Source organism: Massilia sp. NP310 (assembly GCF_019443485.1).
In the GTDB taxonomy this organism is placed as follows: Bacteria; Pseudomonadota; Gammaproteobacteria; order Burkholderiales; family Burkholderiaceae_D; genus Telluria; species Telluria timonae.
The window spans coordinates 3,036,317-3,151,659 of the sequence record NZ_CP080379.1; the positions used below are offsets into that span (position 1 = coordinate 3,036,317).

Here is a 115,343-nt window from a genome sequence, read left to right on the forward strand (position 1 = left end):
GGTCTGCAGCAGGATCGAGACGCCGATCGCCGTGATCAGCGGCGCCAGGCGCGGCGCATGGCGCAGGCGGCGGTAGGCGACGCGCTCGATCAGGATGCTGACCAGCATGGTGAGGGGAATCGCGCCGAGGATGGCGGCCGCCAGCTGGACATAGCCCGGCAAGCCGGGAATATAAGCCTCGAGCAATTGCAGGATCGTCAGGCCGATCATGGCGCCGATCATCAGCACGTCGCCATGGGCGAAGTTGATCAGGTTGAGCACGCCGTACACCATCGTGTAGCCGAGCGCGACCAGCGCGTACATGCTGCCCAGCACCAGGCCGTTCAGCAGCTGTTGAATAAAGGTTTCCATCGTTCTGCCTGTGTATTTTTGCCTTGCAAAAAAACGGCACCGCGGGATCCCTCCCGAAGTGCCGCTCATGGTTGGCTACCATGACAATTTTCCGAGCGCCGCCATCATAACTTGGCTGTTGGAAAACTTATCACGGCAAATCCGTGCAGTAGCAAATTTTGTTTTCTGTCTGTACGAGAAATAAAGTTCAGGCTGCTGGCGAAGATGGCTCAGGACGTACGCCGTCCAGGCCTTTCGGCAGCGGGAAGGTCACGTGTTCTTCAACCCCTTCGAGCGCGCGCACGCTGGCCGCGCCGAGTTCTTTCAGGCGGTCGATCACGGCCTGCACCAGCACCTCGGGCGCCGAGGCGCCGGCGGTCACGCCGATCCGCTTCTTGCCCGCGATCCAGCTGGGGTCGATCTTGCTCGCGTTGTCGACCATATACGCCGGCGTGCCCATTTTTTCGGCCACTTCGCGCAGGCGGTTCGAGTTCGAGCTGTTTGGACTGCCCACGACGACCACGACCTCGACCTGCGGCGCCATGAACTTCACGGCTTCCTGGCGGTTGGTGGTGGCGTAGCAGATGTCGCCCTTCTTCGGCTCGATGATGTTCGGGAAGCGCGCCTTGAGCGCCGCGATGATGTCCAGGGTGTCGTCGACCGACAAGGTGGTCTGCGACACGTAGGCCAGCAGCTCGGGATTACGCACCTGCAGTTTCTGCACGTCCTCGACGGTCTCGACCAGGTGCATGCCTTCTTCGGCCTGGCCCATGGTGCCTTCCACTTCCGGGTGGCCGTCGTGGCCGATCATGATGATCTCGGCGCCTTGCTTGCGCATCTTGGCGACTTCGACGTGGACCTTGGTCACCAGCGGGCAGGTGGCATCAAAAATGGTGAGCCCGCGCGCCTCGGCGTCGGCGCGCACGGCCTTCGAGACGCCGTGGGCCGAAAACACCAGCGTGTTGCCGGGCGGGACGTCTTCGAGTTCCTCGATGAAGATCGCGCCCTTGGCGCGCAGGTCTTCGACCACGTAGGCGTTGTGCACGATCTCGTGGCGCACATAGATCGGCGCGCCGAACTGTTTCAGGGCGCGCTCGACGATCTCGATCGCGCGGTCCACGCCGGCGCAGAAGCCGCGCGGCTGGGCCAGCAGAATTTCGTTTTCCATCATTGTTCCTGTCGTCCTTACAGAACCGAAATCAGTTTCACTTCGAATTGCAGGGCGCGGCCGGCCATCGGGTGGTTGAAGTCGAACAAAGCCGCATCGTCGCGCAATTCCAGCAGCACGCCGGCGAAGCGACCGCCCTTCGGCGCGTTGAACTCGACCACCTCGCCCACGTTGTATTCCGTGCCCGGCACCGAGTTTTCTTCCAGCGTGGCTTTCGATACCGACTGGATCAGCTCCGGGTTACGCTCGCCGAACGCTTGTGCAGCGCTGAGCTCGAAGGTCTGGTGCGTGCCTTCCGGCAGGCCGATCAGGCGCGCCTCGAGGAACGGCGCCAGCTGGCCCTGGCCCAGCAGCAAGGTGGCGGGCGTGCCATTGAAGGTCGTGACCACATCCGAACCACCGGCAACTGCCAGACGGTAATGCAGGGTCAGGTAAGAGGATTCGTTGACGACGGGAGCAGCGTTGGACATGTTCTTTGTGGTGACGGGCATACCTGATCAGGGAGGGTAGGAAGGGTCTGTTACCCGAACCCCTCCCCCCTAAGAACCGTGCATGCGACTTTCACCGCACACGGCTCAAGCATAATAAAAGTTCCTATACAGGAACCGGTTTAACAACTTGCAAATTTTGGCTATGCACTCGGGCGTGGCAATTGGGGTGCAATAATACGCGATTTCGAAGGGCCTCGGAGCCTCCCGCCACACGGTACTCAATGTGGTGGTCGTGCCATCCAGTTTCCATGTTCATCTCGTACCCACACAGCGCGCACGTGCCGCGTTGGTTCATGTACAACGTCGCCAACTCCTTCCGGTAGCCAATGTTTTTCAACATTCGCTCCTGCCGAAGGGCTTCGCCGTACTCTTCCCATTGCGGATCGTAGGGATTGAATTCCCCCTTGATCTTTCTGTGGCGCTCGATGGGAGTACCCGCAAGCGAGTACAGTTCCATCACCTTCTTGCTACCATCCTTCGCGACAACGTCCGCAGCGAACACCCAGTTTCGTCCTCCGACTGACCGCCAATACTTCTGGCGAATCCATCCGGCGTTCTTGCTGGGGTGCCTTCGCTTGGCCCACCGCATAAGCCGCCATAGCAACAGCGACTCCATGCGCGAGAGTGCCTCCTTAGCCACGACGGGACTGTGATACTGCGCCCAACCCCGTAGCATCGGATTCAGCAGTCGGATCAGGTCTTCCTGCTTCACCATCAGACGCTCCCCGATGACCTTCCTAAGCTTTTCATAGAACGCGTCCACGTTCTTCTTACTAGGCTTGATGAGCAGTTTCCCCTCGTACTTCCGGAAATTCCACCCAAGGAAGTCAAAACCTTGGTCGATGTGCACGATCTTGGTCTTGGCCTGAGACAGCCGCAATCCTCGTGCTGCCAGGAACGCTTCTATCCATGGCCGGATTTCGATGTCGAGTAGTTCTTGCGAAGCACCCGACACTACGAAATCGTCCGCGTATCGTATGACACCAACTTTCAGCTTCTCGACCTTTGACTTACCTACCTGCGTACCGAGGTACGCGGTCAGTTCCGTTTCCAGTCCGTTTAGCGTCCAATTTGCCAAGGCAGGGCTGATGATGCCACCCTGCGGCGTCCCTGCTGTGGTTGCCAGCAACTGCGCCCGGTCGACTACTCCGGACTTCAGCCACTTCCGGAGGATCGTCTTATCCATGCGGACGTTGTCGATCAGCCAGTTGTGGTTGATGTTGTCGAAGAAACCCTCGATGTCCGCATCCAGTATCCATTGCGCCGAGGCCTTCCGACACGTCTGGAGAAAGATTTGTGACATCGCGTCTGCCGTTGAGCGGTTTTTCCTGAACCCGTACGAGTTCGGGTCGCTCGTCGTTTCAAGGACGGGATCTAGCGCCAGCAGGTGTAATGCCTGCATTGCTCGATCTTTCATGGTCGGGATGCCCAGAGGGCGTTCCTTCCCATTGGCCTTGGGTATGTAGACCCTCCGAAGTGGTAGGGGCCGATACCGACGCTTCTCCAACTGCGCAATCGCCGCAAACTTCTGCAGCGGCGTGTCCCATAACTGCCGGTCCACACCCGCGGTACGCTTGCCTTGATTCTCCGTCACCCGTTTAACTGCCAGCGCTTTCGCGCTAAACGAGCGGGTCAGCCACCGTTGCAGGGATTTCACCCGGCGCCAGTTGCCTTCCTGTGTTGCCTTCGTTAGACGAATCTGCATGACTCTCACGTTTTTCTGAACGCGCCGCCAATCAATGGCGGCCCACTCAGTAGGGACGTGCGAGGACGCAGAACCGAAACTATTTTCGATTACTTTCATTGCCGAACCTCGTCGTAGTGATGCCCGCCGAGGACGCACTTCTCCCCCGAAGGGAAAAACTGCATCCCTTCGGGGCTGATAAGCTACTTGTCTATGTAGTCGCTGAACGACTATTGCACCAGATGGAAGTCTGCTCGCTTTCACGACAGGACAAATTTCGAATCCCTATCCAACCCATTACAGGTTGGCATTCGCTTTTTCCATCCTCCCATACCCGCTCCGCCATGGGCTTCCCTTGCGGGTTGCTTGCCTACCCCGGTACTCTGGGGCAGGCGGCGGGTCGGGCTTACCACGTTCCCTGCGAGACCAGCACGGCCTGATTGCGCCGCACATGACTGTTTAGGGTCTGACTCTCCCCCGGTGGTCCAGTGACGACGTGTCCCCAGTTTGCACAGAGACATCCGACCACGTACCTTTTGGTTCAGGCCACCAGCAGATTGGGCCTGTTAATAGTCACGAGGGTTCACCCGTCAGTTCACTTTATGTTACCCATGCAGCCTCACCTAGCCCCTCAACCGCCTTTCTGCTGGCAGTCTCCGCGCATCCATTCACATGGGGAGCACGCTGCTTGCGCAGGGGTACATTGTCGTCGAAGCTTCACACCCCTCCGTTGCCAGAGACGCATGTCCGACTAGGTGACAAGTGGTCGTACACTTGGTCACAGCCCCATATCCTCTTAAGGAAGACATAGGGTGTGACAAGGCATCGCAGAACTTGCACGATCTTGCTGAGCTACCTTGTTTCAATTTGACCGTAGATGGTCATTTCTTACCCCTGCTGATCCGAGGCTCGTTGTTTAAGTTCGTTTTAGAAAATTTTCTTGAACTGTGGCAACTGGACAACACTTCTTTCGCTTTTGAGCGAAAGCACGGACCGCAACGATATCTAAATCACAATCAATGACGTGATTTCGACGTGTTGGGACCTGATGTTGTTGCAGTAAGATTTTCTGATTTTCAACCTGAATTGCGGACGCAACTAGGGAGCCCACGGCATTTAGGTGTCAGTCCCGAGTGATTTAAGTAATTAAATCAAGGACTTGCCGAGTGACTTGCAAGGTAGGTACAGCTTCTAATGCTTGCCGTAGAACGGCGATCGCGACTACGTGTCGCACGCAAACCGCTATTGTAAGCCACGCGCGCCGCTTGCGCCTTGGCTGCCTCTTTTTTTGGCGAGGAATCAAACATGGGAATTTGCGATTGGCCCGAACAAGACCGTCCGCGCGAGCGCCTGCTGCGCGATGGACCGCATGCGCTGTCGGATACCGAATTGCTGGCGATCTTCCTGCGTGTGGGCGTGGCGGGAAAAAGCGCGGTGACGCTGGCGGGCGACACGCTGGCGCACTTCGGCTCGCTGCACCGGCTGCTGCATGCCGAATCGAGCGAGTTCGGGCGGCTGCACGGCCTGGGGCCGGCCAAGTACGCGCAGTTGCAGGCGGCGCTCGAGCTGGCGCGGCGCGCGGTGGCCGAGCAGTTCCGGCGCGAGGCGCTGTGCTCGCCCGAGGCGGTGCGCCAGTACCTGCGCAGCCAGTTCGCGCTGCAGACCCATGAATCGTTCATGGTGCTGTTCCTGGACGTGAAAAATCGCCTGATCAATTGCGAGGAAATGTTCAGGGGCACGCTCACGCACACGAGCGTCTATCCAAGAGAGGTGGTCAAGGCGGCGCTGCGCAGGAATGCCGCGGCGGTGATCCTGGCCCACAACCACCCGTCCGGCGTGGCCGAGCCGAGCGAGGCCGACCTGCGGCTCACAGGCGCACTGGTGCAGGCGCTGTCGCTAGTCGATATCCGGGTGCTGGACCACTTCGTGGTGGCGGGCAACCAGGTGCATTCCTTTGCCGAGAATGGGCAATTGTGACCGATAAACCTCGGCAGCGCCTCGCCCGAGTCCTTACATGGGCTGTCAGGTTTGCTTGAAATTACACAGCGTAAACAGCGAGTTACGACACTCATCAGGAATTGTTAAATTTTTCGATTTAGAAAAGACACTATTGTTTTTCGTAAGTGATTGATTCCGCTTTGCTTTTCACGCTATACTCTCGTTTTTCCAATTCTGGAACATATTTAAGGAGTGCACTATGGCACGTGTTTGCCAAGTAACCGGCAAGGGTGTGATGGTTGGTAACAACGTCTCCCACGCTAACAACAAAACGAAGCGTCGTTTCCTGCCTAACCTGCAGAACCGCCGTATCTACGTCGAATCCGAAAACCGCTGGGTTTCGCTGCGTCTGTCGAACGCCGGCCTGCGCGTGATCGACAAGCTCGGCATCGACGCCGTGCTGGCCGACATGCGCGCCCGTGGCGAAAAAGTTTAATTAGGGAGCTATCATGGCAAAAACTGGCCGCGACAAAATCAAGCTGGAATCGACCGCAGGTACCGGTCACTTCTACACCACCACCAAGAACAAGCGCACGATGCCGGCGAAGATGGAAATCACCAAATTCGACCCGAAAGCACGTAAGCACGTGATCTACAAGGAAACCAAGATCAAGTAATCGATCTTGTCTTCTTGACGAAGCCGCCGGCGCGCAAGCCCGGCGGCTTTTTTGTCGTCCCGCCGATCCGCGCTACCATCGGGGAATGACCAGTCCGCCTTCCGCCTTCCCCTTCGTTCCCATCCCCAGCCAGGACCGCCTCGATGCCCTCGATGTCTTGCGCGGCTTCGCGCTGATCGGCATCTGCATCGCCAACGTCGAATTCTTCAACCGCCCCGTGGCCGAATCCGGCAACGGCATCCCGGCCGGGCTGCACGGCCTGGACTGGCTGGTCGCCTTTGTCGTCGCTTATGTTGTCAGCGGCAAGTTCTGGACCATTTTCTCGCTGCTGTTCGGCATGGGATTCGCCCTGATGCTGGAACGGGCGCGCACGGCCGGGCGTCCCTTCCTGCCCGTCTATGGGCGCCGGATCGCCGTCCTCGGCCTGTTCGGCCTGCTGCACTACCTGCTGCTGTGGAGCGGCGACATCCTGATCAGCTATGCGATCGGCGCGCTGGCCCTGATGCTGATGCTGTTCGCCAGGGCGCGCCCGATGATCGGCGTCCTGGCCGCCTGTTTCGTGCTGGCCCAGCTGCCGGGCTTCGGCTTCGCCGGCTGGCTGGTCACGCCGCTCGTGTTCGCCGGCCTGGTGGGCGTCTACCTGCGCGCCGAACGGCGTGCGTTGTTCCCACTGGTGGCGATCGTCCCGGGCAGCCTGATGCTGCTGGCGGCCATCCTGAATATCGTCGGCGGCGAGGGCGATATGGGGGCGCTGCTGGCGATCGGCGGCGCCCTCGTGCTGCTCGGCCTGCTGGCCTGGGGCTTTGTCCAGCCAGAAAGAGCACGGCCGCTGCGCGCCGGCGTCGCGATCTTCGTGCTCACCTATGGCCTCACCGCGCTCGACGGCGCCATGCGTCACTACGCGCCCCAGTCGGCACCAGTCTCCAGCGCCACCAGCGCAGAGACCGATAGCGCGTCCGCCACCCTGTTGCAATACCGCGAGCGCACCGCGCGCAGCATCGAAGAGAAGGAGGTGCTCACCAACGGCAGCTATGCGGACGCGGTCGCGATGCGCCTGGGCCACCTGGAGGCGCGGATGCGCGACGAAACCGGTTTCGTGGTGGTCGGCGTGAGCGTGTTCCTGGTCGGGGTCTGGTTCGTGCGCTCCGGCGTGATCGCCAATGCCGGACGTCATCTGCCGCTGTTGCGGCGCCTGGCCGTGGGCGGCATCGTGTTCGGGGTCGGGCTGGGCCTGCTCAGCAGCCTGATCAGCACCGGACGTCCTGCCGGCGTCGACGACGGCGGCTATGACCTGGCGAACGCCTTGACGACCGTGGGCAGCCTGCCCGCCTCGCTCGGCTACGTCGCGGCGGTGCTGCTGGCGCTGTACAGCCACGGCGTGCTGGCCCGGGTGCGCGTCCTGGCGCCATTTGGACGTATGGCGCTGAGCAATTACCTGATGCAGTCGCTCGTGTTTTCCCTGCTGTTCCATGCCCACGGGCTCGGATGGTGGGGCATCGGCAGGACCGAGCAGGTCGGCATCGCCCTGCTGCTGTGCGCGCTGCAGATCGTGTTCAGCCACTGGTGGCTGGCGCGTTTCCAGTACGGGCCGCTCGAATGGGTGTGGCGGGCGCTGACTTACCTGACGTGGCCGCCGATGCGGCGTGGCGCGTAACGCCCAAACGACAACGGCTTCCGAAGAAGCCGTTGTGTCATTTCTTAGCGACGCCGCCGATCAGGCATAGGTGCGCAGGCGCATCGAAAACTCCTGCAGCGCCTTGATGCCCGAGGCTTCGGCGCGGTTGCACCAATCCTGCAGCTGGTGCAACAGCTGGTCGCGGGTCGAGTGCGAGCGTTCCCAGATCGCGCCCAGTTCGACGCGCATCGTGTGCATGGTCTCCAGCGCCTTGCTGTGCTGAAACAGCTCGACCAGTTGCTGCTTTTGCGACGATTCCAGCTTGGCCGGCTCGCGCTGCATCAGCTTGCGCGAGCTTTTCAGGAAGCGCGATTCCAGCTGCGCCTTGTGCTTGAGGTGCTCGAATTCTTCGTGGAAAGCGTGACGCACCGACTTGGCATATTTCGCCATCACGTCGTAGCGGTTGGCGATCACCGACTGCAGGGTGTCGAAGTCGGCTTGCGCCTTGTTCTTGGCCAGCTTCGGCTTCGGCGCCACCTTCTTCACCTTGGCCAGGCCGACCATCTCGAGCATGCGGATATAGCCCCAGCCCAGGTCGAATTCATACCACTTGCTCGACAGCTTGGCCGAGGTGGCATAGGTGTGGTGGTTGTTGTGCAGCTCTTCGCCGCCGATCAGGATGCCCCACGGGAAGATGTTGGTCGCCGCATCGTTGCAATCGTAGTTGCGGTAACCCCACCAGTGGCCCAGGCCATTGATGATGCCGGCTGCCGTGATCGGAATCCACATCATCTGGATCGCCCACACGGTCAGGCCGAGCACGCCGAACAGGGCGACGTTGATCACCAGCAGCGACGCCACGCCCAGCGTGCTGCGGCCGGTGTACACATGGCGCTCGATCCAGTCGTCCGGCGTGCCATGGCCATACTTGTCCATGGTTTCCTTGACCTTGCTTTCGGCGCGATACAGTTCGGCGCCTTCGAACAGCACCTTGCGGATGCCGCGCGTCTGCGGGCTGTGCGGGTCTTCTTCGGTGTCGCACTTGGCGTGGTGCTTGCGGTGGATCGACGCCCATTCCTTGGTGACCTGGCCGGTGGTCAGCCACAGCCAGAAGCGGAAGAAGTGGCTTGGAATCGGATGCAGGTCGAGCGCACGGTGCGCCTGGTGACGATGCAGGTAGATCGTCACGGCGGCGATCGTGATATGGGTGACCACCAGCGTATAGATCACGACTTGCCATGCCGAGAAATCGAGCAGGCCGGTGGACAGGAACGACAGCACGGCGTGCAGGGCGTCGTCAAAGAAATTCATTCAGTCTCCAAAGGGCTTATCCAATGTGCAACCACTGTGACCGCACACCTACAACCCGGGCATTTTACGTGGTTCTACTGCCGCACGGCAGTTTTACTTGCCCAAATTTGCGCCAGTCCCGGTCTTGTCCCGGCCTTCTTCCTGGGGAGTCCGCCCCATCACCTTCGTGATATGGGCGTCGAGCAAGCGCGTGTCCATCGACGGATGTCCGAGTTTGATCGCGCCGGATTGCACAAGTGCGTAGATCTTGCGGTTCACTTCGGAAATCGGACCGCCCTGCCCGTTCTCGGGGTCGCCCAGCCAGAAGCCGACTTCGAGCTCGTAGCCGTCGGCCACGAAGGCATTGAGCAGCACGTTCGGCGCCGGCGTCTCGAGCACGCGGGCCACGCCCAGCGGCTGCGCTTCCAGCAGCGGCATCACCACGGACAGGTCGCTGTCGTAGGACACGACCAGCTTGGTGACCGCGCGCACGTTGCGGTTGGTGCCCGACTGGTTCAGCACCACGCCCGTGATCAGCATCTCGTTCGGCAGCAGCGTTTGCGTGCCGTCGGATCCGCGCAACACGGTGTAGCGCGTATTGATGCGCGCTACCTTGCCGGAATATTTATCCAGCGTGATCGGATCGCCGATCGACAGGCTGCGCTCGAACAGGATGATGAAGCCGGACACGTAGTTGCTGGCGATGCGCTGCATGCCGAGACCGAGGCCGACGCCCAGCGCGCCGCCGAACACCGACAGCACGGTCAGGTCGAGTCCGGCCAGCGACAGGCTGAACAGCACCGCGACCAGGATCAGGGCCGCGCGGCCCACGCGCGCCATCGCCACCCTGAGCGAGCTGTGCATGCGCTCGAAACCCATCAGGCGTTCTTCGAGCGCGGCGCCGGCCCACAACGCCAGCATCATGAGCACGACGATCGAGATCGCGCCCTGCAGCAGGTCGGCGATCGAAATCTTGTTCTTGCCGACCGGCAGGACGGTATTCTCGAGCGCCCTCATCACGTCCGGCAGGATGCCGGTCAGGTGCATGGCGACGACGATCCAGACCACGAAGGCGAACACCTTCTCGAAGGTCTGCAAGGCCGCCCCCAGCTGGCCGCGCCGTGCGAAGGCGCGCCGCAGCAGGTAGAAGAAGGTGCGGATCACCGCCAGCGACATGAACAGCGGCAGCGCCACGCGCAGCAGCGACACGCCCTGGTATTGCTCCAGCACCGTCTTGGCCAGCGCCAGCAGCCCGACGGTCAGGAGCGGCCACAGCACGCGGCTGAAACTGCCCAGGCCGACACTGATCAGGCCGCCCGTCTGGGCCCGGTCTTTCAGCAGCGAACGGTGGATCAGCCGCGCCAGGCCCCAGCCCACCGCCACGCACAGGACGAGGGCCACGATCTGCCAGGCGATGGCGGGACGACGGGCATCGTCCAGCAGGACGTTCAGCAGGTCCGACAGCGGCATCGGGACTCCTTACTCTCCGTCCGCGGCTGCGGCGGCGGCGGCGCTGTCTTCGCTCGAAGCCGGCTTGGCCGGCTTGGCCAGCGCCTTGCGCTGCAGGACGGCGGCGAAGAAGCCGTCGGTCTGGTGCTTGTGCGGCAGCAGCTTCAGGTAGTCGTCCATCTCGAGCGGGATCTTTTGCTCGGCCAGCACCTGGCTCATCGGCACCAGCTCGAAGTCGGCATGGTTGGCCAGGAAGCCTTCGACGATGACGTCGTTCTCTTCGTTCAGCAGGCTGCAGGTGGCGTACACCAGGCGGCCGCCGTTCTTGACCAGGCGCGACGCCGCGTCCAGGATCGAGGCCTGCTTCTCTTGCATCTCGGCGACGGCGCCCGGCTGCTGGCGCCACTTGACGTCCGGGTTGCGGCGCAGGGTGCCCAGGCCCGAGCATGGCGCGTCGACCAGCACGCGGTCGATCTTGCCGGCCAGGCGTTTGACCTTGGCGTCGCGCTCGTGCGCGATCACCACCGGATGCACGTTCGACAGGCCGCTGCGCGCCATGCGCGGTTTCAGCTTGGTCAGGCGTTTTTCCGAGACGTCGAACGCGTACAGGCGGCCGGTATTGCGCATCAGCGCACCCAGGGCCAGCGTCTTGCCGCCGGCGCCGGCGCAGAAGTCGACCACCATCTCGCCGCGGCGCGCGCCGACGATCTGGGCCAGCACCTGGCTGCCCTCGTCCTGCACTTCGATCGCGCCTTCCTTGAACAGCGGCAGGTTTTGCAACGCCGGCTTCTTTTGCACGCGCAGGCCCAGCGGCGCGAACGGCATCGGCTCGGCCACGATCGGCGCTTGCGCCAACTGGGCGATCACGTCGTCGCGCTCGGCCTTGATGGAATTGACGCGCAGGTCCAGCGGCGCCGGGGTGTTCAGCACTGCGGCCAGCTCCAGGGCTTCCTGCTCGCCGAACTGGGCCACCAGCTTGTCGAACAGCCATTGTGGCAGGTTGGCGCGGATCGGGCCCGGCAGCAGGTTGCGGTCGACTTCCTTGATGCGGGTAAGGAAATCGGTCTCATCTTCGGTCAGGCCGCCGATGCTGTCGATGCCGACGGTCTCGGCCAGGCCCAGCAGGGCCAGCTTGCGCATCGATGGCGTGTTGCCATGGCCGGCGAAGTCGGTGAAGAACGATTTATTGCGCAGCACGGCATACACGGCTTCGGCGATGACGCCGCGCTCGCGGCCACCGAAGCGTGGGTTGTCCTTGAAGAAGCGCGACAGGGTGACGTCGGCGGGCGAAGTAAAACGGAGAATCTCGCGCAAGACTTCTTCGGTCTTGGCGACGATCGCTGGAGGCAATCTCATGTAAATCCTTGATTAAATACTGATGGCGTCGGCCTGGGAGTGATCCGTGGACTCGACGATGCGCACCGCGCCGTCTTCGACGACCAGGCGGTCTTCAATGAACAGGCGTACGGCGCGTGGGTAGATCTTGTGTTCCTCGGCCAGCAGGCGCGCAGCCAGCAGGTCGGGTGTGTCGCCTGGCAGGACTGGAATCCTGGCCTGCAGCACCGACGGGCCATGATCGAGTTCGGCGGTGACGAAGTGCACGGTCGCGCCGTGTTCGCTCATGCCGGCGTCGAGCGCCTGCTGGTGCGTGTGCAGCCCCGGGAACAGGGGCAGCAGCGACGGGTGGATGTTCAACATCCGGCCCGCATAGTGCTCCACGAATGGCGCGGTCAGGATGCGCATGAAACCGGCCAGCACGACCAGGTCGGGCTGGTAGGTGTCGATGACTTCCTGGAGTCTGGCGTCGAATTCGGCGCGGGTGGCGAACTCCTTGTTCGACACCACGGCGGTCGGAATGCCGCGCGACTGGGCAAAAGCCAGGCCGCCGGCGTCCGGCTTGTTGCTGATCACCGCTGCGATACGGGCCGGCCAGCTTTCCGCCTCGGCCGCGCGCACGACCGCTTCCATATTGCTTCCGCGGCCGGAAATGAGGATCACGATGTTTTTCATAGCCGGCATTGTACCGTAACGCCGGCTGGCAACCGCAGCCCTTGGGGTCCCTTACGGGGCGGGTTTCCCCGGACTCAGGCGGTCGGCGGGACCGTCGCGAACGAGTAGAACACGCGGAACGGCACCTTTTTCTCGGCCCAGAATTCGGCCGCGTCGCGGAACACGTCGAGCAGGTTTTCGCGCGCTTCCTTGTCAAACTTCTGAGCGCTCGGCAACTGCTCGAGCACCACGATAAAGCCCGGCTGGGGGCCGGCTTCGTGGATGGTCTCGGTCAGGCAGGTGCGCAGCGCATCGAAATTCTTGCTGCACGGCTTGGGGAAATAAAAATTCTCGCCGATGCGGGCGCAGACCTGCTGCTTGGTGAGCGTATTGGCGCAGTGGGCGTACAGGAAATGATGTCCGAGTCGCCCGGCCTCCTGTTGCAAATCGCCAACGCGAAACGCGCGAATGGCTTGAACAAGATTTGGCGCCACTCTCATCAACAAACTCATTTTTTCCTCAAATCGACCTGTCAATAACGCGCCATGGCGCCACCCCTCGCGGCGCTGGGTAGCGCTGCTGCTTCTTACCTCGCTGTCGTTGCTATACGCCAATAAGTCCATGATTTGTGTAAGGGTAACGTTTTGTGGTATTGGAAGCAACCCAAATGTGAGTTTCAGATGCCTATTTGTAAGAATCGGTAGGTCCATCTGTGACACGAAAACGCCGCATTCGGGGCCGGTTTCATTCTGGCGCGAGTTGTTCCACGCTTTATTCGCTGTTACATTTTGTTGCCACGCGGATTCGATGGTTTTTTGCGATAGGCGTACCATGAAGTCTGTAACGAATCGACGAATCAAGTCGCACCACTCAACGAGGTACTCTCATGAACTTGCAAGCCAAACTGATCATCTCGGCCCTCGGCATCGCCACCCTGCCGCTGGCCCAGGCCGCCGACTTCGAAGACTTCGGCCGCGTGGTGCGCGTCGAGCCGCGTCTCGAGCAAGTCCGTACCCCGCGCCAGGAATGCCGTACCGAATACGTGCAAGTGCCGGTGCAACAGGAACGCGGCGCCGGCGGTACGATCATCGGCGGCATCGCCGGTGCCTTGCTGGGCAGCCAGGTCGGCAGCGGCAACGGCAAGGTGGCCGCCTCGGCAGCGGGCGCAATCGCCGGCGCCATGGTCGGTGACCGTGTCCAGAACAATGGCCGCCCGCAAGGCAGCACCGTGCAAGAACAAGCCGTGCAGCAATGCCGCACCGTGGAAGCGATCGAATCGCGCACCGCCGGCTACAACGTGACTTATGAATACCGCGGCCAGACCTACACCTCGCTGATGAACCGCGACCCGGGCAACCGTGTGCGCCTGCGCGTCTCGGTCGAGCCGCTGGACAGCTACACCGGCCAGCAGGCGTACAGCCAGTACTGATCTTGCATCGTTAGAAATCGAGCAACGCGGCCCATGAGGCCGCGTTGTTCATTCGGACCCGAGCTTGCGCTGGGGGAACCCATCCCCCGATAATAGGGCGATTCCACCAGGCTCCTCTATGCTCATCAAACGCAAATCCATCGAACAAGTCGAATCCTCGCGCCGTCCCGCGCGCAAACCGAAATTCGCACCCGTCACGCTGTCCGAACAGGACGGTGTCCGTTACCTCCACTTCGGCACCGAGTGGGTGCAAGGCGCCATGCGCATCCGCAAGCCCGACTGGCCCGAGCTGGAATACGCGCAGCAGATGATGGCGTGGATGCTGTTCATCGAGACGCCGCAGGCCATTGCCCAGCTGGGCCTGGGGACGGCCGCCCTGACCAAGTTCTGCTATCGCCAATTCCCGCAGGCGCACGTGACCGCCGTCGAACTCAACGAGTCCGTGATCGCGATCTGCAACTCGATGTTCAAGCTGCCACCCGAGGACGAGCGCCTGCGCGTGCTGGAGATGGATGCGCTCGACTTCGTCGAGGATCCGGCCAACCACGAGGCCTATGACGTGCTGCAATGCGACCTGTACGACGCCACCGCGCGCGGCCCGGTGCTCGACACGCCCGAGTTCTACGAGGCCTGCGCCGCCTGCCTGACACAGGACGGCATCATGACCGTCAACCTGTTCGGCGACCACCCGAGCTTCGCCAAGAACCTGAAAGCGATGAAGTTCGCCTTCGGCCACGTGATCTGCCTGCCCGAGGTGCACGACGGGAATGTGGTGGCGCTATGCTTCAAGACCCGCCCCACGCTCGACAAGGAAGCGCTCGCCGCGCGCGCCGCGCAGATCGTGGCGCAGACCAAGCTGCCTGCAAAATCCTGGGTCAAGGGATTGCTCGCCACCGATTGACCATTCAGCCAGGGCCACCGTGAACGCCATCCCGCAAAAACCCGCCAGCTTGCGCAAGCTCGACTTGCAGTCGATTTTCTCGTGGCTGCTGGCCGACGGGATCGTCACCAAGGAGAAAGTCAAAGCCGATTTCGCCCAGGCCCAGGGAATATTGAAAAATGCGCCGGGCATCATGCATCCGCTGACGGCGGTGGCGCAGTGCAAACTGGTCTCCAATTTGCCGCCGCACCGGCTGCTGACGCTGGATGTGCTGACCGAATGGTGCGCGGCCAAGGTCGGCCTGCCCTTCATTCGCATCGACCCGCTCAAGATCGATTTCACTAAGGTGGCGGACGTGATGTCGGCCAGCTACGCGGCGCGCTTCAATATCCTGCCGGTGGAAATGACGGCGACCACGCTGGTGGTGGCGACGGCCGATCCGGCGCTGACCGAATGGGAAGCCGAGATCGCCAAGGTTTCGCGCCGCCGCATCGAGCTGGTGCTGGCCAATCCGCTCGACATTGCCCAATACATTTCGCAGTTCTTCGCGCTGGCCAAGTCGATCCGCGACGCCAACCGCAGCAGCGGGCAAGACGTCGCGATGCGGAACAACTTCGAACAGCTGGTCGAACTGGGAAAATCGAACAAGCAGTTCGACGCCAACGACCAGCACATCGTTAATATCGTCGACTGGCTGTGGGGTTACGCCTTCGAACAGCGCGCCTCGGATATCCACCTCGAACCCAAGCGCGAATTCGCGACCGTGCGTTTTCGTATCGATGGCGTGCTGCACCAGGTCTATCAGGTGCCTGCGGCGGTGATGATCGCGATGACCGCGCGCATCAAGCTGCTGGGGCGGATGGACGTGATCGAAAAGCGCCGGCCACAGGACGGCCGCATCAAGACGCGCACCGCCGGCGGCCAGGAAGTCGAATTGCGGCTGTCGACGATGCCGACCGCGTTCGGCGAAAAACTGGTGATGCGTATCTTCGATCCGGATGTGGTGGTCAAGACCCTGCCGGAACTGGGTTTTCCGCCTGACGATGCGCAGCGCTGGGATGGGCTGACTCGCCGTCCGCACGGCATCATTCTCGTGACCGGGCCGACGGGATCGGGCAAGACCACGACGCTGTACACGACGCTCAAGGCGCTGGCGACCAGCGAAGTGAATGTGTGCACGGTCGAGGATCCGATCGAGATGGTGGAACCGGCATTCAACCAGATGCAGGTGCAGCCAGGGATCGACCTGTCGTTTGCCGATGGCGTGCGTTCGCTGATGCGGCAAGACCCCGACATCATCATGGTGGGCGAGATCCGCGACCTGGAAACGGCCGAGATGGCGATCCAGGCGGCGCTGACGGGGCACCTGGTGTTTTCGACACTGCACACCAATGATGCGCCGTCGGCCGTGGTGCGCCTGCTGGAACTGGGCGTGCCGGATTATCTGCTCGAGGCAACCCTGATTGGCGTGATGGCGCAGCGCCTGGTGCGCACGCTCTGCCCCGTATGCAAGGCGCCGGGCGGCGAATTGAGCGATGAGGTGTGGGAGAGCATTGGCGGGGCGTGGAAAATCGCGAAGCCTGCGACCGTGTATCGGGCGGTGGGGTGTCCGGAGTGCCGGCAGACCGGGTATCGGGGGCGGACCGGGATTTATGAATTGCTGACAGTGAGCGAGGGGTTCGGGCGGTTGATTCGCGAATCGGGCGAGATGCGCACCTTGCGCGAGCAGAGCGTGAAGGATGGGATGAAGCCGCTGCGCATTGCCGGGGCGATGAAGGTGATCGAGGGAGTGACGACGGCGGATGAGGTGCTGAAGGTGACGTCGGCGCTGTCGTGAAAGTCGCTCGTGTCGAAAATGTTGGACAGCCCTGTCAACGCTAAATAGAAATGTCCCCTGTTGCGCAAAGTAGAAATGTCCCTCTTGCCAATTTGATCACGGGTTGGTAACAGGGGCCAGATGCGATTTCGTATGGGCGAACTCAGCACGTACAGGGACGGTGCCCGGTTGCGTTTCCATGCGTTTTTTCCAGGGGTGTCCGATAGGCTGTGGCGGTTGGCGTCGGGCGAGTGCCTGCTCGACCTTGCCATTGATGTCCTTGCCGTCGATCGCCTCATGCTGCTTGATTGGCTTGCTGCTGCATGTGTGCTGCAAAACCCGGCCTTGCCAGACGACCTCGGTCGCACTTTCCGGATGGGTGACGATAGTAACGCTGGCGCCACGCAATGCTCGCCCCTGGTCGGCAATTTGGATCTGATACAGCAAGCCATTGAACTGACAGCTCAGGTTGCTAGACAGGCGGCGAGGTATATGCACCGAGAGGATTCGGCGTAGAGCAGCTTCGGTTCCGCCATACGGCACATGAGCGTCTTCAGGCAGCACGGCCGTGACGGCAAAGCGCCGGTTGAAGGCGCGAATGAACTGCGGTAGCCAGGCATTGGCAGCCTGCTGGCTACTGATGCCCTGTAACCGCATCTCCTTTACCAAGCGGTCCTGCAAGGTCTGATTGGCTCGCTCGACTCGTCCCTTGGCCTGCGGGCTGTTAGCCTGGATGCCCTCGATACCGAGTTGTTCCAATGCGCGTGCAAACTGCGTTTGCCCTTCACCGACGCCACTCTTGTCGCCCGTGCTGATCCGGAAGATGCTATGACGATCGCTGTACAGGGCCGCTGGCAGGCCATGATTTCTGATGTGCTCCTCCAGCAAACTCATGTATCCAAGCGTCGTCTCGGCATCGACGAAACGCAATGCCATCAGCTCGCTCGTGGCATCGTCGATAAACACCAACAGGCTGCAGCGGGGCGCGCGGCCCTCGAACCAGTCGTGCGGCGATCCATCGATCTGGATCAGCTCTCCGCGCCGCGCCCTGCGCTCGCGCATTGCGTGTGTCCGCGCTGTTGCGCCACGACGCGGTTTCCACAGTTGCGCCGCAATCATCGCCTTGCGCACCGTTTCCACTGATAGGCGGATCTCATGCAGTTCGTCGAGCTTCTCGCATGCCAACGTCGGACCGAAATCCGCATAGTGCGCCCTGATCAGGTCCAATGCCTTGGACAGCTTCTCTTGTGGCGTGCGTCGATTCGACGGTTTGCCCCGGCTCTTGCTCAGTAGCCCTGCATTGCCCTCGTCGAGCATACGCCGCTTCAGACGTTTCACCTGGCGCGTGCTGATGCCCAGCCTCCCGGCAGCACTTTCCTGATCCAGCTTACCCTCAACTACCTGTGCCATCACCTGGCTACGCAACACGTCTTTGGCTGTCATCTTGAGCACTGTCCCGTCCCCCTTCAGGGCATCCTAGGGGACATTTCTACTTAGCGGAGAGGGGACATTACTACTTTGCGCTAACAAAATGTTGGACAGCCCTAGCGCAAACCGGAATCGCCGGCTATAATGCTGCCTCTTCGGGTCGTTAGCTCAGTTGGTAGAGCAGCGGACTTTTAATCCGTTGGTCGCGTGTTCGAGCCACGCACGGCCTACCAGAATATGTTGTAGCAAAGAAGGCGTTGCGAGTGATCGTGACGCCTTTTTTGTTTTGGCGCAGCTCGAAACATTGACCGCACGCCATCTGTAGTCGGAAATTAAGCTTCCACAGGCTGTATCGATTCAACGATGCTGTCCCATATTCTGATCACCTCTTCATCTGGCGTCGAAGTCGCTGGGTACATTCCGTCTTCTTGCGCTTGAGCCGTCCTTAGTGTGACTGAAATCAGTGGTTTTTCCTTACTTGGTATGGGTCGGATCGTCTGTAACTCAAACGTGTGAGTTCGAACGTCGCTATCGTCCTGAAGAATAGCCCATGAAAGCCACTCCTGCGCCTTCACTCCAGCCATGCTGAATTCACGAGCGCGTAAGACTGTATGATCGACTTTAAATATCGAAAGTAACGATTTGGGACCCGACACCCTTGATAGCAAGTTAACATGCTCATTAGGCGCATACGTATCGACGTTAACGCTTAGATGTACCCCATTCTTACTAAAAAATGCGTAGCTTCCAATTTCGACGTCAAACTCTCCCACAAGGACCAATCGTCCTAGACAAAATCCGGACATACTTTCAACCGTCGAATAATTATGATGTTTCAAGCGATGTATAATATCGATTAGCCGTTGTTCTGCGTGATCAAATTGATGACGGAACGAATCTAGCCTCACACTGACTAAAGCGCCTTCAACCAATGCAATTGCTTCACTTACGTAAGCATCATCGATCGATTGCACCCTAAAAATTGTTATAGTATCCGATATCTTCCGCACCTGCCGTAGTATATTAATATTCGCACCCTCCATCTCCCGCAACTCAACTTCCCTTCTTCTGATCTGCGCCAAATAACTCGACATCGACACCTCTGAAGTGGACACATTGACGTCAATCGTAGGCGCTTGACTTCCTAAACCCTCCTCTCTAAATATTCCCAAATTAGAAGAACTCGCATTTAAATTCCTAGGAACCTCAATAAATGTTCGGCCAACGCAATATTTAACAACCTCCAATTCGCCTTCAAAATTCATTGCGCCCTCCCTTTTATTGAAACAACCGGAACACAAAATAGCACAAACCAGCGATATGATCAGATTCTTCATGTGACTTTAGCCAATGCCGCTAATTTAGTTACCGAATAATATGCCACTTGTCGCACGGAGGGCGAGTCTCGATAAGCTGGCTCGTGCTCAATGTCCGGCAGTTCAAATTGTTGCAGTATGCTCTTATCTCCTCTCCCTCTAGGAAATCCACCAGATCGCGACGGCACAGTGCCATCTCCCGCGCTGTCATAAAGTGCACACCGGATATTCCAGTGATCCATTGCCTGCATGCCAGGGACTGAGGAATTGCCGCGTAAAGCTACATGCGTAAGTCTCTCCTCACCAGCATACAAATTATTTGAGCCATCGGTCCGCATGGCACCGTGAGACAAATCGGGCAACATAGATGGCGAAGAATAAACACCACTAATAGACACTCCCTTTCTGACGTCCCATCTGATTTTATTGAAGCTCTTTTTCTGCGCTCCGCCCCCATAAAACACAAATGTATTAGGATGAAAATATCCAGATATAGTGCAATGAAAATCCTTCGCGAGTTTGATGTTTTCGGCATACTTATCCCAACTAATTGGTATTCCACCAGCAGGTGCCAGCCATTCCTCTTTAATCAATCCCCACCATTTTGTTCTCTCTAAATAAATTTCTTCGTAGGGATCAGATTGAGGAAACATCCGGCACTTCCCCGTCGAAGGGTCCTCAATTTCAACCCATTCCTTTCCATATTCCGCTGTGGGTAATAACTGAAGCGCACCCGGTGCTTGTGCAAAAACTGCAGACACCTCTTTCCCGGTAGATCCGATGACTAAGCCCGCAACATAACTCTCATCCGCCATTCCAACTTTACACCTCCGGTAAGCCACAGCGGCCCCGACCGTTGGCATGACTCCATGAACGACCCCCACGATACTTTCGGCCATGCCATGCAATTTTGCACATGCACGAGCAACCAACCCGCCCATTGAATGCGTGACAACAATAACTTGCTTACATTTAACGTGATTCGTATTATTTTCCAAGATTACTTCTTCGATTCTTTTTTTTAAAGCTTTCGCCGCATCATCATTTGAGCGCAACCAATTATATCCAAAAGCATAAATAGGATAGGAAAAATTTGCTCTCTTCAAGAGCTCATCAGACGATACAGGGCTCACCGGAAAACCATTTTCTGCCAATTCTGGAATTCCATACATCTCCATTACAAGGCCAGGAGGGAGTTTGGCATCTAGTCGACCATTAAGACCAGAGGATTCAGGGACTTTAGAGTTCGTAAAATCCGACCAGCCTAGTGGATTCCTCTGAGAGTTCATCTTTTCCTCTAGCCACAAAAGAAAATCATGGTAACTAGCCTGCGATACTTCACCCCACCCGCGCGCAATATATTCCTTCTTATCAATTCCCAGTTTTATACTTTTATCAGGCACTGCGCCAAACCTATAAACTCGCGTCCGATCTGGATGCAAAATCTTTTGCCTAACCCCTGCATCTTTTCCTGCCCAAGTTGTTACGAGACTCTTCGGCACACCGGCAATGGAATTGAGTAACCAGACTGGAACACTCTGGTTATTGCAAAGATTGGATCCCATAATCCCTGGAACAAATATTATCGGAAGAGCGTGCGTCGGAGGAATAACCAGCTTCACTATATCTGACTGCTTAGACTCAGTTAGCGTCCACGATGCTTGCAATCTCCCGTTTTTTTCAGGCCTGAGTTCGGAAAATCTGAGCATTTCAGATTTATCGGCACCATTTTTCATATCACCCATTTTTAGATCTTCCGAGTAACTTTATCAATATTTTATCTGGCGAAAAACCTTACTGAACAATGAGTTGCCCCTGCTGATCAGTCACGCCCTCAACATACCCCCCATCACTTCTTTCAATTCGATATCTCATATTTGGAACGGGTTCACCTGCCTCATTCAACAACTCAAACCGCTCATCATATTGACTCAAGCTGCTTGGCATAACGGGAAAATCAAGCTTCGTATTTTCACTGCCGCAAAGACTTTTCTTCCCTGCATGAACTTTAAGTGAGCCCGGGCACACGACCGTTATATTTCCGCCATCGATGGAAATATTTGCCCCACCGGATGTGGATAAGCTGATAGTTTTTGCCGCAGCCCAATCGATGTGCGAATTAGCACTTACAACATTGATTTCGTCACGAGACTGAATCTTTACTTCATCCGACTGCGCCTGAACATCGATTGCGTCCTTGGACGCCATAAGGTGTAGTCCCAGGCCACCATCGACAGCCTTGATCGCGCCTGCCAAAAGTCCGATGGATTGATGAGAATGGATATGAACCATGCCTCCGCCGATAAACTGCGCGTTACCGGCGCTCATCAGTGAGATAGTCTCCCCGCTAGTCAATTGAACACTTTGGCCTGCATTTACGCCAAAGCCGTCCATTGCGGCTATTGCGATCAGTGGCTCGGTCATCTTTGACGAAGTCTCACTTGCCGCGCCACTAGTGTTCATCGCCGCTGTGCCGACATTCTGTTTGTTGGTACTGCCTGTCAATGCACCAAACATTGCCTCGAACGGCGCTCGATTCTCATCCAGCACACTCGAATTGGTCTTGCTCGCCCCCGCGTGCACCGCCAATCCGACCGTCTGATGAGTGGTGGTCGCCTGATGAAATATCTCCACCATCTTCACCGCCTGCCGAACCAGCCCAACCCCAGCCTCATTCTCGCCGACAGGCTCCCGTACCAACGCCCCATGCTCGATCCTGTAACTTGACACCAGCAACCCGGCGCCGGCCCTCACAGCCCCAGACGCATCCGTCCGCAACTCCGCCCCCAGCCCGCGAAAACTCCCCCGATAGTTATCCGCAGAATGAACCAAATGCCCCAGATTCAACTCGGTCGCCGCATGACTACATCTGAGCTGCACCCTCCCCTGCCCATCGGTATCGTCAAACAGCAACTGACTATATCCAGGGCCGCCAAATTCCTTGCTCCGAATCCCCCACTGCGCCGCGCCATTGCGATGTCCTTCGCTCTCCGGCGACGCCCCATGCCACACCGGACTATTACCGCCCGCCAGATTGCCCTGTCCCGACCGCGCATGATCATTCGCCTTCTCGAAGGGCGACACCTTGCCCTGGGCAACCCGCGCGCCACCTGGCGTCGGCACGACGCCTCCCTCGCCCTGCCCGTTATACAAAGCGCCGACGATCACCGGCCGATCGATATCGTTCTCCAAAAACTGGACCAGCACTTCTTGCCCAATGCGCGGCAAGAACTGGAACCCCACCGACCGCTGCACCACCCGCACCCAGCAAGTCGCGCTGCCGCCGTCCTGCCAGTGAAACCGGATCCGCACCCGCCCCAGCCGGTCGCAGCACAGTTCATCGGCGCCCTGCGCGCTGTCGCTGCCGCCCATCCCGACCACGATCGCGCTCTGCGCCCCGCGCGCCGTCGGCTTGGCGTGCGTGCGTCCGTCGCTGCCCGGCAGTTCCGGACGCCAGGGCGCCGCGGCAGGGATCGCCTCGAAGCAATTGGCATAGCCGGTGCGACGCGCCTGCGCGATCGCCAGCCCAAAATCCATCGGCACTACGCGCAGCGCCTGCTCCAGCAGTTCCGGAAGAGGACCGAACAGCTCGGCGAGCGCATCCCGGGCCGGCGGCGGCAGATTGTTGATGCCGACGCTGCTCACCTGCAGGACGGTGAAGGCGCCGGCCGCGCCCAGTTGCCGCAGCGGCGCGCCGGTCACGTCCATTCGCGTGCCGGCACGCAAGGTGCGCACGGTCGAACGTCCCGACCAGAGCTGGCCGCGCGCCTCCTTTCCCTGCATCTGCAGATCCACATAACGCCGTGCCTGCGCGCTATTGGCGTAGGCATACTGTCCAGGCACGTCATACGATTCGAGTTCCGGCAGCTTGTTGTAGCGCACATGGGACGGGGAATTCGCGCTCACGCTGCGCCTGGCCTTGTAGTCGCTGCTGAGCACCGTCATGAGCGAAGCGTGCAGCCGCTGCCGGGCGTGCAGCGATTGCACCGAGTCGCGCTGCTCGACCGAGCTGACGCCGTGGTAGCGAATGCCGCCGTCCGACGCGCTGCTCGCGTCCTCCGGCACGGCGCCCGGCTGGCTGCTGTCGGCGAACAGCACCAGGCCGTATCCCTCGTCGCCCTCCTCGACCCGCCAGCACAGGCCTTCCTCGGCCAGCAGGCGCAGCACGAAGTCCAGATCGGACTCGCGATACTGGCAGCAATAGCTGCGCGGCAGTGCGTCAGCCATGAAGGAAGCCGTCTCGTCGCTCCAGCGCCAGCGCGCCGCCGGCCGGTAGTCGGCGAAGACCGCATCGACGATGTCGATCACGCGCTTGTCTTGCCATACCCGGCAATTGCGCACATGGGCCAGGCGCCAGATCCATGGGGAGATGCGAATCCGGTAACGCGCCAGCCCGCCATCGCTGCCCAGCATGGCGGCATCGCAGATCTCGCCCGAGAACCGTTCCCGCGTGCCATCGGCTAGAGCGAGTTCGAGCGTGGCCGGTTGCCCCAGCAGCGCTGTCACCGGGATAGTGGCGCTGGTCGACAAGGCGATCACATCCCGTAGACCGACCTCCTGCACCGCCTCTTCGGCCGCGAATGCCTCGACCAGCAGCCCGTACTCATCACGCTCGCCGATCCTGAGGTCGATGAGTCTGCTTGCTCCAGAAAACTCTTCCAGCGCGGCGCTCACCTCCTCGATCAATGCATTCGCCATGGCAATACGTGCTCCTCATCAACTGATCAGGCACACGATATAAGCAGCAGGGCAGTGGAGAATTGCGCACCGTCATTAGCGCAAGCCTTAGCGGCAAATCGCGGAACGAAGAGCACGCGCACGCGACAGCGCGAGCCGAACGCAGCCCTGCGAGAATTTGATGTTAAAGTAATTGCAACTATCTATACCATCGCGCCATGCATCTTATTTCCAGAATTTTCCTCGTCGGATACCTGCTGATCGTCGCCCTCTTCTTTACCTGCGGCATCGGCCTGATCGTCCTGTCCGCACTCGAAGCCTGGAATGCCCTCAACCCGGGCATCGACGCTCCCGTGCGCGCCCGTTTTGAAATCCTGTTGGAGTGCATTGGCCTGCTGACCATTGCCGTTGCTTCCCTCGAACTCGGCCAGACGGTGCTGGAAGAAGAGATCCAGCGCTCGGCCAACATCAGCTCGCCCACCCGCGTGCGTCGTTTCCTGTCGCGCTTCCTGATCGTGGTGGTGGTCTCGCTGTCGGTGGAAACCCTGATCGGCGTATTCCAGTTCGTGCACGGCAAACCCGAGTACCTGCCGCATGCGGCCTCGGTCGGCCTGGCCGCCGCGGCGATCCTGGCGACCTGGGGCCTGTTCGTACGCATGAATACCGAAGCCGAGAAGCTCGAGCCGGAAGCCATGGCCGAGGTCAAGGCCGAGGACGACGAAGTCGAAGGCGAGGACAGCGGCGACAAACCCGAGACCGAGCCCGTCCATGCGAACGAAATACCGCCCCACCATGCGCCAGGACAGCCGCACCCCGGCCACCCGCCCGAGCGCAAGGAATGAGACGAGACGGGCTGCGTGCGCCTGAATCCATCAAGTGATTCGCATAAAAGTGATTCGAAGCACTTGGTAAATCGGCTAAGTGCCGCTATAATCTCGTCTTCTTCGGGTCGTTAGCTCAGTTGGTAGAGCAGCGGACTTTTAATCCGTTGGTCGCGTGTTCGAGCCACGCACGGCCTACCAAAGATTCAAACAACAACGCCAGCCTTCAGGTTGGCGTTGTTGTTTTCACTTTCCGAACGCCATGCCCCAGACGATCGCCAGCGCCGTTCAGCACGAACTGGTCATCAAGAAAAGCCGCTTCATCGCCTGCGTGCAGCCGATGCCGGACCGTGCCGGGGCCGTCAAGATCGTGGCCGAGCTGCGCGCCCAGCATCCGGGCGCGGCCCATGTGTGCTGGGCCCTGCTGGCCGGCGGCCAGTCGGCCGCCGTCGATGACGGCGAGCCCAGCGGCACTGCGGGCCGTCCCATGCTCGACGTATTGCGCCACCAGGACCTGGAAGGCGTGCTGGCCACCGTGGTGCGCTACTTCGGCGGCGTCAAGCTCGGCGCGGGCGGACTGGTGCGCGCCTATACCGACAGCGTGGCCCAGGCCCTGCTGACGGCGACCAAGGTTCCGATCATCAAGCTGCGCCGGTTGCGCTGCACCGCCCCGTACGCCATGGAAGGCATGCTGCGGCGCGAACTCGATGCCGCCGGCGCCAGCCTCGACGCGGTCGAGCACGGCGACGACGTGCGCTTCACCTTCAGCCTGCCGGCCAACGCCGCCGACGCGCTGCGCGCCCGCCTCGACGAAGCCGGGCACGGCCGCCTGCAATGGCCGTCCGACGCGGACGACGGGGACCGCGAACCCGCCTGAAGCCATTCCCGCGCCCTATACCCGTCATCACGACACGAAAGCGGACGCACCCGCCCGCTCCCGGTATAGTGCCAGACCCGGCCGCGCATACGCTTCGGCCGGCTTTCCTCTTTCCACCCCGAACAACAACAATCCCCGTGATCAAGAAAAGCCTACTTCCACTCGCCCTTGGCGGCTTCGGCATCGGCATGACCGAATTCGTCATGATGGGCATCCTGCCCGACATCGCCAACGGCTTGCACATCACCATTCCGCAAGCCGGCTACCTGATCACCGCCTATGCACTGGGCGTCGTGGTCGGCGCGCCGACCCTGGTCAGCCTGGTGGCCGGCCGCCCGCCGCGCAGCGTGCTGGTCTGGTTCATGCTGATGTTTGCCATCTTTAATGCGATGTCGGCCTTCGCGCCGAACTTCGAGATCATGATGGTGTCGCGCTTCCTGGCCGGCTTGCCGCATGGCGCCTTCTTCGGCGTCGGCGCGGTCGTGGCCAGCCGCCTGGCCGACGAGGGCCGCACTGCCGCCGCCGTCGCGACCATGTTCACCGGCCTGACCCTGGCCAATGTGCTGGGCGTGCCGCTCGGCACCTGGATCGGCCACGTCATCGACTGGCGCCTGGTGTTCCTGATCGTGGCCGTGATCGGCCTGCTCACCATGTGGAGCCTGCGCCAGTGGGTGCCGCATATCGAACCGGGCAAGCGCACCGGCATCATGCAAGACCTGCGCATCTTCCGCCACCTCGACCTGTGGCTGGCGCTGGGCATCGTCTCGATCGGCACCGGCGGCTTCTTCGCCTGGTTCAGCTATATCGCGCCATTGCTCACCGACGTGACGCGCTTCGATTCGACCACGATTCCCCTGATCATGACCGCGGTCGGCGTCGGCATGACGGTCGGCGTGCAGTTCGGCGGCCGTCTGGCGGACCGCGTGCACCCGCTGCCTGCCCTGCTGATCCTCATGATGTCGATGACCGTACTGCTGCTGTGCAATGGCTTCCTCGCCGAGTCGAAGCTGGCAATGGTCGTGCTGGCCTTCCTGACCGGCGCCAATGCGCTGGCGATCGGGCCGCCGATCCAGCTGCTGCTGATGGAGCACTCGCGCGAAGCCGAGATGCTCGGCTCCTCGCTGGGCCAGTCCGGTTTCAATATCGGCAACGCGCTGGGCGCCTTCCTCGGCGGCGTCCCGCTGACCCTCGGCTATGCCTACACGGCGCCGCAGTGGGTGGCGGCGGCCCTGGCGCTGTGCGGCGTGGGCTTGTCGGCGATCATGCTGGCGCGCCACCGCATGCAGACGCGCGTGCTGGCCGGCTGCGTCTGAACGCGCGATAAAAAACGGCGGCCCATGGCCGCCGCGTTCACTCTTTGATATTGCTTACGATTGCTCAGGCACGCCTGCGCCGCATGGCGATTGCGCCGGCCAATCCGGCCATCACCAGCGCGAGGGTGCCGGGCTCCGGCACTTCAGCCGGCGTGTCCACCGGTGGGTTGTCATTCACCAATTCGAAGCCGGGAATGTCGACCGGCCTGAAATAATTTTCCGCGTCCACCTGCACGCTTGAATCCCAGGCGTCGGCGATGACCTGCCCCTTGATGACGCCATGGTTGGCGGTAACGGTCGCATGCGGCGCCAGCACGCTGCCGAGAATGCCTTTCACGTCGACCGTTTCCGCCTCGAAGAAATTGAACAGGACGTTATAGTCCTTCAACGGATCCATGCCGCCAGTGAAGGCGCCGTGCTTGCCGCTGATATTGAAGATCAGCGTCTGATCCTTCGTCAGGCCGCTGAGCACCCAGTTGTTTCCGCCATTGAGAAAATCGGCCGAGACATTGAATATGTCAAGAACACCATTGCCACTGCCGATGAGCTTGTTGGCGCTGTGCTCGCGCTCGACCCGGCCGGTCGCATCGACCAGGCTCAGGCCGGCAGCGATATCCCTGAACTGCTCCGTCGCGCTGGCGAAATCGACTGGATTGACCGTCGAACGCGGCGGCGTGGCCGCGCTTTCCAGGGAAACCTGGCCGCCAGCATAGGTTTGACCATTGTGAATCGTGCCGCTCGTCAGCGAGATATTGCCGCCCGCCACGATCGAATACCCGGCGTAGGCCGCCTTGTTCTTCAGGTTGACCGCGTAATTCTGGATCATGACGTTACCGCCCGCAACGATCGCCCCTTCGACGTCGCTCGAGATCGCCTTGAAGTCGCGCGCCGTATAGACGTTCGCACCGCCCATGATGGAACCGAGGTCGATGACACCGGCCTGTGCGCCCGTACTGGCCAGCGCCATGCCCAGAAGTACGCCAAGCTTGATCATGAAAAATCCGACAGGAAATTAATAATGATCAAGAGTATCACTCCTGGCGCGCTGCTTGGTTGCAAAAGCGATACGCTTTCGCGGATATCCCATCAGACCAGGGCGATGTCGCCCATGGCCTTCGCTGTCTCGGCCGCCTCATCCAGGATATCTTGCAGGGTGACTTCGTCGAACACGAAGTCGAGTGCGCTCTCGCCATGGTCCGGCAGCCGGGCGCGACGGCTGTCGAGGGGCGACGCCACCGGCGCATACTGGTTCGCGAGCAGCAGCGTATCGAGCAAGGTGCCCGGCGGCATGTTCAGCCAACCGCCGCGCATGTCCGCGATCGCGTCCGACACCGCCGGCGGAATCGACAGCTTCTTCATCACCTCGGCGCTGACCACGTCTTCGCACAGGGCGCCCCAGTTCTCCGGATCGTCGTCCAGCAGGCCGGGAAACTCGTCGGCCCGCGCCAGCAGGTAAAAGGCGCCGACCTCGTGCACGATGCCGGCGAACAGGGCGGTATCGGGATTGACGCCGGTGACCCGGCGCGCCAGCGAATGGGCGATCGAGGCGACCTGGGTCGTGTGCGCCCACAATTGCTCGGCCTTGGCGCGCAGGCCCGGATCGTTGATGCGGTTGCCAAATTGCCGCACGACCAGGCTGGCCACCAGCGCCTGCAGGCGCCGGTAGCCGATGCGCGCCACGGCGGCGCGAACATTGGTCACCGGCATCGCACTGCTGCCGCCGAAGGCGGGCGTATTGGCGATGGCGACCGTGCGTGCGGCCAGTTGTGGTTCGGCCAGCACCAGGCGGATCGCCTCGTCGATGTGACAATCGGGGTCGTCGAGGGCGAGCTGCAGGCGCAGCACGGCATTGACGCTGGTGGGGAAAGTGATCTCACCGCGAACGGCCTGCGCCGCGATGTATCCAAATGCTTCGAGTTTATTCACGTCGGTAATTATAGCCCCCGCCGGATGCCGGACTGGAGGCCATGGCGGCCCCATCTCCGCCGGCTGCCCAAACTGTGGCGCGTCATCCACACGGCATAAGCACTCACCGAAAAAAAAACAGCCCGCGCGCCGGACGGCCGCGGGCTGGCGCACTACGTCAGGCCGACATTACTTGACCTTGATCGCGCTCTTGACGTTGGTCACGCCGTCGACGCCTTTGGCCACTTGCATGGCCTTGTCGGCTTCGGCCTTCGATTCGACGAAGCCGCTCAGCATCACGACGCCGCCTTCGGTGTCGACGCTGATTTCCATGCCCTTCAGGGCCGGATCGGCCACCAGGCCGGCCTTGACCTTGGTGGTGATGGTGCTGTCCGAGGCCACGCGGGCGGTCTTCTCGCCCGCGCGCTCGGTGGCGTTTTCCGTCTTGCGGACGGCGTTCGACGCCATTTCCCTGGTACGGTCGACGGCGGCCGCGGTCTGTTCCTTCACGGTGGCGACCGCTTCGCGGGTGCGTTCGCCGGCGCCGGCCATGCCGGTCTTCTCGGCCACGTTCGACGCCACCTCGCGGGTCTTGTCCGCCGCGTTGCGCGCCGCTTCGCGGGTGTTCTCGGCCGCGTTCGCCGCCGCTTCACGGGTATTGGCGGCAACCGCCGCACCGGTCGTGCTGGCCACGTTGGTGGCGGTGGTGACGTTGCCGCGCTGGTCGACCACGCAAGCGGTGCGCGCATCTCCGGTCATCTGTTCGCACTTCTGGACGGCGGCGGCCGTCGCCGGATCTTTCGAGTCGATGCTGCTCACCAGCTCGCCACTGCTGCTGGGGCCGACGGCGCGGTCGATATTGCGGTCGTCCAGGCGGGCCAGCGCGGCGTCGCGGATCGAGCCGGCCGTGGCCTTGCAACGGTCCTTGTCGCCGGACGCGGTGGCGTCGCACTGGGTATCGGCCAATTCGTGCTCGGCGCGGATCACCTTGGCGCGCGCATCGCGCAGGTTGCCGCCGGTGGTGTCGTATCTGGTGTAGGCGTCGAGTTCGGCGCGCGCCTGGGCCAGCTTGGCTTCGTCCTCGCACACTTCCTCGGCATTGCCGCTCCTGGCGTCGCACTTGGCCTTGGCGCTGCGGTAGTCGGCGGCGGCCTTGTCCATGGCCGCGCGGTGGGCGTCCTTGTCGACGGGGGCGGCACTGGCGGGAGCAACGGCGACGGCGGAGACGGCGGTTGCGATCAGGGTAGCGATGAGGGTTTTCATGATCGGATTCCCTTGCATGCGTTGTTAGGATGGCATCCATTAAACGCCCTGCACCCTTCACCATCTGTGCGACAACGTACCTTGTTCGGACAAACCGGTCTGTGAGACATCGCCTCAAATCACTTACCTTGCGCATGTCCCGTTAACGCACAAACGCCGTTCCCGCCAGCAGCAGGAACGACGTCCTCGGGGCAATGCATCGCGGCCGCAGTGAGGTGCGAACGCGACGTGCTCAGCGATTACTTGGCCTTGTTGGCGTCACGTGCGGCGTCGCGGGTCGACTTGGCCTGCGCTTCGCACTTGTCTTCAGCGTCGCCCTTCAGCGAATCGCATTTTTCGTCGGCCAGTTCATACTCGGCGTCGATCACGTTGTCGCGTGCCTTGCGCACATTGTTGCCGGTATTGTCGAACTTGGTGGTGGCGTCCAGTTCGGCTTTCGCGCGGGCCAGCTTGGCCTCGTCTTCGCAGACGTCTTCGGCGTGACCGCTCATGGCGTCGCACTTGTCCTTGGCGACGCGGTAATCGGCCTTGGCCTTGTCCATCGCCGTCTTGTGGGCGTCCTTATTGGTCTGGGCGGTGGCGGGAGCGATGCCGATGGCGGCGACGGCGGCGGTGGCGATCAAGGTGGCGATGAACGATTTCATGTTGAGTCCCTCTATTGGTTATTGGTGAGACCGATTAAACGACGGCGCCGCAGAGCACTCTGTGCGGCATCGAACGCTTATTAAAAAACCAATTAAGCTTATCGGGACGATAGCGACGACCGTCGATCTATCTGAACCGTCAATCACCGTGCAACAAGCCTTCACGCCACAGCGCATCGGCGGCCTCGAACGGCGACAGGCGGCTGTCGAACTGGCGGCCGTTGCCGGCCAGCCTGACCCAGGCGCGCGTGTCGTGGCCACTGTTCGGCACCGCGACGGCGGCGCGCACGCCGCTCAGCCAGTCATGCACCCGCGCATATTCGCCCGGCTGGGTGCGCTGGATCCAGGCCAGCGCCACCAGGTCGGCGAAACCTTCCTCGCGCCGGGTATCGCGCATCGCCTTCGCCGCCGCCAGCAGTGCCGGATCGTGCGAGGTTTCATGGCCCGTTTCGACGAAGCCGGCCGGCAGCAGATGCCATTCGCCCTGGGCATAGCGCCAGCAATGGGCCAGTTCGTGCGCGGCCATGGCCTCGATCAGCAGCGCCTGCTCGTCGGCGGGGACGTTCGCCAGCACCTGCTCGGCCTCGGGATTGCCGCGCATCGACAGCACCAGCTCGCAGCGCCCCTTGTCGAAGCCCATCGCCAGCGGCACCGCGCCGGCCGGCGCCTTCGGCTGGACGATGACGTCGACCGGCAGGTCGATCGATTTCGAGTACGCCAGCACGGGCGCGGCGGCGCGCAGCCAGCGCGATTCCTGCGCGGTCAGCTGGGCGGCCTGGGATGGAAGGACGGCGGATGCGACGGCGCAGACGGCCGCGAATAGGAGGGGCTTGGACATGGTGCTTCTCCAGGATGAGCGAAATTCCTATCGGAAATTCTATCCCCAGATCGCGCACTACTTTCAGGAAAATATTTCCCTATGTTCAAAAAAGCAAGGGGCCGTCAGCGCGGCCCCGGTCGGCGTCACGCTGTCAACGCAGGCCGCTTGCGGCCAGCCGGCAGGGCCGCTACCGTCGCCCCATCCAGCCGGAAAATGCTGACCAGCTGAGCCAGGCGCTCGGCTTCTTCTTCCAGCGAGGCCGCGGCCTGGCTGGCCTGCTGCACCAGTTCGGCGTTCTGGCGCGTGGCGTCGTCGATCTGGCCGATCGCGCCATTGACCTGCTCGATGCCGGCATTCTGTTCCACCGACGCATGGCTGATCTCGGCCATGATGTCGGTGACGCGCTTGACGCCGGTGACGATCTCGTCCATCGTCGCGCCGGCCTGGTCCACCAGGCGCGCGCCCGCATCGACCCGCTCGACCGAGCTGCCGATCAGGACCTTGATTTCCTTGGCCGCCGCCGCCGAGCGCTGCGCCAGGTTGCGCACCTCGGTCGCCACCACGGCGAAGCCGCGGCCCTGCTCGCCGGCGCGGGCCGCTTCCACGGCCGCGTTGAGCGCCAGGATATTGGTCTGGAACGCGATGCCATCGATCACGCCGATGATGTCCACGATCTTCTTCGACGATTCGTTGATCGCCGCCATCGTGCCCACCACCTCGGCCACCACCTTGCCGCCGCGCTGCGCCACTTCGGAGGCCGATTCGGCCAGCATGTTCGCCTGGCGCGCGTTGTCGGCATTCTGGCGCACGGTGCCGGTCAGTTGCTCGACCGAGGCGGCGGTGGCCTGCAGGGTGCCGTTCTGGCGTTCGGTGCGGCTGGCGAGGTCGCGGTTTCCGTCCGCGATCTCGGTCGACACGGCGCCGATCGCCAGGGTGCCGTTGCGCACCTGGGCCACGATGCGCACCAGGCTGTCGCGCATGCCCTGCATCGCGAACAGCAGGCTGCCGCGGTCGCCCGGGCGGGTGACGATCTCCACGCCCAGGTCGCCGCTGGCGATGGCGCTGGCGATCGAGGCCGCGTAGTCCGGCTGGCCGCCGAGCTGGCGCAGCAGGCCGCGGCTGATGTACCAGGCCGCCAGCGAACCGGCCGCGATCGCGCCAGCGCACAGCAGCGCCATCCAGCCGAAGAAGCCGTTGGCCATGTGGCGCGCCTCGGCGGCCGCCTCGTGGCTCAGCTTTTCCTCGAGATCGATCAGGTGGTTGATGCTGGCCAGCCAGGCAGTGAAGGCCGGCGCCGCCTCTTGCGTCAGCAGCGCATTCGCCTCGATGAGCTGGCCGGCCGCGTGCAGCGCGATCACGCGCGCGATCAGCGGCTTGGCCAGGCTTTCCTGGGTCTTGATCGCGGCCAGCGCCTCCTTCTCTTCCGGCAGGATGTCCTTGCGTTCACTGAACAGCGCATCCAGCGGGCCGGCCGCGCGCGCATAGTTGTCGTCCAGCGTGCGGATCAGGGCGATCGGCGCGGCGGCCGCCGCCCCGTCCTGGGCCAGCACCACGTCGCGCAGGGCGATCGCGCGGTCGTGCACGCTGCCGCGGAAATTGATGGCGTGGCGCTGCTTGACGCTGTTGACCTCGTTGATATGGTTGAGAACACTTTCGATCCGGCCCACGCGGCTCACCGCCAGCGCGACCAGGGCGATCATCAACAAGAAAACGGCGCCGTAGCCGAATGCCAGCCGGGCGCCGATGGTCAGATTCTTGGTTTTCATGGGTAGCACCGTGTCAGTCGTTCAGTGAAAGGAAACACCATAGGTATTTCCTATTGGAAACGACTTGACTATAGCACGGTGCTGCGCGGCGTGCTTACAGCAGGCTTATTTGAGCAAACTGTCCGCCGTCACGAAGGCCGGACGGATATCGTTCGGCACCGCCTTGAGCTTGTCGAGCGCCTTGCGCACCTCGGGACGGATCACGACGTACCTGTCCATCATTGCCTTGGCGCGCGCATGGTCGCCGGTGGCTTCGATGGTCAGGAATTCGCGGTCCAGGTCGATCACGGCCCCCTTGATCTTCTTGAAGTCCACCGAAAAAGTGCCGTCCTCGTGGGCGACAAAGCCGCCCTTGTCGAGCAGGTAATTCACCTGGATCGCCATGCCGCGCGCGTGCGACGAACCCAGTCCGAAGTGCAGGGTGCGGAAGCTCGAGGCCAGGAAGGTGTTGTACAGCTTGCGCTCTGCCGCCGCGCCCTGCCCCAGCGTGTCCTTCAACAGGCCCTTGTCCATCATGTATTGCAGCGCCCACAGGCCGGTGATGTCGGCCTTCGCTTCCTCGATGGTCGAATAGGTTTCCTTCAGGTCCTGGCGCGGGGTCGAGTCCTTGCCATCCTTTTTCGTGTGGTGCGGCCCCAGGCCGTGCATGATCTCGTGCGCCAGGATGTGGGTGAAGAAGGAATCGAAGTCCAGGTCCTTCTGGTCCGCCGGCCCCAGCACCTGCTTGCTGATCGGGGTGAGCGTCGACGCGAACTTGGCCTGCTGCACGTTCTTGAGCATCACGCGCTTGGAGCCGCGTTCGCGGATCACGCGCTCGTCGTTCGGCAGGTTGTAGGCCGCGGTCTGCACGCCCATATTGCCGTCGCCGGCGCCATAGACCTCGTTAACCACCACCATTGGCGCGATGGCGCCGACCTTCGGGTTGCGGTACTGCTTGTCGAGCGGCAGGTTGTCTTCGAGTTCCTGCAGGTGCTTGCCGAAGAAGTCGAGCTTGGCCGTTTCCTGCGGATCGCGGATGCTCACATAGGCTTCGAAGGCGGCCTTGTAGCCGAACAGCTCGTCGTTATAGGTTTCGTACGGCCCGATGGTCACGTCGACCGGCGCGTCGAGGTCCATCCAGGCGAAGTCCGAGGCGAGATAGTCGTTGGAAAGGAACGCGTCGGCGCGCAGGTTCAGGAATTTCTTGAGCGAGGCGTTATCGGTGGCTGCCGCCGCCTCGCGCAGCAGTTTCGCCAGCTGTTCCAGTTCGGGGCGGTATTCATCCGCATACTTCACGGTGCGCAGCTTGCCGTCCGGCCCAGTGCGAATCACCGTAAAGAACCACTGCGCCTCTTTCTTCTGCTCCGGCGCCAGGCCGTTCATCCAGTTTTCCAGGGATGCCTTGGTGGCGCCTTCCGGATAGAAGTTGGCGCCCTCGGGCTTCTGCGCCGGAATCCTGATGCCCGCATACTCGGCCGGCATGAACGAGGCATTGTTGTCGAGGTTCGACCACGGGCCCTTGTTGAGCCAGAAGGCATCCAGGCGCGCACGGCCGAGCGGCGTGGTGTCTTTCCTGAGCGCGTTCCACAGGGCCTCGTTGTGGGCCCAACGCTGGCGCAACTGCAGCGTGTCGACGATCTTCGCCGCTTCGATCAGCTTGGCGATGGCGGCGCGGTCGCCCTTCGAGAGATGCGACACGTCGGCGCGCAGCTCGACCGGCGCGAAGCGTTTCGCCATGGCGTGCAGCTGGTCGGCGCTGGCGACCGCGGGCGCTGTTTGCGCCTGCACGGTCGGGGCAACAGCGGCGCCGATGGCGGCGCACAGGACGAGTGGTGCGAGGATGGTTTTCATGGTCTCTCGGGTCGTGGATGACAACCGGACCATTATCGCACCGTCGCCAGCGCCTCTCCCTGCTCCCAACCGCCGCCGAGCGCGCGCGCCACCGCCACCGTCGCCAGCAGGCGCTGGGTGCGGATCTGGGCCGCGGCGCGGTCCGCCGCCAGCGTGCTGCGCTGGGCGTCGGTCACGTCGAGATAGGTCGACACGCCGCGCTCGTAGCGCGCCTGCGCCACCAGCAGCGCGCGCGCCGCGGCCTCCTGCGACTGCGCTTGCACGTCTCCCTGCTTCTGGCGTTGCTGCAGGTCGGACAGCGCGTCTTCGACCTCGCGCAGCGCCGTCAACAATGTCGTCTGGTGGTTGGCCACCGCCTCGTCGTAGCGCGCCCTGGCGAGCGCCAGGTTGGCGCGATTGCGTCCGCCATCGAAGATCGGCAGCGACAGCGCCAGCGGGCCGGCCGAGAACTGGCGCGCACCGCCGCTCGTCAGGTCGTTCAGGCTTTGCGAGGCATAGCCGAAATTCCCGGTCAGCGACAGCGCCGGATAGAAGGCGCCTTCGGCCACGCCGATCTGGGCGTTGGCCGCCTTCAGCTGCGCCACGCTGGCCGCCAGGTCGGGCCGCTGGCCCACCAGGCTGGCCGGCAGGCCGACGGGAATCGCGGGCGGCTGCGGCAGTCGCACGTCCGCTGCCGCCAGCAACGGCGCGCTGGGCGTGCTGCCCACCAGCGTGGCCAGCGTGTGTTCCACCAGGTTGCGCTGGCGCTGCACTTCGTGCAGGTCGGCTTCGGCGTTGGCGCGCTCGATGCGCGCGCGCGACACGTCCAGCTCGTTCGACAGGCCGGCATTGAAGCGGGCCTCGACCAGTTGCTGCGACTCGCGCCGCGTGGCCAGGGCGTCCTCCAGGATCGCCCGCTCGGCATCCAGGCCGCGCAGCTGCCAGTACGACGACGCGACCTGGCTCGACAGCAGCAGGATCACGCCGTCGCGATCAATCTGCGCCGCCAGCGCCTGCGCATCGCTGGCCTCGACGACGCGGCGCACGCGGCCCCACAGGTCGAGCTCATACGACAGCGACGCGCCGACGCTATAGTTATTGCCCTCGATCGAGCGCCCGCCCAGGGCCAGGCCCTGCGACGTTTCGGCCGAGGTCCGGCTATTGGACACGCCCGCGCCGAGCGAGACGCTCGGCAGCTGGCCGGCGCGCACCACGCCGAGTTGCGCCTGCGCCTGCAGCAGGCGCTGGGCCGCGGCCTGCACGCCCGGATTGTCGCGCAGCGCGCGCGCCTCCAGGCTGTCGAGGGTGGCGTCATGGAACACGGTCCACCAGGCGGCCGGCAGGCGCGCGCTGTCGCTGCCCGCGTCGAGATGGCGGAACGCAGATTGCGCCGGCGCGTCCGGCGCCTTGAAGTCCGGGCCGAGCGTGGTGCAGCCGGCGAGCAGTACGCCGATCGCGATGACGGTGGCGAGAGGTTTGAACATGGTTGATCTCTTCATTCGAATTCAATATCAGTGGCCACCGCCACCACCGCCAGGCGACTTGACCTTGTCGGCCATCCAGATCGCCGCGATGCAGCCGAGCAGGATCATGCCGATGATCCAGAAGCCGTCGTTATAGGCCATCACATAGGCTTCGCGCCGCACCAGGCGGTCGACCACGGCGAGCGCCTGATCGGCGGCGCTGGCGGGATCGATGCCCTTGGCGATGAAGCCCTGGGTCAGCACATCGAGGCGTTCCTGGGTCGCGGGCGCATAGCTGGAGACCGCTTCGCCCAGGCGCGCCGAGTGGAAGTGTTCGCGGTTGGTGAGCGAGGTCGCCAGGAGCGCGATGCCGATCGAGCCGCCCAGGTTGCGGGTCATGTTGAACAGGCTCGAGGCCGAGCCCATGTCGCGCGGCGACAGGCCGGACATCGCGAAGTTCGACAGGGTCAGCATCACGAACGGCTGGCCGATGGCGCGCACGACTTGCGTCCACATCAGCTGGTCGTAGCCGGTGGTGGCGTCCATGAACGAATTCATGATGCACGAGATGCCGAACATGAACAGGCCGAAGCTGCACAGGATGCGGTTGTCCACTTTCGAGGACAGCTTGGCCGCGAACGGCATCACCAGCAATTGCGGCAGGCCGACCCAGGCGATCACTTCGCCGATCTGCATCGGCGTGTAACCGGCGATCTGGCCCAGGTACAGCGGCAACAGGTAAGAGGAACCATACAGGCCCATGCCGATCACCGCCGACAGCGTGGTCGCCACCAGGAAGTTACGCTGGCCGTAGAGGCGCAGGTTGACGAACGGTTCCGGCTTCGAGAAGCTCAGCGCCACCCAGCCCAGCAGGCCCGTGAGCGAGAGCGCGGCGAAGGTCACGATGAAGCTCGAATCGAACCAGTCCTTCGAATTGCCCTCTTCCAGGAAGATCGTCAGGCAGGCCAGGCCCATCGCCATCAGCGCGATGCCGAGCCAGTCGGCCTTCACCAGCGTCCTGAGGTTGGCCTTCTCGGGATTCAGGCCCCAGGCCATGCCGACGATGAGCAGCACGCCCGGCACCCAGTTGATGTAGAAGATCGACGGCCAGCCATACAGCTCCGACAAATAGCCGCCCAGGGTCGGGCCCATGGCCGGCGCCAGGGTCGCGGTCAGGCCGAAGATGGCCATGCCGGTGGCGCGCTTCGACGGCGGCAGCAAGGTCATCACCAGGGTCATCGCCATCGGGATCAGCGCGCCGCCGGTGAAGCCCTGCAGCATGCGGAACACGATCATGCTCTCCAGGCTCCAGGCCGCGCCGCACAGGGTCGAGAACACCAGGAACAGCGCGGTGGTGCCGATCATGTAGTTGCGCACGCCGAAGGCGCGCGTGAACAGCGCCGTCAGCGGGATCACGACGATCTCGGCGCACAGGTAGGCGGTCGAGATCCATGAGCCTTCTTCCTGCGTGGCCGACAGGGTGCCGAGGATGTCGCGCAGCGAAGAGTTGGTGATCTGGATGTCGAGCACCGCCATGAAGGCGCCCAGCATGCCGGCGGCGATCGCGATCCAGGTGCGCAGGTCCACCGGGCCGCGCAAGGCCGCGGCGCCATTCGCAGGCGCGCCGGGGACTGCCCCCGATGTCGGGCCGGCTGCGGCGGGTTTGCTCAGGGTCGTCATGGCAAGCGCTTAGTGCGCGGCGGCGGTCTGGGTCGGCTTGACGTCCTGGCCCAGTTCGACCTCGGCCACCACCGACATGCCGGGCACCAGGCGGCCGGCGTATTTTTTCACGTCCTGCGGGTCGAGCGTGATCTTGACCGGCACGCGCTGCACGATCTTGGTGAAGTTGCCGGTCGCGTTATCGGCCGGCAGCAGCGCGAACTGGTTGCCCGAGGCCGGGGCGAAGCTGTCCACGCGGCCCACCAGGTGATGCTCGGGCAGCGCGTCGACCTCGAGATTGACCATCTGTCCCGGCGCCAGGCCGGCGAGCTGGGTTTCCTTGAAGTTGGCGACCACCCAGACGTTGTCCTCGACCACGGCCAGCATCGCCTGGCCCGGCTGCACGCGGGCGCCGACTTCGACGCTGCGGCGGCCGACGCGGCCGTCCACCGGCGCCACGATGCGGTTGTAGGCCAGCTGCTGCTGCGCTTCCTTCCACTGCGCCTGCAATACCTTGACCTGCGCCTTGAGCACGTCGCGGCCCGCCTCGGCAGCGCCGATCTGGGCTTGCGCCGCGGCGGCGTTGTCGCGGCGCGCGGCCAGGTCGGCCACGGCGGCGTCGCGCGCGGCGTTCGAGGCATCCACCTCGGCCTTCGAGACCGCCTTCATGGTCTCGTTGTACAGCTGGCCGAAGCGTTCGGCGTCCTGGCGCGCCCGCAGCAGCTGGGCCTGGGACTGCTTGACCTGGGCGCTAGCGCCGGCGGCCTGGGCGCGCACCTGCTCGATCTGCGCCTCGGCCTGCTTGAGCTGCTGCTGCATGCTGGCGATCTGGGCTTCGATCTGCTCGACGCGCACGGCGTGGTCGACCGGGTCCAGCTCGGCGATCGTGTCGCCCGCCTTCACCAGCTGGTTGTCGTCCACCAGGACCTTGGTGACCACGCCGGCCACGCGCGACGACACCTGGTGCACGCGCCCGGTGACATAGGCATTTTCGGTCTCGACGAAGTGATGGCTGCGGTACCACATGCGTCCGCCGGCGCCGATCGCGGCCAGCGCGATCAGGCCGACGACGACCAGCACGCGCTTGTTGGGCGCGCTCTTGCCGGGCCCGCTGCCTGGCGCCGCGCCCGCTGGGGTCTGTGCCGCGGGCGCCTGCCCTGCCGTGCTGTGCATCTCTGCCATGGAAAAGCTCCGGAAAATGAAATGAAATGGATTCATCGCATTATTTGCCAGCAACACGGGGAAGTCAAGAAATGAAACGGTTGCGTTTCATTTTGGTTTGCACTAGAGTCCTTGCCATGAGCAAAGCACAGAGTGAAACCCCGGCGACCGTCAAATCCGCCGGCCGCCCGAAGGCGTCGGAAGTCGAGGCCCGTACCCAGGAATTGATCGAGGCCGCGGGCTGCCTCATCCTGCGCCATGGCTATACCAAGGTCAGCCTGGAAGCCATCGCCCGCGAGGCGCGGGTGGCGGTGCGCACGATCTATGTGAAGTTCGGCGGCAAGGCCGGCCTGCTCAAGGCCGTGCTCGCCTCACGGCGCGAACGCCTGTTTGCCGGACACAGCATGGACGCCGACACCCGGCCGCTGCGCGCGATCGTCGACGACTTCGCGCGCGACTTCTACGATCTGCTGGTCGACCCCGATACGATGGCCATGCAGCGCGTGGTGATCGCCGAAGCCGCCAGCAATCCGGAACTGGCGAAGGCTTTCTATGAGGGCGGGCCGCGCCTGACGCGCGAGATGCTGTACCGCTTCTTTTCGCGCCCGGACATCCGTAGCCAGCTGCGCGAGGAGGTGCCGCTGGAATTGCTGCCGATCCATCTGATCGGCTGCATCTGCGGCGATCCGATCGGGCGCTTCTTGTTCCCCGACACCCAACCCACGCGCGAGGAGGCGCGGCGCGAGCTGGCGGCGCGTCTCGAGCTGTTTTATGCCAGCGTTCTGAAGAACTGTTAAATAATCATGAGAGCTGGATGACTAAGTGCGGCATCGCACGGACACAACGGGCATTTTTGTGGCACTCTGTAAGCCTTCACAGAGGGTGTCGTGAATATCAATAACAGCGGTGAGACCGCGAGGAGAAAGCATGAGCAAGTCGTCCAGATACGAATGGCGTGATCAACAGGCATCGCTGCAAGAACGCATGAAAAACTTTATCGAAAACCCTGGCGCCGACCAGATGGAAGCCGTGATCGCTGAAATGCGGTCCTATGCCGCCGCCGCCAAGGCCGGCACGATCGATATCCCGGAGCGCTTCGTCAGCTTTAGCTGAAGCAAAGTCGCCTCCAAAACAATGCCGTCCGGTGCAAGCCGGGCGGCATTTTCATTTTTATGGTGCTCGTCAGACGGCCGACACGGGCACCGGCCTGGCCTGCTCTTCGACGTCATGCACGCGCGTGAGCAGGTGCACCTTGCGCGGCGCCCGGTGGCGCTCGTGCAGTTCGCGGGTCAGCACCTCGACCCGGCGCGGCCGCACCGCCACCTGCTGCGGATCGACGGTGCCGATGGCGCCCGGCACGTACTGGCTGAACTGCGAGGCCAGCAGCTGGGACACCGTGCCGCAGATGGTCGCCGGCGCGCCGTGGACCGTGGTATGGAGTTCGAAACAGCGGGTTTCCGGTAACACGTAGACGGTCCCGACGTACTCGTTGCAGTGCTCGTCCATCTTGCCCTCCTCTGAACGCGGGCGCGGCAAGTCGGCTTGCCGCCGCATTTCCCGCCGTACTCCCTCATCATAGGCTTTTGCCAGGCGCTGGCAAGCGGCGCACGTGGCGCCTTCCCTTGATGACGATTCGCGCCGTATCCGTGCATTTCGCGCCGCCTGGCGCCGCTTCGTCGCACAGCGCGGCGGGGCGCGGTTCGCTCTTCCAGAATGGCCCTATCGACCACTCAACGGAGACTTTCATGCACCGCCTTGCCCTTCTGCTTGCCCTGCTGTCCAGCGCCGCCGCCAGCCACGCCGCCGACCTGTCGATCCAGGTCGACGGCGCGCGCGGCGACGGCGGCAGCGTGAAGATCGCCCTGTTCGACAGCGCCGACCGCTTCCTCAAGCGCCCGCTGCACAGCGCCAGCGCGCCCGTCCGGGATGGCGGCGCCACCTTCGCGCTCAAGGACCTGGCCGCCGGCCAGTACGCCATCGCCGCCTACCATGACGCCAACGACAACGGCAAGCTGGACCAGAACATGATGGGCATCCCGGTCGAGGCGACCGGCTTCAGCAACGATGCGCTGGGCAATATGGGGCCGCCGGCCTTCGAGGCTGCCCGCATCGACCTGCCGCCTGGCGGCAGCGCCACCCGCATCACCCTGCGCTGAGGCCGATATGGACCGCCGCTCCTTTTTGCATACCGGCGCCGCACTCGGCGCCCTCGCCCTCGCCCCGGCGGTCCGCGCCGACGAGGCCACCTACCAACGCTTCCACGCCGCCCTGGCGCGCGACCCGTCGCTGGCGGTCTACGCCAACCAGGCTGGCAGCCAGCAAGGCGACGCCCTCGTCAAGGGCCGCCTGCCGCGCGACCTGCGCGGCACCTTCTACCGCAACGGGCCGGGCCGCTTCGAGATGAAAGGCGAACGCTATCACCACTGGTTCGACGGCGACGGCTTCGCCCAGGCCTGGACCGTGGCCGACGGCAAGGTGCGCCACCGGGGCCGCTTCGTCGAGACCCAGCGCTACGTCGAAGAAAGCGCGGCCGGCCAGTTCCTGTATCCGGCCTTCGGCACGCTCGTGACGCGCCGGGGCGTGCGCGACAACGACACCATGAACGCCGCCAACACCAATCTGCTGCCGTTCGACGGCCGGCTGTATGCGTTGTGGGAAGGCGGCTCGGCGACCGAACTCGATCCGGAGTCGCTGGCCACGCGCGGCATCAAGACCTGGAGTGACGAACTGCGCGCGATGCCGTTCTCGGCCCACCCCAAGCTCGATCCGCAGGGCGGCATGTGGAACTTCGGCACGCTGCCCGGCGCCAACCGCCTGGCGCTGTACCAGATCGGCGCCCGGGGCCAGGTGCTGCGCACCGCCCTGCTGCCGGTGCCGCAACTGGCGATGGTGCATGATTTCGTGGTGAGCGCAAAGCACCTGATCTTCGTCGTGCCACCCTACGATCTGCGGAACGATGCGCGCCTGAGTTTCGCCGACCGCCATGTCTGGAACAGTGAACGTGCGGCGCGGGTGATCGTGATCGCCAAGGACACGCTGGCGCTGCGCCAGGTCTTCGAACTGCCGCCAACGATGGTGTTCCACTTCGGGAATGCCTGGGAAGACGGCGACTGCACCCGCTTCGACGTGGTGCTGCACGAGGGCGACGCGCTGGCCGGGGTGGGCAGCGTGATGCGCGGGGAGCATACGCCGCCGCGCAGCCGCACCGTGCAGGTCACGCTCGACTATGCCGGCGGCCAGGCGCGCACCGAGCGCCTGTTCGGCGCCAGCGAATTCCCGCGCGTGATGCCGCAGGTGGCGATGGCGCGCCACCGCCGCCTCGCCCTGCTGGGCGCCAGCGGCGCCTCGCCCGACCTGCGGCTCGACAGCGTCAACCTGGTCGATCTTGACACCGGCAAGGTCGATGGTTACGTCTTCGGCGCCGGCTGGCAGGTCGAGGAACACGTGCTGGTCCCGCGCCGCAACGCGCGCTCGGAGCTCGATGGCTACCTGGTCGGCGTGGCCCAGGACTTGCGCGCCGGCGTCACGGTGATGACGGTGTTCGACGCCGCCGGCGTCAAGGATGGGCCGGTGGCGCTGGCGCGACTTCCCTATCGCGCACCGCACTGCTTTCATGGTAATTTCTCAACAGCATGAAACTATCCGCTCCGACCTCCGCGCACAGGCGCAGCCACCCGCTGGAACTGTTCCCGGTATTCCGGCGCTGGCCGCGCTCGGCCGCGCGCGACCTGCTCTATACCGCGCTGTGGAATACGCTGATCGCGCTCGGGATCTCGCTGGCGTTGACCACCTTCGGCAACTGGCGCGCGTCGTTCCTCACGCTGTTCGGCTACAGCCTGCTGGCGTCGCACTGCGTCGGCTTCCCCATTCATGGCGCGCTGCGGGTGCTGGAAGTGACGCTGCCGCCCAGTACCAGCCGGCTTAACGCACGCCTGCTCGACCTGGCCGCGATTGCGCTGTGCGCAGCCTTCGGCCTGGCCGTCTCGGGCGCCATCCTGCGCGGCGCCCTGCCGACCTTGAGTACCGGCGCGATCGGGGGACAGCTGACCTTCGGTCTGATGATCGGCGTGACCATAATGGCGGTCCTGGTGGCCGGCGAACGCCGCATCGAACGCCAGACATTCGATGCGCGCCAGCAGGAAGAGCTGGCCACGACGGCGCGGCTGCTGGCCGAGGCCCAGCTGCGCGCGCTGCAGGCCCAGATCGAGCCGCACTTCCTGTATAACACGCTGGCCAATGTGGTCAGCCTGATCGATACCCAGCCGGCCCAGGCGCGGCGCATGCTGGAGCGCTTCATCGACTACCTGCGCGCCAGCCTGGCCGGCAGCCGCGCCGGCAGCGCCACGCTCGGCGCCGAGCTGGATCTCGCGGCAAGCTATCTCGACGTGCTGGGCGTGCGCATGGGCCAGCGCCTGCGCTGGCGCATCGAGGCGGACAACGCCTGCCGCGCGCTGCCGATCGCGCCGATGCTGATCCAGCCGCTGGTCGAGAACGCCGTCATGCACGGACTGGAACCCAAGGTGGACGGCGGCGAGATCGTGCTGCGCGCCGCCGTCGACGACGGCGTGTTGCGGGTCGAGGTGCGCGACAGCGGGCGCGGGCTGGTGGCCGCGCCGCCGCGTCCCGGCGGCGGCGTCGGCCTGTCCAATCTGCGCGAGCGTGTGCGCCAGCTGCATGGGCCGGGCGCGCGCCTGGAGCTGCTCGACAATCCCGGCGGCGGCGTGGTCGCGCGCCTGCTGCTCCCCCTTTCCCACACCGAGGTGACATCATCGACCGCTGCCTTGCCCTGATCGCCGACGACGAACCCCATTTGCTCGACTATCTCGCCACCCAGCTGCGCGAAGCCTGGCCCGGGCTCGAGATCGTGCGCGCCCCGAACGGCATCGAAGCGCTGCGCCTGATCGACGAGCTGGCGCCGCAGGTGGCGTTCCTGGACATCCAGATGCCGGGCCTGACCGGGATCGACCTGGCCGCGCGGCTGTGCGCCGGCGGCAATCCTCCGCGCATGGTGTTCACCACCGCCCACGAGCACTATGCGGCCCAGGCCTTCGAGCACGAGGCCTTCGATTATCTGCTGAAGCCGATACGCCAGGAGCGGCTGGCGCGCACCGTCGAGCGACTGCGCGCCGCGCTGTCGGCGCCGGCGCCCGCGCTGCCGGCGGACGCCCTGCAGGCGCTGCTGCGCCAGCTGGGGGCCGGCGTTCCGGCTGCGCCGACCGCGCCGGCGCCGCTGCAATGGATCCGCGCCGCGGCGGGCCAGGAGACACGCCTGATCGCGGTCGAGGAAGTGATCTACTTCCAGAGCAACGACAAGTACACCAGCGTGTTCCTGCCGGATGGCGAAAGCCTGATCCGCACGCCGCTGCGGCAATTGAAGGAGCAATTGGACCCGCAGCAGTTCTGGCAGATCCACCGTGGGGTGATCGTGGCGGCAAGGCACGTGGCGGGCACGCGCACCGATTTTCGCGGGCGCTTGCATGTGAAGCTCAAGGGGCGCGATGAGCAGCTGGTGGTGAGCCGCAACTACATGGACGTGTTCCGGCAGATGTAATAAAAAACGGGACCATCGCTGGTCCCGTTCCTGTCATGCGCTTGCCGCGATCAACGCTTCTTCGGCGGCGGCAAATCGGTGCAGACGCCTTCGTAGGCCTCGGCCGCCATGCCGATCGACTCGCCCAGGGTCGGGTGCGGGTGGATGGTCTTGCCGATGTCCACGCCGTCCGCGCCCATCTCGATCGCCAGCGCGATCTCGCCGATCATGTCGCCGGCATTGGTGCCGACGATGGTGCCGCCGACGATGCGGTGGGTCTCGGCATCGAACAGCAGCTTGGTGAAGCCTTCGTCGCGGCCGTTGGCGACCGCGCGGCCGCTGGCGTTCCACGGGAAGTGGCCCTTCTCGACCTTGATGCCCTTCTGCTTGGCTTCGTCCTCGGTGAGGCCGACCCATGCCACTTCGGGATCGGTGTAGGCGACCGACGGGATCACCTTGGCGTCGAAGTGGGTCTTCTTGTCCAGGGCTGCTTCGGCCGCCACGTGCGCCTCGTGCACCGCCTTGTGCGCCAGCATCGGCTGGCCCACCAGGTCGCCGATGGCGAAGATGTGCGGCACATTGGTGCGCATCTGGCTGTCGACCGCGATGAAACCGCGATCGCTCACCGTCACGCCGGCCTTGTCCGCGGCGATCTTCTTGCCGTTCGGGCTGCGGCCCACGGCCACCAGCACCAGGTCGTACAGCTGCGGTTCCGGCGAAGTGGCGCCGGCTTCGGCCGCTTCGAAGGTGACCTTGATCCCTTCCGGCAGCGCTTCCACGCCGACGGTTTTGGTTTTCAGCATGATGTTATCGAAGCGGTGGGCGTTGAACTTCTGCCAGACCTTGACCGCCTCGCGGTCGGCGCCCTGCATCAGGCCATCCATCATCTCGACCACATCGATGCGCGCGCCGAGGGTCGAATAGACGGTCGCCATTTCCAGGCCGATGATGCCGCCGCCGATGACCAGCATCTTCTTCGGCACCTGGCGCAGTTCCAGCGCGCCGGTGGAATCGACGATGCGCGGATCTTCCGGCACGAACGGCAGCTTCACCACCGACGAGCCGGCGGCGATGATCGCCTTCTTGAAGGCCACGACCTTCTTGCCGCCATCGGGACCGGTGACTTCGATGTGGTTCGGGGAGAGGAACTGGCCCACGCCCTGCACCACATTGACCTTGCGCGCCTTGGCCATGAAGGCCAGGCCGCCGGTCATCTTCTTGATCACGCCATCCTTGTGCGCGCGCAGCTTGTCGATGTCGACTTGCGGCTTGGCGAACGAGACGCCCAGGTCGGCCATGTGCGCGGTTTCATCCATGATGTGCGCCACGTGCAGCAGCGCCTTCGATGGAATGCAACCGACGTTCAGGCACACGCCGCCCAGGGTCGCGTACTTCTCGACCAGCACGGTGTTCATGCCGAGGTCGGCGGCGCGGAAGGCGGCCGAATAGCCGCCAGGACCGGCGCCCAGCACCATCATCTCGCATTCGATGTCGACCTGGCCCGAGTAGCTCGACGCATTCGGCGCAGGCGCGGCGCCCGGCTGGGCGGCCGGCGCCGGGTGTGCCGGCGCATACGAATCGGTCGGCGCGGCGGCGGCGGTCGGCGCCGCGGCTTGCGCACCGATCTGCGCGGCCGGCTTTTCAGCCGGCTTGTCGGCCGCCGGCGCGCCGGCGCCAGACTCTTCGACCGTCAGCAGCAGCGTGCCTTCGTTGATCTTGTCGCCGACCTTGACCGCGATGTTCTTTACCACGCCGGCATGGGTCGACGGGATCTCCATGCTGGCCTTGTCCGATTCGACGGTGATCAGGGACTGGTCGACCTTGATCGTGTCGCCAGCCTTGACCATCAGCTCGATCACTTCGACGTCCTTGAAGTCGCCGATGTTCGGGACTTTCACTTCAACAGTGCTCATCAGTGCGCTCCAATCACAGAAGGGTCTTGCGCATATCGGCCAGCACTTCGGCCAGGTAGGCGGCGAAGCGCGCGGCGCCGGCGCCGTCGATCACGCGGTGGTCGTACGACAGCGACAGCGGCAGCATCAGGCGCGGCTGGAAGCTCGAACCGTCCCACACCGGCTTCATCGCCGACTTGGACAGGCCCAGGATCGCCAGCTCCGGCGCGTTGATGATCGGCGTGAAGTTGGTGCCGCCGATGCCGCCCAGCGACGAGATGGTGAAGGTCGCGCCCTGCATCGCGGTCGGCGGCAGCTTGCCTTCGCGCGCCTGGCCCGAGAGCTCGCCCATTTCGACGGCGATTTGCGAGATGGTCTTCTTGTCCGCATCCTTCACGACCGGGACCACCAGGCCGTTCGGGGTGTCGGCCGCGAAGCCGATGTTGTAGTACTGCTTGGTGATCAGGGCCGCGCCGTCTTCCGACAGCGACGCATTAAATTGCGGGAATTTCTTGAGCGCGGCGACGCTCGCCTTGATCACGAAGGCCAGCATGGTCAGCTTGACGGCGGACTTCTGCTTGGCCAGCGCGGCGTTCGAATCGACGCGGAACTGTTCCAGGTCGGTCACGTCGGCTTCGTCGAAGTGCGTCACGTGCGGGATCATGACCCAGTTGCGATGCAGGTTCGGGCCCGAGATCTTCTTGATGCGCGACAGCGGCACGGTTTCGGTCGGACCGAATTTCGAGAAGTCGAGCGACGGCCATGGCAACAGGCTGATGCCGCCGATGCCGGCGCCGCCACCCGCTGCCGCAGGCGCAGCGGCGGCCGGCGCGGACATCACGCCCTTCACGAACGTCTGCACGTCCTGCTGGGTGATGCGGCCCTTCGGACCGGTCCCCGGCACGCGGCCCAGGTCGACGCCCAGTTCGCGCGCGAACTTGCGGATCGATGGCGAGGCGTGGGCTTTCGAGCCGGTGACGCCCGGCGCGGCGGCTGGCGCAGGTGCTGCGGCAGGCGCTGGCGCCGGTGCTGGCGCCGGTGCTGGCGCAGCTGCTGGAGCAGCGGCAGGTGCGGCTGCCGGGGCAGCGGCAGGTGCGGGCGCGGCGGCAGGAGCAGCCGATGCGCCGCCGGTCGCTTCCACGACCAGCACCAGCGAGCCCTTGGCGACCTTGTCGCCGACCTTCACTTTCAGTTCCTTCACGACGCCGGCATGGCTCGACGGGATCTCCATGCTGGCCTTGTCCGACTCGACCGTGATCAGGGACTGGTCGACCTTGATCGTGTCGCCGACCTTGACCATCAGTTCGATGACTTCGACTTCCTTGAAGTCGCCGATGTCGGGCACGGTCACGTCGACCGGGCCGCCGGATGCCGCTGGGGCGGCTGCGGCCGGCGCTTCGGCAGGTTTTTCAGCCGGTTTTTCAGCAGCCGCAGGAGCGGCGGCGGCAGGCGCTTCGGCGGCGCCGCCCGCTTCCTCGAGCAGCAGCACCAGCGAACCTTCGGCGACCTTGTCGCCGACCTTCACCTTGATCTCTTTCACGACGCCGGCATGGCTCGACGGGATTTCCATGCTGGCCTTGTCCGACTCGACGGTCACCAGCGACTGGTCGACCTTGATGGTGTCGCCCGGCTTGACCATCAGTTCGATGACTTCGACTTCCTTGAAGTCGCCGATATCGGGGACTTTGACTTCCACAACGCTCATAGTGTTAGCTCCAAATTTTTTATTCGAGTTAGCCTAGGCAGGCCGCTTCCGACAGGAAGAAACGGCCTGCATGAGCATTTACTGGGTCACCGGATTCGGCTTGTTCTGGTCGATGCCGTACTTGGCGATCGCCTGCGACACGATGGCGCGGTCGATCTTGCCTTCGTCGGCCAGGGCGCGCAGCGCGGCGACCGTGACGTAGTAGCGGTTCACCTCGAAGAACTCGCGCAGCTTGACGCGCGAATCCGAGCGACCGAAGCCGTCGGTGCCCAGCACTTTATAGGTGCGGTCCTTCGGCATGAAGGCGCGGATCTGCTCGGCGAACATGCGCATGTAGTCGGTGGTCGCGACGATCGGGCCGCTGGTGTTCTGCAGCAGCGAAGTCACGTACGGCACGCGCTGCGGCAGTTCCGGGTTGACCATGTTCCAGCGCTCGGCGTCCTGGCCGTCGCGCGCCAGCAGGGTCAGCGAAGGCGCCGACCACACGTCCGCATCGACGCCCCAGTCGTTCTTGAGCAGCTCGGCGGCGAAGATCGACTCGCGCAGGATGGTGCCGCAGCCGATCAGCTGCACGCGCGGCGCAGGTTTGTCGCCAGTGATCGCGGCGCCTTCCTGCAGCAGGTACATGCCCTTCAGGATGCCCTCTTCCTGGCCCGGCTTCAGGCCAGGATGCGAGTAGTTCTCGTTCATGATGGTGATGTAGTAGAACACGTCTTCCTGTTCTTCCACCATGCGGCGCAGGCCGTCCTGGATGATGACGGCGACTTCGTGACCGAAGGTCGGGTCATACGGCAGGCAGTTCGGCACGGTCGCGGCGATCACGTGGCTGTGGCCATCTTCGTGCTGCAGGCCTTCGCCGTTCAGCGTCGTGCGGCCGGCGGTGCCGCCCATCAGGAAGCCGCGCGCACGGATGTCGCCGGCCAGCCAGACCAGGTCGCCCACGCGCTGCATGCCGAACATCGAGTAGAAGGTGTAGAACGGGATCATCGTGCGGTTGTTCGACGAGTACGAAGTCGCCGCCGCGATCCACGAGCTCATGCCGCCCGCTTCGTTGATGCCCTCTTGCAGGATCTGGCCTGCCTTGTCTTCACGGTAGTACATCACCTGGTCGCGGTCGACCGGCTCGTACAACTGGCCCTGCTGGTTGAAGATGCCGATCTGGCGGAACAGGCCTTCCATGCCGAAGGTGCGCGATTCGTCGACCAGGATCGGCACGATGCGCTGGCCGATGCTTTCGTCCTTCAGCAGGCTGGTGATCACGCGCACGTACGACTGGGTGGTCGAGATCTCGCGGCCTTCAGGGGTCGGCTCGAGCACGCCCTTGAACGATTCCAGCTTCGGCACGGTCAGCTGCTCGTCGGCCTTCTCGCGGCGCTGCGGCAGGTAGCCGCCCAGGGCCTTGCGGCGCTCGTGCAGGTACACCATCTCGGGCGCGTCGTCGGCCGGCTTGAAGAACGGGATGTCGGCCAGCTTGTCGTCGGGGATGGCGATATTGAAGCGGTCGCGCATGTCGCGGATCGCCTGGTCGTCCAGCTTCTTGGTCTGGTGCGCGGTGTTGCGCGCCTCGCCCGACTTGCCCATGCCGAAGCCCTTGACGGTCTTGACCAGCAGGACGGTCGGGGAACCCTTGTTTTCTTGCGCGTTCTTGAAGGCGGCGTAGATCTTGTGCGGATCGTGGCCGCCGCGGGTCAGGCGCCAGATGTCGTCGTCGCTCATCTTCGAGACCATCTCGAGCAGCTTCGGATGCTTGCCGAAGAAGTGCTTGCGCACGTAGGCGCCGTCCTTGGCCTTGTAGTTCTGGTATTCGCCGTCGACGGTTTCCATCATCACGCGCTGCAGGATGCCTTCCTTGTCCTGCGACAGCAGCGGATCCCACTGCGAGCCCCAGATGACCTTGACGACGTTCCAGCCGGCGCCGCGGAAGTCGGCTTCCAGTTCCTGGATGATCTTGCCGTTGCCGCGCACCGGACCGTCCAGGCGCTGCAGATTGCAGTTGACGACCATGACCAGGTTGTCCAGCTGCTCGCGCGCGGCCATGCCGATCGCGCCCATCGATTCCGGCTCGTCCATCTCGCCGTCGCCGCAGAAGACCCAGACCTTGCGGTTGTCGGTCTTGGCGATGCCGCGCGCGTGCAGGTACTTCAGGAAGCGCGCCTGGTAGATCGCCATCAGCGGGCCCAGGCCCATCGACACGGTCGGGAACTGCCAGAAGTCCGGCATCAGTTTCGGGTGCGGGTACGACGACAGGCCCTTGCCGTCGACTTCGCGGCGGAAGTTCAGCAGCTGCTCTTCGGAGAGGCGGCCTTCGAGGAAGGCGCGCGCGTAGATGCCGGGCGAGGAGTGGCCCTGGATGTACAGCAGGTCGCCGCCGTGGTCTTCGGTCGGGGCGTGCCAGAAGTGGTTGAAGCCGGTGCCCAGCATGTTCGCCAGCGAGGCGAAGGACGAGATGTGGCCGCCCAGGTCGCCGTCGGCGCGGTTGGCCTTGACGACCATCGCCATCGCGTTCCAGCGCATCCACGAGCGCAGGCGCTCTTCGTATTCGAGATTGCCCGGCGAATTCTGGTTCAGGTGGGCCGGGATGGTGTTGACGTAGGCGGTATTGCTCGAGAACGGAACGTGGGCGCCACGGCGGCGCGCCAGGTCCACCAGGCGCTCCATCAGGTAATGGGCGCGCTCGGTCCCTTCATGTTCGATCACCGCTTCCAGCGCATCGAGCCATTCCTTGGTCTCGATCGCGTCCGGATCATTGGCGGCTTGCGCGGTCAACTGGTCGAGTTGAGCTGACATGTCATGCGTCTCCTAGAGTGGTGCGCCCCGACCCGATCCCTGCGCAGGCTGGCGGCGAGTGGTGAAATTTCAGACTATCTTTTTAGATAAACCAATGGATTCTACCAGTGGATTTTGGCATTTTCAAATTACGGTATGGCATTTCACAATATAAAATCCCATGCTGCAAGTGCACAATTTTCATAGAGAAACATTGGATTTTCGATCAATGAACATCGTATACCGGAGCGCCTGATCGGCGGCAAAAAACGGCCCATTTATACGCTGAAAGGAGGAGATTGCATGCGTGGGCCGTATAATTCTCTTTTTGCCCAGCGACGAGCTTTCACCATGCCTGCACAACTGATCGACGGAGTCCTCCTTTCCAAACAACTGCGCGAAGATATCGCCGCGCGCGCCGCCAAACTCACCGCCGCCGGCAAGCAGCCTGGCCTGGCCGTGATCCTGGTCGGCGAAGATCCGGCCAGCCAGGTCTATGTGCGCAACAAGGTGAAGGCCTGCGGCGACGTGGGCTTCCATTCGGTGCTCGAGAAATACGAGGCCGACCTTTCCGAGCAAGCCCTGCTCGACCGCATTGCAGCATTGAACGCGGACCCGGCCATCCATGGCATCCTGGTGCAGATGCCGCTGCCGAAGCACATCGACCCGTCGAAAGTCATCGAGGCCATCTCGACCGCCAAGGACGTCGACGGCTATTCGGTGCTGTCGGCCGGCGAGCTGGTGGCCAACCTGCCGGGCTTTCGCCCCTGCACCCCGTACGGCTGCATGAAGCTGATCGAGACCACCGGCATCGACCTGCGCGGCAAGCACGCAGTGGTGATCGGCCGCTCGAATACCGTCGGCAAGCCGATGGCCCTGTTGCTCTTGCAAGCCAACGCCACCGTCACCATCTGCCATAGCGCAACGCCGGACCTGGGCTACCACACCCGCCAGGCCGACGTGATCGTGGCCGCCGTCGGCCGCCGCAATACCCTCACCGCAGAGATGGTCAAGCCGGGCGCGATCGTGATCGACGTCGGCATGAACCGTGACGACGCGGGCAAGCTATGCGGCGACGTCGATTTCGCGGGCGTGTCCGAGGTGGCGTCGCACATCACTCCAGTGCCTGGCGGCGTCGGTCCGATGACGATCACGATGTTGTTGATGAATACCCTCGAGTCCGCGGAGCGCGTGCACGCCAGCGGCCAGCCGCCGGCGGGCCAGGCGTCGGGCATGGAACCGAAACCAGGCCTGGCGTAAGCCCGTCATGGCGCCATGGCCGCTCATTGGCTGCCATGGCATCTGCATGAGCGTTCGGCGTACCAGTGATTAACGAATATGGAAGGACTACGATGACGACCGCTACCAATCCCCTCCTCGACTTTTCCGGCCTGCCGCGCTTCGACGCGATCAAGCCCGAGCACGTCACGCCCGCCATCGAGCAGCTGATCCTTGACGCCAATGCCATCGTGGCGCAACTCGAAGCCCCGGTGGATGACGTCACCTGGGACACCCTGGCCCCGCTCGACGACGCCAGCGAACGCCTGGGCCGCGCCTGGGGCGTGGTCGGCCACCTGAACCACGTGGTGGACACGCCCGAGCTGCGCGCCACCTATAACGAGAACCAGCCGAAGGTCGTGGAGTTCTCCACCGCCATCGGCCAGAACGAGGCGCTGTTCGCCAAGTACAAGCAGCTGCGTAATGGCCCGCACTGGGACAGCCTCAACCCTGTGCGCCAGCGCATCGTCGAAAACGCCCTGCGCGACTTCCGCCTCGGCGGCGCCGAACTGCCGGAAGATAAAAAGCCGCGCTTCGCCGAGATCCAGGAGCAGCAATCGCAATTGTCGACGCGCTTCTCGGAAAACGTGCTGGACGCGACCAACGACTACAAGCTGGTGGTCGAGAACGAAGAAGAACTCGCGGGCCTGCCGGACGACGTGAAGCAGGCCGCCAAGGCCGCCGCCGAGCGCGATGGCAAGAGCGGCTGGCTGTTCACCCTGCACTTCCCGTCCTACTTCCCGGTGCTGCAGTTCGCCGACAACCGCGCGCTGCGCGAAACGATCTACCGCGCCAGCGCCACCAAGGCGTCGGACGCCGGCATCATGTTCACCGAGGTCGAGAAGTGGGACAACTCGTCCAATATCGTCAACCTGCTCAAGCTGCGCAACGAAGAAGCGCGCCTGCTCGACTACGGCAGCTTCGCCGACGTCTCGCTGGTGGCCAAGATGGCGCAGAGCCCGCAGCACGTGATCGAATTCCTCGAAGACCTGGCGCGTCGCGCGCGTCCGTACGCCGAGAAAGACCTGCTCGAGCTGCGCGAGTTCGCGCGCACCGAGCTTGGCATCGATGATCTGCAATCCTGGGACGTCACCTATGCTTCCGAAAAGCTGCGCGAGAAGCGCTATGCCTTCTCGGCCCAGGAAGTGAAGGAATACTTCCCCGAACATAAGGTGCTGCAAGGCCTGTTCGGCGTGATCCGCCAGCTGTTCGAGGCCGACGTCATCCCCGAAGAGGCGCCCGTATGGCACCCGGACGTGCGCTTCTACCGCATCGAGCGCAACGGCCAGCTGGTCGGCCAGTTCTACCTCGATCCGTATGCGCGCGCCGGCAAGGCCCAGGGCGCCTGGATGAACGATGCGCGCGGCCGCCGCCTGCTCTCTGGCGGCGCGGTGCAGACCCCGGTCGCCTACCTGGTCTGCAATTTCACGCCGCCGGCGACGGTGGACGGCGTGCTGCAGCCGTCGCTGTTCACGCATGACGAAGTGACCACGCTGTTCCACGAATTCGGCCACGGCCTGCACCACATGCTGACCGAAGTCGAAGAGCTGTCGGTGGCCGGCATCTCGGGCGTCGAATGGGATGCGGTGGAGCTGCCGTCGCAGTTCATGGAAAACTTCTGCTGGGAGTGGGACAAGCTGCAGCAGATGACCGCGCACTACAAGACCGGCGAACCGCTGCCGCGCGCGCTGTACGACAAGATGCTGGCGGCGAAGAACTTCCAGTCCGGGATGCAGACCCTGCGCCAGGTCGAGTTCTCGCTGATCGACATGCACCTGCACTACGATTTCGATCCGCACAGCCAGCAGGTGCAGGAACTGGTCGACGACATCCGCCGCAACTTCGCCGTCATCACGCCGCCGTCGTTCAACCGCTTCCAGCATTCGTTCAGCCATATCTTCGCGGGCGGCTACGCGGCCGGCTATTACAGCTATAAATGGGCCGAGGTGTTATCCAGCGACGCCTATGCCGCATTCGAAGAAGCCGTCGAATCCGGAGCCGACCTGTTCGACACCGGACGCCGCTTCCACCGCGAGATCCTCGCCGTGGGCGGCTCGCGGCCGGCGCTCGAATCGTTCAAGGCCTTCCGCGGCCGTGAACCTTCGATCGACGCTTTGCTGCGCCATAGCGGCATGAATGCCTGATCATTTGGAAAACTGCGCAGGAAACTGCACCGGAGGGCGAAAGCCCTCCTCTTTTTAGTGATGCCATGACCCGGATCGACTTCCATACCAATATCCCCGATAAGCTGTCCTATGCCTGCCGGCTGGCGCGCAAGGCATATGGCGCGCGCGCCAAAGTCGTGGTGCTGGCAGAAAGCCCTGAACAGGCCGAGGCATTGAATGCGGCGCTGTGGAACGTGGGGGATACCGATTTCATTCCGCACGTGCTGGCCGGCGATCCGCTGGCGCCGCAGACGCCGATCGTGATTACCGATAATGAAGACGCAACGCTGCCGCACCACGATATGCTGGTGAACCTCACGCGCCGCACGCCGAACAATTTCGCGCAATTCGCGCGCGTGTTCGAAATCATTTCGCTTGATGAAGACGATGCCGCCGAGGGACGCAAACGCTATGTCGCCTATAAAAGGCAATCCTATCCATTGACCCACTTCGTCGCAGGACAGACATGAACCAGGATCCCGCTTTCGATGCCAGCATTCCCGTATTGACCGAGGTCGTCGCCGACTCGCCGGCGCCTGCCGCGCCAGTGGCGTCAAGCGCTCCCGCTGCGGCAGCGGCAGCCGGCGCCACGACCGGAACGAACGGCGCCGACGACGCGGAGTCCCCGGAAGCCCTGGAACGGCGGGCCGCCGACCGCTGGAGCGGCGAGCAGTGGAGCGTCATGGAACGACGCCTGACCGAACGCGTGCTGCAGCAATTGCAGGGCCGGATCGATTTCGTGCTCGAACAGCGGCTGCGCGACGGCATCGCCGAAGCGGTAGATAAAGCGATGGCGGGTTTTTCGGCCGAAATTCGCGCGAGCCTGCATCAATCCCTGGGCCAGGTCGTGACCCGCGCCGTTTCACAAGAAATTGCCCATCTCCAGAACCTGGGAAAATAACCCCACATGCATTAACGATTTGCCATGTATTTGATTCGAAATCACCCCGCGCACGATTGTCATTCATATTCGGCGATTAAATAGTAAAATCGCTGCGCGGCACTTCGAAACGAATCGAATCACCTAATCAAGGATGAAACAAAATGGCAAACATCGATCTGTCGGGTTATAACCTCGCCGAGCTGAAGGGTCTTCAATTCGATATCGAAAAGGAGATCAAAAACCGCCAGCAGCAAGACGTCAAGAAAGCGCGCGAGCAGATTCTCGAGATCGCCCAGAATATGGGAATCTCGGTGGAAGAATTGCTGGCCAAGGGCACTGGCAAAAGCAAGAAAGCAGGCGGCGGCGCCAAGGTGAATCCCCAATACCACAACCCGGCCGACAATTCCCAGACCTGGACCGGCCGTGGCCGCCAGCCAAAATGGGTCGTGGAAGCGCTGGGCAAGGGCAAGTCGCTGGACGATCTGCGTATCTGACCGCGGCCTTTCCCTGTCGAGGCAACTCCTGCGCGCCGCCGTGACCACGTCCGGCGGCGCCACCTCTCCTGTTTTCTGTCTCATCGGTGGTTTCGGCTAAGATTGCAGGTTCAGCAATCATCCGGCCGTACCAGTGAAACGAACTTCCCTCATCGCCGCGCTCGTGGGCGCCGCCATCCTGGCCATCGGCACGGCCGTCTACTTCACCGATACCATCGAACAACGCCCCGGCGCCCTGGCCATCCTGACGCCGCCCGTCGCGAAGACCACGCCATTCTGGCCGGCGCGGGTGAGCCTGCTGGCGGGCGACGGCCGCGACGGCGTGATCGACGGGCCGGGCAGCGCCAGCCGTTTCAGCGATCCCTATGGCGTGGCCATCGGCGCGCGCGGCGCGGTGTACGTGGCCGACGGGGGCGAAGCCAACCGCATCCGCCTGATCCAGCCCGACGGCGCGGTCTCGACGCTGGCCGGCGGCAAGGAAGGCTTTGCCGACGGCATCGGCGCCGCGGCCGCCTTCCACACCCCGTCCGCCCTGGCGCTCGACCATGAAGGCAACCTGTACGTGGCCGACACCGGCAACCATGCGATCCGCAAGGTGGCGCCCGACGGAACAGTGACCACGGTGGCCGGCAGCGGCAGCCCCGGCTACCTGGACGGCATTGGACGTGCGGCCCAGTTTAACGGCCCGGTCGGCATCGCGGTGGACGACGCCGGCATCGTCTACGTGGCCGACACCTACAACGACCGCATCCGCCGCATCGCGCCCGATGGCATGGTGACCACGCTGGCCGGCAATGGCAAACCCGGGCTGCTGGATGGCGCGCTGCTCGACGCCGGCTTCGACACCCCGAGCGCGCTGGCGGCCGGCCGCGACGGCACGCTGTACGTGGCCGACACCGGCAACCACGCGGTGCGCCGCATCAAGCCCGACGGCACGGTCGACACGCTGGCGATCCCGCTCGAAGGCGAGACCAGGCCGCCGCTGCGGCGTCCGGCGGGCCTGGCGCTCACGCGCGACGGCTACCTGTACATCGCCGCCAGCGCCGGCGGCCGCATCCTGCAACTGACGCCGGAAGGAGAAATGCGCCCGCTGCAGGACGTCGACCGCCCGCTCGATCCGAACGGCTTCGGCAGCGACGGCACGGTGCAGCTGTACGGTCCGCGCGGCATCGCGGTCGGCCGCGACGGCAGCCTGGTGGTGGCGGACGCCAATGCCCACCGCGTGCACCGGCTGGCGCCGCCGCGCGAGGGCGAACCGGCGCCGGTGCTGGCGCGGCCGGCGCTGGTCACGCGCACCGAACCGATGCCGTGGCCGGTCGGCCCGCAAGACATGGTCCATGAAGTCGTCGGCGTGATGGGCGAGGTGCGCGGCGCCTACAACGGCGACAGCCGCCACCATTTCCACGCCGGCCTGGACGTGCGCGCCGACGTCGGCGCGAAGGTGCTGGCGGTGTTCCCGTCGAAAGTGACCGACCCGCATGCCAACTGGGGCTTCAACACGCTCAGCGAAGGCCTGAGCGTGGGCCCGCTCTCGTATATCCACATGCGCGTCGGACGCGACCCACAGGGCCGGCCGCTCGATAAGCGCTTCCAGATCCTGCGCGAAGGGAAAGCGAACGGCGACGGCAAGGTCGTACGGGTGCGGGTGCCGCGCGGCACCCGCTTCGCCGTCGGCGATGCGCTCGGCACCATCAATGCCATGGCCCACGTCCACTTGGATTACTACCAGGGCGGGACGGTGGTCAATCCGCTGACCCTGCCCTTCGTCGGCTTTACCGACACCGTCCCGCCGTTCATCCAGCGCATCGCGCTGTACGACGGCGCCGGCAAGCGCATCACGGCGAAGAAGGGCCAGCCGATCCTGTTGCCCCGCAGCCTGGGCGAGGTGCAGGTGGTCGTGAATGCCTACGACCAGGTGAACGGCAACCTGGCGCGCCGCAAGCTCGGCCTGTACAAGCTGGGCTACCAGCTCCTGCAGGCCGACGGCACGCCGCTGCCCGGCTTCGGGCAGCCCGTCATCACCCAGGTCTTCGACCGCCTGCCGCGCAACCAGGACGCCGTCAAGGCCGTCTACGCGCCAACCAGCGGCATCACGGTCTATGGCAGCAAGTCGACCCAGTTCGACTATGCGCTGGGCAACCGCCTGCAGGACGGCGAGATCGAGACCGGCAGCTGGCGCATCGGCGAGCTCGCGCCCGGCCGCTACACGCTGCGCATCCACGCCGCCGACTTCGCCGGCAATCTGGCCCAGGAGGGGCGCGACCTGGACTTCGAAGTAACCGACTAGACTGCTCACGTCCATGGAACCATTGCGCCACGCCGGCATCTGAATAGGACGGGCGAAGGAGGTGATGGTGGACAGGTACGACGTGCTCATCGCCGGCGCGGGGCCGACCGGCCTGGTGCTGGCCTTGTGGCTGGCGCGCCAGGGCGTGAAGGTCGCGGTCGTGGACAAGGCGGCGCAGCCCGGCACGACCTCGCGCGCGATGGCGGTCCAGGCGCGCACCCTCGAGCTGTACCGCCAGCTCGGCCTGGCCGACGAAACGATCGCCGCCGGCAAGCGCAACATCGCCCTCAATATGTGGGTGCGCGGCAAGCGCCGCGCGCGCCTGTCGTTCCAGGACGCCGGCGAAAAGCTCACGCCCTACCCCTTCGTGCTGGTGTATCCGCAAGACCTGCACGAGCGGCTGCTGCTGCGCCATCTCGGGCAGGCCGGGGTGCAGGTCCAGCGGCCGGTCGAGCTGGTCGCCTTCGAGGATCGCGAAGACTATGTGGTGGCGCGCCTGCGCGATGCTGACGGCGGCCTGCGCGAATGCGAGGCGCGCTTCCTGGCCGGCTGCGACGGCGCCAGCTCCACCGTGCGCCAGAAGCTCGGCGCCGGTTTCCCCGGCGGCACCTACGACCACGTCTTCTACGTCGCCGACGTCCAGGCCGCCGGCGTGGCGGCCGACGGCGAGGTGCACGTCTCGCTCGAGACGTCCGACTTCGTCATCATGCTGCCCTATACCGACACCGGACGCGGACGCCTGATCGGCACCGTGCACCGCATCTCCACCGACAGCCACGGCGCCGGCCCCTACACCTTCGACGACGTCGGCCACAGCGCCCTGTCCAGCCTGGGCCTGCGGGTCGACCAGGTGCACTGGTTCTCGACCTACCGCGTGCATCACCGCGTGACCAGCCATTACCGCAGCGGCCAGGTGTTCCTGGTGGGCGACGCCGCCCACGTGCACAGCCCGGCCGGCGGCCAGGGCATGAACACCGGCATCGGCGACGCCGTCAACCTGGCCTGGAAGCTGGCCGCCGTGGTGCGCCACGATGCGCCGGACAGCCTGCTCGACAGCTACGAGACCGAGCGCCTGGCGTTCGCACGCAAGCTGGTCGACACCACCGACCGCATGTTCAACTTCATCACCGCCGAGGGCAACTTCGCCGACTTCGTGCGCACCCGCATTGCGCCGCTGTTCGCCACGGTCGCCTACGGCGTCGACACCGTGCGCGAACTGATCTTCAAGATCGTCTCGCAGATCACGATCAGCTACCACGACAGCCCGCTCAGCATCGGCAGCGCGGGGAGCGTCAAGGCCGGCGACCGGCTACCCTGGGTGGACGCTGACGGCGCGGACAACCACGCGCCGCTGGAGAACATGGACTGGCAGGTGCAGGTCTATGGCGAGGCGGGCGACGGCCTGCGCGCCTGGTGCCAGCTGCACGGCATGCCGTTACGCGAATTCGCCTGGAGCGCGCGCCATGAAGCGGCCGGCTTCGCGCGCAACGCCCACTATCTGGTGCGGCCCGACGGCCACGTCGCCCTGTGCGATCCGGGCCATGGCCCCGATGCCCTGGCCCACTACTTCCGCGACCGCGCCTACCGGCGCTTCTGCGACTGACGCTACCCGCGCGGCATGAAATGCCGCCGCCATTCTAGACATCAATGTCTAGATAACCTAAGCTGACTGTCGCCGGGAATCGTCCCGCCTCACAAGGACCGTCATGCTGAAGAAACTCGCCGTCAAATTCGCCATCGCTTCCTGCGCCGCGTTCGCACCCGCCCACGCGGCCGACCTGCCGGCCTACCCCTTCATCCACGTGAACGCCGCCGCCGACCTGCACGTGATGCCGGACACGGGCGAGATCGATTTCGAGATCGTCAGCCTGGAGCCCGACCTGGAAGCGGCCTGGAAGCTGGTCAGCGAACGGCTCGAGGCCAGCCGCGCGCTGCTCGCGCAGCACGGTGTCGCGGTCGAGGACATCGCGGTGCAGGACCTGCTGCGCCGTCCACTCAGGCAGGCCGATATACAGGGCGATACGGTGCCAGCGATCGAGACCCGCGCCGCGGTCCACGCCACGGTGCGCAACCTGGATGGCTGGACGGCGCTGATCCAGGCCTTGATGACGATGCCGAACGTCGAGTCGCTGGCGGTCGCCTTCAGCCGCAGCGACGCCGACAAGATCGAGGCCGAACTGGTGAGCCAGGCCCTGGCTGCGGCGCGCCTGAAGGCGCAGAACATCGCGCGCGGCATCGGCGCCAGGCTGGGACCGGCGAACGGCGTGGCGCTGGCGCCGCTGAAGAACCTGTCGAACGCGATGGGACTGGCGACCGACGGCCCGCGCTATACCCCGGTCGCGGCGGTGCGCGATCCGCTTCTGGTGGGCGTGCAAAAGCTGGTGCAGGGCGTGGACGTGATCTACCGGATCGGTAAATAGGCGCCGCCCCCGCGCTTCCGATGTCACCTTCCTGTCATGATGAAGCGTGCCGGGCAGTGAGCAAGAGTATGCTCGAGTCATCGACGTCATGTCAGTGAAAGGACCATCATGGCCAAGCAACAAAAACCGGCGCAGCCGGTGTCCAAGGCAACCCCGACGGCGGCTTCCCAGCCGCGTGAGACCGCGGCGAGCGGCCTGGAGTCGTTCCAGCAGCTGGACCAGGAACTGAGCCGGGAAGCCGCCGCCACCCCGCCGGCCGCGGAAGATCCGAAAGAAGACCAGCCGCTGCCGAAGGAGAAACCGATCCGCCCGGTCAAGGCCGAACCGGTGCGCCTGCGCGGGCGCATGACGCTGGAAGACGCGTTCCAGAGCATCGGCCTGAATTGCGTCCGCCAGATCGAGGCCAACGTGCCGGGCGTGCTGAAGCAAAACGTCGAAAGCCTGCACCAGATGCGGGTGGGCCTGCGCCGCCTGCGCGCGCTGCTTGCGATGTTCGAGGACCTGGCCGCGCCGCCGGTCGCCCTGCACGCCGACATCGAATGGCTGTCCGGCGAACTGGGACCGGCGCGCGACTGGGACGTGCTGGCCGACTCCACCCTCGACCGGGTCCACGGTTTCGACGCGACGGCGCTGCGCCAGGCCGCGCACGAGCGCGCGAACGCGCATCACGCGCACATCCTGAACGTGCTGCGCGAGCCGCGCTACCGTGACCTGATGACGCAGCTGAACGAATGGCTCGGCGAACGTCGCTGGCGTCTCGACGCCACGCTGGACAAGGATTCGCCCCTGGCCGAACGCGCCGCCAGGGCCGCCCTGCCCCTGCTGCGCAAGGCCGAGAAGCGCCTGGCCAGGCGCATCGACGGCCTGGACGAGGGCGACGCGCCTGGTCGCCACCGGGTGCGCATCGCCGCCAAGAAGGCGCGCTACGCGGCCGAATTCTTCCGCGACCTGCTGCCGGCGCGCCGCGTCAAGCGCTACGTCGGCCACCTGGAAAAGCTGCAGGACCGCCTTGGCCTCCTGAACGACATGGCGGTGGCCGACCACCTGCTCGAGGAACTCAAGGGCGGCGGCAGCCAGATCGCCAAGCAGGCCGCCTACGTGCGCGGCTACATGGCCGCCAGCGGCGAGGCCGGCGCCCGCGACCTGTCGAAGGCGCTGGCGGACGTCGCCAGGCGGCGCATCACGCGCTGAACGAGCTTGTGTTCAGCGCCTTCCGAAGACCGGAACGTGTGGCGCGGCGCTGTGCTTCGTCCATGCCAGGTCGTTGGGCCGCGCGCAACGCATTCATCCCTGGCCGGACACCGGCGCCATATTGCCGCAGTCGCTGCCCAGCCATTTGCCAGTGCCGCTGGTTTTCTGGGTCATCATCGCGCCGCCTGGACCGGCCATCGTGGCAGTCGAGTCGAAGGTGTAGGCAGTGTCGCTCGGGGTCTTCACGACAGCATCGATTTTCACTTGCGGCTGGTTGCACTGCATGCTCACATTCATGCCGCCAGCCGTCGGCGTCGCGTTCCTGGTGCAGCCTTCAGGACCTTTTTTACCAAACACGTCGAACTTCGCGATGTCTTCTTTCGTAATGCACTGTTTGGTGCGCAAGCCATCGTCGGTGAATTCCGTGCCGCTGGCGCCGAGCCTTCTTTGTATTTCCGCGCGCTGGGCGGGCGGCATCGAGGCCATCTGGCTCTTCATCAGCGCGACGATACCCGCCATCTGATTGCCCCCTGCCTGGCCGGGTAGCGTCATGTCGATCTGCCACAGTCCAGGCTTGATGTTGACTTGCTGCGCAAACGCATTCGTAGCGCACAAGGTGGCCATACTCAATGCGATGCTTGCGGTTCGAATCATGCTCATGGTCGCTCCTGGTAGGTGGGCCACCAGTGTAGCCGACCTGGCCGTGCATCCGCGCATGCGGTGCGGCCTGTCATATCCCAGGCGTGGGCGGCAAGCCGCGAACGCGTAAACGAACAAGCGCGCCATGCTCACGCAGGCGCGCTTCGTTTCGTGCGTCTTTTCAGGCGATTACTTGGTCGCCAGCACCCACTTGACCAGCGAACGCGCTTCGGCCTCGCTCACCTGCGGATTGGCCGGCATCGGGATCGGCCCCCAGGTGCCGGCGCCGCCTTTGAGCACCTTCTGCACCAGCTTGTCCTCGGCGCCCTTCTGGCCCGCGTACTTCTGCGCGACGTCCTTGTAGGCAGGACCGACCAGCTTGGTGGCGACGGTGTGGCAAGCCATGCAATTCTTGGCCTTGGCCAGGTCGGCCTGGGCGAATGCACCCGATGACGCGAAAGCCGACAGCACCACACACAACATCAGGGACCGCTTCATTTGTTTCTCCGAATTTATGACTGAGTGGATTCTACCCCCTTTCCCTGCGGGGCAAAGAGAGCGATACACTCTGTAACGCGATCGCCACGTTTACCAATATCCTGTAACAAGAAAATAGCAACTTTTGCCCGTCGGCATTCTTTTCTTTGTAAGATGTGAGGCCTGAAGGAGCTTTCCACATCATGCCACTCATCCTCTTGATCGTCGCCCTGGCCGCCTTGCGCTTCTTCGAGGTCTGGCGTTTTGCCGAGCTGTCCTGGTGGGTCATCGCCGGGCTGTTCGTTGCTGCCTTTATCTGGTTCGAGTACATCGAGAAAATGCTCGGGCTCGACAAGAAGAAAGAACACGAACTGCAGGACCAGCGCCGCAACGAGCGCGTCAAGAAGACCCTCGACAAGCGTCGCTGAACGGCGCCTGTAGGTGCCCTGTGATACATTGCACGTATCACAGCTTGTCCAATCACTCATGCATCCCGAACTGCGCCAGCTGCGCCATTTCGTCACCGTGGCCGAAGAGCTGCATTTCGGCCGCGCCGCGCGCCGCCTGCACATGACCCAGCCGCCGCTGTCGCAGAGCATCGCCAATCTCGAAGAACTGTTCAAGGCCCCGCTGTTCGTGCGCAACCGGCGCATGGTCGGCCTGACCGCGGCCGGCGCCGCCCTGCTGCCGGAAGCGCGCCGCATCCTCGAGGAAGCCGCCGCGCTGCCCGAGCTGGTGCGGCGCGCGGCCAGCGGCGAGGCTGGGCGCCTGGCCCTGTCGTTCGTCTCGACCGCGGCCTTGCGCATGCTGCCCGACGTGCTGCGCCGCTATCGCGTCGCCTATCCGGCGGTGCGCCTGGTGCTGCAGGAAGCGACCTCCGACGTCCAGTTCGAAGAACTGCTCTCGGGCCGCATCGACGCCGGCTTCGTGATCCCGCCGCAACCGGGCGCGCCCGACGGCATGGCCGACGGCGCCCTGGACTACCTCAAGATCGTCGACGAGCCGCTGGTGCTGTGCGCGCCGAGCGGGCTGGCGGCGCTGGAAAGGCCAGGCCCGGTGCGCCTGCGCGACCTGCCGCCGCTGCCGCTGGTGATCTTCCCGCGCACGGTGGCGCCCAGCCTGCACGATGCGATCCTGGCCTGCTTTCGCGCGGCCGGGGTGCTGCCCACCATCGGCCAGGAAGCGATCCAGATGCAGACCATCGTCAGCCTGGTTTCCGGCGGCATGGGCTTGGCACTTGTGCCACAATCCGTGTCGAACCTGATGCGTCCCGGCGTAGAATACCGTGCCCTGATCGATCCGGCGCCGCTGGCCGAAACCGGCCTGGCCTGGCGGCGCGACAACGATTCGCCCGTGCTGAAGGGCTTCCTGGAATGTTTGAAGAATTGAAGAGAGACTGACTATGCTGATTCATCCGCAGCCGGACCCGATCGCGATCTCGCTCGGCCCGGTGCAAATCCACTGGTATGGCCTGATGTACGTGGTCGCCTTTGCCCTGTTCATCATCCTGGGCCGGGTGCGCATCCGCATGCCGCACGTCGCGGCGCAGGGCTGGACCCGCGACGACCTGGACGACATGCTGTTCTACGGGATGCTGGGCGTGATCGTGGGCGGCCGCCTGGGCGAAGTGCTGTTCTACCAGCCGCTGTACTTCCTCGCGCACCCGCTCGAGATCTTCATGATCTGGAAGGGCGGGATGTCCTTCCACGGCGGCTTCCTGGGGGTGCTGATCGCGATGGCGCTGTGGGCCCGCAAACGCAAGCGCAACCTGCTCGACGTCTACGACTTCATCGCGCCGCTGGTGCCGCTCGGTTATGCCGCCGGCCGCATGGGCAACTTCATCAACGCCGAACTGCCGGGTCGCTTGGCCGACCCGACCCTGCCGTGGGCCATGCTGTGGCCAGGCGTGGCCGGCCCGCGTCATCCGTCGCCGCTGTACCAGGCGCTGGTCGACGGCGTGCTGGTGTTCGTGATCCTGTGGCTGTTCGCGCGCAAGGCGCGTCCGCGCCTGGCGGTCGGCGCCATGTTCACCCTGCTGTACGGCTGCGCGCGCTTCTTCACCGAGTGGTTCCGCGTGCCGGACTGGGAAACCACCGTGTTCGGCCTGCCGATCACCTCGGGCCAGGTGCTGTCGCTGCCGATGATCGTCGCCGCCCTGGTCATGCTGGCCTGGGCCTATCGCCAGGCGCCGGGACGGCCGGTCACCGCCTGATCCGCCTCTGAGTGGGCGAGCGCACAGAGCGCTCGCTCTTTACTGCTCGACAATGAGGCTCCACGGATCGGAGCCCTCATGGATCACACCAGGCGCAGGCGGCATATCGGATGGTGGCTGCTCCTCGCGGCCATCGTCGTATTGACGGTCGTCGCCTTCGCCATCATGTGGCGCCCCGCGCTGGCGCCGCAAGCCACGCCACCTTCCTTCGACCAGGCCCGCATCGAGCGCGGCGCCAACCTCGCAAACCTCGGCATGTGCGCCTCCTGTCACACCGCCGACCTGTCCCGCCCCTTCGCCGGCGGCAAGCCGATGGAGACGCCGTTCGGCACCGTCCACAGCACCAATATCACGCCGGACCGCGACACCGGCATCGGCGCCTGGAGCCCTGAAGCCTTTACCCGATCGATGCGCGAGGGCGTCTCGCGCGACGGTCACCTGCTGTATCCGGCCTTCCCCTACAACCACTACGTGCGCATGACGCAGGACGATATCGACGACCTGTACGCCTACTTCATGACGCGGCCCGCGATCGCCGCGCCGGCGCGCGACAACGCCATGACCTTCCCCTTCGGTTTCCGGCCGCTGGTCGGTTTCTGGAACGTGCTGTACCTCGATGATGCGCCGTGGCGGCCCGACCCGCGACAATCCGCCGAATGGAACCGCGGCGCCTACCTGGCCGACGCCGTCGCCCACTGCGCCGCCTGCCATACGCCGCGCACGAAGCTGGGCGGTCCGGATCTGAAGCGCCAGCTCGATGGCGGCGAAGCCGAGGACTGGTATGCGCCCGCCCTGAACCGTCACTCGCCGTCGCCGCTGCCATGGACGCGCGAAGCGCTGCAGGCTTACCTGCGCACCGGCATGGCCGAGGATCACGCAGTGGCCGGCGGCCCGATGCAGGACGTGGTGATGCACCTGGCCCAGGCCGATGCGGGCGACGTCGCCGCGCTGGCCGCCTGGACCCACGGCCACCTGTCGCAGGCGCCGGCGCGCACGACGCCGGCGCAGCAGGACGGCCCGCTGCCCCAGCCCGCCGCCGCCGATCCCGAACTGCCGCGCATGCGCCTCGGCTACGAGCTCTACGCCAATTCCTGCGCGCGCTGCCATGACGTCGGCCGCGCCCCGAGCTCGGGCGCCGCCCTGCCCTTGCAGAAGGCGATCGCCCTGTACGACCCCGACCCGCGCAGCCTGATCCATATCGTCGACACCGGCATCCTGCCGCCGGATGGCGAAGCGGGACGCTGGATGCCCGGCTTCAAGGCGATCCTGACTGACGAGCAGGCCGGCGCGCTGGCCGCCTACCTGCGCAAGTACGGCGCCGGCCAGCCGGCCTGGCCGGAACTGGACGAGCAAGTGAGCAAAGCGAGAGCACCATGACGACCTACCGCCTGCAGGTAAACGGCAAGAGCCACGCCGTCGACCTTGAACCCGACACCCCGCTGCTGTACGTGCTGCGCAACGACCTGGGGCTGAATGGCGCCAAGTTCGGCTGCGGCCTGGGCCAGTGCGGCTCCTGCACCGTGATCATGGACGGCAAGCCCGTGATGTCCTGCCTGGTGCCCGTGTCGAGCGTCGGCGCGCGCGCCGTGCGCACCGTCGAGGGCCTGGGCAGCAGCGACACGCCCGGCGTGCTGCAGCAGGCCTTCATCGACGAGCAGGCGGCGCAATGCGGCTACTGCATCGCGGGCATGATCATGCAGGCCACCGCGCTGCTCGAGCGCGAACCGAATCCGAGCGACGCCCGGATCCGCGCCCACATGTCGCCCAACCTGTGCCGCTGCGGCACCCATATGCGCATCCTGCGCGCGGTGCGGCGCGCGGCGGACCGGCTTGCGGCCGGAGGCAAGCGATGAGCCTCGACCAGGGTCGGCGCCGCTTCCTGGCCGCGGGCGGGGCGTTGACGCTGTCGTTCGCGATGCCGGCGTGGTCGGCGCAGGATGCATTGCCGAAGAGCCTCGAAAAAACGCCCTGGCTCGACGCCTGGATCCGCATCGACGCCGACGAACGCATCACGGTCTTCACCGGCAAGGCCGAGCTCGGGCAAGGCATCAAGACCGCGCTGCTGCAGGTCGTGGCCGACGAGTTGCGCATCGCGCCTGGGCGCCTGACCCTCGTCACCGCCGACACCGCGCGCACGCCGGACGAAGGCATGACCGCCGGCAGCAACTCGATGAAGGACAGCGGCGCCGCGCTGCGCCATGCGGCGGGCCAGGTGCGGATGCGCCTGGGCGAACTGGCGGCGGCGCGCCTGGCAGCGCCAGCGGCCGGCCTGGCATTGAAGGATGGCGCCTTCATCGCCCCTGACGGCCGCCGCGCCAGCTTCGGCCAGTTGGTCACCGGCCAGGAACTGCGCCTGCGCGCCACGCCGCAGCCGGCGCCGCCAGCGCCCGGCTTGGCGACGGCGATCGGCAAGTCGCTGCCGAGGATCGACATCCCGGCCAAGGTCACGGGCGGACGCGCCTACGTGCAGGACCTGCGCCTGCCGAACATGGTGCATGCGCGCGTGGTGCGCCCTCCCGCGCAGGCGGCGACCTTGAGCGCGGTGGATACGGCCGCCGTCATGCGCCTGCCCGGTGTGTTGAAAGTCGTGCGCGACGGCCGCTTCCTGGCCGTGATCGCGGACGGCGAATACCGCGCCGTGAAGGCCGCCGCGCTGCTCGCGCGCGGCGCGCGCTGGGAGACGCCGGCCGCGCTGCCGGTCCACCCGGACGTCAAGGCCCTGGTGATGGCGCAGCCGGCCGAACCGACCACCATCCTCGAACGCGGCGCGCGGGTGCAAGAAGGCGTGCATCTGAAGGCCACCTATACCCGTCCCTTCCAGCTGCACGCCTCCATCGGGCCTTCGTGCGCGGTGGCGCAGCTGGTGGAGAACCGCTACACGGTCTGGACCCACTCGCAGGGCGTGTTCCCGCTGCGCGGCGCGCTGGCCGAGCTGTTGGCGGTAAAGGAAGACGCGATCCGCTGCATCCACGTCGAGGGCGCGGGCTGCTATGGCCATAATGGCGCCGACGACGTGGCGGCCGACGCCGCCCTGCTGGCGCGCGCCTTCCCGGGCCGGCCGGTGCGGGTGCAGTGGATGCGCGAGGACGAGCATGCATGGGAACCGTTCGGCGCGGCGATGGTGGCCGAGGTGGCGGCCACGCTCGGTCCCGACGGCCGCATCGCCGACTGGCAGTACGACGTCTTCACGCCTTCGCACAACACCCGTCCCGGCAAGGCCGGCAACCTGCTGCCGGCCACGCATCTGGCAAAACCATTCGCGCCGCCCACCCCGAAACCCAGCCCGCAGCCGGAAGGCAGCGGCGACCGCAACGCGGTCCCCTATTACCGGCTGCCGAACGCGCGCGTGACCCATCACTTCCAGCCGAAGGCGGTCCTGCGCACCTCGGCCATGCGCGGCCTGGGCGCCTATTGCAATGTGTTCGCGATCGAGAGCTTCATGGACGAGCTGGCGCGCGCGGCGAAAGTCGACCCGGTCGCGTTCCGCCTGCGCCACCTGGAAGATCCGCGCGCCATCGACGTGGTCGAGCTGGCGGCGGCGAAGTTCGGCTGGGATGGCTACAAGAAGACCGCGCGGCGTGGCCGCGGTTTTGCTTTTGCGCGCTACAAGAACCTGGCGTCGTATTGCGCGCTGGCGGTCGAGGTGGAAGTGGCGCGCGAAACGGGGCTGGTGCGCGTGACGCGCGTGTCGAGCGCCGTCGATTGCGGCGAGATCGTCAACCCGGACGGCGTGCGCAACCAGATCGAGGGCGGCATCGTGCAGTCGGCCAGCTGGACGCTGCTGGAACAGGTGCGCTTCGACGCCGCGCGCGTGCTCACCGTGGACTGGGCCTCGTATCCGATCCTGCGCTTCGCCCAAACACCGGAGAAAATTGACGTGCACCTGATCGACCGCCCCGGCCAGCCCTTCCTGGGCACCGGCGAGGCGGCGCAAGGCCCGGCCGCGGCGGCGATCGCGAACGCGGTGTTCGACGCCTGCGCCCTGCGCATGCGCGACCTGCCGCTCGACCGCGCGCGCGTCAGGAAGGCTTAATTGAACGCCTTCCAGAACATATAGGCCGCCAGCGCATACAGGATCACGGCGAAGATGCGCTGCAGCTGGCGCACCGGCATCTTGTGCGCGGCGCGGGCGCCAAGCGGCGCCATGGCCACGCTGGCCAGCACGATGATGGCCAGCGCCGGCAGGTAGACAAAGCCCAGCGACCATGCCGGCAGGCCCGGTTCGCCCCAGCCATAATACACATTCGACAGCGTCCCCGAGAGCGCGATCGGAAAGCCCAGCGCCGCGCTGGTGGCGACCGCGTTATGGATGCGCACGTTACAGCGCGTCATGAACGGCACCGAGACGAAGCCACCGCCGGCGCCCACCAGTCCCGACAGGATCCCGATCAGGCCACCTGTGGCGAACATGCCTGCCCGGCCCGGCAATTCGCGCGCCGCCGTCGGCTTCTTCCCGATCAGCATCTGGGTGGCCGAGAAGGCGACGAAGCAGCCGAAGAAGAAGGCCAGCACCGAGGTATTCATCTGCTTGCCGATCCAGGGACCGATCCAGGAACCGATCAGGATGCCCGGGGCCAGCAGGCGCACCACGGGCCACAGCACGGCGCCATGCTTGTGGTGGGCGCGCACCGAGGACATCGAGGTAAACAGGATGACGCCGAGCGCGGTGGCGATCGCCATGTGGACCACGAGTTCGTCGGCGATGCCGCGCGCGGTGAAGATCATGGTGATGAAGGGCACCAGCACCATGCCGCCGCCGATGCCGAGCAGGCCGGCCGCGAAGCCGCCGAAGGTGCCCATCGCCAGCAGGGCCAGGATCAGCCAGGGATCCATTCAGGCCTCCCTGGCGCGCACGAGTTGGACGACCGCATCCCATTCGGATCTGGTGACCGGCGAGATCGACAGCCGGCTGCCCTTTTGCAGCAGCACCATGCTTTCCAGCGCGGGAACGGTGCGCATCTCGGCCAGCGGCAGATAGCGCCCCGCCTCCCGCGCGCGCACGTCGATCGAGATCCAGCGCGGCGTTTCCGGGGTGGCTTTCGGGTCGTGGTAATGGCTGGCGGGGTCGAACTGGGTGGCGTCGGGATAGGGACCGCTCGCGATCTCGGCCAGCCCGGCCACGCCGGGCACGGCGCAGCTGGAGTGGTAGAACAGGACGCCGTCGCCGACGGCCATCGCGTCGCGCATGAAGTTTCGCGCCTGGTAGTTGCGCACGCCGAACCAGGCCACGGTCTGGCCGGGTGCGGACAGGACGTCGTCGAAACTGACTTCGTCCGGTTCGGATTTCATCAACCAATAGCGCATTGCGCCGATCTCCCTGCAAGGCGCGCCGACAGGTTTGACGCGCGCACAAAAAAAGCGGCTGCGTACAAAGTGCGCAACCGCTTGTGTATCCTAGCCCCCGCCAGTGCCGTTATTGCCGGCATCCTGAACCAAAACGGTTCAAGGCGGTCACGGTCAGATCAATTTCGGGTTCGTCAAACGAGTGACGCTCACTCCCATCGAACTTGTTCCACGACCTATGCGTAAGAATGGTTCAAGGAATATATGGCAAATCTCGAACACCGCAGGGTAGAGCGCAGTTTACTCTTTTGATCCGTCATGTCAAATGGATTCGGTTTTCAGAAAAGATTTTCCTGGGGCGTCAGCGCCTTGTCGAGCACGGTGTGCATCGCTTCCAGTTTTTGCTTGACTTCGAGAATCGACATGTCCGACAGCGGTCCCTGCGGCGACTTGACCGACAGGAATTCCGCGGCGACGCTCAGCGCGGCCATCACGGCGATGCGGTCGGTGCCCTTCACCTTGCCCGAATCGCGCAGCTGGCACATCTTGCCGTCGAGGTAGGCCACCGCTTCGCGCAGGGTGCGCTCTTCGCCGTCGCGGCAGGCCAGGCGGTAGGGCTGGCCCATGATGGTGACGTCGAGATGGATCATCGTTGCTCCTGCTGGCGGGCGGCATGCGCGAGATGGAGCGGCCGCGGTTCATCCGGCCCGGGCTCGGGTTGCCCACCCTCGCCTTCGGCTTGCGCTTCGCCCGGCGGCTTGGGCAACTCGTCGAGCAGCGCCTCGACCCGGCGCTGGGCCTCGAACAGGCGCTCCTTGAATGCCAGGTTCTCGGCGCTGAGCAGGGTATTGGCCTGACGCAGCAAATAGTTCTCGGCGCGCAACGACTGGGTCAGCTGGGCGAGCCGGTCGATTTTGTCTGAGAGGTCTTGGAATTCGGAAATCATTCGACACTATAGGATCGAGAGGGATTTTCCGTCAACCGAATCGCGCTGCGGTGCGGCATGCCGCGCCCGCCGCCGGCCGTCCCGGCTGCCTGGCGTGCGGCAGGAAAGCGCCAGGCGGTGTACGCTGCCCGCCTCTTGCCAGGTTCGCACCGGGTGGCGAGAGATGCCAAAAACACATTGCTTGAAGCCCTGAAGGCTTGTGCCAGCTCAAGCGCACGAAAGTATTTAGCAATCTTGCTGCTTGAAATGGCAAATTATCGTCCCTATAATTAGCACTCGTTAGTAGAGAGTGCTAACAACTCTTTGCAGACCGACGCGGTGCTTGCCACAAGACTGCGACGGTGTCAAAAAACGCAAGTTAAACCACTGAATATTAAGGAGTTTTGCATGAACCTTCGTCCTCTGCACGATCGCGTTATCGTGAAGCGCCTCGACCAGGAAACCAAGACTGCGTCCGGCCTGATCATTCCTGATGCCGCGGCAGAGAAGCCAGACCAAGGCGAAGTCCTCGCCGTCGGTAACGGCAAAGTGCAAGACAACGGCCAGGTTCGTCCGCTGGAAGTGAAAGTCGGCGACCGCGTGCTGTTCGGTAAGTACTCCGGCCAGGCCGTCAAGGTCAATGGCGAAGAACTGCTGGTGATGCGCGAAGAAGACATCATGGCCGTCGTGGCCCAGTAAGTCTCATTCCCTGACCCCATTCACGATACATTCGGAGAAATAACAAATGGCAGCTAAAGAAGTAGTGTTCGGCGACGCAGCGCGCGCCAAGATGGTCGAAGGCGTCAATGTCCTGGCCAACGCAGTCAAGGTCACCCTGGGCCCGAAAGGCCGCAACGTCGTGCTCGAGCGCTCGTTCGGCGCCCCGACCGTCACCAAGGATGGTGTCTCGGTCGCAAAAGAAATCGAACTGAAAGACAAGCTCCAGAACATGGGCGCGCAGATGGTCAAGGAAGTCGCTTCCAAGACCAGCGACAACGCCGGTGACGGCACCACCACCGCGACCGTGCTGGCACAAGCCATCGTGCGCGAAGGCATGAAGTTCGTTGCCGCCGGCATGAACCCGATGGACCTGAAGCGCGGCATCGACAAGGCCGTCGCAGCGACCGTCGAAGAACTGAAGAAGATCGCCAAGCCAACCACCACCTCGAAAGAAATCGCGCAAGTCGGCGCGATCTCGGCCAACTCGGAAACCTCGATCGGCGAGCGCATCGCCGAGGCAATGGAAAAAGTCGGCAAGGAAGGCGTCATCACCGTCGAAGACGGCAAGTCGCTGAACGATGAGCTGGACATCGTGGAAGGCATGCAGTTCGACCGCGGCTACCTGTCGCCGTACTTCATCAACAACCCGGACAAGCAAGTCGCCGTCCACGAGCAGCCGTTCATCCTGCTGTGCGACAAGAAGATCTCGAACATCCGTGACCTGCTGCCGGTGCTGGAGCAAGTCGCCAAGGCCGGCCGTCCGCTGGTCATCATCGCCGAAGACATCGAAGGCGAAGCGCTGGCGACCCTGGTCGTCAACAACATCCGTGGCATCCTGAAGACCGTCGCCGTCAAGGCGCCAGGCTTCGGCGACCGCCGCAAGGCCATGCTGGAAGACATCGCCATCCTGACCGGTGGCCAGGTCATCGCCGAAGAAGTCGGCCTGACCCTGGAAAAGGTCACCCTGGCCGAACTGGGCCAGGCTTCGCGCATCGAAGTCGGCAAGGAAAACACCATCATCATCGACGGCGCCGGCCAGGCTGAATCGATCGAAGGCCGCGTCAAGCAGATCCGCGCCCAGATCGAAGAAGCGACCTCGGACTACGACCGCGAAAAACTGCAAGAGCGCGTGGCCAAGCTGGCCGGCGGCGTTGCCGTGATCCGCGTCGGTGCAGCCACCGAAGTCGAGATGAAAGAGAAGAAGGCACGTGTCGAAGACGCGCTGCACGCAACCCGCGCTGCCGTCGAAGAAGGCATCGTGCCAGGCGGCGGCGTGGCCCTGCTGCGCGCCCGCGCTACCCTGGACGTCAAGGGCGACAACCCTGACCAGGACGCCGGCATCAAGATCGTCCTGCGCGCCATGGAAGAGCCGCTGCGCATGATCGTCCAGAACGCGGGCGACGAGCCATCGGTCGTGGTCGCAGCCGTCCTGGGCGGCACCGGCAACTACGGCTACAACGCCGCCAACGGCACCTATGGCGACATGGTCGAAATGGGCGTGCTGGATCCAGCCAAGGTCACCCGCTCGGCACTGCAGAACGCAGCGTCGATCGCCGGCCTGATGCTGACCACCGACTGCATGGTCTCGGAAGTCGTCGAAGACAAGCCAGCCGGCGGCATGGGCGGCATGGGTGGCATGGGCGGCATGGGCGGCATGGACGGCATGATGTAATCCAGCCGGTCGCCTGGCGCGCCGCGGCAACGCCGGCGCGCCAGTCCTCCACGACGAAAAGCCCGCGAGGTTCACGCCTCGCGGGCTTTTTGCTGTCCGACCTACTGAAAAACCGGGACGGCGGCTCAGCGCCGGGCGCGCGGCCCCTTGCGGCGCAGCCACAGCATGGCCGCCATGGCCACGCCGCCCAGCCACAGGGTGCCGGGCTCCGGCACGTCGACCGGATCGTTCGGCTCGACCTCGGTATCGTCCGGGGGCAGGCCCGGGGTGCCCGGCGTGCCCGGCGTATCGGGGCCACCCGGCGTATCGGGTCCACCCGGCGTGCCGGGCACGCCAGGCGTGGGCAGCGGCAGCTCCGGGTTCGGACCCGGGCCGGGATCGGGATCGGAGCCCGGACCGGTTCCGGTTTCCGGCGTCGGTGTCGACGGCGTCGGCGTATCCGGCGGGCTGCCGCCCGTGTCGCCGGGATTGCCTCCCCCGCCAGTGCCGCCATCGCCCTCGCTGGCGTTGCCCGGCGTCGGGTTGCCAGCGGCTGGCGGCGCCGTCGCGCCATCGCCGCTGCCATCGCCCAGCGTGCCGCCGCTCGAGATGCCCGAGCCATACCGCGCGGGCGGGCTGCCCATGAGGTCGGCCAGGCGCGGCTGCGCGACCGGCGCGGCGCCGCGCAGCAGGCCGGCGCCGTCCGGGAACACGTCGGGGTAGTAAGCCGGTCCTGCTCCGGGACCGTCGTCGAGTCCCTCCAGGCCGGCCGCCACCGCCATCAGGCCGCCGCCATCCTCGGTGACGAAGGAATCGAGTTCCGATTCGGTCGGGCCATTGGCTTCGACCGGGTACATCGGCACGTCCGAAATCCGGTTGGCGCAGCGCGCCCGCATCTCGTTCCTGCCGTCGGTGAGCAAGGTTTCGCCCGGCGCCAGCATGAGTTTCTTCTTTGTCCAGTACACCCGGTTGCCCTTACGGTACGACACGTACACGGCGCGCGGCTTGGTGACGGTGACCGCACGCGCGTTGGCGACGTCGAAGCCGGCATAGTGCGCCGCGACCACGGCGTCGGTGCGGATGACGCGCGCCAGCTCGTCCGCGTCCGCCACGCCGCCGGGAATGATCGAGAACGGATAGACGCGCCGCGCGGCGCCCTGCTCCGCGGCCGGCGCCGCACTGGCGGCGGCCGGCGCGATGGCGGCGCTGGGGCTCGCGCCGACATGGATGACCTCGTCCGGCTTGCGGTCCAGCCAGGTCCAGTCGATGTCCAGCGGCGGCGCCAGCACGCCCGCGACGCCCGTGGCAAGGCCCAGCATGGCAAGGATGCCAAGACGCTTTTCGCGTTGCGACGCTTTGACGAGGCGGCGGCTGTAGGCAGAGCGGCAGCGGTCCATGGGGACGAGTGGTGAGGGTGCAAAGTAGGAGTGGTCCTACAGAATAGCATTATTTCTATGAATAAATTACGGTTCCATGGTGAAAAATGTGATTTCGTGGCAAAAAACACGAATTACTTTCTGTATAGAAATATTTCGCACGACAGGCGCAAAGCATCGTTGCAATGCCCTTGCGTTCCGCGCAATCGATGCAGTCGGTCAGACGGCATCCGTGTTGCTGGTCGAACACGCATGGTTTACCATGACCGCCTGCCCTCACGAGACCCGCCATGTCCACACGCGCCGCTTCTTATTCTCCCTTGCGCCTGACCATTGCCGCACTGATGCTGTGCTGCGCCGTCGCCGGCTGCAAGCGCGCCGAACGCGAAGCGCCGCCGGCGCCGGCGCCGGCCGCGCCAAGCGTTCACGTGCCGGCGCACACGAAGGAAGAAGCGATGGCCTCGCTGCTGGCGTTGCCGGAACTGCAGGCGTGGTCGCGCCAGATCGAGCAGCGCAGCCAGGGCAAGGCGCGCGGCGCCGTGATCGAGGACGATCCGGTCCCGCGCGAAGTCAACGGCAAGAAGTATTACCAGCTGAGTTTTGTCGAGAACCGCGCCGAGGATGCGCGCCGCCGCGAGAGCTTCCTGGTGGCCCAGGACGGCAGCGAGATCCTGGTCGACGACGCCGATTCGGACACCCTGCTCAGCCTCCAGGAATGGCGCCGCACCATCGAGCGCGTGGATATCAAGAGCGCCAACTGACGCCGTGCGCCGCGGCGCTCAGCTGTCCAGGTGAGAGATGAGCAAGCGGCGCGGATCCTGGCCGGCGCCCTGCCCATGCTGGCCATCGACCGAGATCCCCACCGCCATGATGTCGATCAGCAGCAACTGCAGGATGCGCGAGATCATCGACAGGAAGCTGGTGCTGTCCTCGCTGTGATCGACCGCCAGGCATACGCTGGCCTTGCGCGCCAGCGGCGACTGGCTGTTGCTGATGGCGATCACGTCGGCGCCGGCGGCGCGCGCGATGTCCACCGCCTGCAGCAGCTCCGGCAAGCCGCCCGAATTCGAGACCGCGATCACCACGTCGCCCGGCCCCAGCAAGCCCGCGGCCAGCGTGAACAGGTGGGCGTCGCCATACAGCGCGGTCGGGATCTTGAAACGGAAGAATTTGTGCTGGCCATCCAGCGCCACCGCGCGCGAATTGCCGAGCGCATAGAACTCGACGCGCCGCGCGCGGCTCACGAGTTCGATCGCGCGGTCGAGCGAGCGCACGTCGAGCTGGTCGCGGAAGCGCAGGATGGCGGAGACCGTGTTGTCGATCACCTTGGCCGACAGATCGTGGGTGCTGTCGCTCATGCGCACCTGGCTGTGGCGCACGGGGATCGCGCCGGTCAGGCTGCTCGCGAACTTGAGCTTGAATTCGGCCAGGCCCTGGAAGCCCAGCGAGCGGCAGAAGCGGATCACGGTCGGCTGGCTCACGTCGGCCAGGCGCGCGATCTCGGCGATCGGTTCGTTCAGCACCGTGCGCGGATGCTCGAGCACGAGCGTCGCCACCCGCGCCTCGGCCGGCGACAGCTCTTCGCGTAGTTGCCCGATGCGTTCCATCAGCGTGTTGGCGCCGCTGCGCCCGCGCAGGTGCTCGGCCAGGATGGTCGCCACGCCGTGGAAGGCGGGGTTCGGCGTGGTGATCACATAGGTCGGGATATCCGCCAGGTAGTCGGAAAAGCGTCCCTTGGCCTCGAACCGCGTGCGAAACGGCGAGCGCGCGAACCATTCGCCGAGGCGCGGCACGATGCCGCCGCCGATGAAGATGCCGCCGAAGGCGCCCAGGGTCACCGCCAGGTTGGCGGCGGCGCCGCCCAGCATGCCGCAGAAGCACTCCAGCGTCTCCAGGCACAGCGGGTCGTCGGCCTCGAGCGCGCCGGCCACGATGGCGGCCGCGCTGCGCTCTTCGGCCCTGACGCCGTTGCGGTCGGCCAGCGCGCGGTAGATGACTTCCATGCCCGGCCCCGAGATCAGGCGCTCGTTCGACACGTGCGGCCATTCGCGCCAGGCGTATTGCAGGATGGCGAACTCGCGCTCGTCGGCCGGCGCGAAGTTGACGTGGCCGCCCTCGCTGCCCAGCGTGACGAAGCCGTCCGCGGTCGGGATCCCGCCCGACACGCCCAGGCCCGTGCCGGGCCCCAGCACGCCGATGACGGCGCCCGGCACGGGCGTGCCCGGCCCCACCTGCATCAGGTCTTCCTTGGCGAAGCCCGGCAGCGCGGTGGCCAGCGCGGTGAAGTCGTTGACGATCAACAGGGTCGACAGGCCCAGCTCGCGCCGCACCGCGTCGGTGGAGAACTCCCAGGCGCGGTTGGTCATGCGCACGTAGTCGCCGTTGATCGGGTTGGCGACCGCGAATGCGCCGTGGTTCAGCCGCACGTCCTCATGCTCTGCCAGGTAATGGCGCAGCAGCGGGACGATGCCCTCGAAGTCGTCGCAGCGCAGCACCTGGACCGAGCGAAACACTCCCGGCGCGGTCTGCAGCGCGAAGCGCGCGTGAGTTGCGCCGATGTCGGCCAGCAGGCGCGGGCCGTCGGCGAACGCCGTGCGCGCGAACTTTTCCGGCTCCTGCTGGATAGTCATCAGCCCTCCGCGCGTTCCAGGCCGAACCAGGCGCCGAACGGCGGCAGGGTCACGCGGCCGCCCCGGGCGTCGCCGGCCAGGCCGTCGACCGCGAGGCGGTCGGTGGCTTCGGTGGCCGGCCAGTCGAACGTGACTTCCGCGTTCGACAGGTTGAACGCCGCCAGCACGCTGCGCTCGCCCTCCAGGTCGCGGCGCAGGGCCAGCACCGGCTCCGGCGCGTCGATGAAGGCGATCTCGCCGCGCGTCAGCTGCGGCATGGTGCGGCGCAGGGCGATGAAGCGGCGCTGGAAGTTCAGCATCGAATCGGGGTCCTTGTCCTGCAGGTCGACCGCGGCGGCGGCGTGCGAGGGCTCGACCGGCAGCCACGGCTTGCCCGTGGTGAAGCCGGCGTGCGGCGCGGCGGCCTGCCACGGCATCGGGGTGCGGCAGCCGTCGCGGCCCTTGAACTCGGGCCAGAAGGTGATGCCGTACGGGTCCTGCAGCAGTTCGAACGGCACGTCGGCTTCGTGCAGCGCCAGCTCGTCGCCCTGGTACAGGCAGGGGGTGCCCTTGAGCGAGAGCTGCATCGCCAGCACCATCTTGGCAAAGCCGGCGGTGGCGTGCGGGCCGCCCCAGCGCGTCATCACGCGGATCGCGTCATGGTTGCCGACCGACCAGGAAGCCCAGCCTTCCTCGACGCGGCGCTCGAAGTCTTCCACTTGCGCGCGGATGTGGGCAGCGGTGAACACCGGCGTCAGGAAGTTGAAGCTGTAGGCCATGTGCAGCTTGTTCCCGCCCGCCATGTACTCGTTCATCTGGGCCAGCGCGTCGTCCGAGCTGATCTCGCCGATCGAGACCGCGCCGAATTCATCCAGCTGGGCGCGCAGTTGCTCCAGGAAGGCGATGTTCTCGGGCTGGGTCTTGTCGTAGATGTGGGCCTGCATGCCGTACGGGTTCACGTCGGTCACGGTCGAGGTGTCGCGCACCAGCGCCGGCGGATTGCTGCGCAACTGGCGGTCGTGGAAGTGGAACACGCAGGCGTCCAGGCGCACGCCGTCGACGCCGCGCTCGAGCCAGAAGCGCTGGGCCGCCAGGTGGGCTTTCTGCACCTCGGGATTGTGGAAGTTCAGCTGCGGCTGGCTCACCAGGAAGTTGTGCATGTAGTACTGCTTGCGGCGGGTATCCCATTGCCAGGCCGAGCCGCCGAACACCGACAGCCAGTTGTTCGGCGGGTTGCCGTCCGGGAGCGGATCGGCCCAGACGTACCAGTCCGATTTCGGGTTGTCGCGGTTGGAACGGCTTTCGACGAACCAGGGGTGGGAGTCGGCGGTGTGCGACATCACCTGGTCGATCATGATCTTCAGGCCCAGGCCATGCGCCTTGGCGACCAGGCGGTCGAAGTCGGCCAGGGTGCCGAACATCGGGTCGACGTCGCAGTAATCGGCGATGTCGTAGCCGAAGTCGCGCATCGGCGACTTGAAGAACGGCGACAGCCAGACGATGTCCACGCCCAGGCTCGCGATGTAGTCGAGCTTCTCGGTGATGCCGGCCAGGTCGCCGATGCCGTCGCCGTTCGTGTCGAGGTAGCTGCGCGGATAAACCTGGTAGATGATGGCGTCGCGCCACCAGTTCGGATTCGTCGTGGTCGGGATCTGGGTCATGGCTGGTCCGTGGTTTGGAATTCTAGGCAATATACAGGACGCAACAAAACTTGACAATTCCGGAAGTTTTCTAAAAATCCATAATTTATCCTTACGATTCAATACCTTGGCGTTTCGAAAACGTTTCCAGCAGCGTTGCGTGCGTAACTAAACTACGTCGATATGTTTCTCGTTTGTTTCACAACAATATTTTTATTGCAAAGTGAACCGCCCTCGTCATAGCATCGCGTCTGTTTGACATTTCAAGGAAGCGGTCGATGACTGATCTAGCAAAACCAGGTTCCGGGCGAATGCCGCGGCAGATTCCCTACATCATTGCCAACGAAGGCTGCGAGCGCTTCAGCTTTTATGGGATGCGCAACATCCTGACGCCCTTCCTGATCACGACGCTCCTGATGTTCCTGCCGGAAGACATGCGCACCGGCGAAGCCAAGCACGTGTTCCACACCTTCGTGATCGGCGTGTACTTCTTCCCGCTGCTGGGCGGCTGGCTGGCCGACCGCTACTTCGGCAAGTACAACACGGTGTTCTGGCTCAGCCTCGTGTATTGCGCGGGCCACGCCTGCCTGGCCATCTTCGAGGACAACGTCAACGGCTTCTATTTCGGCCTGTTCCTGATCGCGCTCGGCTCGGGCGGCATCAAGCCGCTGGTGGCCTCCTTCGTCGGCGACCAGTTCGACCAGACCAACAAGGACAAGGCGAAGATCGTGTTCGACGCCTTCTACTGGATCATCAACTTCGGCTCGTTCTTCGCTTCGCTGCTGATGCCGGTGCTGCTGCGCGACTACGGTCCGGCCTGGGCCTTCGGCGTGCCCGGCATCCTGATGTTCATCGCCACCATGGTGTTCTGGAGCGGCAAGAAGAAATACGTGCACGTGCCGCCGGCGCCGCCGAATCCGCACTCCTTCATGCAGGTGGCCAAGACCGCCCTTCTGGCCAAGGAACCCGGCCAGGGCCGTCCGGGCCTGAACGTGGCCCTGATCGGCGCCGCGGGCGCCGTGGTCTCGCTGGCGATGTCGGTGCAGTGGGGCTTCGTGATCGGCGCCTGCACCGCGCTGGTGCTGCTGATGGCCTTCGGCGGCATCGGCGCCTCGATGCAGCTGGACCGCGCGCGCGGCATCCATCCGCAAGAGGCCGTGGACGGCGTGCGCGCCGTGCTGCGCATCCTGATCGTGTTCGCGCTGGTGACGCCGTTCTGGTCGCTGTTCGACCAGAAGGCCTCGACCTGGATCGTGCAGGCCAATGAAATGACGACGCAGGTCAGCTTCCTCGGCTGGACCTTCGACGTCATCCCGGCCCAGATGCAGGCCCTGAATCCGCTGCTGGTGATGATCCTGATCCCGGTGAACAACCTGCTCCTGTTCCCCCTGCTGCGTAAACTCGGCATCGAACCTTCGCCGCTGCGCCGCATGACCGCCGGCATCGTGCTGTCGGCCGCCGCCTGGATCGTGGTCGGCAACCTGCAGGTGGCGCTCGACGCCGGCGATCCGGTCTCGATCGCCTGGCAGATCGCGCCGTATGCGCTGCTGACCCTGGGCGAGGTGCTGGTCTCGGCGACCGGCCTCGAATTCGCCTACAGCCAGGCCCCGGCCTCGATGAAGGGTGTGATCATGGCCCTGTGGTACCTGGCCGTCACGGTCGGCAACCTGTGGGTGCTGATCGTGAACGCGAGCGTCAAGAACGAGTCGGTGGTGGGCTATATCGAAGGCACCGGCATGGGCGTGATGGCGGCGCAGATGTATTTCTTCGCCGGCTTCGCGCTGCTGTCGGCGCTGGTGTTCGGCTGGTATGCGACGCGCTACAAGATGGTCGACCATTATCGCGGCAACGCCGCGTAAATCGTGGGGTGGACGGCTCTGCCGTCCACGCGTCCAATCTCCCTCAAACCTGTCTATCCTGGCGGTGTGCTCCGGTCGCTTGAACGCGTGGACGGGGGACCCGTCCACCCTACATGAGCAAACTTCATCTCGCCCTCGTCGCGGCCTCACTCTCCACGACCGCCTATGCGGCCGTGCCTCTCGATACCTGCAACAGCGCCGGCTTCCAGGAAGTCCTGCAAGCCAATGGCGAACAGCTCGACGCGCGCGCCGTCTGGCTCGACAAGCGCCTGGTGCGCTGGCCCGGCGCCCCGCTCGATGGGCGCTTCCGCCTGTACCACTCCCCTGCCGCATCGATCAATGCCAAGGCCGGCGGCAAGGTCGCCGGCGCCGCCGGTTCGATCAAGCTCGACATCTCGCCCACCGCCGTCCCGCAAGCCGCAAGCGAGCGTTTCAAATGGGTCGCCACCGGTCCGACCCTGCGCGTGGCGGACGGCGACCTGTCGCGCCTGCCCGCCTTGCACCGCGAACAGCTGGTGCTGGTGCAGGAAGACGCGCGCGGCATGGTGGTCGCCGCCACCCGCATCCAGTCGGCCGGGGCGCTCGACGACCTGTACGCCGCCGCCGAAGCCATCCCCGACCTCGGCGCCACGCCAACCGCGAACCAGACCGGCTTCAAGCTGTGGGCGCCGACCGCGCGCCAGGTGGCGGTCTGCACCTATGACGGCCCGACGGCCAAGGCGAGCGCCGTGCACGCGATGCAGCTCGACGAGAAGACCGGCGCCTGGGCGACCAGCCTGCCGCGCGACCTGTCGGGCACGTATTACAAATACGCGGTCGACGTCGTCGTGCCCGGCGCCGGCCTGGTGCGCAACCTGGTCACCGATCCGTATTCGGTCAGCCTGAACGCGGATTCGAAGCGCAGCTACATCGCCGACCTCGATGCGCCGCACCTCAAGCCGCGCGGCTGGGACGACACCCGTCCGCCGGCCACGGTGCAGGCCCCGACCGACATGGTCATCTACGAGCTGCACGTGCGCGACTTCTCGCTGATCGACGAGACCGTGCCAGAGTCCAAGCGCGGCAAGTACACCGCCTTTTCCGAGACGAACTCGAACGGCATGAAGCACCTGCGCGCGCTGGCGCAAGCCGGCCTGACCGACGTGCACCTGCTGCCGGTGTACGACATCGGCAGCATCCCGGAAGTGGGTTGCGCGATGCCGCAACCGTCCGGCGCGCCGGACGGCGAAAGCCAGCAGGCATTGATCGGCAAGACCGCGCATACCGACTGCTTCAACTGGGGCTACGACCCGCAGCACTTCAACGCGGTCGAGGGCAGCTACGCCAGCGACCCGCAGGATGGCGCGCGCCGCATCGTCGAGTTCCGCGAGATGGTGATGAACCTGCACAATGCCGGCCTGCGGGTCGGCACGGACGTGGTCTACAACCACACCTTCATCGCCGGCCAGGAAGAAAAATCGATCCTCGACCGCGTGGTGCCGGGCTACTACCACCGCCTGGATGCGCGAGGCGCCATCGAGACCTCGACCTGCTGCTTCAACACGGCCACCGAGAACACGATGATGGCCAAGCTGATGATCGACTCGTCGGTGCTCTGGACCCGCCACTACAAGATCGATTCCTACCGCTTCGACCTGATGGGCCACCAGCCGCGCGCGGCGATGGAACGCCTGCAGAAAGAGGTGAACGAGGCCGCCGGCCGCCACGTGCAGCTGATCGGCGAAGGCTGGAACTTCGGCGAGGTTGCCGACGGCGCGCGCTTCGTGCAGGCCTCGCAGCTGTCGCTGAACGGCACCGGCATCGGCACCTTCAGCGATCGCGCGCGCGACGCCGTGCGCGGCGGCTCACCGGGCGACTCGGGCGAGATCGTCGTCCGCCAGCAGGGCTATATCAACGGCCTGGCGTACGACCCGAATGCACTGGGCGGCGACGCCAAGCCCGATGCCCTGCTGCGCGCGGCCGACCTGATCCGCGTCGGCCTGGCCGGCTCGGTGCGGAGTTTCCCGATGCAGACCTTCGACGGCAAGGTGCGCCAGCTGCAGGACATCGTCTACGGCGGCAACCAGCCGGCCGGCTATGCCAGCCAGCCGGCCGAGGCCGTGAACTACGTCGAGAACCATGACAACCAGACCCTGTACGACATCAACGCGCTCAAGCTGCCAGTGGCGACCAGCGCTGCCGAGCGCGCGCGGGTGCAGGCGCTGGGCATGGCGATCAACGCCTTCAGCCAGGGCGTGGCCTATTACCACGCCGGCATCGACGTGCTGCGCTCGAAATCCCTGGACCGCAACAGCTTCAATTCGGGCGACTGGTTCAACCGTCTCGACTGGACCTACCGGGACAACTTCTTCGGCACCGGCCTGCCGCCCGCCGCCGACAACGCGAAGGACTGGCCGCTGTTCAAGCCGCTGCTGGCCAACGCGGCCCTGAAGCCGGCCCCTGGCGACATCGCGTTCGCGCGCGACGCCTTCCGCGACCTGCTGCAAATCCGCGCCAGCTCCACGCTGCTGCGCCTGCGCAGCGCGGAAGACATCAATGCCCGCCTGCGTTTCTTCAACACCGGCCCGCAGCAGGTGCCGACCGTGCTCGCGGCCTGGATCGACGGCCAGGGCTATCCCGGCGCGAACTTCGCCGGCCTGGGCTACCTGGTGAACGTGGACAAGAAGGCGCACACCATCGACGCCGCGCTCCTGCGCGGCAAGAAGCTGCGCCTGCATCCGGTGCATGCCGCAAGCGGCGCGGCGGACCAGCGCGCGCGCGAGGCGCGCTTCGACAGCGCCCGCGGGACCTTCACGGTGCCGGCGCGCACGGCCGTGGTGTTCGTGGAGTAGGGTCAGGCGGCGGCGAGCGCCAGCGTGTCGGCCAGCCGGGCGATGGCGAAGGTGTTGCGGCCCCTTCCCTTGGCCTCGTACAACGCGCCGTCGGCCAGCTCGCTGATCGCCTGCGCCGTGACGCCGGGCGCGTCGGCCAGGCCGACGCCGATGGTGACGCCCACGGGAATCGCATGGCTACCGACCACGAACGGCGCTTCCATCGCCTGCATGATCTTCTTGGCCACCAGCTCGACGTCGCGCGGCGAGCCGACTTCGTCGAGCAGCACCGTGAATTCGTCGCCGGCCAGGCGCGCCACCAGGTCGGAGCTGCGCACCACATTGCGCACGCGGCGCGCGAACTCCACCAGCACCATGTCGCCCACCGCGTGGCCGTGGCTGTCGTTGATGCGCTTGAAGTGGTCGATGTCCAGGTACAGCAGGGCGAAGGCGCGCTCGCGCTGCGGCGCGCGCTGCACCGCCGCCTGCAGCGCCAGCTCGAACTGGCGCCGGTTCGGGATGCCAGTCAGCGCATCGGTATGCGCCAGCGCATGCAGGTTACGCTCGTGCATGCGCGCCGCGGTGGCGTCGGTGGTGAGGATGTAGACGCCGACCACCTTGCCGTCGCGCAGGTGCGGCAGGAAGGTCGAGTGCACGATGCGGATGTGCTTCTTGCGCACGATGTCGTGCTCACACTGCGAGGCCTTGCCTTCCAAGGCATCCTTCAGCGCTTCCTGCTGCTGCAACCAGTATTCTTCGCCGAAGGCCTCGACCATGGTCTGCCCGACCACCTGCTCAGGCGCCTTGCCCAGCCAGGACTGGTGCACCGCGTTGGCGAACACATAGCGGTGGTCCTGGTCGAGATGCGCGATCAGCACCGGCAGGTTGTCGGTGATCGTGCGCAGCCGCTCCTCGCTCTCGACCAGCCGGTCCCTCGACGCCTTCAGCTCGGTGACATCCTTCATCGCCACCACCGCGCCCAGGGTCTTGCCCTGGGCATTGCGCAGCGGCCGGCCGCTGGCCATCAGGGTGCAGGGCGAGCGGCCGTGCGGCGCGATCACCATCGCGCCGTCGCGCACCACCTCGCCCTTGAGCGCGCGCACCAGCGGCACCTCGTCCATCTCCATCGGCGTGCGGCCGTCGGCGTGGTGCAGCGAGTAGTACTGCGACCATTCGCTCGGCGCCACCGCCTTCAGGTCGCGGCCGTGGAAGTCGCGCGCGCTGCGGTTGAACAGCGTCAGGTTGCCGATGGCGTCGCAGGCGACCACCCCGACGTCGATCGATTCCAGCACCGCGTCCAGCAGTTCCTGTTTCTCTTCCAGCTGCAGGCGGATGCGCATGGACTCGGCCATCCGCTCTTCCAGCTCGGCGGTGCGGGCGGCGATGCGGGCTTCGAGTTCGGTGTTGAGCGACTTGAGCGCCTGCTCGGCGAGCATGCGCGCCATCACCGCCTTCATGTGATTCAGTTCGACTTCGACCAGTCCGGCCAGGTCCTTCAGCACCTGGCGCTCCTCGATGCTGAAGACGCGCGGCGCGCGGTCGATGATGCACAGCGTGCCGACCGCCTGGCCATCGCTGTAGACCGGCTGCCCGGCATAGAAACGGATATGCGGTTCGCCCGTCACCAGGACGTTGTCGGCGAAGCGCGGATCTCGTGCGGCATCCTCCACCACCAGCATGTCGCGCGCCTGCACGGTGTGGCTGCAGAACGAGATCGAGCGCGGCGTCTCCTGCGGTTCAAGACCGGTGCGCGACTTGAACCACTGCCGGTCGGCGTCGATCAGCGAGACGAGCGCGATCGGCACGCCGAAGGTCATCGCGGCGAGCCGCGTGTAGCGGTCGAAGCGGGTCTCGGGAGGCGTGTCGAGGATTTCAAGCTCGGCCAGCGCGGCAAGGCGGGCCTGTTCGTTGTTGGCGTAGGTGACGATGATGGTGCTCTTCCAAATACCGGTTCGGGGGCGGCGGGTCGAGGCCGGGACAATGCGGGGACGCCAGGGATGAGGGCGTCCACCGCCGAATCTTACATTGGGTTCCTAGTGGAAACTACTGTTTCCGAAGAGAGCGTTGCGTGGCGTAGACGCTTTTACGTACTCGCCGCCCGCCAGTCAATACGATGCGCTGCCGAGCGCATGACAGCATACAAATTAATGTTTCCGCATGGCATTAACAGCCCCCCGTCCAGTGGCTGGATCGTCGGTGAAAATCGCGTCCACACCGGCCTCCAGGTAGGCGCGGATCTCGCCCGCAGCATCGCCGCGCTGGCTGGGCGAATCGGTGGGCGCGGCGCGCAACCCGGCCGGCAAGAAGGGATTCTCGGGCCGCATGGTCCACACGTGGATCGCCAGCCCGGCGCCGCGCGCCTCCCGGACGAAGCGGGTCGGCGTGCCCAGTGCGCCGCCCGCGTCGCGCGGAATCACGATGGTCTTGTACGGCGCCACCACGTCGGCATAGCGCGCGATGGCGCGCAGTCCGTCCGGCGTGATCATGTCGGCATAGGTCAGGCCGCTGCCGGCGGCGACCGCATCGTGCGGGGCGCCGTCAGCGGCCACCAGCTGCACCAGGCGGTAGCCGGCCATCGCGTGCAGTTCCTTCAGGTTGCCGGTTTCGAAAGACTGGATGAACACGGCCGCATCCCGGCCGCGGTAGCCGTTCGCCGCCAGCACGTCCACCAGGCGGCGCTCGAGCGGCAGGCCGATCGACTTGAAGTAGCTCGGGTGCTTCAGCTCCGGGACCAGGCCGATGGTCTTGTTGCGCGCGCGGCTCTCGCCGTCGACCAGGTCGATGATCTCCTGCAGGGTCGGGATCGCATGCTGGTCATCGTACCTCGTGTTGGCGGGCCGGTTGGCGGGAATGCGCTCGCGTGCGCGCAGCTGTTTCAGTTCGGCGAGCGTGAAGTCTTCGGTGAACCAGCCGCTGACCGCCACGCCGTCGATGGTCTTGCTGGTCTTGCGTGCGGCGAACCGCGCCAGCTCGGCGACGTTGGTGGTGCCCGAGATCTCGTTCTCGTGACGCGCCACCAGCACGCCGTCGCGGGTGGCGACCAGGTCGGGCTCGACGCTGTCGGCGCCGTCCTCGATCGCCTTGCGGTAGGCGGCCAGCGTGTGCTCGGGCCGCAGGGCCGAGGCGCCGCGGTGGGCGATGACGCTGGGCGAAGGGGGCCAGGACTGGCCGGGGTTCTTCAGGTCGTGGCTGGCGCAGCCGCTGGCCAGCAGCGCGACGAATGCGCAGCCGAGGATGCGCGAGGATGGCGGGTGCCGCATGGGCTGTCTCCGGTTGCCGGACTTGTCCGCATTGTCGCGGCGCGCCGTGACAGTGGCATGACAGCGTGGCATGACGCCGCCGGTCAGATATCGAGGTGCGAGATCAGGAGCCGGCGCTGCTCGATGTCGTTCTGGCTGCCCTGGCTGCCCTGGCTGCCCTCCCCCTGCGCGCCCAGCGAGATCCCGACCGACATGATGTCGATCAGCAGCAGCTGCAGGATGCGCGAGATCATCGACAGGAAGGTGGTGCTGTCCTCGCTGTGGTCGACCGCCAGGCACACGCTGGCCTTCTTCGCCAGCGGCGACTTGCTGCTGGTGATGGCGATGACGTCGGCGCCTTGCGCGCGCGCCGTGTCGACCGCCTCCAGCAGGTCGGGCAGCTGGCCGCCGGTGGAGATCGCGATCACCACGTCGCCCGGCCCCAGCAGGCCGGCGGCCAGGTTGAGCAGGTGCGAGTCGCCGTACAGCGCGGCCGGGATGCGGAAGCGGAAGAACTTGTGCTGGCCGTCCAGCGCCACCGCGCGCGAATTGCCCATCGCGTAGAACTCGACCCGGCGCGCGCGCCGCAGCAGTTCGATCGCGCGGTCGATCGCATGCACGTCGAGCGCGTCGCGGAACTTCAGGATCGCCGACACCGTGTTGTCGATCACCTTCGCCGACAGGTCATGGGTGCTGTCGGTGACGCGCACCTGGCTGTGGCGCACCGGGATGGTGCCGGTCAGGCTGCCGGCGAACTTGAGCTTGAATTCGGCCAGGCCCTGGAAGCCCAGCGAGCGGCAGAAGCGGATCACGGTCGGCTGGCTCACGTCGGCCAGGCGCGCGATCTCGGCGATCGGTTCGGACAGCACCTTGCGCGGATGGTCGACCACCAGGCTGGCCACGCGCTGCTCGGCCGGCGACAGTTCGTGGCGCAGCTGCTGCACGCGGTCCATCAGCGTGTTGGCGCCGCTGCGCCCGCGCAGGTGTTCCGACAGGATCGCCGAGACGCCGTACAGGGCCGGGTTCGGCGTCATGATGACGAAGGTCGGGATCTGGGCGATGTAGTCGGTGAAGCGGCCCTTGGCCTCGAAGCGGGCGCGGAACGGCGACGTGGCGAACCATTCGCCCATGCGCGGCACGATGCCGCCGCCGATGAAGATGCCGCCGAAGGCGCCCAGCGTCACCGCCAGGTTGGCGGCGGCGCTGCCCAGCATGCCAGCGAAGGTTTCCAGCACCTCCAGGCACAGGGCGTCGCCGGCGTCCAGCGCGCCGCCCATGATCTCGGCGGTGCTGCGCGCCGGAGCTTCCACACCGTTTCTTTGCGCCAGCGCGCGGTAGATCAGTTCGATGCCGGGACCGGAAATCAGGCGCTCGTTCGAGACGTGCTTCCATTCGCGCCAGGCATACTGCAGGATCGCGAATTCGCGCTCGTCGCTCGGCGCGAAGTTGACGTGGCCGCCCTCGCTGCCCAGGGTCACGAAGCCGTCGATGGTCGGGATCACGCCCGACACGCCCAGGCCGGTGCCGGGACCGAGCACGCCCGACACCGCGTGCGTCTGCGCCTGCCCGCCGCCGACCTGCAGCAGGTCTTTCGGCTGGAAGCCGGGCAGCGCCATCGCCAGCGCCGTGAAGTCGTTCACGATCAGGAGCGTCGACAGGCCCAGCGCGCGGCGCACCTCGTCGGTCGAGAACTGCCAGTCGCGGTTGGTCATGCGGATGAAATCGCCGCTGATCGGATTGGCCAGCGCGAAAGCCGCGTGGCTGATGCGCTGGTTCGGATGCTCGGCCAGGTAGGCGTTCAGCAGCGGGACGATGCCGTCGTAGTCGTCGCAGCGCAGCACGCTCACCTGGGAGAGGACCCCGGGCGCGGTCTCGAGACCGAAGCGCGCATGGGTGGCGCCGATGTCGGCCAGCAGGCGCGGACCGTCGGCGAAGGCCGCGCGCGCGGGTTTCAGTTTGGTGTCTGGGTCAACGGTCATCGTGCAAGGATACCATTGAACGAATTGCAAGAGAATGGGGCCGGCGCCGGCTCCCGCAGCGCCGGCCCAACGACAATCAGCGCACCAGTCCGTCGACCAGCGCCTTGTGGAACTTCACCGGATCCTGCATCTGCGGCGCATGCCCCATCTCCGGGAAAGTCACCAGCTTCGCGCCGGGAATCGCCTCCTTCGTCTTCTGCGCCAGCACCGTGTAGTTCCCGAGCTTCGGACGGATCGCGGCCGGCGCCGCGTCCTTGCCGATCGCGGTGGTGTCCTTCAGGCCCATCAACAGGAAGGTCGGCACCTTGATGAGCGGGAACTCGTAGACCACCGGCTGCGTATAGATCATGTCGTAGATCAGCGCCGAATTCCAGGCCACGATCTCCTTGCCCTTGCCGCGGTACATACCGACCAGCATCTGCACCCACACCTCGTACTCCGGCTTCCACTGGCCGTTGTAGTAGGTGGTGCGCTCGTATTCGCGCACGCGCTCGGCCGAGGTCTTCAGCTCGCGCTCGTACCACTTGTCCACGCCCAGCGACGGCACGCCGAGGTTCTTCCAGTCTTCCAGGCCGATCGGGTTGATCATCACCAGCTGGTCGGTCAGCTCCGGATACATCAGCGCATAGCGCGTGGCCAGCATGCCGCCGGTCGAGTGGCCGATGACGATCGCCTTCTTCACGCCGATCGATTCGAGCAGCTTGCGGGTGTTGTCGGCCAGCTGCTGGAAGGTGTACTGGTAATGCTGCGGCTTGGTCGACTTGCAGAAGCCGACCTGGTCGGGCACCACGACGCGGTAGCCGGCCTGGGTCAGGGCCTTGGTGGTGCCGTCCCAGGTCGCGCCGCAGAAGTTCTTGCCGTGCATGAGCACCACGGTGCGGCCGTTCGGCTTGACCGGCCTGACGTCCATATAGGTCATCTGGAGATCGACGCCCTGGGACTTGAAGCGGTATTGCTGCGTCGGTTCGGGATAGGTGAACTCTTCCAGCTCGGGACCGTAGACCGGCTCGGACGCGGCTTGGGCGAAGGCCTGGGCCGGCAGCAGCGCGAGGGCGAGACCCGCTCCCGCGACGGCACGGGCGATACGTGTAAAGACTGGCATGGCAATCTGTGCAAAGTTGACGGAACCACCAGTCTAACCCGGATCGCCACCGATTCGATATGCAGAAACTCAGGCCAGCAAGGCGCGCATTTCGGGCACCGACAGCGGCGCGTCCTGCGCTTCCTGGAAGCGGCCCAGGATGCGCTCGATCGCCTGCACCGGCTGCGCGCGGCTGAAGTACCAGCCCTGCACGCAGTGCACGCCGCGCTCGGCCAGCCAGGACAGGTCGGCCTCGTCCTCCAGGCCTTCGCACAGCAGCTCGGCGTCGAACACGGCGGCGATGCCCTGGATCAGGGCGAACACGCCGGCGGTGCGGGCGTCGCTCGCCACGCCGTGCACGAAGCGGCGGTCGGCCTTGAGCCGGTCGAAGGGGAAGCTGGTGAGCGCGTCCAGGTTCGAGTAGCCGGTGCCGAAGTCGTCGACCGCGACCCGCACCCCGAGCGCGCGCAGCGCCGAGATGCGCTGGTGCAGCAGCGTCGGCGAGTCGAGCAGCTGGCTCTCGGTGACCTCGAATTCGAGCAGCTCGCCCGGCACGCCGGTGGCCTCGAGGATCTCGGCCAGGCGCGCGAAGACCTGGGTGTGCATCAGCGAGGCGCGCGAGAAGTTCAGCGCCACCGGCGGCGTCGCCAGTCCGCGCGCGCGCCAGGCCATCAGGTCGCGGCAGACCAGGTCCAGCACGTGCATGTCGAGCTCGAAGATGCGGCCCGAACTCTCTGCCTGGGGCACGAACATCCCCGGGCCCACCAGGCCGTAGGCCGGATGGCGCCAGCGCACCAGGGCCTCCAGCCCGATCAGGCGTCCATGAGCCACGTCGACCTGGGGCTGGTAATGCACCTCGAGGCGGCCGAAACGCAGCGCGCCGCGCATGGCTTCGCGCAACTCGTACCGCAGGCGCGCGCGCGCCATCAGCGCCGCATCGTACTCGTGCACGACGCTGGCGCCCTGCTGCTGGCGGATCGAGGACATCGCGATGTCGGCGGCATCCAGCAAGCCGTCGGCGCTTTCCTCGCACGGCAAGGCCTGGCGCCGGATGCCGATGCGCGCATGCAGGGTGTGCATGCAGCCCGGCTCCACCTCGAAGGGCTGGTCGATGGCGGCGCACAGGCGCGCGAGATGGGCGTCGATCTCCTCGGGGCGCGCGAGCAGGGCGAACGCGAACTGGTCGGCGCCGAGGTGGCCGAGCAGCGCGCCGTCGGCCCAGTCCTCGATGCGCTTGCCCATCAGGCGCAGGATGCGGTCGCCCGTCTCGCGCCGGAACAGGTCATTCACCTGGCGAAAGCCGATCAGGTCGACCATGCCGACGGTGACCAGCGCGCCCTCTTCTTCCAGCAGCAGGCGTTGCAGGTGGTGCAGGAACACCGCGCGGTTGAACATGCCGGTGACCGGATCGCAGTAGCGCAGTTCGAGCAGGTCGGCCGCGATCCGTCCCAGCAGCCGCAACTGGGCGGCCTGGGCGACGTCGAGCGTGCGCGCGCTGGCGCTCATCACCCACAGGTTGCCCAGCAGGTGCTCGCTCTCGCCGCGCAGCGGAACGGCGGCGTAGTGACGGCAGCGCGGCGGCTCGGCCACCAGCGGATTGGCCGCGAAGCGCGGATCGAGGCTGGCGTCAGGCACCTCGAACCAGTCGCCCCCGACGTCCAGGGCGCGGTCGCAGAACGACCCTTCGCGCGGAAGGAAGCTGCCCTGGATGCCGATGTGCGACGGCAGCCAGATGCGCGACTTGAACATCAGGCTGATGCCGCCGATCTCGGCGCCGCTGGCCTGCACGGCCAGGCGGGTGATGTAGTCGAGCTTGGGGTCGGGCGATTCGGTCAGGACTTCGTCGCCGTCCTCGCCGCCCAGCGCATGCAGGCCCGGTTGCGGCGCGACGTTCTTCACCTCCAGGCGCGCCCGCCCCCGCACCAGGCGATAAATCATTCTTGCTCTGCTCATGCTGCGCATGTTCTCTCCCCTCTCGCGTCGGTCGGCATTGACGCGCTGCGGCCGCACGCTCATCGGCGGCTGGTCCGCAAAACATGAATGTATTAGCAGCTTAGCAGTGTTCGCTCAGAGGCAGCGCGGCGCGGCCGGGAATTCCGCGCGGCAGGAAATCATGCGGGTCGCATGACATGGGATAGCAAATTGGCGCACGGCGCACAGTCGCCGCCGTGCGCCGCGATGCCAACATCAGTCCTGGGCGATCAGCGCCACCGGAGCGGCGGTGTCGAAGCGCACCTTGCCGCCCTTGACCACGGCGGTCTTGCCGGTGTACCAGTCGCGCACCGTGGCGCCGTCGTGGAACACGCCGCCGACCTGGATCGTGGCCGGCTGGCCTCCTGGCAGGTCGAGCGCCACCACCACGCGGTCGCTCACGCCATTCTTTTCCCAGGTGCGCTTGAAGGTGTACGGGCTATGGCTGATCATCTGGTGCGCACCTGCGCCGACCGCCGGGTGGGCGGCGCGGAAGCGTCCCAGGCGCGCCCAGTGCGCGCGGATGTCGGCCACGCGGTGCATGCCACGTTCCGCGTTCGATTTCAGCTCGTCCCAGTTCATGAACGAACGCAGGGTGGCGTCGCCCTCGGCGCCTTCGACGCGCAGGATGCGCGCGGTCTCGTCGCCGTAGTAGATCTGGGCGGCGCCCGGCGCCAGCAGCAGCTTGTTGGCCGATTCGAACGGGCGCTCGCGCAGCGGATCGAAGGGACTGCCGTCGTCGTGCGAGCTGATGTAGTTCAGGACCGAATAGCCCTTCATCTCGCCTTGCAGGATCCTCGAATAATCCGAGAAGATCTTTTCGTAAGGCTGCCTGGCGTCGCTGCGCAGGCTGAAGCTGATCATGCTGTCGAAGCCCTGATCCAGGTAATCGACGACCTCGCCGCCGCCCAGGTCGAACTTGCGCGCGTGCTTGATCTCGTAGTTGTAGACCTCGGACACCATCCAGAACTTGTCTTCGCCCAGGCGCTGCTTCGGATTGGCGCGCTTCCAGTCCTCGAAGGCGAGGCTGGCTTCCTGCTTGAGTTCCTTCCACAGTCCGGGCTCGGTATGCTTGACGGTGTCGGCGCGGAAGCCGTCGATGCCGTACTTGCGCACCCAGTCCGCATGCCACTTCATCAGGTAGTAGCGCGGCGCGCGCGGATAGCCGGTGCGCTTGAAGAAGTCGTCCAGTTCCTTGACTTCGCGCTCGTAGCGCCCTTCCTTCTTCCATTTCGCCGCCAGCTGCGGCGGCAGCTCGACGTTGGCATTGCTACCGGTGAGGAAGTCCGGCAGGTTCGCCACCAGCGTGCAATCCATCGTGGTGCGCGCGTCCTTGTAGGTGCACTGCGGGCCGGTGCGCACCCACGCTGCCGGCCACACCGGATCCTGCTTCGTCACCGGCCCGGTGTGGTTCATCACCACGTCGAACACGATGCGGATGCCGTTCGCGTGCGCCGTGTCGACCAGCTCCTTGAGCTCGGCCTCGGTGCCGAAGGCCGCGTCCAGCGCGGTGAAGTCCTTCGCCCAGTAGCCGTGGAAGCCGTAGCTCTTGCCGGTGCCCTCGTCGGTCGAGCCGTGGATCTGCTCGACGACCGGCGTGAACCAGATCGCGTTCACGCCCAGGTCGTTGAAATACCCTTCCTTGATCTTCGCCGTGATGCCGGCGATGTCGCCGCCCATGAAGCCGCGCATCGTCGCGGCATCGTCCTTGCGGCCATACGCCTTGTCGTTGGCCGGATTGCCGTTGTTGAAGCGGTCCGTCAGCAGGAAGTAGACGGTCGCGTTCTCCCAGACGAAGGGTTTGCCGGCAGGCGCTTTCGTTTGTGCGATGGCGGACGAGACGGACGACAGCGCGCCGAAGGCGATCAGCATGGAGGCGGCAAGGACGGGTAATTTCATGCGGTTTCCTGTAGGTGGGTGGGTGTCAGGTGATGACGGTGGGTTCGTTGCGGCCGGTGCGCCGGCGCAGGCCGGACACGCTCTCGGCAACGGCGATCAAGCCCTGCAAGGCTTGCTGGGTGTCCAGGTCGTGGCGCGCCGGATCGGCCTCGTAGCGCTCGAGATAGAGACGGACGGTGGCGCCTTCGGTGCCGGTGCCGGACAGGCGGAACACGATGCGCGAACCGTCGCTCATGATGATGCGCACGCCCTGCCCCGTGGAGCACGAGTTGTCGACCGGGTCGTTGTATTCGAAGTCGTCGGCCTGGGCCACGTGATGGCCGTCGAGCGTCTGGCCCGCCAGCTCCGGCAGGCGCGCGCGCAGCGCATCCATCATGGCGGTTGCCGCCGAGGCCTCGACCGCCTCGTAATCGTGGCGCGAATAATAGTTGCGGCCGAAGCGGGCCCAGTGCGCGCGCAGGATCTCCCCGACCGACTGGCGCCGAACGGCCAGCAGGTTGAGCCAGAACAGCACGGCCCACAGGCCATCCTTCTCACGGATGTGGATGGAGCCGGTGCCATAGCTCTCCTCGCCGCACAGGGTGGCGAGGTTGGCGTCCATCAGGTTGCCGAAGTACTTCCAGCCGGTGGGCGTCTCGAAGCAGGAGATGCCGAGCGCCTCGGCCACGCGGTCGGCCGCTTGTGAAGTCGGCATCGAGCGCGCGATGCCGGTAATGCCGTCCGCGTAGCCCGGCGCCACGGTGGCGTTGGCGGCGATGATGGCCAGGCTGTCCGACGGCGTGACGGCGATGCCGCGGCCAACGATCATGTTGCGGTCGCCGTCGCCGTCGGAGGCGGCGCCGAAGTCGGGCGCATCCGGCGCCGCCATCGCCGCGACCAGGTCGGCGGCATTGACCGGGTTCGGATCGGGATGGCCGCCGCCGAAGTCAGGCAGCGGCTGGCCATTGACCACGGTGCCGGCGGGCGCGCCCAGGATGTCCTCGAGCACCGCCCTGGCATACGGCCCCGAGACCGCGTGCATGGCGTCGAAGCGCATCCGGAAGCCGCTGGCGAACAGCGCGCGGATCGCATCGAAGTCGAACAGGCGGCCCATCAGCTCGGCGTAGTCGGCGACCGGATCGATCACCTCGATGGTCATGTTCTCGATGCGGGTCGTGCCCAGCCGGTCGAGGTCCACGGCCGGCGCATCAACGATGCGGTACTGCGTCAGCGCCCTGGTGTGCTCGTAGATCGCGTCGGTGATCTTCTCGGGCGCCGGGCCGCCGTTCTCGATGTTGTACTTGATGCCGAAGTCGCCATCCGGCCCGCCCGGGTTGTGGCTGGCCGAGAGCACGATGCCGCCATGACAGGCGTGCTTGCGGATCACGCAGCTCACGGCCGGCGTCGACAGGATGCCGCCGCGGCCCACCAGCACCTTCTCGACGCCGTGCGCGGCGGCCATGCGCAGGATGGTCTGGATCGCCTCGCGATTGAAATAGCGGCCGTCGCCGCCCACCACCAGGTGACGGCACTTGCCTTCGCCCAGGGTCAGGAAGATGGATTCGACAAAATTCTCGAGGTAGCCGGGCTGCTGGAACTCGGTCACCTTCTTGCGCAGGCCCGAGGTGCCGGGACGCTGCCCGGCGAACGGGGTGGTCGCGACGGTCTGGATGGTCATGCTGTGCTCCTGTCTGGGTAAGTTTGCGCTCACATAGTCACCCCGACCAGGACTGGTCAGGGCGAATATGTTAGTAAAACATTACGATACGACAGCCGCAAAAATGACGGCGCGCGTGGGCGGGTGGTTGGCGGAATCCGCCTGGATCAGGCCTTCGAGACCGGCGCCGCCTTGTCGGTGACGAACAGGGTCAGGAGCGCCGCGACCAGCATGCAGCCGCCGCCCAGCACCAGGGTCAGCACCGCATGGCCGTCGAACAGGTGCTTGGTGATGCTGCCCAGCAGCAGGCCGCTGACGATCTGCGGGATCACGACGAAGAAGTTGAACAGGCCCATGAAGTAACCCATGCGCTTGGCCGGCAACGCACCGGCCAGGATCGCGTACGGCATGGTCAGGATCGAGGCCCAGGCGATGCCGATGCCGATCATCGGCAGCACCAGCATCTGTTTGTCGGTGATCAGGAACATGCTGGCCAGCGACAGTCCGCCGATGACCAGGCAGGTCGCGTGCACGATCTTGCGCGAGGTGGCGCGGGCAAACACCGGCAGGATGAAGGCGGCCAGCGCCGACACGCCGCTGTATACCGCGAACATGATGCCGACCCAGTTGCCGGCGTCCTGGTAGGCGCTCGATTGCGCATCCGTGGTGCCGTAGACGTTGTCGGCGATCGCGGTGCCGGTATAGATCCACATCGCGAACAGCGCGATCCAGGTGAAGAACTGCACGAAGGCCAGCTGCACCATGGTGCGCGGCATCTTGCCGAAGCCGCCCAGGATCTCGACGAACATCGTGCCCACGCCGCGCGAGGCCTTGCGCTCCCTGTGGAAGGCGTCCATGTCGGGCGGCGGCAGTTCGTCGGCGAACAGCACGGTCCAGCTCACGGCCAGGAAGAACACCAGGCCGCCGGCGTAGAACGAGTAGCGCACGGTGTCCGGGATCACGCCGCCGACGGCGGCGTTGGACACGCCCATGCTCTCGAAGAAGGTCGGCAGCAGCGAGGCGATGACGGCGCCGCAGCCGATGAAGAAGGTCTGCATCGCGTAGCCCGCGGTCTGCTGGGCCGGGTCGAGCTTGTCGCCCACGAAGGCGCGGAACGGCTCCATCGACACGTTGATGGCCGCGTCCATCATCCACAATACGGCAACCGCCATCCACAGCGCGGTGGAGTTAGGCATCAGGAACAGCGCGATCGCCGCCAGCACGGCGCCGATGAAGAAGAAGGGACGGCGGCGGCCCCATTTCGGGTGCCAGGTATTGTCGCTCAGGTAGCCGATGATGGGCTGGACCAGCAGGCCCGTGACCGGCGCCGCCAGCCAGTACAGGGCCAGGTTGTCGGGATCGGCGCCAAGGGTGGCGAAGATGCGGCTGGTATTGGCGTTCTGCAGCGCGAAGCCGAACTGGATGCCGAAGAAACCAAAGCTCATGTTCCACAGCTGCCAGAACGACAGGCGCGGCTTCCCCACGGTCGATTGCATATCCATTGTGTGTCCCCAATCTGGCCCGGCAAACGGGCTTCTCTCGTGTGTGATTGCACGGCCGCTCGCTAAAAGCGTGCCGTCAGTGCCTTGTGCAGGATGCGGTGCGAGGCCGGAAGGGACGAAAAAGGACGACTACAGTCCGGCCAGCGTATCTGTAGCAAAATAACATGGTGGTTTCTGAGTGTCAATCGTGGTGTCCTCATAGTGAGGACACCACGACAACTCAGCATCAGGGAAGAATTTTGTAGTCAAACAACAGCGAGCGCGATTGTTCGACTACATGGTTACGCCTGACCTTTGCGATGCGGCTTCTTCGCGGTCGGCTTTTCACCCAGGCGACGCTCGACGCCCTTCGCGGCATATGGCTTCTTGGCCGGCGGCGTAGCCGGGGTTTCGCCGTCGCGCGTGATGGCCAGCTGGCGGCCCGCGACCCAGATGGTCTTCAGGTGCTCGACCAGGTCCTTGGGCATATCGTCCGGCAGATCCAGGGTCGAGTAATCGTCATAGATCTCGATGCGGCCGATATGCTTGGACGGGATATTGGCTTCGTTGGCGATCGCGCCGACGATATTGCCCGGCTTGGCGCCATGGGCGAAGCCGACTTCGATGCGGAAGGTGGCCATGCCCGGCTCGGGATCGCGCATCACGCGCTCTTTCTTGAAGCCAGGCTCGCGTGCGGGACGCGCCGGACGCTCTTCCCAGTCGCCGCGCGGCGCACGCGGCGCGCGTTCCTGGGCGCCGCCACCGAACTCGCGCTGCGACGGCACGAACTCGGGACGCGCTTCGCGATCAGGCTTGGTCAGCAGCAGCGGCTCGTCGCCGCGCGCCAGCTTGGCCAGCGCGGCCGCGATATCGATCGCCGGCACATTGTCGTCGCGCTCGATGTCTTCGATCAGCGAACGGAACACGTCCAGGCCACCCTCGGCCAGCGTGGTGCGGATCTGGTCCTTGAAGCGGGTAATGCGCACTTCATTGACCGCCTTGATGGTCGGCAGCTCGAGCGGCGAGACCGGCTGGCGGGTAGCGCGCTCGATGGCTTTCAACAGGCCGCGCTCGCGCGGGGTGATGAACAGGATCGCGTCGCCGCTGCGCCCTGCCCGGCCGGTGCGGCCGATGCGGTGCGTGTAGCTCTCTGGATCGGACGGCACGTCGTAGTTGATCACGTGGCTGATGCGTTCGACGTCGAGGCCGCGCGCCGCGACGTCGGTCGCCACCAGGATGTCGATCTTGCCGTTCTTGAGCTGCTCGATGGTGCGCTCGCGCTGTTGCTGGGCCATATCGCCATTGATGGCGGTGGCCGCGAAGCCGCGCGCCTGCAGCTTGGTCGCCAGTTCCTCGGTGCCCAGCTTGGTGCGCGCGAAGATGATCATGCCGTCGAACGGCTCGGCCTCGAGGATGCGGGTCAGCGCGTCGAGCTTGTGCATGCCGGCCACCAGCCAGTAGCGCTGCTTGATATTGTCGGCGGTGCCGGTCTTGGCGGCCACGGTGACCTCGGCCGGATCGCGCAGATAGGTTTTGGCGATGCGCTTGATCGCCGGCGGCATGGTGGCCGAGAACAGCGTGGTCTGGCGGCCTTCCGGGGTTTGCTGCAGGATCTGCTCGACGTCGTCGATGAAGCCCATGCGCAGCATTTCGTCGGCTTCGTCCAGCACCAGGGTGGTCAGCTGCGACAGGTCGAGCGAGCCCTTCTCGATGTGGTCGATGACGCGGCCCGGAGTGCCGACGACGACGTGCACGCCGCGGCGCAGGCTCGACAGCTGCGGACCATAGCTCTGGCCACCGTAGATCGGCAGCACGTGGAAGCCCTTGATGTGGGCGGCGTAGCTCTGGAAGGCCTCGGCGACCTGAATCGCCAGTTCACGCGTCGGCGCCAGCACCAGCGCTTGCGGAGCGGTTTTCTTGACGTCGATATTCGACAGGATCGGCAGCGCGAAGGCCGCGGTCTTGCCGGTCCCGGTCTGGGCCTGCCCCAACACGTCGCGCCCTTCCAGCAGCAAAGGAATGGTGGCAGCCTGGATCGGCGACGGCGTTTCGTAGCCGACGTCTTTCAATGCTTTCAGAACAGGCGCCGAAAGATTGAGGTCGGAAAACGATGGGATTGGGGTGTCAGACATAAAGGAGTTGCTCTTAAATAAGTAGAAACGAAAGCGATAGTTTACACCGTCGCCCCGCGCAAGGCGCTAAATAGGGCGCTGCGTGGACTAAACAGGCGTGGATTATGAGGCAAAACCACAGAATCCGAAAAAAACAAAAAGCCCTTGCAGGCGAAACCTGCAAGGGCTGGCAGACGCCGCGCTGGGCGGCGTGCCGTTCAACCAGTGTATTGCTTACAGCTTGTAGTTCAGGCCGAGCAGCATCTGGCGGCCATACTTGCTGTAGCCGCGCGGACGGTCTTCGGTGCCGGCGTAGCTGCGGAAGGCGGTGTCGGTCAGGTTATTCACCTGGAACAGCACCGACAGGCCTTCGATCTGCTTGAAGTCGTAACCCAGTTGCAGGTCGACCACTTTATCAGCTTTCACGTAGGTCAGCTCGGTTGCGCCGCCGATGCCGCCGATTTCACCCACGAAGTCGCTGCGGTAGCGCTGGCTGACGCGGGCCGAGAAACCGTCTTTCTCGTAGTAGGCGGTGACGTTGAACACGCGCTTGGACAGGCCCGGCAGCGGGATCCCGAGGCTGCCGAAGCGCTGGTCGACGATCGAGATCTCGCTGTTGGTGAACGAGGCGTTGGCGGTGATGCCGAAGCCGTCCAGCATCGGGTGGATCATGTCCAGCGGGGTCGAGGCCGCGAACTCCAGGCCCTTCAGGGTGCCGCCTTCGCCGTTCATCGGCTGGGTCATGGTGCCGATATTGGTCAGGGCGCCCTGCAGGTTGAACTCCGAGAAGTCACGCGGCACGGTCACGCTGTAGATATACGAGGACAGGTCCTTGTAGAAGCCGGCGGCCGAGATGTAGCCCTTGTTGCCAAAGTATTTTTCGTACGACAGGTCGACCTGCTTGGCGCGCCATGGATCGAGCTGGGCGTTGCCGCCGTTGCCCCATGGGGTGCCGGTGGTCTGCGCGGTCAGGCCGACTTCCAGCGCGGCGTTCAGCTGGTTCAGCTTGGCGCGCGCCAGGGTCTTGCCGGCGCCGAAGCGGATGAACTGCTGGTCCGGCAGGCTCCAGGCCAGGTTCACGCTCGGCAGGTAGTCGGTGTATTTCTTGCCGTCGGTCAGCGGCACCAGGTCGGCGAACGGCCAGGCGCGCAGCGTGTTCGCGGTCGAGCTCTGGTCGGTGTCGATCACCTGGATGCCGATGTTGCCGCGCAGCGGCATCGACATCAGTTCGGTGTCGATGTTCAGCTTGGCGTAGCCGGTCTTGACCTTTTCTTCGATCGACCAGTTCTTGGTCGCGCCCCATGGCACCAGGACCGATGGGGTGAACGGACCGAAGTTATTCGCCAGCACCGCGTCGATGTCCCAGCTCAGCGCATTCTGCAGCGCGTACAGGTCCTGCACACCGTTGAGCACGCCCGGCGCGAAGGTGCCGTCACCCAGCTTGGTGAAGCCGGTTTCCAGGTGTTCCTTCTCCTTCTCGCGCTTGGAGTGGTTGTAGCCGACTTCCAGGCTGCTGAACGGACCGTCGGAGAACTTGCGCTCGAGGCTGACACGGAACGACGTCATCTTGTCGGTCATGTTCGGGGCGTTGACATAGCCGTCGCCGAACTGGCCGCCGATGGCGATCTGCGACGGATCGTCGTACACGCCCGACAGCGACAGTTGCGGAATGGTGCCGCCGTTGTAGCTGTAGTCCAGGGTCTGGCGCACGGCGCGGCCGGCGTTGATCTCGATCAGCTCTTCCTTGTGGTCAGCCTTCGAGCGGCTGATGTCGATGATGCCGACCCAGTCGCCGCTGCTGTAGCGGTTGTTCCAGCCGAAGGCGGTCAGCTTGTCGTCGCGCGTCATGCGGTTGTTGCGCACGACCGGATTGACGTTGTTGGCGGTGCCGGCGATCGCGGTGCCGTTGACCACGGTCGCGTTCGAGAAGCGCACTTCGCCGTCGTCCTTCAGCGGCATTTCGATGCCGCGGCGGATTTCTTCCTGGTCGAAGCGCGAATGATAGACGTCGAAGGTCGAGCTGAAGTTGCGGTTCGGACGCCATTCCAGCACACCCATCAGGCCGTCGCGCACCTGGTCGCCGGTGGTGGCCATCGACTTCATGCCCTTTGGCACTTTGACGGTCGAGCCCGGCACGACGTTGGTGTCGTCCACCCAGTCCCAGGTCTCGAACTGCTGGTGCACGTTCGGCTTGTCCTGGCGCGCATAGCCGATCGCCACGCCGAGCGTGCGGTTGGCGAACTGGTCGATGTAGGAAGCGCTGATGCGGCTGCCGGTGTCCGGCGAACCGGCGCTGATCGAGCCTTTCGAATTCTTTTCGCCGCGCACGTTGACGGTGATGACGCGCTCGCGCAGCGACAGCGGCTTGATGGTCTGCAGGTCGACCGTGCCCGACAGGCCCTGGCCGATCACGGCCGCGTCGCCGGTCTTGTACACGGTGACGGCGCTGATCAGTTCCGACGGGTACTGGTCGTATTCGACGGTGCGGTCCGAGCTGGTGGTGACCTGCTCGCGGCCGTTCAGCAGCGCGGTCGACAGGTCGCCCGAGGTGCCGCGGATGCTGATCGACTGGGCCTGGCCGTTGACGCGCTGGGCCGACAGGCCCGGCAGGCGGGCCAGCGATTCGGCGATCGACACGTCCGGCAGCTTGCCGATGTCTTCCGAAGAGATGGCTTCGACGATGCCGGTCGATTCACGCTTGACGGCGATCGCATCTTCGATCGCGCGGCGGATGCCGGTCACGGTCACGGTGGTCACCGGCGCATCCGGGTTCAGGTTGGCGGTCTCACCGGTGCTGGCGGTTTGCGCGTGGGCGCTGCCGGCCAGGACGGTGACGAAGATGGCGCAGCCGGCGGCAACCGGGCTCAGCTGGAATGCGGCACGCTTGGTGGCGATGTTTTTCATGTGTCCCCTCAGATAGAACGATGTATTCCCGAAAACAGCCCGTCGGCCGGCCGGGATCGGCTTTTTGCGACAAAATCAACGTTGGCCGGGATTCTGTATTAAAACTAGATGCACTGTCAACGGGAGTTACTTGTAGCAATGATCATGGCACGTTTTTGCCTAACAGGCCGTAAATCCAAGGTTTTTCCGTTGTTTATGAGCTACATGGCAATTCATCGATTCTGTAGTCGCGCTACAAATGCCCTAAAAACCAGCATGGAATTGCCACAATGCACCATCGTGGTGCATATCTCGTAGTAAATCATTCAGATCGTTTGGATTGCTGGTGGAACACTGAAAATTTGCTACAAATAGAAGGTTGACTGTCGGCCCGGGCTGGATGCAGACGAAAAAAAAGCCGCCCAACCGGGCGGCCACCTGGTGCTGCCGGCTTGAAGAAAATCTAGGCCTTGCGCGCCGCGCAATGCCTGGCGATGTACTCGTCATGCGACGGCATCACGTCCACGCACTTGCGGATCACCTCGCGAACGCTTTCCATGTAGTCGGCGATGTCTGCCTCGGACTGGGTATCGGCCAGCGGGTGGTAGCCGTCGATCGGCATGTTCTGCCCTTCGAACACCTGCAGCCAGCCGACTTCCGAGAACAGCTCGTTATCGACGCGCACCACCTTGCCGCGCGAACGGTACAGGTCCATCTTCTGGCGCAGCGTCTCCGGAATCGCCATGTTCGCGCACTCGCGCCAGTAGGCCGAGTCGGTGCGCTGGTTCAGGTGGTAGTGCAGGATGATGAAGTCGCGCACGCGCTCGTATTCGAAGCGCGACTGGCGGTTGAACTCCTCGCGGTCGACGTCGCTGAAGCGGCGGTCCGGGAACAGCTCGACCAGGCGCGCGATGCTCGACTGGATCAGGTGGATGCTGGTCGATTCGAGCGGCTCCAGGAAGCCGCTCGACAGGCCGATCGCCACCACGTTGCGGTTCCAGGCCCGCTTGCGCATCCCGGTCTGGAACTTGATCAGGCGCGGCTCGGCCAGCGCGCGGCCGTCGAGGTTGGCCAGCAGCGTCGCCGCCGCCTCGTCGTCGCTGATGAAGCGGCTGCAATACACATGGCCGTTGCCGGTGCGGTGCTGCAGCGGGATGCGCCACTGCCAGCCCGACTTGTGCGCGGTGGCGCGGGTGAACGGCGTGATGGCCGGCACCGATTCGCAGGGCACGGCCAGCGCGCGGTCGGCCGGCAGCCAACCGGTCCAGTCCTCGTAGCCGGTCTCGAGCGCCTGCTCGATCAGCAAGCCGCGGAAACCCGAGCAATCGATGAACAATTCTCCTTCGATGCGCTGGCCGTTGTCGAGTTCGACCGCATCGACGAAGCCGTCCGGCTCGCGCCGGGTGGCGCGCGCGATCTTGCCCTCGATGCGCACCACGCCGCGCGCCTCGGACAGCTTTCTCAGGTACTTCGCGTACAGGCTGGCGTCGAAGTGGTAGGCGTAGGCGATGTCGCGCAGCGGCGAATTCGGCACGTCCTGGCGCGCCGGCATGAACTTGCCGGCCTTGGCCGCCATGCGCGTGATCGAGTATTCCTCGAGCGGCGCGGCCTTGCCTAGACCCCGCATCTTGTGCCAGTACTGTTCGAACGGCACGGTGGCCAGGTCCTGGCCCATACGGCCGAAGCCGTGCATGTAACGCTCGCCCAGCTTGCCCCAGTTGACGAACTCGATGCCCAGCTTGAAGCTGCCCATCGTCTCGCGCATGAATTCATTCTCGTCAATGCCGACCACGCGGTTGAAGCGCTGGATCATCGGGATGGTCGCCTCACCCACGCCGACGATGCCGATCTCGTCCGACTCGACCAGCCGGATATTGTAGCGGCCATTGAGCATGCTGCTCAGTGCCGCCGCCGTCATCCAGCCGGCGGTGCCGCCGCCGACGATCACGATGTCCTTGATTGCCTGGTTTTCCATATTCTCTATTCCTGCCGTCTCTTCCAAGAAAAACAACCCCCGGGGCCGAAGGCCGCGAGGGTTGCATTGTAGTCCTGCCTGCCTGCGATCAGAACTTGTAGTTGGCGCCGAACTGGTAGGTGCGGCCGTACACGACGCGACGGGTGATCGAATCCGGATTGTCCGTGTACTCCTGGTACGGCGCGTTGTTCCAGTTGTTCGCCTGGGCGAACACCGACAGGCCCTTGGCGAAGCCCTTCTGGATCTCGTACGACACCTGGAAGTCGACGATGGTCTCGCCTTTCACGAAGGTGTACTGCAGCGTGTCAGAGAAGTCCGGCGACTGGCCCAGGAAGTCCGAACGCTTGCGCGCCGCGGCGGCGATCTGGAAGCCGTTCTTTTCGTAGTACAGGCGCAGGTTGCTGACCTTGCGCGACAGGCCGGGCAGCGGGATCGACTGCGCCGCCGTCTGCACGTTGCCGAAGCCGAGCGCCGGGATGTCGATCGCGGAACTGGTGTACGAGTGGTTGGCCAGCACGCCGAAGCCGTCCAGCCACGAGTGCACCATGTCCAGCGGCACGTTCACCGCCAGCTCGTAGCCGCGGATGCGGCCGCCTTCGCCGTTTTCAGGACGATTCAGCACGCCGATGGTCGAGCCTTCGAAGGTTCCCGAGGTCGGCAGCGGGGTGGTCGACGTGACCCATGGCGCGAAGTCGTATTCCGACGGCGTGCGCAAGATGAAGCTGTCGAGCTTCTTGTAGAAGCCGGCCACGCTCACATAACCTTTCTTGGCGAAGTATTTTTCGTACGACAGGTCGAACGACTTGGCTTCGAACGGCTTGAGCAGCGGGTTGCCGCCGCCGCCGCTGATGAACGGGTTGGCCACGCTGGTGTTCACGCCAAAGCCGATGCCGCCGCGCAGGTCGTCCAGGCTCGGACGCGACAGCACCTTGGCCACGCCCATGCGCAGCACCTGGTCGTTGTTCAGGTCGAACGACAGGTTCAGGCTCGGCAGCACGTTCCAGTAGTCGGCGGTGTCTTCGGCGCGCACCACCGGGCACGAGGCCGCGGTCTCGCCGGTGCAGTTGCCGCTGTTGTAGCCGCCGCCGGTCTGCTTGGTGTGCACGAACTGGGTGCCGACGTTGCCGCGGTAGTCGAAGCCGAACAGCTGGCCGTTCAGGTCGCCCATCACATAGGCGGTCTGCACGGTTTCCCTGACGTCCCACAGCTTGGTCAAGATGTCGGCATTGACCTTCTCGGCCAGCTCGTACACGGCGCCCAGCGAACCGAGCGGGTTCCAGGAAGCGACCGGGATGCCGGTGGTGCCGGCGGTGTTCGGGGTGCTGCCCGGCATCGGCACGGCGCCGTACAGGTCGCCGCCGACGATCATCAGGCGGCCCTCCTCGCCGGTGCGGCGCTTTTCGCGGTCGGTGAAGTTGTAGCCGACCTGGAAGGCCGAGACCGGACCCCACTCGACGTTGCGCTTGGCGTTCAGGCGGATCGCCTTGAGCGTGTCCGCGATATGGGGCTGGGCCAGGTAGCCGGCCTGCGCCAGCGGCTCGGCCGCGGTGCCCGACCAGCCGTTCACGTCGGTCAGCTGGGCGACGTTCGGATCGGCATAATTCAGGCCGGTGCGGTAGGCGACATCGGCGTAGTTCAGGCCATTGAAGCCGGTCCACGAGATCGTGTCCAGGTTGGCGGCGTTGCCCGGCAGGCCGGCGGTGGTTTCATAACGCGAGCTCAGCTTGGTCGCCTTGGACCAGGTGAGGTCGGCGCTGGTATTCCAATCGCCCAGCTTCAGCTCGTTCTTCCAGCCGACCGTCTTGAGGTCGTCCTCGGCCGCTTCGATGTGGTTGCGGATGACGGCCTTGTAGTTGGTCAGGGTGCCGCTGGTGGCGATGCCGTTCGAGACCGTGACGTCCTGCAGCACGCCGACCGGGTCGTAGCGGCCCGATTCGTTGTTGCCGATCGCGCCTTCCAGGCCGGTGCGCTTGAAGCCGGTTTCGCCGGCCGAGTAGAACAGGTCCAGGGTCGAGCGGAAGTTGCGGTTCGGGCGCCACTGCAGCGAGGCGAAGGCGCCGTCGCGGTTGTGGTAGCCGGTCTCGGTGTCGGCGGTGAAGCCGGTCGGCACGCGCACGTTCTGCCCGTTGTACGGCAGCTCGGCCGTGTTGCCGCCCCAGGCGTCGAACTTGCGCTGTTCGCCGCCGGTCTCGTCGTACGAGGTCAGGCCGACCGCGATGCCGAAGGTGCGGTTGGCGAACTGGTCGATGTACGACAGCGAGAAGCGGTCGCCATCGCCTTCTTCGGCGGTGCGCACGCCCAGGCGGCTCTTCTTGTAGTTGACGGCGACGACGCGCTTGCCGAAGTCGAGCGGCTGCACGGTCTTGAGGTCGATGGTCGCGGCCAGGCCCGAGCCGATCACGCTCGCGTCCGGGGTCTTGTAGATCACCACGCCGCCCATCAGCTCGGACGGGAACAGGTCGAATTCAGGATTGCGGGCGTTACCGGTCGAGGCCATTTCGCGGCCGTTGAGCAGGGTGCCGTTGAAGCTCGGCGACAGGCCGCGCACCGAGATCTCGGACGCGCGTCCCGAACCGCGGCTGCGCTGGGCGGTCACGCCCGGCAGGCGCGCGATCGATTCGGCCACCGAGGAATCGGGCAGCTTGCCGATATCTTCGGCCGAAATCGCTTCGACGATGGAATTGGAATTGCGCTTGACCGAGATCGCCGCTTCGATGCCCTGGCGGATGCCGGTCACGGTGACGGTGGACACGCTCGGGGCCGGGGCCGGGGTGGCGATGACTTCGCCGGTAGCGGCGGCGGTCGGGGTGTTCGGCGCGACGGCAGTCTGCGCTTCGCTGCCGGATGCCTGCGCGAAGGCCTGGCCAGCCAGCGCCGACAGCAGGACGGCGCAGCCCGCGGCGAACGGGTTCAACGGGAATGCGGTACGCGCCGACTTGCCGGCGCGCCTGGTGGCGGTAGCTTTCATGTGTCTCCTCGGTGAAAGGCGGGGCTCATTGCCCGACAATTTTTATCAGCCCCCGACTACGCTGCTGTACTAAAACTAGATCTTGCAGTCGGAAAACTGTGTGTATTGAGCATGATCGCAGGTTTCGAAAAAAACAGTGTCGCGCGCGTTGTAACTGGGCTACGAAAATCCGCGCATTTCGCCGTGCCGCCGCAATATTTGCACCGTTTCTAAAGGAAATCTTAAGATTCAGTAAAGGTTCTCGACCGTAGTTCTACTAGAGGCAGGACCGGTGTATTGATTGTTGGCAGCTGATTTCTATAGTACGCTTTCGCCAACACAACAACACTTTGCGCCCGTTTCGCATTCTTCCGGCATAGGTTTGTAGTCTTACTACCTGGCCTATGATAGCGATAGCAGCGCCCCATAATCATGAGACAACTCCTCGCCAGCCTCGTGCTCGGCGGCGCTTCGCTCGCCGTCCACGCCCAGACCCCCGACATCGCCCGCATGGAGCCGCCCTTCTGGTGGGCCGGCATGCAGCACGCGCAGGTGCAGCTGATGGTGTATGGCGACAAGATCGCCGACCTGGATCCATCGCTGGCGTATCCGGGCGTGCGCATCGCCTCGGTGACCCGCACCCCGAACCGCAACTACCTGTTCATCGACCTGGCGCTCGACCCGAAGGTCAAGCCCGGCAGCTTCGACATCGCCTTCAAGGGCGCGGGCCGCACGGCCAGCTACACCTATCGCCTGCTGGAGCGCGAAGCGGGCTCCGCCGAACGCCAGGGCTTTTCCAGCAAGGATGCGATCTACCAGATCATGCCGGACCGCTTCGCCAACGGCGACCCGTCCAACGACAGCGTCGACGGCATGCCCGACAGACTCGACCGCAAGGGCGGCCTGGGCCGCCATGGCGGCGACATCAAGGGCATCATCGACCGCCTCGACTACGTCGCCGGCCTGGGCTTCACCCAGCTGTGGCCGACGCCGCTCGTCGAAAACAATATGCCGGGCTACTCCTACCACGGCTATGCGGCGACCGACCTGTACAAGATCGACCCACGCTACGGCAGCAACGAGGATTTCAAGCGCCTGTCGCAGGAAGCGAAGAAGCACGGCATCGGCATCATCCAGGACGTGGTGCTGTCGCACATCGGCAGCCAGCACTGGTGGATGAAGGACTTGCCGGCGCCGGACTGGATCAACTACACCGACAAGTTCGTGCCGACCCAGCATTACCACACGGCGGTGCAGGACCCGTACGGCTCGAAGGAAGACGCCGACAACTTCACGCGCGGCTGGTTCGTCAAGAGCATGCCCGACATGAACCAATCGAATCCGCTGGTGGCGAACTACCTCATCCAGAACAATATCTGGTGGATCGAGTACGCGGGCCTGTCAGGCCTGCGCATCGACACCTTCGGCTATTCCGACAAAGCCTTCCTGGGCGAGTACACGAAGCGCCTGATGGCCGAATACCCGAACCTGAACCTGGTGGGCGAGGAATGGTCGACCAAGGTGCCGGTGGTGGCCTACTGGCAGCGCGGCAAGCAGAACTTCGACGGCTTCCAGGCCTACACGCCAAGCCTGATGGACTTCCCGGTGGCCGAGGCGATGCGCAAGGCGCTGGCCGACAAAAAAGGCGGCAACGTCTTCACCGACGTCTACGAGACGCTGTCGCTCGACTACCTGTATCCGGAGCCGGGCAACCTGGTGCTGTTCGCCGACAACCACGACATGTCGCGCATCTACAGCGAAGTGGGCGAAGACTTCGACAAGTACCGCATGGCGATGATCTTCATGATGACGGCGCCGCGCATCCCGCAGTTCTACACGGGCGACGAGATCCTCATGACCAGCGCCGTCGGCGAACGCAACGACGCGACCTACCGCACGCCGTTCCCGGGCGGCTGGGCCGGCGACAAGGTCGATGCGTTTGCGGGCGTCGGCCTCACGACCAAGCAGCGCACTGCACAGGATTTCGTGCGCAAGCTGGCCAACTGGCGCAAGGGCCAGCCGGTCATCCACAGCGGCAAGATGATGCATTACGGGCCGCAGGACAATACCTGGGTCTACTTCCGCTACAACGATGAAAAGAAGGTGCTGGTCGCCTTCAACAACAATGCCAAGGAGATGTCGCTGGACGTCGACCGCTTCCGCGAAATGCTCTCCGGCGTGGCCGGCGGCACCGATGCGCTGACCGGCAAGACCTATGACTTGCGCGAGAAGCTGGTGCTGGCGCCGCGCGCGGCCATCGTCCTCGAGCTGGACGCGCCGCGATGAAGCGCCATGCCATCGCCCTGGCCGCCCTGCTCTCCTGCAGCATGTTGCCAACCCACGTCCTTGCCCAGAACATCGACGGCCTGTACGTGCGCGGCGCCTTCAACGGCTGGGGCACGGCCAGTCCGCTGGCGGCCAGGGGCGACGGCATCTACCAGGCCGACGTCGAGGTCATGCCCGGCAACCACGCCTTCAAGCTGGGGACCGGCGACTGGAGCGCCGAATGGGTGATCGATCCGGATCGAAGCACCAGCGTCAAGCCCGATACCGACTACCGCCTGGCGCGGCAGTCCGGTCCCGAGACCTTCCTGTTCGTGCGCCAGCCGGGCACCTATCGCTTCACGATCGATGCGCGTAATCCCGCCAGGCCCGCGCTCAAGGTGACGCGCATCGCCGACGCCCAGCGCGGCGGCGGCCCCGATCCGCATGCCGGCCACGCGGCCCAGGCATCCCAGCAATGGCCGACCTGGGACGGCAAGGTCGAGACCGTGCGCTACTCGACGCCGGATGCGGATGCGCCGCTCCGCCGCTACGTCCAGTCGAGCACCATGCTGCTGCGCGATCCCGGTCCGCAGCACGTCGAATACGCCGAAGAAGACGGCCTGCCGCGCGTACGCAGCGGCAACCTGGCCTTCGACGCCCTGTTCGCGCTGGCCGGCCGCGAGATGCGCCAGAACTCGGTCAGCCAGATCAAGGACGGCAACTACAACGGCGGCAACGCGATCGACTGCGACTGCTTCGCCACCGGAGAAAAATGGGCCTACGTCTGGACCCGCGACCTGTCGTATGCGGCCGACCTGGGCCTGGCCCTGCTCGACCCGCAGCGGGTGCGCAATTCGCTCGATTTCAAGCTCTCGGGCTGGCGCCCGGACATCACCGCCGCGGCGCAGATCCCGGGCACGCCGGACGGCCTGCAGATCGTGCAGGACACCGGCAGCGGCGGCAGCTGGCCGGTCAGCACCGACCGGCTGACCTGGGCCCTGGCGCTTGATGCAACGCTGCGCACCCTGCCCTCGTCCGAGCGTGCGCAATTCGCGGCGCGCGCCCTGAAAGCGCTGTCGAACACGATCGAGATCGACCGCGTGGCGGCCTTCGATCCGGTGTCCGGCCTGTACACGGGCGAGGAATCCTTCCTCGACTGGCGCGACCAGACGTATGCGGCCTGGATCCCGGGCGACCTGGCCTCGATGGCGAGTTCGAAGGCGCTGTCGACCAACGTCGTGATGTACCAGGCGCTGAACCTGGCCGCGAAGCTGGCGCGCGAGCACCAGGATGACGACAAGGCGCAGCGCTACGCGCGCTGGGCGCAAGCGCTGAAAAGCGCGATCAACGACCGCCTGTGGCTGAAGGACGAGGGCATGTACAGCAGCCTCACCGCCGGCCACCTGGACGACGCGCCGCTGCACAAGTTCGACTGGCTGGGACAGGCGCTGGCCATCGTCAGCGGCGTGGCCGACGACAGCCAGGCGCGTTCGATCCTGGCGCGCTATCCGCACGGCCCGCTGGGCGCCCCGATGATCTGGCCGCAGCAGATTGGCGCGCCGGTGTACCACAACCGCTCGAGCTGGCCGTTCGTGACCGCCTATGGCCTGCGCGCAGCGAGCCAGGGCAAGAACACGGCGGTGGCCGACCTGGCCTACGCCGGTCTGATGCGCGGGGCGGCGGTCAATCTGTCGAATATGGAAAACCTCGAGTGGCTCTCCGGCCAGCCGCTGCTGCTCGACGAGCACAATCCGGCCTTGAGCGGCCCGGTGATCAACTCGCGCCGCCAGCTGTGGTCGGTCGGCGGCTATCTCGGCATGGTGGTCAAGAATGTGTTCGGCGTGGAGACGCTGGACGACGGCATCGCGCTGCGGCCCTTCGTCACGTCGAAACTGCGCCGCGAAACCTTCGGCGCCACCAACGAGATCGCGCTGCACGACCTGCGCCTGCACGGCAAGCGCATCGACGTGCGCCTGCAACTGCCTGCCGCGAGCGAGAAAGACGGCTATTACGCCGTCGAGCGCATCGTCCTGAACGGCAAGCAGGTCGCCGGCAGCATCCGCCTGGCCGACCTGGCCGACAGCAACCGCATCGAGATCACGCTCGGCAAGCTGGTGGCCGGCCAGCAGGACATCCGCCGCGTCAACGCCAATCCCCATGAAGAAGCCAGCGCCGTCTTCGGCCCGCGCGAGCCGACCATCGACGGCCTGGCGCGCGCGGCCTCCGGTCCGGTCACCTTGCGGATCGGCGCCAACGGCAATGCCGCCGCCGTGCGCTACCGCGTCTACCGCGATGGCAAGCTGGTGGCCGACAGGCTGCCGGCCGGGGCCTGGACCGATGGCAAGGCCAGCGCCACCGCCTGCTATGCGGTCGAGGCCGTGTACACCGACAGCGGCAACGTCAGCCACCACAGCCAGCCGCGCTGCGTCGACGCGGGCATCGAGATTCCCGTGACCGACGCACGCATCGCCTCGAACCTGAAGGTGACGGCGCCCGATGCGCGCTTCACCCAGCCGCACCTCAAGGACTGGGGCAAGCCGGGCGACCGCTTCGCCGTCGACGGCATCCGCATCGAGCAGCCAGGCGACTATCGGCTCCAGGTGCGTTACCACAACGGCGCCAACCAGGTGAACCTGGGCATCAGCGGCGGCGTGAAATGGCTGGCGCTGAAGGATGGCAGTGGCCGCGTCGTGGCCCAGGGCGTGATCCAGCTGCCGCATGCGCCGCTGCTGCAGAAGGACACGCCGAGCGTGTACTCGACGCCGCTGGCGGCGCGCATCGAGGCGGGCAGCTACCATCTGGAGATGACGGACTTCTACAATATGAGTTATCTCGACAGTAACCGCAGCTTCACCGGCGCCGGCGGCGCCGAGCCGTCGAACCGGTTCGATATCTACGGCGTGCGATTGTTGCGGGTGAAATAAGCGTCACGCGGTCTCGAACGTGCCCTCGACCGGACGCGGCTTGCCTCGTCCGCTCGAAGACACCAGCAGCTTGAGCCGCCCTTCGAGCACCCTGAACTCGAACGGCGTCGCCATCTTGCTCACCTCGCCGTCGGCCGCCACCTTCAGGCGCTTGCGTCCATAGAACGACGGCGTGCGCACCGTCATGCTCTTGAACGCGAAGGCGACGACATCGTCGCCCGCGCCGAGCTTGCCGAAAGCGCCGCGGATCAAGAGGCCCAGCAGCCCGAGCTTGCCCATCGGTTTGGGCGCCAGCGCCACCAATTGACCCTCTTGCACCGCCTCGGTCAGGTCTTCCATCCCGACCTGCTCCATCTGCAGTCGATTATTACCCACGAACAAGGTCGTGGTGCGCAAGCGTTTTTCCTTGCCGTCGAGTTCGAGCGTGATGCGCAAGTGGCGGTGCGGCCGCAGCGCCATCTTGATCGCCGACAAGAAGGCCACGAGGCGGCTGCGGCCATATTCGCGCTTGTCGTGCTCGCGCTCTTCGAGCAGCGCCGGATACAAGCCCACACTGGCATTGACCAGGAAGATCTTGTTGTTGAGCATGCCGATCTGCACGGGTCTTACTTCGGCGCGCAGCATCGCGTATACCGCCTCGGCCAGGTCTTCCGGGATGCCGTGGGTGCGGCCGAAGTAATTGAAGGTGCCTTGCGGCAGCACGCCGAACAGGCAGCCGGCCAGCACCGCCTGGTGCGCGACCGTGTTGATGGTGCCGTCGCCGCCGGCCGCGACCAGCACGCCGCCGCTGGCGAGCGCCTTGCCGGCCATCTCGCGCGCGATGTCTTCGAGCCGTTCGGGATTGCCCACCACTTCCAGGTGGCAGACGCGGCCCGACTTGTCCATGACCTCGCGGATCGTCGAGATGCGCTCCTCGGTCTCGGAATGCCCGGAACCCGCATTCAGGACGATGTAGAAATGGGCCTCTGGCGGCAGCGCGGTGGATGGCATCGGGGTCGTTTCGCTAAGGTGGGCGTCGTGGATGCGCCATCGTATCACTGTCGATATCCGCGCAAGGTGCGCTACTCAACCATCCAGATCGGCCAGGTAGACGTCCACCTGCGGCTGGCCGGGGGCCAGGCTGGCGCGGCGATCGAGGCGCAGGCCCAGGCGCTGCAGCAGCGCGATCGAGGCGGCATTGCCGGGGGCGACGATCGCCGCCAGACGCCGGATGCCCAGCCGCGCTGCCAGGCCCACCACCGCCTGTCCCGCCTCGAAGGCGTAGCCGCATCCACGGTGCTCCGGCAGGAAGGCATAGCCGATGTCGACGTGTTCCAGGGTGTCGCGCTTGACCAGGCCGCACAGGCCGAGCGGCGCGCCGTCCGCCAGCCGCTCGACCAGGTACAGCGAATGGCCGTATTTCGCCTGCATCGCGATCGGTCCTTCGTCCAGGCCGCGGCGCGCGGCGTCGACGGTGCGCAGCTTGCGGTCGCCGATATGCTCGATGAAGGCGGGGTCGTTCGCCAGCGCCAGGTAGAACGGGGCGTCGTCATGGGTGACGAGGCGCAGGCGCAGGCGGTCGGTGGTGAGAATCTCGGTCATGGCCGAGATCATACGCCTGGTGATTGACTTTTTGCTACTCGTCCGCGGTCGGCCAGTGGTCGGGGTCTTGCAGCAGCTGGTACATCACGTAGGCGTCGACATAGCCCAGGCGCTTGTGGCGGAAGGCCTTGGGCAGCGTGCCCACGATGGAAAAGCCCAGTTTCTTCCACAGCCCGATGGCGGCGGCATTGGTGCTGACCACATGGTTGAACTGCATCGCCAGGAAGCCCTGGCTGCGCGCTTCAATCAGGCTGTGTTCGCCCATCAGGCGGCCGATGCCCGCGCCCTGCGCCGACGGGCTGACCATGTAGGAGGCGTTGGCCACGTGGTGGCCGCGCCCGACCTGGTTCGGCACCAGCCGGTACATGCCCAGCACGCGCCCCGCCGCGCTCACGGCGACGAAGCTGTGCACGCCCTGGCCCAGCCAGTAGTGATGGCCGGCCTCGCGCGAGGTCGCGGTGGTGAAGACATAGCTTTCACCGGCCATCAGGTGGGCGCAAAAAATGGTCCAGATCGCCTCGAAGTCGGCTTCCACGGCGGGACGGATTTCAATATCTCTCACAACAATCAGTATGCAAATGCCAGAACTCGGCGGTCAGTTATTTTGCCTGAAATCTCACAAATAATCACGGAGCACCCTGGTTTGCGGGCTTGTTGCTTTGAGGCAGCCGAAAGTCGACGCCATCGGGCCGCCCATCGAGATACAGGCGGCTGGCAGCTGGCGGCGCCTCGGCCACCACCCGGCCGCGCCGCAGCACGAGGCGGCGCGCCGCGCGCAGGCGGATCGCCTCGACCGGCGAACCAGCGTCCAGGATCACCAGGTCGGCATGGCAGCCCGGCGCCAGGCCATAGCCTTCGAGCCCGAGGATGCGCGCCGGCGT

Annotated in this window: 90 protein-coding genes, 2 tRNA genes and 1 other RNA gene (2 of these 93 running past the window's edge); 40 read left to right on the forward strand and 53 right to left on the reverse strand. The window is 64.9% G+C overall.

Going from position 1 to position 115,343, the window contains the following annotated elements:
- The 4 genes from KY496_RS13420 to ltrA all read right to left on the reverse strand — a co-directional run.
- Positions 1 to 351: the start of a branched-chain amino acid ABC transporter permease gene (locus KY496_RS13420; RefSeq protein WP_184239136.1), read on the reverse strand. The gene continues 579 nt to the left of window position 1, outside the view; 351 of the gene's 930 nt are visible here — the first part of the coding sequence; the start codon lies at positions 349 to 351; its stop codon lies off the left edge, out of view.
- 187 nt (positions 352 to 538) lie between these two features.
- The gene (ispH, locus tag KY496_RS13425; RefSeq protein ID WP_005665742.1) at positions 539 to 1,498 is read right to left on the reverse strand and encodes a 4-hydroxy-3-methylbut-2-enyl diphosphate reductase; all 960 of its coding nucleotides are present in this window, start codon (positions 1,496 to 1,498) and stop codon (positions 539 to 541) included.
- A 17-nt stretch (positions 1,499 to 1,515) separates the two neighbouring features.
- Positions 1,516 to 1,968 carry a peptidylprolyl isomerase gene (locus tag KY496_RS13430; protein ID WP_005665740.1) on the reverse strand — a complete coding sequence of 151 codons (453 nt, stop codon included), beginning with the start codon at positions 1,966 to 1,968 and terminating at the stop codon, positions 1,516 to 1,518.
- A 124-nt stretch (positions 1,969 to 2,092) separates the two neighbouring features.
- Positions 2,093 to 3,793 carry a group II intron reverse transcriptase/maturase gene (ltrA, locus tag KY496_RS13435; protein WP_219861077.1) on the reverse strand — a complete coding sequence of 567 codons (1,701 nt, stop codon included), beginning with the start codon at positions 3,791 to 3,793 and terminating at the stop codon, positions 2,093 to 2,095.
- Positions 3,794 to 4,978: 1,185 nt separating this feature from the next.
- Here ltrA and radC point away from each other — a divergent pair.
- The 4 genes from radC to KY496_RS13455 all read left to right on the forward strand — a co-directional run bounded on the left by radC (position 4,979) and on the right by KY496_RS13455 (position 7,942).
- A complete protein-coding gene (gene radC, locus KY496_RS13440) occupies positions 4,979 to 5,650 on the forward strand; it encodes a DNA repair protein RadC (RefSeq protein WP_184239138.1) in 672 nt (223 codons plus the stop codon).
- A gap of 220 nt (positions 5,651 to 5,870) precedes the next feature.
- Positions 5,871 to 6,107, forward strand: a complete 237-nt coding sequence (gene rpmB / locus KY496_RS13445) for a 50S ribosomal protein L28 (protein WP_005665737.1) — start codon at positions 5,871 to 5,873, stop codon at positions 6,105 to 6,107.
- A 13-nt stretch (positions 6,108 to 6,120) separates the two neighbouring features.
- A complete protein-coding gene (gene rpmG / locus KY496_RS13450; RefSeq protein WP_005665735.1) occupies positions 6,121 to 6,288 on the forward strand; it encodes a 50S ribosomal protein L33 in 168 nt (55 codons plus the stop codon).
- Positions 6,289 to 6,373: 85 nt separating this feature from the next.
- On the forward strand, positions 6,374 to 7,942 hold the full coding sequence (locus KY496_RS13455) for a DUF418 domain-containing protein (RefSeq protein ID WP_219861079.1): 1,569 nt from the start codon (positions 6,374 to 6,376) through the stop codon (positions 7,940 to 7,942).
- Positions 7,943 to 8,002: 60 nt separating this feature from the next.
- On the opposite strand, the gene KY496_RS13460 is transcribed toward KY496_RS13455, so the two are convergent.
- The 5 genes from KY496_RS13460 to KY496_RS27135 form a co-directional block, all read right to left on the reverse strand.
- Positions 8,003 to 9,214, reverse strand: a complete 1,212-nt coding sequence (locus KY496_RS13460; protein WP_005665732.1) for a fatty acid desaturase — start codon at positions 9,212 to 9,214, stop codon at positions 8,003 to 8,005.
- Positions 9,215 to 9,307: 93 nt separating this feature from the next.
- Positions 9,308 to 10,663, reverse strand: a complete 1,356-nt coding sequence (locus KY496_RS13465) for a mechanosensitive ion channel family protein (RefSeq protein WP_219861081.1) — start codon at positions 10,661 to 10,663, stop codon at positions 9,308 to 9,310.
- A gap of 9 nt (positions 10,664 to 10,672) precedes the next feature.
- A complete protein-coding gene (locus KY496_RS13470) occupies positions 10,673 to 11,998 on the reverse strand; it encodes an RsmB/NOP family class I SAM-dependent RNA methyltransferase (protein WP_184239142.1) in 1,326 nt (441 codons plus the stop codon).
- Between the two features lie 12 nt (positions 11,999 to 12,010).
- Positions 12,011 to 12,652 (reverse strand): phosphoribosylglycinamide formyltransferase, encoded by a 642-nt coding sequence (gene purN / locus KY496_RS13475; protein ID WP_005665729.1) that lies wholly within the window; start codon positions 12,650 to 12,652, stop codon positions 12,011 to 12,013.
- A 74-nt stretch (positions 12,653 to 12,726) separates the two neighbouring features.
- Positions 12,727 to 13,254, reverse strand: a complete 528-nt coding sequence (locus tag KY496_RS27135) for a barstar family protein (RefSeq protein WP_229446310.1) — start codon at positions 13,252 to 13,254, stop codon at positions 12,727 to 12,729.
- Between the two features lie 263 nt (positions 13,255 to 13,517).
- On the opposite strand from KY496_RS27135, the gene KY496_RS13485 reads away from it, so the two are divergent.
- From KY496_RS13485 to KY496_RS13495, 3 genes are all read left to right on the forward strand, one after another.
- Positions 13,518 to 14,060 (forward strand): glycine zipper 2TM domain-containing protein, encoded by a 543-nt coding sequence (locus KY496_RS13485; protein ID WP_005665727.1) that lies wholly within the window; start codon positions 13,518 to 13,520, stop codon positions 14,058 to 14,060.
- 118 nt (positions 14,061 to 14,178) lie between these two features.
- Positions 14,179 to 14,961 (forward strand): hypothetical protein, encoded by a 783-nt coding sequence (locus KY496_RS13490; RefSeq protein ID WP_005665726.1) that lies wholly within the window; start codon positions 14,179 to 14,181, stop codon positions 14,959 to 14,961.
- A gap of 19 nt (positions 14,962 to 14,980) precedes the next feature.
- Entirely contained in the window at positions 14,981 to 16,777 is a 1,797-nt protein-coding gene (locus KY496_RS13495; RefSeq protein WP_219861083.1) for a GspE/PulE family protein, read from the forward strand.
- A 96-nt stretch (positions 16,778 to 16,873) separates the two neighbouring features.
- Here KY496_RS13495 and KY496_RS13500 read toward each other — a convergent pair whose 3' ends face one another.
- On the reverse strand, positions 16,874 to 18,199 hold the full coding sequence (locus tag KY496_RS13500) for an ISNCY family transposase (protein ID WP_219861084.1): 1,326 nt from the start codon (positions 18,197 to 18,199) through the stop codon (positions 16,874 to 16,876).
- A gap of 142 nt (positions 18,200 to 18,341) precedes the next feature.
- Here KY496_RS13500 and KY496_RS13505 point away from each other — a divergent pair.
- Positions 18,342 to 18,417 (forward strand) — tRNA-Lys (locus tag KY496_RS13505).
- Between the two features lie 99 nt (positions 18,418 to 18,516).
- Here KY496_RS13505 and KY496_RS13510 read toward each other — a convergent pair.
- Genes KY496_RS13510 through KY496_RS13520 form a run of 3 tightly spaced genes read right to left on the reverse strand, consistent with a single transcriptional unit; the run spans position 18,517 to position 24,198 of the window.
- Positions 18,517 to 19,521, reverse strand: a complete 1,005-nt coding sequence (locus tag KY496_RS13510) for a T6SS immunity protein Tli4 family protein (RefSeq protein WP_157225461.1) — start codon at positions 19,519 to 19,521, stop codon at positions 18,517 to 18,519.
- Positions 19,518 to 21,245, reverse strand: a complete 1,728-nt coding sequence (locus KY496_RS13515) for a triacylglycerol lipase (RefSeq protein ID WP_005665722.1) — start codon at positions 21,243 to 21,245, stop codon at positions 19,518 to 19,520. The genes KY496_RS13510 and KY496_RS13515 overlap by 4 nt, the downstream gene beginning before the upstream one ends.
- Before the next feature lie 49 nt (positions 21,246 to 21,294).
- The gene (locus KY496_RS13520) at positions 21,295 to 24,198 is read right to left on the reverse strand and encodes a type VI secretion system Vgr family protein (protein WP_229520271.1); all 2,904 of its coding nucleotides are present in this window, start codon (positions 24,196 to 24,198) and stop codon (positions 21,295 to 21,297) included.
- 197 nt (positions 24,199 to 24,395) lie between these two features.
- Here KY496_RS13520 and KY496_RS13525 point away from each other — a divergent pair, with 197 nt between their 5' ends.
- The 4 genes from KY496_RS13525 (at position 24,396) to KY496_RS13540 (ending at position 27,188) form a co-directional block, all read left to right on the forward strand.
- Positions 24,396 to 25,019, forward strand: a complete 624-nt coding sequence (locus tag KY496_RS13525) for a hypothetical protein (protein WP_005665719.1) — start codon at positions 24,396 to 24,398, stop codon at positions 25,017 to 25,019.
- 104 nt (positions 25,020 to 25,123) lie between these two features.
- Positions 25,124 to 25,199: transfer RNA gene (locus KY496_RS13530), tRNA-Lys, on the forward strand.
- Between the two features lie 61 nt (positions 25,200 to 25,260).
- Positions 25,261 to 25,875: a YigZ family protein gene (locus KY496_RS13535; protein WP_005665718.1), complete on the forward strand. Its 615-nt coding sequence runs from the start codon at positions 25,261 to 25,263 to the stop codon at positions 25,873 to 25,875.
- A 137-nt stretch (positions 25,876 to 26,012) separates the two neighbouring features.
- The gene (locus KY496_RS13540; protein ID WP_083415303.1) at positions 26,013 to 27,188 is read left to right on the forward strand and encodes an MFS transporter; all 1,176 of its coding nucleotides are present in this window, start codon (positions 26,013 to 26,015) and stop codon (positions 27,186 to 27,188) included.
- A 64-nt stretch (positions 27,189 to 27,252) separates the two neighbouring features.
- On the opposite strand, the gene KY496_RS13545 is transcribed toward KY496_RS13540, so the two are convergent.
- The 10 genes from KY496_RS13545 to KY496_RS13590 form a co-directional block, all read right to left on the reverse strand.
- The gene (locus KY496_RS13545; RefSeq protein WP_005665716.1) at positions 27,253 to 28,182 is read right to left on the reverse strand and encodes a choice-of-anchor A family protein; all 930 of its coding nucleotides are present in this window, start codon (positions 28,180 to 28,182) and stop codon (positions 27,253 to 27,255) included.
- Positions 28,183 to 28,274: 92 nt separating this feature from the next.
- Positions 28,275 to 29,114: an HDOD domain-containing protein gene (locus KY496_RS13550; protein ID WP_229520272.1), complete on the reverse strand. Its 840-nt coding sequence runs from the start codon at positions 29,112 to 29,114 to the stop codon at positions 28,275 to 28,277.
- A gap of 168 nt (positions 29,115 to 29,282) precedes the next feature.
- Positions 29,283 to 30,356 (reverse strand): BON domain-containing protein, encoded by a 1,074-nt coding sequence (locus KY496_RS13555; RefSeq protein ID WP_219861086.1) that lies wholly within the window; start codon positions 30,354 to 30,356, stop codon positions 29,283 to 29,285.
- A gap of 239 nt (positions 30,357 to 30,595) precedes the next feature.
- Positions 30,596 to 31,000 carry a hypothetical protein gene (locus KY496_RS13560; RefSeq protein ID WP_005665711.1) on the reverse strand — a complete coding sequence of 135 codons (405 nt, stop codon included), beginning with the start codon at positions 30,998 to 31,000 and terminating at the stop codon, positions 30,596 to 30,598.
- A 139-nt stretch (positions 31,001 to 31,139) separates the two neighbouring features.
- Entirely contained in the window at positions 31,140 to 31,838 is a 699-nt protein-coding gene (locus KY496_RS13565) for a hypothetical protein (RefSeq protein ID WP_219861088.1), read from the reverse strand.
- 125 nt (positions 31,839 to 31,963) lie between these two features.
- Entirely contained in the window at positions 31,964 to 33,586 is a 1,623-nt protein-coding gene (locus tag KY496_RS13570) for a methyl-accepting chemotaxis protein (RefSeq protein ID WP_219861090.1), read from the reverse strand.
- Between the two features lie 105 nt (positions 33,587 to 33,691).
- The gene (locus tag KY496_RS13575) at positions 33,692 to 35,416 is read right to left on the reverse strand and encodes a hypothetical protein (RefSeq protein ID WP_184237285.1); all 1,725 of its coding nucleotides are present in this window, start codon (positions 35,414 to 35,416) and stop codon (positions 33,692 to 33,694) included.
- Between the two features lie 32 nt (positions 35,417 to 35,448).
- Positions 35,449 to 36,879 carry an efflux transporter outer membrane subunit gene (locus KY496_RS13580; RefSeq protein WP_184237282.1) on the reverse strand — a complete coding sequence of 477 codons (1,431 nt, stop codon included), beginning with the start codon at positions 36,877 to 36,879 and terminating at the stop codon, positions 35,449 to 35,451.
- 27 nt (positions 36,880 to 36,906) lie between these two features.
- Complete coding sequence (locus KY496_RS13585; RefSeq protein WP_219861092.1) at positions 36,907 to 38,538, reverse strand: DHA2 family efflux MFS transporter permease subunit; 1,632 nt, start codon at positions 38,536 to 38,538, stop codon at positions 36,907 to 36,909.
- A gap of 9 nt (positions 38,539 to 38,547) precedes the next feature.
- A complete protein-coding gene (locus KY496_RS13590; protein WP_184237279.1) occupies positions 38,548 to 39,699 on the reverse strand; it encodes an HlyD family secretion protein in 1,152 nt (383 codons plus the stop codon).
- A gap of 116 nt (positions 39,700 to 39,815) precedes the next feature.
- On the opposite strand from KY496_RS13590, the gene KY496_RS13595 reads away from it, so the two are divergent.
- Both KY496_RS13595 and KY496_RS13600 read left to right on the forward strand, forming a co-directional pair.
- Positions 39,816 to 40,475 carry a TetR/AcrR family transcriptional regulator gene (locus tag KY496_RS13595; RefSeq protein ID WP_184237276.1) on the forward strand — a complete coding sequence of 220 codons (660 nt, stop codon included), beginning with the start codon at positions 39,816 to 39,818 and terminating at the stop codon, positions 40,473 to 40,475.
- 130 nt (positions 40,476 to 40,605) lie between these two features.
- On the forward strand, positions 40,606 to 40,791 hold the full coding sequence (locus KY496_RS13600) for a hypothetical protein (RefSeq protein ID WP_005665700.1): 186 nt from the start codon (positions 40,606 to 40,608) through the stop codon (positions 40,789 to 40,791).
- 69 nt (positions 40,792 to 40,860) lie between these two features.
- Here the strand turns inward: KY496_RS13600 and KY496_RS13605 are convergent, their stop codons facing one another.
- A complete protein-coding gene (locus KY496_RS13605) occupies positions 40,861 to 41,184 on the reverse strand; it encodes a hypothetical protein (protein WP_005665696.1) in 324 nt (107 codons plus the stop codon).
- 239 nt (positions 41,185 to 41,423) lie between these two features.
- Between KY496_RS13605 and KY496_RS13610 the strand changes: the two genes are divergently transcribed.
- The 4 genes from KY496_RS13610 to KY496_RS13625 are packed head-to-tail and all read left to right on the forward strand — an operon-like array spanning position 41,424 to position 45,229.
- A complete protein-coding gene (locus tag KY496_RS13610; RefSeq protein WP_184237273.1) occupies positions 41,424 to 41,834 on the forward strand; it encodes a DUF2141 domain-containing protein in 411 nt (136 codons plus the stop codon).
- A 7-nt stretch (positions 41,835 to 41,841) separates the two neighbouring features.
- On the forward strand, positions 41,842 to 43,314 hold the full coding sequence (locus KY496_RS13615; RefSeq protein ID WP_219861094.1) for a carotenoid oxygenase family protein: 1,473 nt from the start codon (positions 41,842 to 41,844) through the stop codon (positions 43,312 to 43,314).
- Positions 43,311 to 44,468, forward strand: a complete 1,158-nt coding sequence (locus tag KY496_RS13620; RefSeq protein WP_219861096.1) for a sensor histidine kinase — start codon at positions 43,311 to 43,313, stop codon at positions 44,466 to 44,468. The genes KY496_RS13615 and KY496_RS13620 overlap by 4 nt, the downstream gene beginning before the upstream one ends.
- 20 nt (positions 44,469 to 44,488) lie before the next feature.
- The gene (locus tag KY496_RS13625; protein WP_229520273.1) at positions 44,489 to 45,229 is read left to right on the forward strand and encodes a LytTR family DNA-binding domain-containing protein; all 741 of its coding nucleotides are present in this window, start codon (positions 44,489 to 44,491) and stop codon (positions 45,227 to 45,229) included.
- A gap of 50 nt (positions 45,230 to 45,279) precedes the next feature.
- Here KY496_RS13625 and lpdA read toward each other — a convergent pair whose 3' ends face one another.
- The 3 genes from lpdA to aceE all read right to left on the reverse strand — a co-directional run bounded on the left by lpdA (position 45,280) and on the right by aceE (position 51,592).
- On the reverse strand, positions 45,280 to 47,121 hold the full coding sequence (lpdA, locus tag KY496_RS13630; protein ID WP_219861098.1) for a dihydrolipoyl dehydrogenase: 1,842 nt from the start codon (positions 47,119 to 47,121) through the stop codon (positions 45,280 to 45,282).
- A gap of 13 nt (positions 47,122 to 47,134) precedes the next feature.
- Positions 47,135 to 48,805, reverse strand: coding sequence for a dihydrolipoyllysine-residue acetyltransferase (aceF, locus tag KY496_RS13635; protein WP_219861100.1), 1,671 nt, complete (start codon positions 48,803 to 48,805; stop codon positions 47,135 to 47,137).
- Positions 48,806 to 48,883: 78 nt separating this feature from the next.
- Entirely contained in the window at positions 48,884 to 51,592 is a 2,709-nt protein-coding gene (gene aceE / locus KY496_RS13640) for a pyruvate dehydrogenase (acetyl-transferring), homodimeric type (RefSeq protein ID WP_005665688.1), read from the reverse strand.
- A gap of 330 nt (positions 51,593 to 51,922) precedes the next feature.
- Here aceE and folD point away from each other — a divergent pair, with 330 nt between their 5' ends.
- From folD to KY496_RS13685, 9 genes are all read left to right on the forward strand, one after another.
- Complete coding sequence (gene folD / locus KY496_RS13645) at positions 51,923 to 52,831, forward strand: bifunctional methylenetetrahydrofolate dehydrogenase/methenyltetrahydrofolate cyclohydrolase FolD (protein ID WP_051205037.1); 909 nt, start codon at positions 51,923 to 51,925, stop codon at positions 52,829 to 52,831.
- A gap of 92 nt (positions 52,832 to 52,923) precedes the next feature.
- Positions 52,924 to 54,993, forward strand: a complete 2,070-nt coding sequence (locus KY496_RS13650) for a M3 family metallopeptidase (protein WP_005665683.1) — start codon at positions 52,924 to 52,926, stop codon at positions 54,991 to 54,993.
- A 65-nt stretch (positions 54,994 to 55,058) separates the two neighbouring features.
- Positions 55,059 to 55,484 carry a DNA polymerase III subunit chi gene (locus KY496_RS13655; protein ID WP_005665679.1) on the forward strand — a complete coding sequence of 142 codons (426 nt, stop codon included), beginning with the start codon at positions 55,059 to 55,061 and terminating at the stop codon, positions 55,482 to 55,484.
- Entirely contained in the window at positions 55,481 to 55,915 is a 435-nt protein-coding gene (locus KY496_RS13660; protein ID WP_005665678.1) for a hypothetical protein, read from the forward strand. Before KY496_RS13655 ends, KY496_RS13660 begins: the two co-directional genes overlap by 4 nt.
- A gap of 143 nt (positions 55,916 to 56,058) precedes the next feature.
- The gene (locus KY496_RS13665) at positions 56,059 to 56,391 is read left to right on the forward strand and encodes an H-NS family nucleoid-associated regulatory protein (RefSeq protein ID WP_005665677.1); all 333 of its coding nucleotides are present in this window, start codon (positions 56,059 to 56,061) and stop codon (positions 56,389 to 56,391) included.
- A 133-nt stretch (positions 56,392 to 56,524) separates the two neighbouring features.
- On the forward strand, positions 56,525 to 58,678 hold the full coding sequence (locus tag KY496_RS13670) for an NHL repeat-containing protein (RefSeq protein ID WP_219861102.1): 2,154 nt from the start codon (positions 56,525 to 56,527) through the stop codon (positions 58,676 to 58,678).
- 64 nt (positions 58,679 to 58,742) lie between these two features.
- Positions 58,743 to 60,281 carry an FAD-dependent oxidoreductase gene (locus KY496_RS13675; protein ID WP_229409753.1) on the forward strand — a complete coding sequence of 513 codons (1,539 nt, stop codon included), beginning with the start codon at positions 58,743 to 58,745 and terminating at the stop codon, positions 60,279 to 60,281.
- A 103-nt stretch (positions 60,282 to 60,384) separates the two neighbouring features.
- The gene (locus tag KY496_RS13680) at positions 60,385 to 61,098 is read left to right on the forward strand and encodes an SIMPL domain-containing protein (protein ID WP_005665674.1); all 714 of its coding nucleotides are present in this window, start codon (positions 60,385 to 60,387) and stop codon (positions 61,096 to 61,098) included.
- Between the two features lie 108 nt (positions 61,099 to 61,206).
- The gene (locus KY496_RS13685) at positions 61,207 to 62,289 is read left to right on the forward strand and encodes a CHAD domain-containing protein (protein WP_005665672.1); all 1,083 of its coding nucleotides are present in this window, start codon (positions 61,207 to 61,209) and stop codon (positions 62,287 to 62,289) included.
- 93 nt (positions 62,290 to 62,382) lie between these two features.
- Here the strand turns inward: KY496_RS13685 and KY496_RS13690 are convergent, their stop codons facing one another.
- Together KY496_RS13690 and KY496_RS13695 are read right to left on the reverse strand one after the other, a co-directional pair.
- Positions 62,383 to 62,949, reverse strand: a complete 567-nt coding sequence (locus tag KY496_RS13690) for a DUF3617 domain-containing protein (RefSeq protein ID WP_005665670.1) — start codon at positions 62,947 to 62,949, stop codon at positions 62,383 to 62,385.
- Positions 62,950 to 63,117: 168 nt separating this feature from the next.
- A complete protein-coding gene (locus tag KY496_RS13695; protein ID WP_005665668.1) occupies positions 63,118 to 63,426 on the reverse strand; it encodes a c-type cytochrome in 309 nt (102 codons plus the stop codon).
- Between the two features lie 182 nt (positions 63,427 to 63,608).
- Here KY496_RS13695 and KY496_RS13700 point away from each other — a divergent pair, with 182 nt between their 5' ends.
- From KY496_RS13700 to KY496_RS13725, 6 genes are all read left to right on the forward strand, one after another.
- A complete protein-coding gene (locus KY496_RS13700; protein ID WP_005665667.1) occupies positions 63,609 to 63,833 on the forward strand; it encodes a TIGR04438 family Trp-rich protein in 225 nt (74 codons plus the stop codon).
- Between the two features lie 58 nt (positions 63,834 to 63,891).
- Entirely contained in the window at positions 63,892 to 64,794 is a 903-nt protein-coding gene (locus KY496_RS13705; RefSeq protein WP_005665665.1) for a LysR family transcriptional regulator, read from the forward strand.
- A gap of 13 nt (positions 64,795 to 64,807) precedes the next feature.
- Positions 64,808 to 65,617, forward strand: coding sequence for a prolipoprotein diacylglyceryl transferase (lgt, locus tag KY496_RS13710; protein WP_005665662.1), 810 nt, complete (start codon positions 64,808 to 64,810; stop codon positions 65,615 to 65,617).
- 78 nt (positions 65,618 to 65,695) lie between these two features.
- On the forward strand, positions 65,696 to 66,994 hold the full coding sequence (locus KY496_RS13715; RefSeq protein ID WP_219861104.1) for a cytochrome c: 1,299 nt from the start codon (positions 65,696 to 65,698) through the stop codon (positions 66,992 to 66,994).
- Positions 66,991 to 67,470, forward strand: coding sequence for a (2Fe-2S)-binding protein (locus KY496_RS13720; protein ID WP_219861106.1), 480 nt, complete (start codon positions 66,991 to 66,993; stop codon positions 67,468 to 67,470). Before KY496_RS13715 ends, KY496_RS13720 begins: the two co-directional genes overlap by 4 nt.
- Positions 67,467 to 69,650, forward strand: a complete 2,184-nt coding sequence (locus tag KY496_RS13725) for a molybdopterin cofactor-binding domain-containing protein (protein ID WP_219861108.1) — start codon at positions 67,467 to 67,469, stop codon at positions 69,648 to 69,650. The genes KY496_RS13720 and KY496_RS13725 overlap by 4 nt, the downstream gene beginning before the upstream one ends.
- Here the strand turns inward: KY496_RS13725 and KY496_RS13730 are convergent.
- The 5 genes from KY496_RS13730 to KY496_RS13750 form a co-directional block, all read right to left on the reverse strand.
- Entirely contained in the window at positions 69,647 to 70,450 is an 804-nt protein-coding gene (locus tag KY496_RS13730; protein WP_005665656.1) for a sulfite exporter TauE/SafE family protein, read from the reverse strand. The genes KY496_RS13725 and KY496_RS13730 overlap by 4 nt on opposite strands.
- On the reverse strand, positions 70,451 to 70,921 hold the full coding sequence (locus KY496_RS13735; protein WP_005665655.1) for an EVE domain-containing protein: 471 nt from the start codon (positions 70,919 to 70,921) through the stop codon (positions 70,451 to 70,453).
- A gap of 90 nt (positions 70,922 to 71,011) precedes the next feature.
- A non-coding RNA gene (ssrS, locus tag KY496_RS13740) (6S RNA) lies at positions 71,012 to 71,193 on the reverse strand.
- Between the two features lie 45 nt (positions 71,194 to 71,238).
- Complete coding sequence (locus KY496_RS13745) at positions 71,239 to 71,550, reverse strand: cell division protein ZapA (protein WP_005665654.1); 312 nt, start codon at positions 71,548 to 71,550, stop codon at positions 71,239 to 71,241.
- A complete protein-coding gene (locus KY496_RS13750) occupies positions 71,547 to 71,846 on the reverse strand; it encodes a hypothetical protein (protein WP_005665653.1) in 300 nt (99 codons plus the stop codon). Before KY496_RS13750 ends, KY496_RS13745 begins: the two co-directional genes overlap by 4 nt.
- A 387-nt stretch (positions 71,847 to 72,233) precedes the next feature.
- Here KY496_RS13750 and groES point away from each other — a divergent pair, with 387 nt between their 5' ends.
- Together groES and groL are read left to right on the forward strand one after the other, a co-directional pair.
- Complete coding sequence (gene groES, locus KY496_RS13755; RefSeq protein WP_005665652.1) at positions 72,234 to 72,524, forward strand: co-chaperone GroES; 291 nt, start codon at positions 72,234 to 72,236, stop codon at positions 72,522 to 72,524.
- 46 nt (positions 72,525 to 72,570) lie between these two features.
- A complete protein-coding gene (gene groL / locus KY496_RS13760) occupies positions 72,571 to 74,217 on the forward strand; it encodes a chaperonin GroEL (protein ID WP_005665651.1) in 1,647 nt (548 codons plus the stop codon).
- A gap of 125 nt (positions 74,218 to 74,342) precedes the next feature.
- On the opposite strand, the gene KY496_RS13765 is transcribed toward groL, so the two are convergent.
- Positions 74,343 to 75,515, reverse strand: coding sequence for a PEP-CTERM sorting domain-containing protein (locus KY496_RS13765; protein WP_219861110.1), 1,173 nt, complete (start codon positions 75,513 to 75,515; stop codon positions 74,343 to 74,345).
- Positions 75,516 to 75,862: 347 nt separating this feature from the next.
- Here KY496_RS13765 and KY496_RS13770 point away from each other — a divergent pair, with 347 nt between their 5' ends.
- Positions 75,863 to 76,333 carry a hypothetical protein gene (locus KY496_RS13770; RefSeq protein ID WP_005665649.1) on the forward strand — a complete coding sequence of 157 codons (471 nt, stop codon included), beginning with the start codon at positions 75,863 to 75,865 and terminating at the stop codon, positions 76,331 to 76,333.
- A gap of 18 nt (positions 76,334 to 76,351) precedes the next feature.
- On the opposite strand, the gene KY496_RS13775 is transcribed toward KY496_RS13770, so the two are convergent.
- Both KY496_RS13775 and KY496_RS13780 read right to left on the reverse strand, forming a co-directional pair.
- Positions 76,352 to 78,202, reverse strand: a complete 1,851-nt coding sequence (locus KY496_RS13775) for a glucokinase (protein WP_219861112.1) — start codon at positions 78,200 to 78,202, stop codon at positions 76,352 to 76,354.
- Complete coding sequence (locus KY496_RS13780) at positions 78,202 to 79,842, reverse strand: alpha-amylase family glycosyl hydrolase (RefSeq protein WP_005665647.1); 1,641 nt, start codon at positions 79,840 to 79,842, stop codon at positions 78,202 to 78,204. Before KY496_RS13780 ends, KY496_RS13775 begins: the two co-directional genes overlap by 1 nt.
- A gap of 290 nt (positions 79,843 to 80,132) precedes the next feature.
- Between KY496_RS13780 and KY496_RS13785 the strand changes: the two genes are divergently transcribed.
- Positions 80,133 to 81,680 carry an oligopeptide:H+ symporter gene (locus tag KY496_RS13785; protein ID WP_085986704.1) on the forward strand — a complete coding sequence of 516 codons (1,548 nt, stop codon included), beginning with the start codon at positions 80,133 to 80,135 and terminating at the stop codon, positions 81,678 to 81,680.
- A gap of 113 nt (positions 81,681 to 81,793) precedes the next feature.
- Positions 81,794 to 84,511 (forward strand): alpha-1,6-glucosidase domain-containing protein, encoded by a 2,718-nt coding sequence (locus tag KY496_RS13790; RefSeq protein ID WP_219861114.1) that lies wholly within the window; start codon positions 81,794 to 81,796, stop codon positions 84,509 to 84,511.
- Between the two features lie 2 nt (positions 84,512 to 84,513).
- Here KY496_RS13790 and KY496_RS13795 read toward each other — a convergent pair whose 3' ends face one another.
- From KY496_RS13795 to KY496_RS13850, 12 genes are all read right to left on the reverse strand, one after another.
- Positions 84,514 to 86,472 (reverse strand): diguanylate cyclase domain-containing protein, encoded by a 1,959-nt coding sequence (locus KY496_RS13795; RefSeq protein ID WP_307729071.1) that lies wholly within the window; start codon positions 86,470 to 86,472, stop codon positions 84,514 to 84,516.
- 162 nt (positions 86,473 to 86,634) lie between these two features.
- Positions 86,635 to 87,750: a glycerophosphodiester phosphodiesterase gene (locus KY496_RS13800; protein ID WP_219861118.1), complete on the reverse strand. Its 1,116-nt coding sequence runs from the start codon at positions 87,748 to 87,750 to the stop codon at positions 86,635 to 86,637.
- Positions 87,751 to 87,833: 83 nt separating this feature from the next.
- Positions 87,834 to 89,708 carry a glucokinase gene (locus tag KY496_RS13805; RefSeq protein ID WP_005665642.1) on the reverse strand — a complete coding sequence of 625 codons (1,875 nt, stop codon included), beginning with the start codon at positions 89,706 to 89,708 and terminating at the stop codon, positions 87,834 to 87,836.
- Positions 89,709 to 89,784: 76 nt separating this feature from the next.
- A complete protein-coding gene (locus KY496_RS13810; RefSeq protein WP_005665641.1) occupies positions 89,785 to 90,810 on the reverse strand; it encodes an alpha/beta fold hydrolase in 1,026 nt (341 codons plus the stop codon).
- Positions 90,811 to 90,879: 69 nt separating this feature from the next.
- Complete coding sequence (locus KY496_RS13815) at positions 90,880 to 92,727, reverse strand: bifunctional diguanylate cyclase/phosphodiesterase (RefSeq protein ID WP_229520274.1); 1,848 nt, start codon at positions 92,725 to 92,727, stop codon at positions 90,880 to 90,882.
- A gap of 249 nt (positions 92,728 to 92,976) precedes the next feature.
- A complete protein-coding gene (locus KY496_RS13820; RefSeq protein WP_005665639.1) occupies positions 92,977 to 94,659 on the reverse strand; it encodes an alpha-amylase family glycosyl hydrolase in 1,683 nt (560 codons plus the stop codon).
- A 25-nt stretch (positions 94,660 to 94,684) separates the two neighbouring features.
- A complete protein-coding gene (locus KY496_RS13825) occupies positions 94,685 to 96,316 on the reverse strand; it encodes an alpha-D-glucose phosphate-specific phosphoglucomutase (protein ID WP_219861122.1) in 1,632 nt (543 codons plus the stop codon).
- Positions 96,317 to 96,462: 146 nt separating this feature from the next.
- Positions 96,463 to 97,797 (reverse strand): MFS transporter, encoded by a 1,335-nt coding sequence (locus KY496_RS13830; protein WP_005665636.1) that lies wholly within the window; start codon positions 97,795 to 97,797, stop codon positions 96,463 to 96,465.
- Between the two features lie 281 nt (positions 97,798 to 98,078).
- Positions 98,079 to 99,908 carry a DEAD/DEAH box helicase gene (locus tag KY496_RS13835; protein ID WP_005665634.1) on the reverse strand — a complete coding sequence of 610 codons (1,830 nt, stop codon included), beginning with the start codon at positions 99,906 to 99,908 and terminating at the stop codon, positions 98,079 to 98,081.
- Between the two features lie 213 nt (positions 99,909 to 100,121).
- A complete protein-coding gene (locus KY496_RS13840; RefSeq protein WP_005665632.1) occupies positions 100,122 to 102,791 on the reverse strand; it encodes a TonB-dependent receptor in 2,670 nt (889 codons plus the stop codon).
- Positions 102,792 to 103,233: 442 nt separating this feature from the next.
- A complete protein-coding gene (locus KY496_RS13845; protein WP_219861124.1) occupies positions 103,234 to 104,745 on the reverse strand; it encodes a tryptophan halogenase family protein in 1,512 nt (503 codons plus the stop codon).
- Between the two features lie 88 nt (positions 104,746 to 104,833).
- The gene (locus KY496_RS13850; RefSeq protein ID WP_219861126.1) at positions 104,834 to 107,713 is read right to left on the reverse strand and encodes a TonB-dependent receptor; all 2,880 of its coding nucleotides are present in this window, start codon (positions 107,711 to 107,713) and stop codon (positions 104,834 to 104,836) included.
- A 411-nt stretch (positions 107,714 to 108,124) separates the two neighbouring features.
- Between KY496_RS13850 and KY496_RS13855 the strand changes: the two genes are divergently transcribed.
- Together KY496_RS13855 and KY496_RS13860 are read left to right on the forward strand one after the other, a co-directional pair.
- Positions 108,125 to 109,978: a glycoside hydrolase family 13 protein gene (locus KY496_RS13855; protein WP_219861128.1), complete on the forward strand. Its 1,854-nt coding sequence runs from the start codon at positions 108,125 to 108,127 to the stop codon at positions 109,976 to 109,978.
- Positions 109,975 to 112,881, forward strand: a complete 2,907-nt coding sequence (locus tag KY496_RS13860) for an esterase (protein WP_184237240.1) — start codon at positions 109,975 to 109,977, stop codon at positions 112,879 to 112,881. Before KY496_RS13855 ends, KY496_RS13860 begins: the two co-directional genes overlap by 4 nt.
- Before the next feature lie 3 nt (positions 112,882 to 112,884).
- On the opposite strand, the gene KY496_RS13865 is transcribed toward KY496_RS13860, so the two are convergent.
- From KY496_RS13865 to KY496_RS13880, 4 genes are all read right to left on the reverse strand, one after another.
- A complete protein-coding gene (locus KY496_RS13865) occupies positions 112,885 to 113,871 on the reverse strand; it encodes a diacylglycerol kinase family protein (RefSeq protein ID WP_005665625.1) in 987 nt (328 codons plus the stop codon).
- A 75-nt stretch (positions 113,872 to 113,946) separates the two neighbouring features.
- Positions 113,947 to 114,462: a GNAT family N-acetyltransferase gene (locus KY496_RS13870; protein ID WP_040775904.1), complete on the reverse strand. Its 516-nt coding sequence runs from the start codon at positions 114,460 to 114,462 to the stop codon at positions 113,947 to 113,949.
- Between the two features lie 34 nt (positions 114,463 to 114,496).
- Positions 114,497 to 115,024, reverse strand: a complete 528-nt coding sequence (locus KY496_RS13875) for a GNAT family N-acetyltransferase (protein ID WP_040775250.1) — start codon at positions 115,022 to 115,024, stop codon at positions 114,497 to 114,499.
- A 64-nt stretch (positions 115,025 to 115,088) separates the two neighbouring features.
- Positions 115,089 to 115,343 carry the 3' portion of an amidohydrolase family protein gene (locus KY496_RS13880; protein ID WP_005665622.1) on the reverse strand. The gene runs 1,050 nt beyond the window's last position, so the window shows 255 of its 1,305 coding nt (coding positions 1,051-1,305); its start codon lies beyond the right edge, outside the window; the stop codon is at positions 115,089 to 115,091.

Coding starts and splice junctions, on each gene's coding strand:
- KY496_RS13515 (WP_005665722.1), bottom strand. CDS start 21,245: ATGGGTGATATGAAAAATGGTGCCGATAAATCTGAAATGCTCAGATTT.
- KY496_RS13835 (WP_005665634.1), bottom strand. CDS start 99,908: ATGTCTGACACCCCAATCCCATCGTTTTCCGACCTCAATCTTTCGGCG.
- KY496_RS13460 (WP_005665732.1), bottom strand. CDS start 9,214: ATGAATTTCTTTGACGACGCCCTGCACGCCGTGCTGTCGTTCCTGTCC.
- KY496_RS13715 (WP_219861104.1), top strand. CDS start 65,696: ATGGATCACACCAGGCGCAGGCGGCATATCGGATGGTGGCTGCTCCTC.
- KY496_RS13660 (WP_005665678.1), top strand. CDS start 55,481: ATGAACCAGGATCCCGCTTTCGATGCCAGCATTCCCGTATTGACCGAG.
- KY496_RS13685 (WP_005665672.1), top strand. CDS start 61,207: ATGGCCAAGCAACAAAAACCGGCGCAGCCGGTGTCCAAGGCAACCCCG.
- KY496_RS13565 (WP_219861088.1), bottom strand. CDS start 31,838: ATGTCCAAGCCCCTCCTATTCGCGGCCGTCTGCGCCGTCGCATCCGCC.
- KY496_RS13745 (WP_005665654.1), bottom strand. CDS start 71,550: ATGATCCATCTCGACGTCACCATCATGGGCCAGCCCTACCGCCTGGCC.
- KY496_RS13490 (WP_005665726.1), top strand. CDS start 14,179: ATGCTCATCAAACGCAAATCCATCGAACAAGTCGAATCCTCGCGCCGT.
- groES (WP_005665652.1), top strand. CDS start 72,234: ATGAACCTTCGTCCTCTGCACGATCGCGTTATCGTGAAGCGCCTCGAC.
- ispH (WP_005665742.1), bottom strand. CDS start 1,498: ATGGAAAACGAAATTCTGCTGGCCCAGCCGCGCGGCTTCTGCGCCGGC.
- KY496_RS13470 (WP_184239142.1), bottom strand. CDS start 11,998: ATGAGATTGCCTCCAGCGATCGTCGCCAAGACCGAAGAAGTCTTGCGC.
- KY496_RS13800 (WP_219861118.1), bottom strand. CDS start 87,750: ATGCGGCACCCGCCATCCTCGCGCATCCTCGGCTGCGCATTCGTCGCG.
- KY496_RS13695 (WP_005665668.1), bottom strand. CDS start 63,426: ATGAAGCGGTCCCTGATGTTGTGTGTGGTGCTGTCGGCTTTCGCGTCA.
- KY496_RS13575 (WP_184237285.1), bottom strand. CDS start 35,416: ATGAAAACCATCCTCGCACCACTCGTCCTGTGCGCCGCCATCGGCGCC.
- KY496_RS13560 (WP_005665711.1), bottom strand. CDS start 31,000: ATGAAATCGTTCATCGCCACCTTGATCGCCACCGCCGCCGTCGCCGCC.
- KY496_RS13780 (WP_005665647.1), bottom strand. CDS start 79,842: ATGACCCAGATCCCGACCACGACGAATCCGAACTGGTGGCGCGACGCC.
- KY496_RS13765 (WP_219861110.1), bottom strand. CDS start 75,515: ATGCTGGGCCTTGCCACGGGCGTCGCGGGCGTGCTGGCGCCGCCGCTG.
- KY496_RS13580 (WP_184237282.1), bottom strand. CDS start 36,879: ATGTTCAAACCTCTCGCCACCGTCATCGCGATCGGCGTACTGCTCGCC.
- KY496_RS13830 (WP_005665636.1), bottom strand. CDS start 97,797: ATGGATATGCAATCGACCGTGGGGAAGCCGCGCCTGTCGTTCTGGCAG.
- KY496_RS13665 (WP_005665677.1), top strand. CDS start 56,059: ATGGCAAACATCGATCTGTCGGGTTATAACCTCGCCGAGCTGAAGGGT.
- folD (WP_051205037.1), top strand. CDS start 51,923: ATGCCTGCACAACTGATCGACGGAGTCCTCCTTTCCAAACAACTGCGC.
- radC (WP_184239138.1), top strand. CDS start 4,979: ATGGGAATTTGCGATTGGCCCGAACAAGACCGTCCGCGCGAGCGCCTG.
- KY496_RS13650 (WP_005665683.1), top strand. CDS start 52,924: ATGACGACCGCTACCAATCCCCTCCTCGACTTTTCCGGCCTGCCGCGC.
- KY496_RS13520 (WP_229520271.1), bottom strand. CDS start 24,198: ATGGCGAATGCATTGATCGAGGAGGTGAGCGCCGCGCTGGAAGAGTTT.
- KY496_RS13770 (WP_005665649.1), top strand. CDS start 75,863: ATGTCCACACGCGCCGCTTCTTATTCTCCCTTGCGCCTGACCATTGCC.
- KY496_RS13725 (WP_219861108.1), top strand. CDS start 67,467: ATGAGCCTCGACCAGGGTCGGCGCCGCTTCCTGGCCGCGGGCGGGGCG.
- KY496_RS13705 (WP_005665665.1), top strand. CDS start 63,892: ATGCATCCCGAACTGCGCCAGCTGCGCCATTTCGTCACCGTGGCCGAA.
- KY496_RS13735 (WP_005665655.1), bottom strand. CDS start 70,921: ATGCGCTATTGGTTGATGAAATCCGAACCGGACGAAGTCAGTTTCGAC.
- KY496_RS13535 (WP_005665718.1), top strand. CDS start 25,261: ATGCCCCAGACGATCGCCAGCGCCGTTCAGCACGAACTGGTCATCAAG.
- KY496_RS13700 (WP_005665667.1), top strand. CDS start 63,609: ATGCCACTCATCCTCTTGATCGTCGCCCTGGCCGCCTTGCGCTTCTTC.
- KY496_RS13525 (WP_005665719.1), top strand. CDS start 24,396: ATGCATCTTATTTCCAGAATTTTCCTCGTCGGATACCTGCTGATCGTC.
- KY496_RS13870 (WP_040775904.1), bottom strand. CDS start 114,462: ATGACCGAGATTCTCACCACCGACCGCCTGCGCCTGCGCCTCGTCACC.
- KY496_RS13620 (WP_219861096.1), top strand. CDS start 43,311: ATGAAACTATCCGCTCCGACCTCCGCGCACAGGCGCAGCCACCCGCTG.
- KY496_RS13610 (WP_184237273.1), top strand. CDS start 41,424: ATGCACCGCCTTGCCCTTCTGCTTGCCCTGCTGTCCAGCGCCGCCGCC.
- KY496_RS13655 (WP_005665679.1), top strand. CDS start 55,059: ATGACCCGGATCGACTTCCATACCAATATCCCCGATAAGCTGTCCTAT.
- KY496_RS13860 (WP_184237240.1), top strand. CDS start 109,975: ATGAAGCGCCATGCCATCGCCCTGGCCGCCCTGCTCTCCTGCAGCATG.
- KY496_RS13500 (WP_219861084.1), bottom strand. CDS start 18,199: ATGACAGCCAAAGACGTGTTGCGTAGCCAGGTGATGGCACAGGTAGTT.
- KY496_RS13730 (WP_005665656.1), bottom strand. CDS start 70,450: ATGGATCCCTGGCTGATCCTGGCCCTGCTGGCGATGGGCACCTTCGGC.
- KY496_RS13600 (WP_005665700.1), top strand. CDS start 40,606: ATGAGCAAGTCGTCCAGATACGAATGGCGTGATCAACAGGCATCGCTG.
- KY496_RS13570 (WP_219861090.1), bottom strand. CDS start 33,586: ATGAAAACCAAGAATCTGACCATCGGCGCCCGGCTGGCATTCGGCTAC.
- rpmG (WP_005665735.1), top strand. CDS start 6,121: ATGGCAAAAACTGGCCGCGACAAAATCAAGCTGGAATCGACCGCAGGT.
- KY496_RS13775 (WP_219861112.1), bottom strand. CDS start 78,202: ATGACTATCCAGCAGGAGCCGGAAAAGTTCGCGCGCACGGCGTTCGCC.
- rpmB (WP_005665737.1), top strand. CDS start 5,871: ATGGCACGTGTTTGCCAAGTAACCGGCAAGGGTGTGATGGTTGGTAAC.
- KY496_RS13865 (WP_005665625.1), bottom strand. CDS start 113,871: ATGCCATCCACCGCGCTGCCGCCAGAGGCCCATTTCTACATCGTCCTG.
- KY496_RS13720 (WP_219861106.1), top strand. CDS start 66,991: ATGACGACCTACCGCCTGCAGGTAAACGGCAAGAGCCACGCCGTCGAC.
- KY496_RS13485 (WP_005665727.1), top strand. CDS start 13,518: ATGAACTTGCAAGCCAAACTGATCATCTCGGCCCTCGGCATCGCCACC.
- KY496_RS13585 (WP_219861092.1), bottom strand. CDS start 38,538: ATGACGACCCTGAGCAAACCCGCCGCAGCCGGCCCGACATCGGGGGCA.
- lgt (WP_005665662.1), top strand. CDS start 64,808: ATGCTGATTCATCCGCAGCCGGACCCGATCGCGATCTCGCTCGGCCCG.
- KY496_RS13785 (WP_085986704.1), top strand. CDS start 80,133: ATGCCGCGGCAGATTCCCTACATCATTGCCAACGAAGGCTGCGAGCGC.
- groL (WP_005665651.1), top strand. CDS start 72,571: ATGGCAGCTAAAGAAGTAGTGTTCGGCGACGCAGCGCGCGCCAAGATG.
- KY496_RS13595 (WP_184237276.1), top strand. CDS start 39,816: ATGAGCAAAGCACAGAGTGAAACCCCGGCGACCGTCAAATCCGCCGGC.
- KY496_RS13810 (WP_005665641.1), bottom strand. CDS start 90,810: ATGCCAGTCTTTACACGTATCGCCCGTGCCGTCGCGGGAGCGGGTCTC.
- KY496_RS13430 (WP_005665740.1), bottom strand. CDS start 1,968: ATGTCCAACGCTGCTCCCGTCGTCAACGAATCCTCTTACCTGACCCTG.
- KY496_RS13545 (WP_005665716.1), bottom strand. CDS start 28,182: ATGATCAAGCTTGGCGTACTTCTGGGCATGGCGCTGGCCAGTACGGGC.
- purN (WP_005665729.1), bottom strand. CDS start 12,652: ATGAAAAACATCGTGATCCTCATTTCCGGCCGCGGAAGCAATATGGAA.
- KY496_RS13790 (WP_219861114.1), top strand. CDS start 81,794: ATGAGCAAACTTCATCTCGCCCTCGTCGCGGCCTCACTCTCCACGACC.
- KY496_RS13605 (WP_005665696.1), bottom strand. CDS start 41,184: ATGGACGAGCACTGCAACGAGTACGTCGGGACCGTCTACGTGTTACCG.
- KY496_RS13820 (WP_005665639.1), bottom strand. CDS start 94,659: ATGAAATTACCCGTCCTTGCCGCCTCCATGCTGATCGCCTTCGGCGCG.
- KY496_RS13840 (WP_005665632.1), bottom strand. CDS start 102,791: ATGAAAAACATCGCCACCAAGCGTGCCGCATTCCAGCTGAGCCCGGTT.
- KY496_RS13815 (WP_229520274.1), bottom strand. CDS start 92,727: ATGATTTATCGCCTGGTGCGGGGGCGGGCGCGCCTGGAGGTGAAGAAC.
- ltrA (WP_219861077.1), bottom strand. CDS start 3,793: ATGAAAGTAATCGAAAATAGTTTCGGTTCTGCGTCCTCGCACGTCCCT.
- KY496_RS13675 (WP_229409753.1), top strand. CDS start 58,743: ATGGTGGACAGGTACGACGTGCTCATCGCCGGCGCGGGGCCGACCGGC.
- aceE (WP_005665688.1), bottom strand. CDS start 51,592: ATGTCAGCTCAACTCGACCAGTTGACCGCGCAAGCCGCCAATGATCCG.
- KY496_RS13850 (WP_219861126.1), bottom strand. CDS start 107,713: ATGAAAGCTACCGCCACCAGGCGCGCCGGCAAGTCGGCGCGTACCGCA.
- KY496_RS13750 (WP_005665653.1), bottom strand. CDS start 71,846: ATGATTTCCGAATTCCAAGACCTCTCAGACAAAATCGACCGGCTCGCC.
- KY496_RS27135 (WP_229446310.1), bottom strand. CDS start 13,254: ATGGACTTATTGGCGTATAGCAACGACAGCGAGGTAAGAAGCAGCAGC.
- KY496_RS13510 (WP_157225461.1), bottom strand. CDS start 19,521: ATGAAGAATCTGATCATATCGCTGGTTTGTGCTATTTTGTGTTCCGGT.
- KY496_RS13465 (WP_219861081.1), bottom strand. CDS start 10,663: ATGCCGCTGTCGGACCTGCTGAACGTCCTGCTGGACGATGCCCGTCGT.
- KY496_RS13855 (WP_219861128.1), top strand. CDS start 108,125: ATGAGACAACTCCTCGCCAGCCTCGTGCTCGGCGGCGCTTCGCTCGCC.
- KY496_RS13825 (WP_219861122.1), bottom strand. CDS start 96,316: ATGACCATCCAGACCGTCGCGACCACCCCGTTCGCCGGGCAGCGTCCC.
- KY496_RS13680 (WP_005665674.1), top strand. CDS start 60,385: ATGCTGAAGAAACTCGCCGTCAAATTCGCCATCGCTTCCTGCGCCGCG.
- lpdA (WP_219861098.1), bottom strand. CDS start 47,121: ATGAGCACTGTTGAAGTGAAAGTCCCGAACATCGGCGACTTCAAGGAC.
- aceF (WP_219861100.1), bottom strand. CDS start 48,805: ATGAGCGTTGTGGAAGTCAAAGTCCCCGATATCGGCGACTTCAAGGAA.
- KY496_RS13615 (WP_219861094.1), top strand. CDS start 41,842: ATGGACCGCCGCTCCTTTTTGCATACCGGCGCCGCACTCGGCGCCCTC.
- KY496_RS13690 (WP_005665670.1), bottom strand. CDS start 62,949: ATGAGCATGATTCGAACCGCAAGCATCGCATTGAGTATGGCCACCTTG.
- KY496_RS13805 (WP_005665642.1), bottom strand. CDS start 89,708: ATGACCGTTGACCCAGACACCAAACTGAAACCCGCGCGCGCGGCCTTC.
- KY496_RS13555 (WP_219861086.1), bottom strand. CDS start 30,356: ATGAAAACCCTCATCGCTACCCTGATCGCAACCGCCGTCTCCGCCGTC.
- KY496_RS13455 (WP_219861079.1), top strand. CDS start 6,374: ATGACCAGTCCGCCTTCCGCCTTCCCCTTCGTTCCCATCCCCAGCCAG.
- KY496_RS13845 (WP_219861124.1), bottom strand. CDS start 104,745: ATGGAAAACCAGGCAATCAAGGACATCGTGATCGTCGGCGGCGGCACC.
- KY496_RS13590 (WP_184237279.1), bottom strand. CDS start 39,699: ATGGCAGAGATGCACAGCACGGCAGGGCAGGCGCCCGCGGCACAGACC.